This is a genomic window from Planococcus sp. TJ-301, from assembly GCF_058268475.1.
Genome location: NZ_JBZDOH010000004.1, coordinates 56,856 through 171,106 on the forward strand (window position 1 = coordinate 56,856; position 114,251 = coordinate 171,106).

The following is a 114,251-nucleotide window of genomic DNA, read 5'->3' on the forward strand; positions in this document are numbered from 1 at the left end:
GTTGTGGAAGAGCTGGTGGTTGAAATTCAGACGCCTGAACAAGTGGAAGCTGGACAAAAAATTCCTTTGCTTGCGAAAGTGACTCAAGGCGATGAAGCCGTGGAAGATGCAGATGAAGTGATTTTCGAAGTGTGGCAATCCGGCAGCCGCGACGATAGCGAGATGCTCGAAGCCAAGCACATTGGCGATGGCATTTATGAAGCCGAAACCATGTTCCAAGAAGGTTTGTATTTCACGTATGCCCACACCACGGCACGTCAGCTTCATGCTATGCCGAAGCACCAAATCACAGCAGGCAATCCGGACCCTGCATCAATCGTTCCGGATGACAGCAGTGAATCGGACAGTATGGAAAATATGGAAAAACATTCAGGGCATTGACCCTTTCAACAGCCGCCGACAATGTGCCGGCGGTTTTTATTTTGATAAGGGTTGAGATGTGGACTAGGGTTGAAAATACAGTATTTAGCTAGTGCCGGTTAAATTTCAAGCAACACATGCTAATAGCTGGCTGGTACAGGTTAATTTATCCGCCATGCCGGTTAACGCCGTCTTAACACACGTGAATCGAGCACAAAGAAAAAAGAGCAATCGAGAATTTCTCGATTGCTCTTTTCAAATAGATTTATAAATTATTGCAGGAATCGCATTTGCTGCCGTAGCATTCATGCTGCTCATCAACTTTTTCTCCACAAGTTGTACATTGTTTAGGGGGCAGATTCTTGAAAAATTCGACTACGTTTTCAATCATTATCTCCAACTCCTTTGTTATAGTACTGTTATCTTTAAATGAATTGTATTATAACAGTTTACTTCCGTCAACCCTAAACAGTGAAATATTTTAAAAAATCCGTTAAAATAGAAATAGATTAGTAATTTAAAGGAGAGAAACCATGTATTTCGTAGACAATAAAGGTATTACAGATCCCCGCATCAACTTAGCGATTGAAGAATATTTATTGAAGACAATGGATGTTGAACAAGATCCGTTCTTGCTGTTCTATATTAACGAGCCATCGATCATCATCGGCAAAAACCAGAACACAGCAGAAGAAATCAATACCGATTATGTCGATTCCAATGGCATCCATGTCGTGCGCCGGCTTTCAGGCGGCGGGGCAGTGTACCATGACCATGGCAATTTGAATTATAGTTTCATCACAGTCGATGACGGCGAAAGTTTCCGCAATTTCCGCAAATTCACTGAACCGGTAGTACAGGCGCTGCAAGGATTGGGCGTCAATGCGGAATTATCCGGGCGCAACGATTTGATGGCGGAAGGCCGCAAGATTTCGGGCAATGCACAGTTTTCCACAAAAGGAAGAATGTACAGCCACGGCACGCTCCTTTTCAATACAGAGGTGGAAGCAGTTGTTTCCGCATTGAAAGTCAGCAAAGAAAAAATCGAATCGAAAGGCATCAAATCGATCCGAAGCCGTGTAGCGAATATTTCCGAGTTTCTAGAAGCGCCGATGTCGGTAACGGAATTCCGCTCAGCGATTCTGCATTCGATTTTCGACGGCGAAGAAAATGTCCGCTACTACGAATTGACGGAGCAAGACTGGGTCGGCATCCATGAAATTTCGAAAGAACGCTATGGCAACTGGGATTGGAATTACGGCAAATCGCCGAAGTTTAACATCAAGCATTCCCATCGCTTTCCGGTCGGCGGCATTGACGTTCGACTGCAGGTCGAGAACGGAGTCGTCCAGGACGCCAGCATTTTCGGCGACTTTTTCGGTGTCGGCGATGTGTCTGAGATCGAAAACGCCATTACGGGCGTCAAATACGAGCGCGCTTCGCTTGACGAAGCCATTACTGGTTTTGATATTCCGAAGTACCTTGGCGGCATCACGAAAGAAGAATTCCTGAAATTAATTTATTAAGAATTGATGAAGAGCCTGCTATTGAGCAGGCTCTTTTGTTAAAATTGAAAGAAAACGAAAGGGGGAATCATTATGGCAGCACAACGGATTTTTATTGTGGAAGACGATTTGAAAATCGCTGCATTGCTGGCGGAAACGCTCCGCAAATACCATTATGAGGTGGCAACCGCACAGGATTTCGATCAGATCCTCGAAGAATTCGAAACTTTTGATCCCCATATGGTGTTGCTGGATATCAACTTGCCTTCATATGACGGCTATTATTGGTGCAGGCAGATGCGCCAGCGTTCGACTTGCCCAATCCTTTTCATTTCAGCGAGATCGGGGGAAATGGACCAGGTTTTTGCGCTTGAAAATGGCGGCGATGATTTCATCACGAAACCTTTCCATTACGAAATCGTCCTTGCAAAAATAAAGAGCCATTTGCGGAGAGCATATGGCGAATACGCTCCAAAACAGGAAGAGCGTTCGGTGAAAGCCGGTCGCATCATTTTGTTTCTTGAGCGTATGGAGCTCCACGTTAAAAACGATGCTATTCCGCTGCAGAAAAAAGAATGCACAATTATGGAGCTATTACTCGCGCAGTACCCGAAAGTGGTGACGCGTGAACAGCTGCTGGAAGAGTTATGGGACGACCAGGCGTTTGTCGATGAAAATACTTTGAACGTCAATATGACACGCGTGCGAAAAAAACTGGCGGATTACGGCGTCAAGTCGATGATTGAAACGGTGCGCGGGTCGGGCTACCGCTTGCTGATCGACGAGGAGGAATTATAATGCTGCGGCTGTTTTTTAAAGAGCATGCGGCGTTTATCGTATTCCAGGCCGCTTTGGTCGCGTTCATCATGGCGCTTTATTGGCTCGACGGATTCCGCAACGTCGACACGGCGATTTACTCGTTTGTTATTAGCACGCTGCTCGTGGCCGTTTTCCTGGCGACCCGTTTTTCGAAACGCTACCGCTTTTACCAAAAGATTTTAGCGGTGCCGGACCGGATGGAACACGCGTTGCAGCGCGATGGGAAATCGCCGGAGCAGCTGCAGAGTGAGAAATACATGCAGGAAATCTACCGCCTTTACCAAAACGAGGCGCAGGCGCTTTATGCCTCGCAGAAACGCCATCTGCAATTTATGAATCAATGGGTGCATCAGATGAAGACGCCTTTGTCGGTGATGCAATTATTGCTGCAAGAGCCGGAGAAATTGGATAAAAACAGCGTCCGCGAAGAAGTGGACCGGCTGAAGGCCGGGCTCGATACTGTACTGATGAATGCACGCCTCGATACATTTGAGGAAGATATGCACATTGACCAAGTGCAACTGCGCAGCATCGTCTCAGAAATCGTCAATGAAAATAAGCGGCTGTTCATTTCGAAACGGGTCTACCCGGAAATTGATGTCGACGACAAATATATCGTAGCGACCGATCGAAAATGGATGAAGTTCATCTTGGGCCAGCTGTTGACGAACGCCTTGAAATACACGTTTGAACCGGACAAGAAAGTGTATATAAAAGCGGATTGCGTTGCCGAAACCACGTTGTTGACGATACGCGATGAAGGGATCGGAATTCCGGCGTCTGATTTGCCGCGCGTCACGAGAGCCTTTTTCACAGGCGAAAATGGCCGCAAGACCGGTGAATCGACGGGCATGGGCTTATATTTGGCAAACGAAGTATGCAAAAAACTCGGACATCAGCTGATGATCGATTCATCAATCGGTGAAGGAACGGCGGTGTCCGTGTTATTCCGCAACCAGGATTCTGCAACAGGGGGAAATGACAATGCCGTTATTGAAAATCGAAGAAGTGACGAAAGTGTACGAAGGGAAAGTGACGCACCGCGCGCTCAATCAGCTGAGCTTTGAAGTGGAAAAAGGCGAGTTTCTGGCCGTCATGGGACCTTCCGGCAGCGGCAAGACGACGCTGTTGAACCTGATTTCGACAATTGATACGCTGACCGCGGGGGAGATCCTTATCGACGGGGTCGATCCGCACGGTTTGGACAAAAACGAGTTGGCGCTTTTCAGACGCCATAAACTGGGCTTTATCTTCCAGGATTTCAATTTGCTGCAGATGTTGACCGTCGAAGAGAACATGGTGCTGCCGCTGACGCTGGACTATGTGCCGACTGATGAAATGGCTCGGCGTGTATTTGAGCTGGCGCAGAAACTCGGCCTTGAATCGATTCTCCATAAACGCCCCAACGAAATTTCTGGCGGTGAAGCGCAGCGGACAGCCATCGGCAGGGCGTTAATCCACAACCCTTCGCTCATTCTAGCCGATGAACCGACGGGCAACCTCGATTCCAAAGCTTCGCGCGACGTGCTTGAATTATTGAAAAGCGTCAGTGAAGAAAGCGGTACGACAATCGTGATGGTTACCCACGATCCGATTGCAGCGAGCTATTGCGACCGCGTGTTATTCATCAAAGACGGCGAGTTTTTCAATGAAATTTACAGCGACGAGCGCCGCCAAACATTCTATCAAAAAATCCTTAACGTCTTATCCTTGCTGGGAGGGAACGTGAATGACCTTTCGGCAGCTCGCTTACCGTAATGTGTTCAGGAACCGCCGAAGCTACGCGGCATTCTTTTTAGCGAGCGTCTTTTCGGTCATGGTGTTTTTCGTCTATTCCATGTTCATCTTCCATCCGCTGTTTGCGGAAGATGGCTTGCAGCAGCTCGCGGTGCGCGGCATGTTCATCGCGGAAGTGGTGCTTTACATCTTTACGCTGTTTTTCCTGTTTTATTCGATGAGCGCTTTTTTGCAGGCGCGTTCAAAAGAGTTCGGCATTCTCATGCATTTGGGAATGACGAAAAAGCAGCTCAATAAATTGGTCTTTTTCGAAACAATGATTCTTGGGACGGTGTCGACCGTTGCCGGAATCGCATTAGGCTTCGCATTTTCCAAGTTCTTCTTTATGATCGGCCGTGAAATCATGGAGCTTGAAGCGCTGCCTCTTTATGTGTCGTGGAAGCCGTTCGCTTTGACGATCGGTGCATTCGCCAGCCTGTTCATCATCATTTCTTTCGTCAGTGTCGCTTTTGTGCGGACAAAAGGAATATTGGATCTGCTGCAAGGTTATTGGAAAACGGATGAATTCACGCAAAGCTCCAAATGGCTCTCAGCGCTTGGCTTTGTTTTGCTGGCAATCGCCTATGCCCTTGCTGCGATGGTATCGGACAGCACAGTTTACACGATGGCATTCATCATCCCACCGATTGCAACGCTTGGAACCTATCTTTTCTTCACGCATTCCATCCATTCGCTGCTCCAATTCTATAAACGCAGCCGAGGCGTTTATTGGCACAAGACCCGGCTGGTGGCGATTGCCGAAGCTTCCGTTAAGCTGAAGGACAGCGCTCAGATGTTCTTTATCGTAACAATCGTTTCGACAGTCGCTTTCTTGACCGTCGGAACGCTTGCTTCGTTCATGTCCTACACGGGCGATTTTCGCGAATCAAATCCGCTCGGACTTATCTATATTTCATTTAATGGCAATAGCGAGGAGCAGGAGCACGTAGAACGGCTCATTTCCCAATTGGAAGGCAAAGAGCTGGAGTACGATATGGTACCGCTGATTGTGAAGCGCCAAACCTCGACGATGTCAGGCAACGATGTCGATATCGTGCGGACATCTGATTTTAACCGCTTAGCATTGACGCTCGGTTTTGATCCGGTTGACCCGGAGCGGGGGGAAGGGATTTTCATCCCTTACTCGCAAGAATCGCTGGAGGAATTGGGCGAAGTCAGCGTGGAAACAAGGCTGATGGAAAGTGACATCGATTTATCGCTTGGCGAAGTTTATCCCCATGTCATGTTTCCGGTCAACACCGTGAACTTTAACAGCATTGTCGTCAACGATTCCGATTATGCCGCGATTGATGAACCGCTGGCCGGATTCGGCGACGGGGAATCGACGTTCACGTATTATGCATTTGATATTCCGGACTGGGAAGAAACGGTCAGTGTTGGCAAAGAATTGACCGGCATCATGCAGCAGGCTGTCGTGCAAGAGGATTTCCGCGATTTGAGCTTTTTCTTCGTCAATCCAGGGGAAGATTACCGCCTGTTTAAATCGTCTTTCGCTATTCTGCTGTTCATCGGCGTGATGGTGGCGGCCGTCTTCTTATTGGCTGCGGGCAGTTTCATCTATTTTAAATTGTATACAGGGCTGGAGCGGGATCGCAGGCAATACTCTTTGCTAGTGAGGCTCGGCATGACGGAAAAAGAACTTGGCAAAATCGTCAACCGGCAGCTCATGCCGCAATTTTTCCTGCCTTGGGGCGTTGCGCTGCTCCACAGTACATTTGCATTCATTTCGCTGCAAGTAGTATGGGATGAATTTGCGGAATTGTCGATTGTCGGTGAAATGGTGTTTGTGCTGAGCGGCTTCACGATTGCGCAAATCCTCTATTTCTTCTTGATCCGTTGGCGTTATATAGAACATCTTCGAGCATCGTAAATTTTACGATGCTTGTTGTATTGTCTGAAGATTTCTTTTATAATGAAAACAGCGTCAATAATGAATGAGTATTCATTCAATATGAAAGAGGGATGGGAAATGAATTTAGTTAAGAGCGTCCATGAAATTTCACTGCAAAATCCGGGTAAAACCGCGTACAACTTTATGGGGAAAGATACATCGTACCAAGAATTTGACGGATCAGTCGCAAAATTCGCCGGTGCTCTGCAATCGCTTGGGATCAAAAAAGGGGACCATGTAGGATTCTTGCTGAGCAACACACCGCATTTCATGATTGCCTTATACGCAACGATGCGGGTTGGCGCTACAGCTGTGCCGATCAACCCTATCTACACACCAGATGAAATCGCTTACATCGTGAAAGATAGCGATGCCAAGGTGGTCATTGCACTTGATGCGCTGCTCCCGCTGGTTGAAAAAGCACATGGGGCACTGCCGTCGGTTGAAGCGTATATCATCTGCGAAACCGACCCTTCGGCGGCCGAGAAAATGGCTCAACTGCCAGAGGCGGTCAAACCGAAAGTGCATTCGTTCACCCAGCTATTGATGGCCTCCCCGGCATTCGAGGGTTCCGCCGAGTTGCAAGGCGATGATGTAGCCGTCATCCTTTATACATCCGGCACTACGGGCAAACCGAAAGGTGCAATGTTGACGCACGAAAATCTTTACTCAAATGCGCGCGATGTCGGTGTTTACCTGCAAATGAATGCTGAAGACCGCATTGTTGCGACATTGCCGGTATTCCATGTTTTCGCATTGACTGTCGTAGTCAACGCACCGCTAATGATCGGCGCTACAATTATCTTGGTGCCGCGCTTCAACCCGGTAGAAGTGTTCGAGACGATCAAGTCGCAGCGCGCGACTGTTTTCGCCGGAGTGCCGACAATGTATAATTTCATGTACCAGTTCCCGCATGCGAAAACCGAAGACTTCGCGACGGTGCGTTTGGCGATTTCCGGCGGGTCTGCCTTGCCGGTAGCGCTGCTGCATAATTTCGAAGACAAATTCCAAGTACGCGTGTCCGAAGGCTACGGCTTGTCGGAAGCTTCACCTGTAACTTGCTTCAACCCGATCGACCGCGAACGCAAAGCGGGTTCGATTGGAACGTCTATCGTCAACGTCGAGAACAAAGTTGTCAATGAACTTGGTGAAGAAGTCGCGGTTGGTGAAGTGGGCGAATTAATCGTTCGCGGTCCAAACGTCATGAAAGGCTATTACAAGCTGCCGGAAGAAACAGCAGCTGCCTTACGCGATGGCTGGCTTTACACGGGCGATTTGGCAAGAGTGGACGAAGAAGGCTATTTCTATATCGTTGACCGCAAAAAAGACATGATCATTGTTGGGGGCTTCAATGTCTACCCGCGCGAGGTCGAAGAAGTGTTGTTCGCGCATCCTGGCATTGTGGAAGCCGCAGTTGTCGGATTGCCGGATCCGAATTTCGGCGAAAGAGTCAACGCGTATGTCGTATTGAAAGACAATTCGGTGACGACGGCGGAGCTTGAAACTTATTGCGCCGAGCATTTGGCGAAATACAAAGTGCCGCGCCATTTTGAAATCCTTGAGGAATTGCCAAAAAACACGACCGGTAAAATTCTTCGCCGTTCATTGAAAGATCAGGCAATGAGCAAATAACCATTCAAGCGGCCCAGGCTATTCCAGCCTGGGCCGCTTTTTTCACTGTCCAGAAGGCAGCGGCATCTATTTGATTGAAAAGACAGACATTTTTACTTATAGTAGAAGAGCAACTATTACGTTTTTCGAAATAAATCGACAGGGGGATTTTACATATGAAAAAGGCAGTCGAAATAAAAGACTTAACCCGATTGGCATCAGTGACCGACCCGCATATTTCGCCGGACGGCACGCAGCTGTTATTTGTCCGTACGCAGATGGATGAGGAAAACAACACATACGTTGCGCATCTTTTCCATGGCGATCTACAAAGCGGGAAAATCACGCAGTGGACGCACGGCAAAGACCGCGTTTCGTCGCCCGCTTGGTCAGAAGACGGCGAAATGGCGGCGTTTTTATCGACAAGAGACGACAAGAACCAGCTGTATGTAATGCCAGCGACAGGCGGAGAGGCGCGTGCGCTCACCGATTTCGAAAAAGGCGTCAATTCGTTCCGCTGGTCGCCCTGCAATAAAAGGATCTGGTTTGATGCAATGGTGAAAGACGGCAAAACATTTACCGATAAAGAGGACAAAGAAGACAAAGAAGACCGCAAAGACAAGAAGCATCCTCAACCGATATTTGTCAGCCAAATGAAATACAAGATGGATGGCATGGGTTTGGTGCCGCAGGACGAGCACCGCCAAATCGGTTCGGCCGATATTGAATCGAAAGAGATTGAACAATTGACGTCAGGCAATTTCCATTATAATTTGGAAGCCGTTTCGCATGACGGATCGAAATTGGCGTATGGAGTGGTGCGGGAAGAAAATCTCGATTTCGTTTTCCGCCAGCCCCTTTATTTGTATGACATCGAATCGAAAACGGAAACGGCAGTGGCGGATGGAGAGGGATCCTTCGATGGAGCCGCTTTCTCATTCGACGATGCGAAGCTTGCGTATATCAGCAGCACGCGCCAATTCGAAAACGCGACACACACCGAGGTGTCCGTCTACGACATCGCCTCAAAGACTAGCATGTGCCTGACTGAAGGCATCGACGCACCGGTCGGCGATTATGTAGTGGCTGACCATCAACAAGGAGCCGCAGCACCCGCAGTTGTTTGGACAAAAGATGATCATTTATACTTCCAGGTTTCGACGATGGGCGACGTCCGGCTGTATTTCGCTTCCCTTGACGGGGCGGTGTATCCAGCCTCACCCGAAATGGAGCATATCTACGGATTTGATATTGCCCGCAATGGCGAGTTCGCGGTCGCGGCAATCAGCGATCCGGTCAATCCGGGGGAATTATACAAACTCACCATCGCTACCGGTGAACGGGAAGCTTTGACCGTTTTCAATAACTCTTATTTGGAAAACACGGAATTGGTCATGCCCGAGGCAATCGTTGCCGAAGGGGCCGATGGATGGCCTGTTCATGGCTGGCTGATGAAACCGCAGAGCTTTGCAGAAGGTGAAAAATATCCGCTTGTCGTCAATATTCACGGCGGTCCGCATGCGATGTACGCCAATACGTTTGTCCACGAAATGCAGCTGCTCGCTGCCCGCGGGTTCGGCGTGTTGTACGTCAATCCGCGCGGCAGCCATGGCTATAGCCAGGAATTTGTCGACGCCGTGCGCGGCGACTACGGAGGCAACGACTACGAAGATATCATGAAATCGCTGGAAGCCGTGATTTCCGAAAACCCTTGGATCGACACCGAGCGTTTGGGCGTGACAGGCGGAAGCTACGGCGGATTTATGACGAATTGGATCGTCAGCCGAACAAACCGTTTTAAAGCGGCTGTTACGCAGCGTTCGATTTCCAACTGGGTATCGTTTTTCGGCGTTTCAGATATCGGTTATTATTTCAGCCCCTGGCAAATCGGTGCGGACATGGGCGATGTTGATAAATTATGGCATCATTCACCGTTGAAATACGTGGCGGATGTAGAGACGCCATTATTGATTTTGCATTCGGAAAATGATTATCGCTGCCCGATTGAACAATCAGAACAACTGTATGTGACGCTTAAGAGCCTGGGTAAAGAAACCGAATTCATCCGTTTCCCGGAAGCCGACCATAATTTGTCGCGTACCGGAAAACCGAATCTGCGCTTTGTGCGCCTCGAGCAGATTGCCGGCTGGATGGAAAAGCATTTGGCTTGATCAATCTCAACAGGAGAAAAACGAAAGCCGGAAAACACCCGAACTTCATCGGGGTTTTCCGGCTTTTTGCGTTTTCCAATGAGCCTAAGTTTTATAAGGCAAGAAGGGTGAGCCAAAAAATATGAAGAAGCAAAATCAGCGAGTAGAGTGTATTTGCAGAAATGAAGAAGTAAAGCCAGAGGCGGGATTGGATGTCAACGAATGGCGTGAAAAGAAGCCCGGAAAGGCATAGCGAAAGCAGAACTTTGATTGCCAAAATAACACCTGGAGAGAATGAGCTCAATAATGGATTGGCTTCGGTGATAAAACCGGATGTGATTCCAAAGAACGTCAGTAATCCATCTGCTGCATTCAAAATGGCGAGTGCCCAGACCTGATTTTTTAAAGGCGTGCCGCGTTTAGCCACAATCATATTCACCTCCATTTTCTGCATGCATCATGGTGTCTGAGTGTTCTTTTATTAATAAGAAATACCCTTTTTTCTATCATTTACACATACATTTGAACTATTATTATTTAATATTTTTTAAAAAATATATTAAAAGTAGTTCTTTTTTCTCTATTTTGGCAATCTCGGCTTATGGCTAAGAGCTCTTTAAATGATAGGGGGAGAATGCTTATCCATTAACTGGCCTTAAATCGGCGTTGACATGAAGTGTGGAAGAATTAACAGGTACTAGCAAGAATCAACATGCGTTGCTTGAACGTTAACCGGCACTAGCAAAAAGTAGAAGACGGCAATAAAAAAAGACTGCAGGCAAATTCGAGAAAATCGAATTTGCCTGCAGTCTGGACACGCCTAAGAGTGGAGCGTTTGGTTTTTTTGTGTGCAGTGCCATCTCGATGAAAAAGTTTGTTTTTCATCGAATTCTTGTATGTGCAGCCGGTCGGCTTTGAAGCCTGTTGCATACTTGATTTTATTGCGCTTTTCTTCGAGCAGCAGGTTGTTGATCCACTGCTCGGCTACAGCGGCCAGTTTTTCGCGCTGTCCCTTTGCCCCGCTGCATATTGTGATAAAGGAATAATCCGTTAAGTTCGCCTTTTCCCTTTTAAGGAAAGTCCGCATTGGCGCAGCAATCTTTCCCGCCCAGACCGGGGTAAGCAAAATGACCGGCCCGTAGTCTTTAACATCGAAATCGAAAGGGGCGAGCCGCGAATCACGTTTCACCAGAAAATCAATGAAAATGGAAAAGCTTTGCGTTTTCTCCGCTCTATGATTTCGTACATCGTGCATCCGATTCTGTCGCGCAATTCAACAGCCGGCTTTACATTATTTTCCTTTGAAAACGGGTTTGCGTTTTTCGCCGAATGCAATCAGTGCTTCTATGCGGTCTTCGGTTGGAATTGTCATTTCATACGCTTTGCGTTCAATGTGAAGTCCGGTCTGCAAGTCAGCGTTCATGCCGTTCTTGATGGCGAATTTCGCTTGCTGAATGGCAATTGGGCCGTTCGCCAGCATCATGTCAGCGAATTGGCCGGTTACTTGGATCAACTCGCTGCGCGGAGCCACTTTCGTCGCAATTCCGTAAGCAAGGGCTTCATCAGCTTTTAGGCGGCGTGCCGTCAAAATCAATTCCAGTGCTTTCGCTTCGCCGATTAAACGAGGCAGGCGTTGTGTGCCGCCGGCTCCGGGGATAATGGCCAGGCTCGTTTCTGTTAGGCCGAGCAATGTATCATCCGCCACAATGCGGAAATCGCACGCCAGCGCAAGTTCCATGCCGCCGCCGAACGCGAAGCCGTTGATCATGGCAATCGTCGGCTGAGGCAGATTCTCGATTGTCGAAAAGACTTCACCGATTTTATAAATGTTGCGTTTTACATGCTGTTCAGTCAGCGTCTTCCGTTCTTTTAAATCAGCGCCTACACTGAATGCTTTCTCTCCAGCGCCTGTGAATACAACAAGGCGGATGTCCGGATTGATGCGGATCGCTTCAACCACTTGGCCGAGCTCCGCAAGCATATCGTAATTGAAGGCGTTCATGGAATCAGGGCGGTTTAACGTGATGAACGCCAGGTTCCCTTGTTGTTCGTAATGAATTGTGTCCATTTTTCTCCCCCTTAAAGTGTTTCCTTCTTCTAAAAACATACCATTTTTTGGACTATTGTGCTATCCCGCTCTATAATTAAGCGCAGAGAGGGGGACACGCATTCATGAATCAGTTTTCATTCATTCGCATTTATCGCATTGTCTTCATGGCCGTTAAATTTTATACGCAAGCCACGTTGTTCCAACGGCGCCACCGTGGCGCCTGGAATCCTCTCGTCGAGGAGAAATGGAACACCCTGGTAACGAAACAAGCGAAACAATACAAGACATTGGCGCTGAAACTCGGCGGCCTGATGATCAAGATGGGGCAGTTCCTGTCAACACGGGCAGATATCATGCCAAAGTCCTTTCTCGAAGAGCTCGAGGGGCTGACGGACCGTGTGCCTTCAGTAGAACGTGAAAAAATCATATCTGTGTTGGAGACAGAATGGAATTCCCCTTATTCCAGCTATTTGGCGGGACTGTCTGAAGGAGCGGTTGCTTCCGCATCTATAGGAGAAGTCTATAAAGGGACGCTGAAAGACGGCACTGTTGTCGCCGTGAAAATCCAGCGCCCGGGAACTGAGAAATTGCTGCGGGCAGATTTTCAGGCGATGCGCATTGTCATCTGGTTTATGAAGACCTTTACGCCGCTCTCCAAACAAATCAATTTCACTCAGCTGTTCGGGGAAATGACCGAAACGATCGGTGCGGAATTGAACTTCCTTCAGGAGCTGCAAAGTGGACGCGCGTTCGCGGACCGTTTTTCCGAAATGGACGGCATTCGTTTTCCTGTCTATTTTGATGATTTGTCGACGCGCCGCGTCCTTGTCATGGAATGGATCGAGGGGGCACGCATCACCGACTTGGCCTTTATTGAAAAAAATGGAATCGACCGCCACGAAATCGCGGAGCGGCTGTTCATCCTGTTCCTCGAACAGATTTTATACGGCGGACAATTCCACGCTGACCCGCACGGCGGGAACATTCTACTGAAGCCTGATGGCACGATTGTGCTGATCGATTTCGGCATGACGGGCACAATCACGACCGCGGATTCACAGGCTGTCCTGCGCATTGCGGAAGGCATTATCTTCAAAAATTACGAATTGGTTCTTGATGCGCTTGAAGAGCTCCGGTTCTTATTGCCGCAAGCTAACCGTGAGCTTTTGGCCGATACGATTTCCCGATTGGTCGCTGCATACGAATCAGACGAGCTGATGCAGATGGACAGCTTTGTCGTGGAGCGGCTGTTCAAGGACATGCAAAACATCGTCCGGACACAACCGGTACAGCTGCCAGCTGAGTTCGCATTCTTCGGTCGTGCGGCTTCAATCTTTGTTGGCGTGCTGAACGTCCTGGATCCAGGCATTGACCTCTTGGCATTGGCGCGGCCGCGCGTTCTTGAATGGGCGTCGACTCAAAAAGAAGGCAAGCCTGTCTTCGGTAAAAGCGATGTGCTGCGCTGGGTGCTGAACGCCTCGGGCCCATTCCGGGTGTTGCCGCAGAAAGTCATCAGCTATTTGGAAGAGCCGGAGCGGATGCGCCATTACATCGAAAATCGCGACGGACGCAATCGCCAGCATGAGCGCGATCTGCAGAGCCGGATGTTTGCCGGCATGTTCACCATCCTGTCGTTCGCTGGCATCTCGGTTTCGGTGTGGTTCTGGCATGAGCCGTTCATGTGGGTGTCTTCCGGATTTTTCGTCGGATCATTATGGGTTTACCGTTCAATTAAATGAAAAGAGCTGTCCGGAATTCTGTTTTACAGACTTCCGGACAGCTCTTTTTTTCATGGCAAGGGTGTATTCATGCGAGTTGAATTATGATTCTTCTTATTAGTACTGCGCAAAACTGCCTCGCTTGCCGCGGGCAAGACATTGGCCGCAGCCTGCGAGACCAATGTCTTTGTCTCGAAGCTAGCGAAGCGATGCAGAGACAGGGACAGAGTCTTACTGAAGTTTCCGCAATTTTATTCCGTGTCTACAAAAATAGCAGAACCTACTAAGCTCTTTATTTTTCAAAGAGCTTACCAGCGAAGGCGCGGCCAAGGGCTAGGCAAGGGAATAGCCAAATGGAATTTGGACCATTTCCTTTGCTTCGAAGCTAGCGCAGCGATGCAACACACTTTCATGTCTCGAAGCTAGCGAAGCGATGCAGAGACAGAAGCAGAAGATTCTGGCAGAAAGCCAGGCGTTCTTTGCCTGGCTTTTTGCGACAAGCTTGCGCAGGAGCAATCATCCTAGCCTTACCCAAAGCGTCCGAAGCAGTTTTAAATGAGTTACTTCTTTAATTCAACTTATTAAATAAAACTCCAGAAAGGATTATTTGACGGAGGCTATTGCAATTTTAGGAAATGGCGCTAAAATTAAAAATAAGAACAAACGTTCCCTTTTTGAGGAGGTGCTAAAAATGCCGTTAATCTCACAAGAGGAAATCGTCTATTTTGAAAAAGCGATGTATTTGCCGATGGTGCTGATCATTCTGGAGCGCGACCGTGCATTATTCGAACAGGGTCCTTTTAAGTTGAAGAGGCCGTATGTTGAATTGGTGGATGGAGCGATTCGGAAAGTTCAGAGGGAGCTGAAGGAAACGAACATCCATATGCGCAAGCAGCATATGAAAATGCTGAAGGGGACAGGCGATGATACCTTTACTGAATATGTCTTTTACCATGGGGGCTATGAAGATCACAGGCGCTATTTGAATTTGCGCCTACGCAATCAAGTGGAGGAGCTGCTGCGAATTTATTTGGCGATGGCACACCGGGAGATTTGACCAGGTCCACCAGCCTCAATATGAACAGCGGCTGAAGTTTCGGCGGTCAATCCATCGGATGCTGAGCGCGGGGCGGATACCGCCGTTTCGTCAAATAGACCATCTGCTGCTTGTGGATTTGTTGGGAATTCCTGAAAAAGCGGCGCAGCGAACCGGCAAACGAATGCTGATTTCTGAGGGCGATGGGCGACACGTCGAGTGGTACGCTTATGCCGTTGCTCAAGTGTACAAGGCTTCCTTTAATGGTGTCTTCGCTGTCGATCAACTCGACTGCATCAAAATTGAACCAGACCGAATCACGGTTCTTCGGTGAATGGGTAGGAAAGAAAATGAGTGGGCTGCCGTAATATTCCCCAATGATGACAGGAGGTTTATGTTTGACCCGGATCGCTTTCTGGGAATAGAGGGTGGCGCTTTCGAGGGATCCCCTGTAAAATCTGCACGAAGAGCTGATGATTTTATAGACGGATTCCTCTACGATGAATTCGCTGCGGTCTTCAATGACCCGCGTCCAGTTTCTGTGGCCGTCAATATACGGCAGAAGTGCGTAGGTATTGCTGCACACCGTATATGATAAGAGCTGATGATTCTTTTTTCTCATGAATTATACACCCCTCAAATTTACTATACATATAACATTATAAGGAAAAAATGCAAATTAGCAAAGGCTTTACTACGGAAAATAAAATATTTTCTATTTCATTAGAATTTTCAAAAAACGATTGTTCTTTCAGAATTTATATTGTATACTAATGAAAAGCATTCGGGGTGATGAAGAATGGAAAACTATTATTCTTATGCTGATTTCATGAAAGCGATGGCTCAAACAAAGAAAGCGACCGAAGCGGAAAAACTTCTGAACGATATCTATTTGGATCTGTTCCTGAAGCATGTTCACCGCTCTCAGCAAGAAGAGCAGCTGATGAGCCTCATCGACGAAGCCCTGGACAATAACGACCGTAAAGCATTCAACACGTATAGCGAGCAATTGAAGACCCTAAAACACGAAGAAGAATGAGTAAGCAGCTTTTTATAGAATGTTATCAAAAATGCATCGGACCTAGTCCGATGCATTTTTTTGCACGTTTACGCAGTGCAGGCGCCCCTTGAAGCAGGATTGGTTCTTCCCTGCCAACCTGCAGATCCAAAAGAAATAGTGAAAAAACATACGTTCGCTTTTTGTTAGGGTATTTTTAGGGCATATGATAAAATAGAGACAATGAACGAACGGAGGGCATTAACCATGAAACAGGAATTCAATCTTCAGGCACCCTATGAGCCTGCGGGCGATCAGCCGGCTGCAATTACCGAACTGACACAAGGAATCATCAACGGCAAGAAATGCCAGACGCTGCTCGGAGCGACAGGGACAGGGAAGACGTATACAATGTCAAACGTCATCCAGCAAGTGAAAAAGCCGACGCTCGTGATGGCGCACAACAAGACTTTGGCTGGTCAGCTGTACAGTGAATTCAAGGAATTCTTTCCGGACAATGCAGTTGAGTATTTTGTCAGTTATTATGATTATTACCAACCGGAAGCTTATGTGCCGCAATCCGATACGTTTATCGAGAAAGATGCCAGTATCAACGATGAAATCGATAAACTTCGGCACTCGGCGACGAGTTCATTGTTCGAACGCGATGACGTCATCGTCATTGCTTCAGTATCTTGCATTTATGGCCTGGGTTCTCCGAAAGAATACCGGGAGCTCGTGGTTTCACTGCGCAAAGGGATGGAAATCGAGCGTAACCAGCTGCTGCGAAAACTGGTCGATGTGCAATACGAGCGCAATGACATCAACTTTATCCGCGGCACATTCCGTGTACGGGGCGATGTAGTAGAAATCTTCCCGGCATCGCGCGATGAACGCTGCCTGCGCGTGGAGTTTTTCGGCGACGAAATCGACCGCATCCGCGAAGTCGATGCGCTGACCGGTGAAATCATCGGCGAACGTGAACACGTCGCGATTTTTCCAGCGTCCCACTTTGTTACCCGCGAAGACAAAATGGTCAAAGCGATCGCCAACATTGAAGAAGAGCTGGAAGAGCGCTTGAAAGAAATGCGCGCTGAAGACAAGCTGCTTGAAGCACAGCGGCTGGAACAGCGAACGCGCTACGATTTGGAAATGATGCGCGAAATGGGCTTCTGCTCAGGCATCGAAAACTATTCAAGGCATCTGACGCTGCGCCCGGCTGGCGCGCAGCCTTATACGCTCATCGATTATTTCCCGGAAGATTTCCTGTTGGTGGTCGATGAAAGCCACGTCACGCTGCCGCAGGTGCGCGGCATGTTCAATGGCGACCAAGCACGCAAAAAAGTGCTCGTCGACCATGGTTTCCGCCTGCCTTCGGCGATGGACAACCGCCCGTTGACCTTCACGGAATTCGAGGAGCATATCCATCAGGCGGTGTTCGTGTCAGCGACGCCGGGGCAATATGAACTTGATCACACGCCGGAAATGGTCGAGCAGATCATCCGGCCGACAGGGCTCCTGGATCCGACCATCGAAGTGCGCCCAATCGAAGGACAGATTGATGATTTAATGGATGAAATCCGACAGCGTACAGACCGCAACGAGCGGGTCTTGGTGACGACGTTGACCAAGAAAATGTCGGAAGACCTCACCGCTTATCTGAAAGAAGCGGGGATCAAAGTCAATTACCTCCATTCCGAGATCAAAACACTTGAACGCATCGAAATCATCCGTGAACTGCGCATGGGCGTCTACGACGTTCTTGTCGGCATCAACTTGCTGCGTGAAGGGCTGGATATTCCGGAAGTGTCGCTCGTGACGATTCTGGATGCGGACAAAGAAGGCTTCCTGCGCTCTGAGCGTTCATTGATTCAGACGATGGGCCGCGCCGCACGTAATTCGAATGGCCATGTCATCATGTATGCCGATAGAATGACGGATTCGATGACGAAAGCGATTGATGAAACGGCGCGCCGGCGCACAATCCAGGCTGATTATAATGAAGAACACGGCATCACGCCGATTACAATACAAAAGAAAATCCGCGACGTCATCCGCGCCACAGAGGCTGCAGAAGAAGGCGAAGAATATGTGTCAAAAGCGGTTTCGGGCAAAAAGCTCAAGAAAGAAGAGCGCGTAAAACTCATTTCCCTGCTCGAAAAAGAGATGAAAGAAGCGGCCAAAGCGCTTGATTTTGAACGCGCAGCTGAATTGCGCGATACAGTGCTTGAATTGAAAGCGGAAGGATGATTAGACTTGAAAAACCAAGAGATACGCATACAAGGCGCACGCGCACATAATTTAAAGAATATAGATGTTGTTATCCCGCGGGACCAACTCGTTGTCATGACGGGATTATCAGGTTCCGGAAAATCTTCATTGGCGTTCGACACGATTTATGCGGAAGGGCAGCGCAGGTACGTTGAATCGCTGTCTTCTTATGCGCGCCAATTTCTAGGGCAAATGGATAAGCCTGATGTGGATTTGATTGAAGGGCTGTCCCCGGCTATTTCGATCGACCAAAAAACAACGAGCAAGAATCCGCGTTCCACAGTCGCGACAGTGACAGAAATCTACGATTATATGCGTTTGATGTATGCGCGGGTCGGGAAACCGATCTGCCCGAACCACGGCATTGAAATTTCATCACAGACCATCGAACAGATGGTTGACCGGATCGTGGATTATCCGGAACGCACAAAAATGCAGATTCTTGCTCCAATCGTCTCCGGGCGTAAAGGAACACACGTGAAACTTTTGGAAGACATTAAAAAACAGGGTTATGTCAGAGTACGCATCAACGGCGAATTGATTGACCTGGATGACGACATCAACTTGGATAAGAACAAAAAGCACAATATTGAAGTGGTCATCGACCGGATCGTCATGAAAGACAATATCGCTCCGCGCCTCAGTGATTCACTTGAATCCGCATTGCGGCTGGCTGAAGGACGCGTATTGGTTGATGTCATGGAAAAAGAAGAATTGCTGTTCAGTGAACACCATGCTTGCCCGATTTGTGGATTTTCAATCGGCGAATTGGAGCCGCGCATGTTTTCGTTCAACTCACCGTTTGGCGCATGTCCGGAATGCGACGGTTTAGGCCATAAACTGGAAGTGGACCCTGAACTCGTGATACCGGACTGGAACTTGTCTTTAAAGCAAGGGGCCATCGTTCCTTGGCAGCCGACAAGCTCCCAATATTATCCGCAGCTCCTGCAGGCAGTTTGCAAACATTATAAAATCGACATGGATATCGCAGTAAGCGATCTGCCGGAAGAACACATCAATATTTTGATGCGGGGTTCTGGCTCAGACAAAATCCGTTTCCGCTACGAGAACGATTACGGGCAAATCCGCGATAACCACATCAATTTTGAAGGCGTGCTGTCGAACGTTGACCGCCGCTACCGTGAAACATCGTCGGATTATATCCGGGAACAAATGGAGAAATTCATGGGGCAACAGCCATGCCCGACTTGCGAAGGCTACCGCTTGAAACCCGAATCGTTATCCGTAAAAGTGAATGGCTTGCATATCGGAACCGTATCCGAATTCTCCATCATTGAAGCGGACGAGTTCTTTAAGAATCTGAAACTATCCGAAAAAGATATGGCGATCGCCAAGCTTATTTTGCGGGAAATTCGCGAACGGGTCGGCTTTTTGATCAATGTCGGCTTGGATTATTTGACGTTGAACCGCGCTTCCGGCACATTGTCCGGCGGTGAAGCGCAGCGGATTCGCCTAGCAACGCAAATCGGCTCACGGCTCACCGGCGTACTTTACATTTTGGATGAGCCTTCAATCGGCCTGCACCAGCGTGACAATGACCGACTCATCAGTACATTGAAAAATATGCGCGATATCGGAAATACGCTGATTGTTGTCGAACACGATGAAGATACGATGCTTGCAGCGGATTATTTGATCGATGTCGGACCGGGCGCAGGCGTCCACGGCGGCGAAATCATTGCAGCGGGTACGCCGCAAAAAGTCATGAAGAACCGGAAGTCATTGACTGGCCAGTACTTGAGCGGCAAGAAATTCATCCCGTTGCCATCTGAGCGCCGCATCCCTGATGGGCGCAAGATTTCAATCCGCGGAGCGAGCCAGAACAATTTGAAGAATGTCGATATCGACATACCGCTTGGGCTGTTTACTGCGGTGACGGGCGTTTCAGGTTCGGGTAAAAGTACGTTGATCAACGAAATTCTGTATAAATCATTGGCCCATAAATTGAACCGGGCAAAAGCGAAGCCTGGGCATCATGTATCGGTGGAGGGCATCGACGAGCTCGAAAAAGTCATCGACATTGACCAGTCACCGATCGGACGGACCCCTAGATCGAATCCGGCGACTTACACCGGTGTGTTCGATGATATCCGTGACGTTTTCGCAATGACGAACGAAGCGAAAGTGCGTGGCTATAAAAAAGGCCGTTTCAGCTTCAATGTCAAGGGCGGACGCTGTGAAGCGTGCCGGGGAGATGGTATCATTAAAATAGAAATGCATTTCCTGCCGGATGTCTACGTGCCATGCGAAGTCTGCCATGGCAAACGGTACAACCGGGAAACGCTGGAAGTGAAATACAAAGACACGAACATTGCGGATGTTTTGGCAATGACCGTGGAAGACGCGTACGCATTCTTTGAGAACGTCCCGAAAATCAACCGCAAACTGAAGACCATCGTCGATGTAGGCTTGGGCTATATCACGCTGGGCCAACCGGCGACGACCTTGTCCGGCGGCGAGGCACAACGAGTGAAGCTGGCTTCAGAGCTGCACAAACGTTCAAACGGAAAATCATTCTATATCCTGGATGAACCGACGACCGGCCTTCACGCGGACGACATTTCACGCTTGCTGAAAGTTCTTCAGCGCCTTGTCGACAACGGCGATACTGTGTTGACGATCGAGCATAATTTGGATGTCATCAAGACGGCCGACCATATCATCGACTTGGGTCCTGAAGGTGGAGACAAAGGCGGAACCATTCTGGCAGCAGGAACGCCGGAACAAATAGCCGAGGTGAAAAATTCCTATACCGGCAAGTATTTGAAACCGATCCTTGAACGCGATCGCGCACGGATGGAAACACTGGTGTCAAAAGCCACGCGCAAGAAAAAAGCAGCGAAATGAAACTTTTTAGAGTGCTGGACGTATCAATTAAAAGAATACTAATTTCGGTTTGGGTTTAGCTCGCGCTTTTCACGAAACCGATCATGAGGAGGCCGCAACACATGCAAAGCGAAAAAGAACGCATTTTGGACATGGTGGAAAATGGCACAATTTCGGCGAGGGAAGCAGTTGAGCTATTAAAAGCGATTGATGGCGGCGGAAGCCAGTCTTCACGCAATGACTCTTACGGCCGTGATGATTACCGGGAAAAACGCGGCAGACGTGGCTTCTTCAGACCAGAAGATATGGTCAAAAAAATCTCGAAAGATTTCTCTCGTGATTTCACGAAAGATTTTTCGAAAAACGTTTCAAAAGACTTGAACCAATTGAGCGACCGTATGATGGAATTCATGCAAAGTTCAGTCGGCAAATTGAAAACGATGGAATTCGATTCGCCATTCGGCGAAGCGCTGCAATTCCACCATACATTCCGCTTGGAAAACATGGACATCACGAACATCATTGCTGATATTGCGAATGGCCAATTGGAAATTTTCCCTTCACAGGACGATTCCATCCGCGCGGAATGCAGTGTGAAAGCGTACCGTGCAGAATCGGAAACGCAGGCGAAAGAGGATTTTCTTGATAAATTCGTCTTTATCGGCGATGGCCAGAAATTGCGCATCATCAGCGATATGAAAACGACTCAAGTGAACGTAGTATTGTATGTTCCGGAGAAATCCTACGAACACATCACTGCACGCTTGTTCAACGGCGGTTTCGCCATCAAGCGCATCGATACGGCCATTTTGAAGGTCAAAACGGCAAATGGAAAAATCGACATGAAAAATGTCGTATTCGACTCCGCTGAATTGGAAACGGCAAATGGCGCAATCCAAGTGCAAGAAGTGACAGGCAAGGATCTGGAAACAGAAACGTTGAATGGCCGCATTTACGTCGACGGCGATATCCAAAAAGCCGAAGCGAAATCGCTTAACGGCAATATTGTGGTCACTTCCCGCTGCAAAGACGCACGCAAAGTGGAAGCGAAGACGTTGGCAGGCAATGTGGAAATCTACATTCCTTCCCACTTGCCATTGAGCGGTGAAGTTTCGTCGAACCTCGGCAAAATGGATCTTTTGCTGCCGGATGTTGAATACACACATGAACAAGGGCAATTTATGCAAAAAACGATCCGTTTCAGCAAAGAAAGCGGAGAGCCGGTAGCAGCACCACTTTTGGTTTACGGCGAAACGAAAACAGGATCCGTCCTCGTTCGCTATTTCACAATTGATTAACAAGAATGGGCCGGCATGTGCAAGCATGCCGGTTTTTCCTATGGAGGAATACCACGGAAATCGGGCTGCGGCTTGCAGAGAGTAGCTGTCGGACCAATATATGATGGAGGGGAAGCGCAATGGAAAAACTAATGATCACACCGGAAGTGACAAAAGCATTCGAGCAACTCACAAAATTAGAGGCAGTGGAAAAAGGCTTGGCGTTCATCGAGCGAGATCATGGGCGTACAGTGAAAGAACAGATTGAACTGACCGAAATCCCGGCTCCGCCGTTCAAAGAGCAACAGCGGGCGGAAGAATTTATGCGACGCTTGCAAGGTCTGCAGCTGGAAGATGTAGGGATGGACGAAGAAGGGAACGTATTCGGTGTGCGCCGCGGATTGGAAAAAGGGCCGAAGATTTTCGTTTCAGCGCATTTGGATACCGTATTTCCAGAAGGCACTGACACAACCGTGCACCAAAAGGACGGCGTTCTCCACGCACCGGGAATCGGCGACGATACCCGAGGGCTTGCAGAATTACTGGCAGTGGTCCGGGCAATGAATGAAGTGGACATCCGCACAAGCGGCGATATCATATTTGGCGGCACTGTGGGAGAAGAAGGAGCTGGCGATCTGCGGGGGGTCAAAGCGTTTTTTGCCGAGCACGACGATATCGACGGTTTTGTTTCGCTCGATGGCGAAGGCGACAATCATATCATCTACAAGGCGACAGGCAGTTTCCGCTATACGATTACATATAAGGGCCCGGGCGGCCATAGCTTTGCGGCGTTTGGCACACCAAGCGCAACCCATGCTTTAGGCCGTGCCATTGCAGCCATTGCAGATCTTGAAACGCCGTCGGAACCCAAAACCACATTTTCTGTCGGCGAGGTAACCGGCGGAACGTCCGTCAACGCGATTGCCCAGGAAGCGAGCATGTCCGTCGATTTGCGCTCTAATGACAAAGGCGAACTGGAAAAACTGGAACAGCAATTTTTGGCTGTTGTTAAAAAAGCGGCAGCGGATGAAAATGCGCGTTGGAAAGACGGCCGGCTGACGGTGGACATTCATCGTTTCGGGCACCGGTCACCGGCAAGCCAAGCGGCTGATGTTCCGATTGTGCAGATTGCAGCAGCGGCGGTCAGAGCGATCGGCAAAGAGCCGGATCTCGGCGTGCCAAGCAGCACTGATTCGAATCACCCGATGAGCCTGAACATCCCATCTGTCACGATGGGGCTCGGCGGAAAATTCGGCGGCGCACATACGCTTGAAGAATGGCATGATCCAGAAAACGGCCATTTGGCGATTCAAAAGAGCTTTTTGGCAATCCTTGGAATGGCAGGCGTTCCCGAAGTAATCGGACCGTTGTTGAAAAAATGAAAACAACCCAGCAAAAGCGATTAAGCTCTTGCTGGGTTGTTTTATTTATTGGGCGGATACAAATGCTGCAAAAAAACGATGGACTGGACAATCAATTCTTTTAAGACGTCCAAATCGACATCTTCTGTCTTGTTGATGTAGACACACGATTTGCCGCTGGTATGCTTGCCGAAGCGCTCAAGCAAAGCGGTCCGGTCCGGGTCGTCTGTAGTGATGTACAAGCTGATTTTTGCCTTGCGTGGCGAAAAGCCGACTAGCGGGGCATCCCCTGAATGGCCAGTCGAGTAGACATAATGATAGGAACCGAAACCGATAATGCTTGGCCCCCACATTTTTGCTTTAAAGCCGCTGGTCTCCTCGAAAATCTCCAGGAGTTTATAAGCGTCTTCGCGTTTCTTTGGATTCTCGACGCTTTCGATGAATTCAATGACGTCGGCGTCCGTTTCCTTCGTTTTCTGCTCGTACATTTGCCATCCCTCATTCCATCCGATTTTTACAAGCAATGCATTGCGGCTTCCGCTCGGTCCCAAGGCACTTTATAGCCTTGCCCTTTGGTGCAAAAAATGGAAGTGGAAGTGTATTCCGGATCGGCGTCTTTGTTATAGCCGATTCTTTCGATGATTTCTTCTTCATTATGGCAGAAATCATAGCCGCCGGACAGGAGGCTGAGCATTCCTTTGCCATGGGTGAAAGAAGCGAATTCAGTGGCGTAATTCATGAACGAATCGACGGGTGCCGAACCTTCGATGACCGTTTTCCCATCAGCCATTGACGGCGCATCGAAGGAACCGTGCGCTTGCTGGATATCCGAAAGGACTTTACCCATATGGTCGGTGTCGACTTTGATTTTGAACCGGTAAATAGGCTCCAGAAGACGGTTTTCCGCTTTTTCGAGTCCTTGGCGCAAGGCGCGGTAAGCCGCTTCGCGGAAATCTCCGCCCGATGTGTGCTCGTTGTGGCCGCGCCCAGTCATTAAGGTGATGTGGATATCGGTCAGCGTCGAACCTGTTAAAAGGCCATGATGGCCGCGCTCCCGCAAATGATGGAGAATCAGGTTCTGGTGCCCGGTGGACAAATTGTCCGCGTGGCATTCGTTAGCCAAGGTGATACCAGAGCCGCGCGGCGCTGGTTCGATTTTCAGATGCACTTCCGCGTAATGGCGCAGCGGCTCGAAATGGCCGTAGCCCATGACTGGCTTCGCAATCGTCTCTTTATAGAGGATTTTCGGCTGTGCAAATGAAACCGTATAGCCAAAGCGCTCTTGTACAATTTGGACCAACACTTCAAGTTGGATGACGCCCATGACCAGGATGTGGATTTCCTGGAAATGTTCATCCCACTCGACGTGCAGTGAAGGATCTTCGGCGTCGAGAAGCTGGAAAGCTTTGAGCATCTCTTTAGGGTGAACCGAAGAAGAAAATTCCACTTTTGATTTCAATGCAGGAGCAGTAAGATAAGAAGGATGTGAGCTTAGCGTGCCAAGGCCGTCGCCAATTGCAGCTTCTGACAGGCCGGTCACAGCAATCAGCTCGCCGGCGCTCGCCGACTCTGCCGCTGTAAACTTTTCGCCGGTATAACGCCGAAGCTGTGTCACTTTTTCACTCTTTTTGCGGCCATCCGCACCATAAGCGATTTCATCGCGGACTTGCAGGCGGCCGCTGAGAATCTTCAAAAACGTGACGCGCTGGCCAGTAGGCTCGTGGCGGATTTTATAAACTAGTGCAGAAAAAGCTTGTTTTTCTTCATATGCCGTAGCGGTCAATCCGTCAAGCAGCTCGAAAAACTCCATGACCCCTTGATCTTTTAATGCGGATCCGTGGCAACCAGGCATCACTTGCCGGGCGCTGATCAAAATTTTCAAAGCTTCCATCCATACGGCCGGTTCGTATCCGCTGTCCATATAGCGTTCGAGCAATTCCTCGTCGCGCTCAGCAATAAATTCAATCAATTCTTCAGACATCACATCGCTTGGGAAAGCTTCGGTAAGATCGATTGCGTCAGAGCTCAGCGACTTTTGGATTTCCTCCAGCACCCGCAGGGGGTCGGCATTATCGCGATCTGTTTTATTGATGAAAAAGAACGTTGGCACTTTGTGCTTCTGCAACAGCTGCCACACGGTTTCAGTATGCCCTTCGACGCCATCGATTGCGCTGACGATAAGGATCGCGTAATCCATCACTTGGATGGCGCGTTCCATTTCAGGAGAGAAATCGACGTGTCCGGGGGTGTCGATCAAATAATAGGTGGAGCCGTTGAAGAGAATCTCCGCTTGGTCCGCAAAGATTGTGATGCCCCGGCGTTTTTCGATTTCGTGGCTGTCGAGAAAAGCGTCTTGGTGGTCGACGCGCCCACGCTGGCGGATGCTTTTTGTATTGAACAGCAATTGTTCAGAGAAAGTGGTTTTTCCGGCGTCGACATGTGCCAGGATTCCGATGGTTTTTTTCATAATGCACCTCTTTAAAGTTGGCTCGTTTACACAAGTGTAGCAGAATCGGGAAATGCTGGCGTACCGAAGGGTGCAGATAAAATAGCCACACAAAAAAAACTTCCGGCAAATTTCCCGGAAGGCTGGCAGCGTGCTTAATTGGATTCATAGCAATTGACGGCGAAGGCGATGGCGCAAGCACTGCGCCTTCGGTATACGGCCGATTGCAATAACGCCAGTTCTTCGCGGTTTGTCATAAAACCGCATTCTACAAGGATAGCTGGCATATGCGTGTCGCGCAGCACAGCAAAATCAGCTTTTTTCACGCCGCGGTCGGGTCGTTTAACAGACAAGCACAATGCCAGCTGGACCCTTTCCGCAAGCCCTTTAGAAGCGGTTTGTGGATGGCTGTAGATAAACGTTTCGATGCCGCTCACGCTATTGAAACTGGAACCGGCAGCATTGGCGTGGATAGAAATGAACAGATCGGCTTTCAGCCGGTTCGCCAACTGGGTCCGTTCATGGAGAGGCACGTCTACTTCAGGATGGTGGCTGAAAATGACCGTATGGCCATCGAGCAAGAGCCTCTTTTTCACTTCATCAGCGACCGCCGAGTTAAAATAGAATTCGCGAAGGCGGCCATCGGGGGAACGCTTGCCTACAGTATTGGGTCCATGCCCAGCATCAATGATAATTTTCAAACTAAAACCTCCTTTTACCCGCTATATAGTAAGGCGAGGACAGAAAGGGGACAGGAAAACAGTCAAATTGGAAAGTTACGTGTTAAAATAGGAGCAAACCGCCAGAATGATGAAAGAATTTTCAAAAGGCTTTTGGATTTACTGGCGCAAAGGAATGAGGGAGAACATGGGACAAGTTACAGCGAAACAAGTGATGGACACGTTCGAGTTAAAGCTGATCAGCGGCCAGGAAGGGCTGGGGCGCCATATTCCAATCAGCGACATCTCACGGCCAGGACTGGAGATGGCGGGCTATTTCACGCATTATCCGGCTAACCGGGTCCAGCTTTTAGGGAAAACGGAGCTGTCGTTCTTCGCGCTTTTAGAAGCGCATGAACGCATCGAACGTATGATGAAATTGTGCACGGACGACACGCCGGCGATTATCGTCGCGCATGATATGGAAGTACCAGAGGAGCTAGTTGACGCTTCAAGCAAACGGCATGTGCCGGTTTTCTCGGCGAAAATGTCAACGACGCGCTTTTCGAGCATTTTGACGAATTACCTGGAGAGCCAACTTGCTCCAACAACAGCGATGCACGGTGTGCTGGTTGATATCTACGGCGTCGGGGTATTGATTACCGGAAAAAGCGGCGTCGGGAAAAGTGAAACTGCGCTGGAGCTCGTTAAAAAAGGCCATCGCCTCGTCGCGGACGATTGCGTGGAGATTCACCAAGAAGGCGAGAACACGTTGATCGGCCATCCGCCGAAGCTGATTGAACACCTGCTTGAAATCCGCGGAGTCGGCATCATCGATATCATGACGCTGTTCGGCGCGAGCGCTGTGCGCACATTCAAGCGCATCTCGCTGGTCATCGACCTCGAAATATGGGATGCCGAAAAAACTTACGACCGGCTAGGGTTGGAAGAAGAAAAGATGCGCATCATTGATACCGATTTGACCAAGCTGACGATTCCTGTCCGCCCTGGACGCAACTTGTCGGTCATTATTGAAGTGGCGACGATGAACCATCGCCTGAAACGCATGGGCGTCAATGCGGCGGAAGAGTTTTCGAAGCGCTTGGATGACGTGCTTGCAGCAGATAAAAATTAACGGAATGGGTAGGTGCAAGGGATGTTTTCAATTTTAGCTTCAATAGATCCGATCGCATTCGCGCTGGGTCCGATCGAAGTCCGCTGGTACGGCGTCATCATCGCGGCGGGCATTGTCATCGCATTTTTGGTCGGCCAGCGTGAAATGGTCAAGCGGGGGCTTCACCCGGATTTTCTGACGGATTTATTGATATGGGCAGTGCCGCTCGCGATCGTAGGCGCCCGCATTTACTATGTCATGTTCGAATGGGAAAATTACAAAGATAATCCCGCTGAAGTCTTCGCCATTTGGAATGGCGGAATCGCTATCCACGGAGCGCTTATCGCTTCGGTAATCGTTGCTTATATTTTCACGAAGCGCCGCAATACACCTTTTTTAAAGGTAGCGGATATTTTGGCTCCGAGCATTTTGATCGGCCAGGCAGTAGGGCGTTGGGGAAATTTCATCAACCAGGAAGCGCATGGCGGCGAAGTGCCCCGCAGTTTCTTGGAGAATTTAGCCCTACCTGATTGGATTATCAATCAAATGTACATAGATGGGGTTTACTACCATCCGACTTTCTTATATGAATCATTATGGAGCTTAGTAGGAATCATCATCCTGTTATTGCTGCGCCGGGTCAATCTGGTGCGCGGCGAAATGTTTTTCTTCTATATGATATGGTATTCCGTTGGCCGCTTCTTTATCGAAGGCATGCGGACAGACAGTTTATACGTCATCGGCGAGCTGCGCGCTGCCCAATTGGTGTCAGTCGCCGCGATTGTTATTGGCGTCGCTTTTATCGTTTACCGCAGAGTGAAATTAAAAAATCCTCCACATTATTTGGATAAATAGAAAGAAGAGATGGAATGCAGACAATGAAAAAAGGCTTTCTTGCCGGCCTGAAAACCACTTGGTCTTTAGGGAAGATCATTTTCCCAATCACACTCTTAGTGACGATGCTGCAATTCACGCCGGTGCTGCCGTTCATCATTGATTTGGTTGCACCGCTGATGGGCATTTTCGGGCTCAGCGGCGATGCGGCGATTCCGCTTGTGCTTGGGAATGCGTTGAATCTGTACGCGGGGATTGCCGGTATTTTGTCATTAGAGCTGACTGTCAAAGAAGTTTTCATCCTGGCGGTTATGCTGTCATTTTCACATAATATTTTTATCGAAACCGGTGTAGCGCTGAAAGTCGGCGTTAAATTATGGGTGGTGCTGACAGTGCGCTTCGGCTTAGCTGCTTTGTCGGGGATCGTCATCAACCTTTTCTGGAAGGGCGGCGGGGAAACCGCGCAATACGGCTTTGCGCCTCCAGCAGCGGCAACGCCGGAAGGCTGGGGAGGCATTTTCCTCTTAGGCCTTGAAAAAGCATCATTTGGTGTACTGCAGCTAGCGCTGATCGTCATTCCGTTAATGATCATGATCCAGGTATTAAAAGACAAGCATTATTTGCAGCGTATTTCGGAAGGCATGGGGCCGTTGACACGGCTATTGGGTGTCCAGAAGAACGCTTCAGTCACTTTGGCATCAGGCCTCATTTTCGGGCTAGCGATGGGTGCAGGCGTCATGATCCAAGCTGTACAGGAAGATGGCGTCAGCCGCAAAGACGCGACACTTGTGTTCATCTTCCTCATTGCTTGCCACGCCGTTGTGGAAGATACGCTGATTTTCATTCCGCTAGGCATTCCAATTTGGCCGTTATTGGCAATTCGTGTGGCGACTGCGCTGATTTTGACCATATTCATCTCTTATTTATGGAAAAGGGCGGAACAAAACCAAAAAGGGGCGGTATCGACATGACCAATTTAGTTGACGATTCCTGTGGGCTCCCGAAAAAGGCAATCCGATGAGAAAGACGGAGCGCCATTTTGTTGACGGACCCAATTCGCTTTGGCATATCTACAAGACCGTGCCGTTCTGGAAAGTCGCGAAGAATTTCCTTGTAATCCAAACGGCACGCTACACGCCGTTTTTGCCGATGAAAAACTGGCTTTATAAAAATTTTCTCGGCATGGAGATCGGTGAACATACTTCTTTTGCGTTGATGGTAATGCCGGATGTGATGTTTCCGGAAAAAATCAAAATCGGAAGAAATTCAGTGATCGGCTACAATACCACGATCTTAGCGCATGAATACTTGATTAAAGAATATCGTTTGGGGGAAGTAATAATAGGAGACGAAGTGCTCATCGGAGCCAATAGTACGATTTTGCCGGGTGTAGAAATCGGCGACGGCGCTATTGTTTCCGCTGCAACATTGGTCCATAAAGATGTGCCTGCCGGAGCTTTTGCTGGCGGCAACCCCATGAAAATCATTTTTACAGCTGAACAGATGGCCATGCGCCAACAAGCAGAATCCTGATAGCCAGTGTGCTTTCAGGATTTTTTTCTAAATCCTTGACGGCTGAAAGCGAAATAAGATAAAATAACACTACTTCACCTCTCTACCTCATTAGCGAACTAAAGCGTTATATCCAAAAATAGGAAGTGATTAAATGGCAATCCAGATGTTCGAAAAACCGTTAGGCATGCGGGACGACTTCCCGTTTATTGCAAAAAAGAAATCGGTATTGCGATCCAAAGGCACGGCTATCATGGAACAAGCAGGCTACGATATGCTCCAGACACCGACCTTGGAATACTACGAAACCATCGGCAAAATTTCGGCCATTCCCGACAATGCGCTTTTCAAGCTGCTCGACAGCCAAGGTGAAACCTTGGTGCTGCGTCCGGACATGACTTCACCGATTGCACGGGTGGCGGCTTCGAAATTATTGAAAGAAAAAATGCCGGTCCGGCTCGGCTATTATTCAAATGTATTCCGCGCTCAGAAACGCGAAGGCGGCCGGCCAGCGGAGTTTGAACAGATGGGCGTCGAGCTGATCGGTGACGATTCCCTTTACGCGGATGCGGAGGTCATCATTCTGGCCTCTACGATTCTGAAGGAATTGAATGTCGAATCTGGCCGGGTCGTCATCGGCAACACGCAATTATTGCATTTGATTTTACAGGACTTTGGGCTCGACAGCGGCCAGATCGAAGCTGTCCGGGAAGCGCTTGTATCCAAAAACAACGTCGGTTTTGATGAACTGGCGGATTACATGGATATGGATCCAGCGAAAACCGGGGCATTCAAAAAATTGATGGCAACATCCTCTTTGGAAGATTGGAAGCCGTATATCGATTATGCAAACACCCAGCAAAGGGCTTTATACGAAGACATGCTCAAGCTGGAACAAATTATCGCACGCAACGGCTTATCAGAAGCCATCACATACGATTTGGCATTTATCAGCCATATGACGTATTACACAGGACTTGTCTTTGAATTCTACGGAGCCGGAAGCGGGTTTCCGCTTGGCAATGGCGGCCGCTACGACGGGTTGATGCAACAATTCGGCATGCAGGTCGGCGCAACAGGATTCGGTCTTCGGATTGACCGGCTATTGGAAGCAGCAGCAGGAAGCACTGAAGAAGAGCGGCATACGCTGATTTTATTCGACGAACAATCAGAAGAACAGGCGCATCAGGAAGCCCAGGAGCTTCGCGCAAACGGGGCTCGGGCAACGCTGCAATATGCTCCGGCTGTGCGGGATACTGAAAGTTTCAATGCGCTGTTCAGTGAAGTCAGAAATTTAGGAGGCGCTTTTAATGGATGAATTGACGATTGCCATGCCAAAAGGCCGCATATTCGAAGAAGCATATGAATTGCTGCTCAAAGCAGGGTACGATTTGCCGAAAGAGATTGATGATTCGCGCAAGCTTATCGTAGAAGCGCCGAACGAACGAATCCGTTTTATCCTGGCGAAGCCGATGGACGTGCCCGTCTATGTCGAACACGGCGTAGCCGATGTCGGCATTGCTGGAAAAGACGTCTTGCTTGAACTCGACCGCTCGGTGCATGAACTGCTCGACCTCGGCATCAGCCGCTGCTATATTGCGACTGCAGGGCTGCCGAATACGGAAATGAATGCAGTGACGCCGCGAATCGCAACGAAATATCCGAAAATCGCGTCCCGTTTTTACCGGGGCAAAGGCGAACAAGTGGAAATTATCGAATTGAACGGTTCGATTGAACTGGCTCCGATGATCGGCCTTGCAGACCGCATTGTCGATATCGTTTCAACAGGAAAAACCTTAAAGGAAAACGGCTTGGTGGAATATGAAGAAATCGTTGACATCACATCGCGTTTAATCGCTAATCCTGTTAGCTATCGGTTGAAGCAAGACCGCATCCGCGAACTTGTCGGCAAGTTGAGGGAGCAGGTGCGCAAATGAAGAAAGAACAGCTGAAATCCGGCATTTCCATCAGGCGGACGCTTGCTGAAGCCAGTGCGGAGCAGCTTACTGCGGTAAAAAGCATCATCTCGTCCGTACAGCAGGAAGGTGACACAGCTTTATACCGCTTCACAGAAAAATGGGACGGCGTCAAAGTCGAAAATCTGCGCGTCAGCGCGGAAGAAATTGAAGAAGCGGTCAGCCGTTTTGAACCGCAGCTGCTGGAAGATTTGACGGAGGCGGCGAACAATATCCGTGTCTATCATGAATACCAGCGCCAGCAAGGCTATACGCATACCAACGGCGACGGATCTTATGTAGCGCAGCGTGTAACGGCCATTCCATCCGCGGGGCTCTACGTTCCGGGCGGCACTGCCGCTTATCCATCTTCGGTGCTGATGAATGTCATTCCGGCACAAGTTGCAGGTGTTAAGCGCATCGTTCTGGTGTCACCGCCTGGCAAAGACGGCAAGCTGTCGGACGGCGTGCTCGCCGCGGCGCATATTTTGGGGATCGATGAAATCTACAAAGTTGGAGGTGCCCAAGCGGTTGCCGCGCTGGCTTACGGTACCGAGTCGATCCGGCCGGTCGATAAGATTACCGGACCCGGGAACGTATTCGTCGCTTTGGCGAAGCGGGAAGTGTTCGGCGAGGTTGCTATCGACATGATTGCAGGACCTAGCGAAATCACCGTCATAGCGGATGATACAGCTTTTGCCGATGAAATCGCGGCGGATCTTCTGTCACAAGCGGAGCATGATCCAATGGCGACGGCGGTGCTTTTGACCACCAGCGAAAGGTTGGCTGATGCCGTTTCCGCAGAAGTTGAGAAGCAGCTCCGAACTTTGCCGCGGCAAGCGATTGCGGCGAAGGCGATTGCAGACCATGGCATCATCTACATCGGCGAAACGATGGAACGCCTGATCGAAGCCGCCAATGAACTGGCACCAGAGCATCTTGAAATCATGGCGGATGATGCGGAGGAGATCGCAGAGCGCATTGATAATGCAGGTGCGATTTTCATCGGACGTTTTTCATCCGAACCGATCGGCGATTATTTTGCCGGCGCCAACCATGTCTTGCCGACCAATAGCACAGCCCGTTTTTCGAGCGCGCTGTCAGTCTACGATTTTATGAAACGCACAAGCATCATTTATTATAGCGAACAGGCTTGGCAAAAGAACGAAGCGAAAATTGCCCGGCTGGCCCGTCTCGAAGGATTGGAAGGGCACGCTCGGGCAGTTGAATCGCGTTCATGGAAAAAGGAGAATCGATGATGAGAAAAGCAGAAATCAACCGCAATACAAATGAAACGAAAATAGCTGTCACGTTTTCATTGGACGGCGAAGGCCAGGCAGACATCGCCACAGGCGTTCCGTTCATGGACCATATGCTGGACCTTTTTATCAAGCATGGCCAATTTGACGGCAGCATCAAAGCTGACGGCGATACGCACATCGACGACCACCACACAACTGAAGATATCGGCATTGTGCTGGGGCAGGCGGTCAAGGAAGCGCTTGGCGATAAAAAAGGCATCCGCCGCTACGGCAATGCCTTTATCCCGATGGACGACGCATTGGCTCAAGTTGTCATCGATTGCTCCAACCGACCTCATCTCGAAATGAGAGGGGATATCCCGAATGCCAAAGTGGGTACGTTCGATACAGAGTTGGTACGTGAATTCCTATGGAAATTCGCACTTGAATCGCGTATGAACGTCCATGTCATCATCCATTATGGGCAAAATACGCATCACATCATCGAGGCAGTATTCAAGGCATTGGCGCGTGCACTCGACGAAGCGACGAGCATCGATCCGCGGGTGAAAGGCGTGCCATCGACAAAGGGGCTGTTGACATGATTATCGGAATCATCGATTACGGCATGGGCAATCTTTTTAGTGTCGAGCAAGCATTGAAAAAACTCGATTGCACAGTCATATTGTCGGATGACCCGGCAATTCTGCTGGAAGCGGAGGCAATCATCCTGCCGGGCGTCGGGGCATTCCCGGACGCTATGGACTTGCTGGAGCAAAAAGGGATAGCTGGCTTTATCCGATCCTTGCCAGACAGAGGAATTCCGCTTCTGGGCATCTGCTTGGGCATGCAGCTCTTGTATGAAGACAGTTCAGAAGTGCGCCAAACGAAAGGCTTAGGACTTTTAAAAGGCGATATTCGCCGTTTCGATTTTGAAAAAGGCACGCAGCGGATTCCACATATGGGCTGGAACCGCCTGGAGTTTTCGCGGCTGCCGTATTGGTTGGATGAGCTGCAAGTGGATACGCATGTTTATTTTGTGCATTCATTTCTCGCTATCAACACGGACCCTAAAGAATTATTTGCTACGGCAAGTTATGGCAATGTAGATGTACCGGGAGTGGTTGGCACAGGATTGATCACGGGCATGCAGTTCCATCCCGAAAAATCCGGCGATTTTGGCCATCATTTATTAGAGCAATGGATTGCGAATGTCAGGAGGAACCCAGATGAGCAAGTTTCAGATTTATCCCGCGATTGATTTGCGCGGGGGCAAATGCGTGCGCCTGTTTCAAGGAGATTATGCACAGGAAACGGTCTACGGCGATTCGCCGGTAGATATGGCGAAAAAATTCGTCGAAGCTGGAGCCGAGTGGATCCATATGGTCGATTTGGACGGTGCCAAAGACGGCGTGCGTATCAATGATCAAGTGGTGATCGAAGCAGCGAAACTGCCGGTCCAAATACAAATCGGCGGCGGCATCCGGTCCCGCGAAGACATTCAATATTATCTCTCGAACGGCGTCAGCCGTGTCATCATCGGCAGTTTGGCAATCCGTAACCCGGACCTTGTCGTGTCGTTTATCGAAGAATTCGGAGCAGACCGCATTGTCATAGGCATTGATGCCAAGGACGGCATGGCTGCAACCGAGGGCTGGATCGAAACATCCGGCCAGTCTGCACAAGGCGTCGCTAAGTTTTTTACAGAACACGGCGCAAAGCATTTCATCTATACCGATATTGCGACTGACGGCACCTTGCAGGGGCCGAACATCGATGCCAATAAAGCACTGGTTGCTTCAAACGATGCCGGCGTCATCGTTTCCGGCGGCATCGGAACATTGAACGACATCAAGAACGTCAAAGCAGCCGCAGAAGACAGCCCGATTTCAGGCGTCATTATCGGCAAGGCGCTTTACGAGAACCGCTTTACGCTCGAGGAGGCGCTGTCATGCTGACGAAACGCATTATCCCGTGCCTGGACGTCAAAGAAGGGCGCGTCGTCAAAGGCGTCAGCTTTGTATCTCTCCGCGATGCCGGGGATCCGGTGGAGCTTGCGCGTTTCTACGACAAGCAAGGCGCGGATGAATTGGTGTTCCTCGATATTTCCGCTTCCCACGAAGGCAAGGAAACGATGGTCGAAGTCGTGAAGACTGTTGCGACGGAATTATCGATTCCGTTTACAGTTGGCGGCGGCATCCGTACGCTTGAAGACATGAAGCGCATGCTTCGTGCTGGGGCGGATAAAGTGTCACTGAACACCGCGGCGCTCGACCGTCCGGAACTGATCAAGGAAGGCGCCGATTATTTCGGCTCTCAGTGCATCGTTATCGCAATCGATGCGAAACGAAGCGGCGACCATTGGGATGTCTATACGCATGGCGGCCGCAACAAGACGCATTGGGACGCCGTGGAATGGGCGAAGAAGAGCGTCGAAATGGGCGCCGGTGAAATCTTGCTGACAAGCATGGACAAAGACGGTTCAAAAGACGGCTTTGACATCGAGCTGACAAAAGCGGTTCGCGATGCAGTGGAAGTGCCGGTCATTGCGAGCGGCGGTGCAGGGAACCGGGAGCATTTTGCAGAAGTGTTTAAACAAGCTGATGCCGATGCAGCACTGGCGGCATCGATTTTCCATTACAAAGAAACAAGCGTCGCAGAAGTGAAAGACTATCTGCGGAAAGAGGGAGTGAATGTCCGATGAATAATGTGAAATTTGATAGCCAGGGACTCGTTCCCGTCATCATACAGAATGCCGAAACGAAAGAAGTGCTGACGCTCGCATACGCGAACGAAGAAGCGCTGGCGAAAACGATCGAAACGAATGAAACGTGGCTTTATTCCAGAAGCCGCAGTGAGCTATGGAATAAAGGCGCGACAAGCGGCAACACGCAAGAAGTGACGGCTGTGCGCCTTGACTGCGACGGCGATTCATTGATCTATGAAGTGATTCCAAACGGCCCGGCTTGCCATACTGGAGCAGAAAGCTGTTTCTACGAAACCTTGTCCGGCACGCCGAACGAGTCGAAGTCGGATATGTTCGGTGCACTGGCGTCGATGATTGAAAAACGCGAAATCGAAATGCCGGAAGGCGCGTATACGACTTATTTATTCCAAGAAGGCGTCGACAAAATCTGCAAAAAAGTCGGTGAAGAAGCGGCGGAAGTCATCATCGCTGCAAAAAACCGCGATTCAAAAGAATTGTCGATGGAGACAGCGGACCTCTTTTACCACGTTTTGGTCTTGCTGCAAGAACAGAAAGTCAGCCTGGATGCCGTTATTGATGTGCTGAAAGAGCGCCATGAATCAAAAACAACAAGTAAATAACAGGGAAATATGCTATAATAACAGCACATTTGAGTAAAGGAGCGATTTCATCGTTCCTTTTACTTTTTCGGAGGCATATTTTGGAGAATAAAAAGAAAAAACACAATGACAACCTTCTTTCATTCATACCGACAGGAGAATACTATTACAAAAAGGCAATGCGCGAGCTGCAGCGGGAACGGTATCCGAAAGCCCATAAATACCTGCAGCGTGCGACAGAATTAAGTCCACAGGATGCGGATATCTGGGTTCAATTCGGAATCGTGCTCATGGAGACGGGCGAATTCGAGCAGGCAATGGACGCGCTGCGCACGGCTCACGGGCTTGATGTGGACAAATCCGAAACCTTATTTTTCCTGGCAGAGGTCCACGCGCATCTCGGCATGTTTTTGGATGCCCGCAATTACGCGAAAAAGTATAGCGAAAAAGAGCCGCAGGGCGAATATAACGAAGAGGCTTTGGAAATCATCGATTTTGCGGAACAGGAAGACTGGCAGCTTTTTGATGATGAGGGTGAAGCACAGGATAGCGAATACTTTTATCAGCAAGAAAAGGCGCGCCGCATGATGGAGAAAGGGAATTTCCCAGAAGCGATTGAATTGCTTGAGAAGCTGGTGGAAGAAAAGCCTGATTTCTGGGGAGCGCATAATAATCTGGCGCTCGCCTATTTCTATGTCGGCGAAGCTGAAATGGCGAAAGCGTTGCTGCATGATGTGTTGAGACGTAATACCGGCAATCTTCATGCATTATGCAATTTAGCTGTCTTTCATTATTACGAGAAAAATGAAGAGCTAGAAGATGTTCTGGAACTCTTGAAAAAGATTCAGCCGTATGTCTTCGAGCACCGCTATAAACTAGGAGCAACATTTGCGTTGGTCGGCAAATACAAAGAAGCGTACCGCTGGCTGAGAAGCCTGCAAAAGCGCGGATTTGACGGCGACCCGGCCTTTTATTTCTGGCTGTCGCACGCCGCCTTCCATTCGGGGCATGAAGATGTCGCCAAACAGGCATGGAAACAATTGACGCAAATGGATCCGACCAAAGGCGGCTACGAACCGTGGGCCGATAATGGCGTGATGCCGCATGAAGACGCATTGGAGCATAACCGCGATTACCTCGTGAAAAAGCTTGACCATAGCCATAAAAGTGAGCGGCTATTTGGCATGTTCCTGCTGGGCAAGTCCGCCCATAAACAGGAAATCATCTCGCATCCGAATTGGCTCAAATCCGAGCAACCGTCCGTTATCGAAACATATATGCTCGGATACGCACTTGGGCATCCGTTTAAAGTGGAAGTGGCGGAAGAGCGCGCATTCAAGCGCGCAATGGAAGTAGCGGAACTGCTTTATGCCGAAAACGGCATGGTGACGGAACAAGGGTCTTATACTTTCCAAATGTGGTTCATGCTGGTTGAAAAGGCATTTGAACAGAATTACAACTTTAAAAATCCGAAAGCCTTGGCAGCAGCGGTCACCTATATGGTGAAGTCATCAAGAGACACGGCAGCGACGAAAAAATCCGTTGCCGCCCATTATGGCATTACGACTGCCACATTGACCAAATACGTCACAGAACTGATCCGTTTTTTGCCGCTGTTTGAATCATAAGCAAATAAGTTGCTGATAAGCGCGGATTCTTATACGATTTACTTACTGAGATTTAGGAGGCCATAAAATGACCGAAACTACGAATGTTTATGATGTTATCATTATTGGAGCAGGACCTGCAGGCATGACTGCCGCAGTTTACACATCACGCGCAAATCTGACGACGTTGATGCTAGAGCGTGGAATTCCGGGCGGCCAAATGGCGAACACGGAAGAAATTGAAAACTATCCAGGTTTCGACCACATCCTGGGGCCGGACCTTTCAACAAAAATGTTCGAGCACGCGAAAAAATTCGGAGCGGAATATGCTTACGGAGACGTCAAAGAAATTATTGACGGTGAAGAATACAAAACCATAATTACCGGTTCGAAAGAATTTAAAGCCCGCGCAATCATCATTACGACTGGGGCAGAGTACAAGAAAATGGGCGTTCCAGGCGAAAACGAACTTGGAGGCCGCGGAGTCAGCTATTGTGCAGTCTGCGATGGTGCATTCTTCAAGAACAAAAACCTTGTTGTTGTCGGCGGAGGAGATTCAGCAGTAGAGGAAGGCGTCTACTTGACACGTTTTGCGGATAAAGTGACAATTGTCCATCGCCGCGACGAATTGCGCGCACAAAAGATCATTCAAGACCGCGCATTCGCCAATGAAAAAATCGATTTTATTTGGAGCCACACAGTAAAAGAGATCAATGATGAAAAAGGCAAAGTCGGAAGCGTCACACTTGTTTCGACGAAAGATGACAGTGAACAGGAATTCGACGCGGATGGCGTGTTCATCTACATCGGCATGCTGCCATTGACAAAACCTTTTGCTTCGCTTGGCATTTTGAATGACCAAGGCTATATCGTAACCAATGAAAAAATGGAAACAAGTATTCCAGGAATCTACGCAGCGGGAGACGTCCGCGACAAAATGCTGCGCCAAGTAGTGACCGCTACAGGTGACGGAAGTATCGCAGCACAGGCTTCCCAGCATTATATTGAAGAATTGGTTGAAAAAATCGGCCAAAAAGCGTGATTTTAATCACTTCTTAATGGCATTGTCACACCGTTGTCATGAAGTGGTGCTAATATAGGAAGAGTAAATTGACCCCCTTTTTATAGAATACTTTGATAGACCGCTTTCCGGAGATTCCGGGGAGCGGCTTTTTTTTGTGCAGAATTATCCTTTTGAACATAGGCGTGAAATAGCGTTATTGGGCTAGTGGCGGTTAAATTATAAACAGTTCATGTTGACAGCTTGTTAGTGCTTGTTAATTTCTTTGTAGGGCATGTCAACGCCGAATTGGTGCGTGTTAAGAAAGCAATCACCGGAAACTTAGAGGTAGCTGGCTCCAAACGCCACTGTAATAGAGCCGCTTCGAAAGTTCATCAAAAACCCATTGCTCCTGTCTCTGTCCCTGCAACGCTGCGCTAGCTTCGGGACATGAAAAACCGTTGCATCGCTTCGCTAGCTTCGAGACATTAAAATGCGTTGCAGCACTTCGTGCTTCGTCGCAAAGTTCTGGCCAAATGGATTTGGCCAGAACTTGCCTGTCGAAGCTAACGGGCTCTTTCCGCTTTTCTTTTTGTCTAGCTGCAAGAGCCAGCTTCTCGGGTCATAAGCCATGCCGGCTGTGCGGCAAAAAGCGCCGCTTCGCCAGCCTGTCTTATGCCTGTCGAAGCTAACGGGCTCTTTCCGCTTTTCTTTTTTTGCATGACACACCAGGATAGATGTATAATGGAGAGAGTTTACAAAAGATACGGAGTGTCGATAGTGCAGCGAATAGCGAATTTACTAGTTGTCCGCAACGGACAAGTCTTATTATTAAAAAAACCTCGGCGCGATTGGTACGTTGCACCGGGCGGGAAAATGGAAACCGGTGAATCGATTTACGAAGCGGCAATCCGTGAGTTTATTGAAGAAACGGGCGCAACGCCATTGAATACGCATTTAAAAGGAATTTACACGATGATGATCCATGACGAAGGCCGGATTGTGGATGAATGGATGTTGTTTACGTTCGTTGCACACGGCTTAGAAGGAAAAACTTTCGAAGAAACGCGCGAAGGGCTGCTTGAATGGCATCCGGTTGAAAGCTTAGCGTTTCTGCCAATGGCCGAAGGGGACCGCACCAACCTTCAGTTTGCGGTGCACCAGGCGGGCATGCAATACGGCACGTTCCACTACACCCCAGAATTTCAGCTGCTGGCTGAGCACATACAAATTTCAACAGAAGAGGTGACACGCCTGAATGGAAAATCATAATAACGACGAAACTGAATTGATCATCATAACCGGCATGTCAGGAGCGGGCAAAACCGTGGCAATCCAAAGCTTTGAGGATCTCGGCTTTTTCACGATTGATAACCTGCCGCCTGCTTTATTGCTGACGTTCATCAAATTGATGAGAGATTCAGGAAAGTCGATGAAGCGTGTGGCTGCGGTCATGGATCTGCGAGGCGGAGATTTCTTCGACAGCCTGGTGGACGCCATCGATAACCTTTTGAAAGAACCGAAAGTTTCCGTGACCATCTTGTTCCTAGACGCTGACAATCAGACGCTCGTGAGCCGCTATAAAGAATCACGGCGTTCGCATCCACTGTCGCCCGGAGGCTTAGTGCTCGGAGGCATCAAAAAAGAGCGGGACATGCTGACGGATCTGCAGGGCCGTGCGAAATACATGTACAACACGTCAACGATGAAACCGCGTGAGCTGAAAGAACGGATCATGAAGGATTTCGCGACCAAGACCAGTAACGTATTCACGGTCAACGTCATGTCGTTCGGCTTTAAGCATGGAATGCCAATCGATGCAGATTTAGTATTCGATGTTCGCTTTTTGCCGAACCCATATTATATTGAAGAACTGAATCCGTTGTCCGGGCTCGATAAGCCTGTATCGGATTACGTGCTGCAATGGAGCGAAACCCAAACCTTGATCGATAAATTGACCGACCTGTTTGAGTTCATGATTCCCCACTACAAAAGCGAGGGCAAGGCACAGCTTGTCATCGCGTTCGGTTGCACAGGCGGCCAACACCGCTCGGTAACATTGGCTGAATACTATGGAAAATTATTAGCTGAAAATTATAAGACGATTGTTACGCACCGTGATGTTAAAACAAGAAAGGGCTGAGTGCATGGAAGATTCTTTGCGCCGGAAGCGTGTAGTTATCATTGGAGGAGGCACTGGCCTCTCCACGTTATTAAGAGGTTTGAAAATGTTTCCGCTCGATTTAACAGCGGTCGTGACCGTTGCTGACGACGGCGGAAGCTCTGGCCGGCTGCGCAATGATTTGGATATTCCGCCGCCAGGAGATATTCGCAATGTGATGGCGGCATTATCTGATGCTGAACCGCTCGTCGCGGAAATGTTCCAATACCGTTTTAAACAGTCCCTGGATTTGGATGGGCATTCACTCGGCAACTTGATGCTTGCCGCGCTCACTGAAATTACTGGGGACTTCTCGCATGCTGTTCGTGAGATGAGCCGGGTATTGAATGTCAACGGCACAGTGCTGCCAGCGGCCAATCAATTGGTGACGCTGCACGCTGAGTTCGAAGACGGCACAATTGTCAGTGGGGAATCAAAGATTCCGATGTACCTGCAGCCAATCAAGCGCGTGTTCTTAGAACCGCATGACGTCAAAACGCTGCCAGACACAATCACTGCCATCAGCAAAGCGGATGTTGTTATCATTGGCCCGGGATCTTTGTATACAAGCATATTGCCAAATCTTTTGGTCAAGGACATTGAACAAGCTTTGATGGCTTCGACAGCGAAGAAGATTTATATCTGCAATTTAATGACCCAGGCTGGGGAAACATATAACTATACCGCCTCAGATCATGTTAAAGCCCTATATGCACATGTAGAAAAACCATTTTTGGATGCAATTTTGCTCGATAAGATCCAAGTGCCGTTGACGGTTGCGGAGCGCTATAAGAGAGAACTGGCATCGCCAGTTGAGTGCGACGAGGAAGAACTGGAGAAAATGGGCCTTGAGGTTTACAAACAAAACATTACCAGTATATTCGGAAAAGCCGTTCGGCACGAACCGATGAAAGTGGCGCAGTGGCTGTTTGAATACGCCGGAGGCCTCGAAAAAGAAACACCGAAGCATCTGTATTTTTGATGTGAGGAGAGGGGGGACGGCATGTCATTTGCTTCCGAAACAAAAAAAGAAATGACCCAAATTGAAGTGGACGATTGCTGCGGCAAAGCCGAGCTATCTGCTTTAATCCGCATGAATGGGACTTTGTCGTTTTCGAATCGGCAGTTGAGCCTTGATATACAAACAGAAAACGCAGCGATTGCGCGGCGCATCTATACCTTCTTGAAACGTTTTTATCCAACATATCCGGTCGAATTGCTGGTCCGGAAAAAAATGCGCCTGAAAAAGAACAATATTTATATCTGCAGAATCAGGGAAGGGTCGAAGCATGTCCTGGAGGACTTGGCTATTATTTCGGAAGGCTTCCAATTTCAGCATGAAATTGATAAAAGCCTGATCGAAAAGACTTGTTGCAAGCGCGCTTATTTGCGAGGTGCTTTCCTGGCGGGGGGATCTGTCAATAATCCGGAAACTTCTTCCTATCACCTTGAAATCTACTCGCTTTACAAAGACCATGCGGATTCACTGGTCGAGCTGATGAATCACTTTCATTTGAACAGCAAGACCATTGAACGGAAAAAAGGCTTTGTAACTTATTTAAAAGAAGCAGAAAAGATTTCAGATTTCCTTAGTATCGCCGGAGCACATGTGGCATTATTGAAATTCGAGGACGTCCGCATTATCCGGGATATGCGCAATAGCGTCAATCGACTGGTGAATTGCGAAACCGCAAACCTAAACAAGACGATTGACGCGGCGCTGCGGCAAGTCGAGAATATCCGCTTTATCGACTCAGTAATTGGCATTGACCAGTTGCCTGAACGCCTTCGGGAAATTGCCAGACTGCGCGTTGAGTATCAAGATGTTACACTGAAGGAACTTGGAGAGATGGTTTCAAGCGGCAATGTGAGTAAATCGGGTGTCAATCACCGGTTGCGCAAAATCGATGAAATCGCGGAGCAATTGAGAAAAGGAGAAACGATTGGCCGGTAGCACCGCGCCAATCTTTCATATATGATTAAGTCCAGTTACGTTTTAGAGGAGGGACAGCATGGTAGAGAAACAAGTGGAAGTCCAATTGAAATCCGGATTGCAAGCAAGGCAAGCAGCTTTGTTCGTCCAAGAAGCCAACCGCTACAACGCGGATGTCTATTTGGAAAAAGACGAAAAGAAGGTTAACGCGAAAAGCATCATGGGCATAATGAGCCTGGCCATCAGCAAAGGCACGAATGTAACCATTTCAGCAGACGGATCGGATGAAGAGAAAGCAGTAAATGCATTGTCATCCCTAATCGAAAAAGAAGCATAAGAAATCCCGCAGCCTTCGAGGCTTGCGGGGTTTTTTCAACGTGTTGAGAAAGCTGCTTACTCTTTAAATGGTAAAGGGGGTATAGGTGCAGATATTCCGCAAAACAGCCCCGATAAAACATATGCTCCTGCAGCGCTGCGCTGCTTCGTCGCTACGCTGCCCCGCGGGAGTCGAAGCTGTTTTGCTACATATCTGGATAGCATGAAGAAATTGCAGAAATTTTATCTTTCATGATTTTAAAAAGTGAAATGATTTGCTATTAAGAAGGACCTTTGAATGAAGCGGAAGGCGGAGACTGAAGCCAGGCCCGCGGAACGCGTCCGCCTAGAGCGAAATGAAAAGATTAACAAGAGTTTCTCTACCACACAAAAAAATCCCGCAGCATCGAAAAGCTGCGGGATTTTTGTTTAGATATCTTCTTTAGTGTGCTGAGGCAATTTGCTACGAGTGATGATTTGGTCGATCAAACCATACTCAAGCGCGCGCTCTGCAGTCATGAAATTATCGCGGTCTGTATCTTTGGAAATGACATCCAAAGATTGGCCAGTGCGTTCTGACAAGATCGTGTTCAATTTTTCACGAAGGAATAAGATGCGTTTTGCGGCAATCTCAATTTCTGTCGCTTGGCCTTGTGCTCCACCAAGTGGTTGGTGAATCATGACTTCAGCATTCGGCAAAGCATAGCGTTTGCCTTTCGTGCCTGCTGCCAATAGGAAAGCACCCATAGAAGCGGCCATGCCGATGCAGATAGTTTGGACATCCGGACGGATGAACTGCATTGTGTCATAAATCGCCATACCGGCTGTGATGCTGCCGCCAGGGCTGTTGATGTAGATCGAAATATCTTTATCTGGATCCTCAGCTTCGAGGAACAGCAGCTGCGCGACGATAGAGTTTGCAACATTATCGTCAATTCCGCTGCCCAGCATGATAACGCGGTCTTTCAGCAAACGTGAGTAAATATCATAGGCACGTTCGCCGCGGCTCGTTTGTTCAATTACTGTTGGAATTAAATTCATAGGTAATTTCCTCCTCATAATAAGGTATTGGCTAACTATACTGAAATCTTCTTCAGCTGTAATAATATCATACACATGATGGTCAATGAAGGTCAAATCTAACGAATTGAAAAAACAAGCTTGAAATGTTTTGTATCTCTGTATATAATAGAAAAGTCGCTAATAACGATTTGCCCTCGTAGTGTAATGGATCACACGTAAGATTCCGGTTCTTGAGATGGAGGTTCGATTCCTTCCGAGGGCATAAAATGAAAGCAGCACGCCTACTCCAGTAAATTGGAAAAGGTGTGCTGCTTTTTCTTTTGCTGCTGTAATTGCATGTAGAATATCCCGCCAAGCTAACCAAAATATCTGCCCGACACTTTACCAGAAAGCGGCTGCCGAATATAATTGGAGGAGTGAACCGGCCGAAACACAGGCTGCTTCTTTACCAGAAAACGAAGATGCCGGAACAGGTTTTTTTGGCCCTGCTTCTTCCTGCGGCGGAGCTGGACAAAGATGGCAACGAAAGAAGGGTGAACATGATTACGTTATTCACGCGGGCAAATTGTCCGTTATGCGATGAGGCTAAGCTAATGCTAAAACTGGTCCAGGAGGATTTTAATATCGACTGGACGGAAGTGGACATCGAAAGCGACGACGCCTTGCATGAAAAATACATGCTGATGATTCCGGTGATTGAGCGCAATGGCGAAACGATCATCTATGGCAATGTCGGATATATTGAATTATTGGAAGCGTTAGAACTTTAACGCTTCTTTTTATTTGCATTTATTGAAAAGCTCAGCTAAAATGAAATAAGTGGGACAGAAAAAAAGTATCGGGACGAAAAATGTCCCATGCGTAAGGAGTGAATTAATGGATCCATTAACGGAAGCGCAGAACAAGCTCGTGCCGGAAATGACCGACCTCCTGAAAAAACGTTATCAAATTTTGCAGGCTATCCAGAGAGAAGAGCCGATTGGCAGGCGCGCACTTAGCGAACTTGCCGGTATGAAAGAACGCGATATCCGCAATGAAACTGATTTGTTGCGTAGTCAGCAGCTGATAAAAGCAAAAACCGCTGGAATGGCTGTCACTCTTCAAGGTGCAGCTGTTCTGGAAGCATTAAAAGAATTCATGCGTGAAGTTTCCGGACTTTCACACATGGAGCAGCAATTGAAATCCATTTTGGGAATAGCGCGCGTGCACATCGTGCCGCAGGACAGTGATGAAATGCCGGCTGTTAAAGGCGATATCGGCAAAGAAGCTGCCCGGCTGCTTGAATCCAGGTTTGCTCAACACAAAATTGTTGCGGTGACCGGCGGCAGCACGATGGCGGCCATCTCGAAAGAATTATCCGCTGACAGGAAAGACAACGCGCTCCAATTTGTTGCTGCACGCGGCGGACTGGGCGAGGATGTCCTCCACCAGGCCAATACGATTGCATCGGCATTTGCCGCAAAAACTGCTGGCTCGGTCAAGACACTCTATCTGCCGGATCATCTCAGCGCGGAAGCGTTCGAAATGATGCTGCGCGAACCGGTCATCAAAGACATGATGGACAGTTACGACCGGACGGATATCGTGGTGCACGGAATCGGCAATGCCGAGGAAATTGCATTGCAGCGCAAATCTTCCAGCGAGGAAGTGGAGCATATCCGTTCCGGCGGTGCAGTAAGCGAAGCATTCGGCTACTACTTCAACGATCAAGGAGAAGTGGTTTATCGCATCCGTACAGCGGGAATTCAATTGGAGCAGGTCAAAAATGCCGCATTCATCCTGGCAGTAGCCGGAGGGCATTCAAAAGCACAGGCAATTCTCTCGTATTGCAAAATTGCAGCCAAGGGAACGGTGCTCGTCACTGATGAAGGGGCGGCCCGGCAAATAATAGAACTTACACAAAAACTGGAGGAATTATAAATGACTTTAAAATTAGCTATTAACGGATTCGGACGCATAGGACGCATAGTTTTCCGCCAAGCATTGATTCACGAAGAAGTGGAAGTAGTAGCAGTGAACGATTTGACAGACGCTAAAATGCTTGCGCACTTGCTGAAATACGATTCTATCCACGGCACTCTGGACGCTGAAATTTCTTCTGAAGGCGACTACTTGATCGTCAACGGCAAGAAAATCAAAGTCTTCTCAGAAAAAGATCCTTCTAACCTTCCATGGGGCGAATTGAACATCGATATCGTTGTTGAATCTACTGGATTCTTCACTGACGCTGAAGCAGCTGAAAAACATATCACAGCTGGCGCGAAGAAAGTCATCGTTTCTGCACCAGGCAAAAACATGAAAACTCTCGTTATGGGCGTTAACCATGAGAGCTACGATCCAGAACAAGACAAAGTGGTTTCAAACGCATCATGTACTACAAACGGCTTAGCCGGAATCTCAAAAGTATTGAACGAAAAATTCGGCATCAAACATGCGATGATGACAACGATCCACTCATACACAAATGACCAGATCTTGCTTGACTCACCGCATAAAGATTTCCGCCGTGCCCGTGCAGCTGCGGAATCGATGATTCCTACAACTACAGGCGCAGCAGTTGCAGTAACAAAAGTATTGCCGGAATTGGTCGGCAAATTGGATGGTATGGCAATCCGCGTTCCTACACCAAACGTTTCATTGATCGACTTGGTCGCTGAACTTGAAACTTCAGCATCTATCGAAGATGTAAACAAAGCGCTTAAAGAAGCATCCCAAAACGAATTAAAAGGCTTCTTGGAATACAGCGATCTTCCGCTTGTATCAAGAGACTACAATGGCGTAGAAGCTTCAGCAACTGTAGACGGCTTGTCTACTATGGCAATCGGCGACAACATGGTTAAAGTCTTGGCTTGGTACGATAACGAGTCTGGCTACTCAGCTCGCTGCATCGATTTGGCTCTACACATGTACAAAACGGGTTTGTAATCCCAAAATCATAGCTTAATTTCCGATGAACCTCTATAATGAAAGAGGGTAAAAGGGGTGGGGATTTACCCCGCCCCTTATTTTTTTATATGAACGGGAGGATTTTCATGTTGAAGAAAATGACCATGAAAGACGTGGACTTAAAAGGGAAACGCGTATTTTGCCGAGTGGATTTTAATGTGCCGATGTCTGAAGGAAAAGTGACAGACGACACACGGATTCGCGCAGCTGTCCCAACGATTGAATATTTGGTCGAGAACGGGGCAAAAGTTATTTTGGCAAGTCATTTAGGCCGCCCGAAAGGCGCAGTCAACGAAGACATGAGACTGGCAGCAGCAGGAGTCAGGTTAACCGAATTATTACATAAACAAGTTAAGAGCCTCGATGAATCGATCGGGGGAGGAGTGGAGCAGGAAATTTCGGCAATGGCCGAAGGAGATATTATTCTGCTTGAAAATGTTCGCTTCCATGAAGGTGAAGAAAAAAATGATCCTGAACTCGCAAAAGCATTCGCATCGCTGGCAGACCTTTTCGTCAATGATGCGTTTGGCGCAGCACATCGTGCGCACGCGTCGACAGCTGGCATCGCAGAGCATCTGACCGCTATATCCGGCCTGTTGCTGGAAAAGGAATTGGATGTCCTCGGCAAAGCGTTGTCTGAACCGGAACGTCCGTTTACGGCAATCATCGGAGGAGCCAAAGTCAAAGATAAAATTGGTGTCATCGACCATCTTTTGGATAAAGTCGATAATCTGATTATCGGCGGCGGCTTGTCTTATACGTTCAGCAAAGCGCAAGGCAATGAAGTCGGAAACTCACTTCTTGAGGAAGACAAGATCGACCTCGCCAAATCCTTCATTGAAAAAGCGAAGGAAAAAGGCGTCAACTTATACATGCCAGTCGATGTCGTAGTGGCAAAAGAATTTTCAAATGACGGCGAAACAAAAGTTGTAGGGATTTCAGAAATTCCTTCTGACTGGATGGGCCTCGATATCGGACCTGAAACCGCTAAAACCTATGCGGATGTCATCAAAAATTCGAAGCTGGTCATCTGGAACGGGCCTATGGGCGTGTTTGAAATGAGCTCATTCGAAAATGGCACCAAATCCGTCGCTCAGGCGATGGCGGAAACAGAAGCCTATACGATTATCGGCGGAGGAGACTCTGCAGCGGCTGTCGAGAAATTCAACGTAGCCGACAAAATGGACCATATCTCTACGGGCGGCGGTGCTTCCCTTGAGTTTATGGAAGGCAAAGATTTGCCTGGCGTTACTGCATTAACCGATAAATAGAAGGAGTGGTTTTGTTGAGAAAGCCGATTATAGCGGGAAACTGGAAAATGTATAAAACTTTTTCTGAAGCAAAACAATTTGTCGAAGAAGTGAAAGGCCTCGCGCCGGACGCGGACAAAGTCGATTCAGTTATTTGTGCGCCGGCGCTGTTTCTTCAGCAGCTGGCAACAGCAGCGGAAGGCAGCCCGCTTCAACTAGGGGCGCAGACGATGCACGAAGAAAAAGAAGGAGCGTTCACCGGCGAAATCAGCCCTGTGCAATTAGCGGATCTTGGCATCCAATACGCCATTATCGGCCATTCGGAGCGCCGCCAGTATTTCAACGAAACTGACGCTTCAGTAAACAAAAAAGTGCATGCCGCGTTTGCATACGGCATCACCCCGATCATGTGCGTCGGTGAAAGCTTGGAGCAGCGGGAAAGCGGTTCTACAGGCGACGTCGTCGAACAGCAAGTGGCTGAAGGACTGAAAGGCTTGTCAGCGGACCAAGCAGCTCAAACGGTCATCGCTTACGAACCGATCTGGGCAATTGGCACCGGCAAAACCGCCACAGCAGAAGATGCCAATGAAGTATGCGGCATTATCCGCAAAAAAGTGGCATCGTTATACGATGAAAATACAGCACAGCAAGTACGCATCCAATACGGCGGCAGTGTGAAACCAGCGAACATCGAGGAATTGATGGGCATGGAGCATATCGATGGCGCATTAGTCGGCGGAGCGAGCCTGGAAGCGGAGTCTTATGTGAAATTGCTAGAGGCGGGATTGCATGCGTAATACAGAATATCCAGTAGCGTTGATTATCTTAGATGGTTTCGGCTTCCGGGCAGAAAACTTCGGCAACGCAGTAGCTCAGGCGAAAAAACCGAATTTTGACCATTTGTGGAATAAGTATCCGCACGGCTTGCTGACGGCATCTGGTGAAGCGGTTGGCTTGCCGGAAGGGCAAATGGGCAATTCTGAAGTCGGCCACTTGAATATCGGCGCCGGACGGATTGTCTATCAGAACTTGACGCGTATCCATAAATCGATCAAAGACGGTGATTTCTTCGGCAATCCAGCATTTTTGGAAGCTGTTGCGAATGCCAAGCAAAATGGCACTGCACTGCATTTGATGGGGTTGTTGTCTGATGGCGGCGTCCACAGCCATTTTGAACACTTATTTGCGTTATTGAAACTAGCGAAACAGCACGGGTTGACTGAAGTTTACGTACACGGATTCCTGGATGGACGCGATGTCGGCCCTCAGACAGCATTGCAATATGTGCAAGAAACTGAGCACAAAATGGCTGAAATCGGCATTGGCAAGTTCGCTTCCATCAGTGGACGCTATTACGCTATGGACCGCGACAACCGCTGGGAGCGGGTTGAACTTGCTTACCGCGTGCTTGTCGATGGCGTCGGCGGAGCAGCGGAAAGCGCGAGCGAAGGAATTGCCAAATCGTATGATACAGGCGCTAATGACGAATTCGTCTTGCCTTTCGCGGTGACCGAGAACGGCGTACCGGTGGGCACGATTAAAACGGGCGATTCTGTCCTGTTCTTCAATTTCCGTCCCGACCGTGCCACTCAATTGACTTCGGCATTTGTAAAAGAAGATTTCAATAACTTTCCACAAGGGCCGAATAAACCGCAAAACCTGACATTTGTTACATTTACCAGCTACACCGATGAGCTGCCTACGCGTGTTGCATTCGACACGTTGAATCTGGAACAGACAATCGGGGAAGTGTTGTCGGAAAACGGCTTGCGCCAATTGCGCATTGCCGAAACCGAAAAGTACCCGCACGTTACGTTCTTTATGAGCGGCGGGCGCGAAGATGTATTTCCAGGTGAAAAACGGATTTTGGTTGATTCACCGAAAGTAGCGACTTATGACCTCAAACCGGAAATGAGCGCTTATGAAGTGACGGACCAATTGTTGCAGGAGATCCATGATGATGCGTTTGATGCGATTATCTTGAACTTTGCAAATCCGGATATGGTGGGCCACAGCGGAATGCTGGTGCCGACAATCCGAGCTATCGAAGTTGTCGATGAATGCCTCGGCAGAATCGTCGAAGCGCTGCATGCAAAAGGCGGCGCCGCAGTTATCACAGCCGACCACGGCAATGCGGATGAAGTATTGACGTTAGAAGGCAAGCCAATGACGGCGCATACGACGAACAAAGTACCATTAATCGTTACAAAACCAGGCGTTGTACTAAGAAATGACGGTATTCTTGCCGATTTGGCACCGACTGTCTTGAAATTATTGAACGTTGACCAACCGGTAGAAATGACCGGAAAACCATTATTCTAAACTAAGGGAGCTGTTTTTAATGCCGATTATCACTGACATTCTTGCACGCGAAGTACTAGATTCACGAGGAAATCCTACTGTTGAAGTAGAAGTCTTCACAGAAAGCGGTGCATTCGGTCGAGCAATCGTACCTTCTGGCGCGTCAACTGGAGAGCATGAAGCTGTAGAACTTCGCGATGGCGATAAAAGCCGTTACCTTGGAAAAGGTGTATTAAAAGCTGTTGACCACGTAAATAATGAAATCGCTGCTGAAATCGAAGGGAAATTCACAGTGCTTGAACAAATTGCAATCGATCAGGCGATGATTGAACTTGACGGCACAGAAAACAAAGGGCGTTTAGGCGCAAATGCAATCCTTGGCGTTTCCATGGCTGTCGCACACGCGGCTTCAGATTACTTGGATATTCCTTTATACCAATACTTAGGCGGCTTTAACGCGAAGCAATTACCGGTGCCGATGATGAACATTTTGAACGGCGGCGAACACGCGGACAACAATGTCGATATCCAGGAATTCATGGTAATGCCAGTCGGTGCTAAAACTTTCCGCGATGCCGTGCAAATGGGCGCAGAAATTTTCCATAACCTGAAAATTGTTTTGAAAGAAAAAGGCTATAACACTTCAGTCGGCGACGAAGGCGGATTTGCGCCGAACCTTGGTTCAAACGAAGAAGCTTTGTCGACTATCATGGAAGCAATTGAAAAAGCGGGCTACAAGCCAGGCGAAGACGTATTGCTGGCAATGGATGTCGCTTCATCTGAATTGTATGATAAAGAAAAAGGCGTTTATAACCTGCCAGGCGATAACACGGTTAAAACTTCTGCTGAAATGGTCGACTGGTACGCGGAACTTTGCGAAAAATACCCGATCATTTCAATCGAAGACGGCTTGGATGAAAACGACTGGGCTGGCCACAAATTATTGACTGAGCGCATCGGCGGCAAAGTCCAATTGGTCGGCGATGATTTGTTCGTAACGAATACGAAAAAACTGGCTCAAGGAATCGAAGAAGGCGTATCAAACTCGATCTTGATCAAAGTGAACCAAATCGGTACATTGACAGAAACGTTTGATGCAATTGAAATGGCTAAACGCGCGGGCTATACGGCTGTAATCAGCCATCGTTCAGGCGAATCGGAAGATGTGACGATTGCGGATATCGCAGTTGCAACAAATGCCGGCCAAATCAAAACAGGTGCTCCTTCACGTACTGACCGTGTAGCGAAATACAACCAATTGCTGCGCATCGAAGACCAGCTTAACGATTCAGCACAATACCTTGGGTTGAAAACTTTCTACAACTTAAAGAAATAAGGCTTTAGCTGCAGCTTTCTTCTATTGCTATTGTCATATTTCTAAGTTTTTGGTAAACTAGGTCTTGTTGTGAAAGTTCTTTTCAGGAGGTGGAATTTATGCATACGTTGTTAATGACATTATTGGTCATCGTATCGCTCGCTTTAATTGTTGTTGTATTATTGCAATCAGGAAAAAGTGCAGGTCTTTCAGGAGCCATCTCCGGTGGAGCAGAGCAACTTTTCGGCAAGCAAAAAGCTCGTGGAGTAGACTTGGTCCTTCATCGGGTAACGATTGTACTTGCTGCCTTATTCTTTATTTTGGCTATTGCCGTAACTAAAGCTTAATGTAGACGTTTAAATCGCCTGACCATTTCACTGGTTAGGCGTTTTCTTTTTATAACGATATAATAATACTTACCTAAACAAGTTGAAGTAAAGAAGTATATGTTGAAAAACGCTTCGGACGCTTTGGGCTAGACGCGCCGCGCTAAGATATCTCTCGATATGGAGCAAAACAACGGAGAAAACCGTACTGCTCCTGTCTCTGCATCGCTGCGCTAGCTTCGAGACATTAAAGTGCGTTGCAGTGCTGCGCACTTCGTCGCAAAGACTTGCCCTCGCAGGCTTCGGGTAAGTCTTGCCCGCGGCAAGCGTAGCTGTTTTGCGGAATATCGACTATGATCATTGATTAGTTCAACTTATATAACAACTGTACAGTAGCCTATACTTGAAGTGTTCAATGAAAACTGAAAAAATGAATGGAGGATCTTTATGCGAGTTTCGCAGCCAAAACCATTTTTCTTTAAAGCAGGCCCCAGAGCGGTCCTGTTATTGCACGGCTTTACAGGGAATTCAGCGGATGTCAGAATGCTTGGCCGCTTCCTGGAGAAAAATGGCTATACGTCTATCGCACCTCATTACGCAGGGCATGGTGTCGAACCTGAAAAACTGATTCCAACAGGTCCAGAAGACTGGTGGCAAGATGTCGAATCGGCATTAAAGCAATTGAAAGAAGAAGGCTATGAAGAAATCGCAGTAGCCGGATTGTCGCTTGGTGGCGTATTCGCCCTAAAGATAGGGTATACATTTCCAATAAAGGGCCTTGTAACAATGTGCGCCCCCATGTACATGAAAACGACTGATTTGATGTACGAGGGCGTGTTGAAATATGCGCGTGAATACAAGAAATATGAAGGAAAAGACGATGCACTTATCGAAGAGGAAATGAAGAAGTTCCAGGAGCGCCCGATGGAATCTCTGCAATATCTCCGGGAACTGATTCAAGAAGTTCGTGGACAGGTGGATCATATTTACGCACCGCTCCTTGTAGTCCAAGGCTCATTGGATGATGTCATCGATACCGATTCTGCAAATGTCATCTATGACCAGGCAGAATCGATCCAGAAACACATCAAATGGTACGAAAAATCGGGACACGTCATCACACTCGATAAAGAGAAAGAACAATTGCACAAAGATATTTTAGAATTTCTTGAATCGCTCGATTGGAGCGAGTGAGATTTCGAATAGGAGGAATTGGGAATGAGTAACAATGAAATGTCGCTTGAACAGCGATTATTGGCGTTTATGCGTGAAGATGCATACAAGCCGTTAACCGTACAAGAAATTGAAGAACAATTCGGTTTTGAAGATGCAGACGAGTTTAAGGAACTTGTGAAAACACTGGTTAAACTTGAAGAAAAAGGGATGCTGGTGCGCTCGCGCGCTGACCGTTATGGCGTACCTGAGCGTATGAATTTGATGCGCGGGAAATTTATCGGCCACGCAAAAGGCTTCGGCTTTGTAGCATCGGAAGAGCCGGGTATGGACGATGTCTTTATTCCGCCAACAGAAGTGAACGGGGCAGTGAATGGCGATAAAGTCATGATCCGCGTGTCAGAAGGCTCGTCAGGCGACCGCCGTGAAGGCGCGATTATTCGCATTTTGGAGCGCGGCACGACGAAAGTGGTCGGCACGTTCCAGGATAACCGCGGTTTCGGTTTTGTCGTACCGGATGATAAAAAGATGAACATGGATGTCTTTATTGCCAAAGACGATACGCTTGGTGCAGTGGACGGCCATAAAGTCGTGGTTGAAATCACGGGATGGCCGGAAGGACGCAAGTCCGCAACAGGCATGGTGTCTCAGATCCTTGGCCATAAAAATGATCCAGGCGTCGACATTTTGTCGATTATCCATAAGCACGGCATTGAAACTGAATTCCCGCAGGATGTTCTAGACCAAGCGAATGACGTGCCGGAAGAAATCGATCCAGCTGACTTGAACAATCGCCGCGACTTGCGCGAGGAGCAGATCGTGACGATCGATGGCGCCGACGCGAAAGATCTTGATGATGCTGTACAAGTGGTGAAATTGGAAGACGGAACGTATAAATTAGGGGTCCATATTGCCGATGTCAGCCATTACGTGACGGAAGGTTCGCCGATTGACCGCGAAGCTTACGACCGGGCGACGAGCATTTATCTGACAGACCGTGTTATTCCGATGATTCCGCACCGCCTATCGAACGGCATCTGTTCGCTTAATCCGCAAGTGGACCGCTTGACGCTATCGTGTGAGATGATTTTCAACGATATGGGCGAAGTTTTGTCGCATGACATTTTCCAAAGTGTCATCAACACTTCAGCGCGCATGACGTACACGGACGTCTATGAAATATTGGAAACTGATAACCCGGAATTAAAAGAGAAGTACTCCGAGCTTGTGCCGATGTTCGAATTGATGAAAGATTTGGCGGAGGTTCTTCGTGGACGCCGCATGCGCCGTGGGGCAATCGATTTCGATTTCAAGGAAGCGAAAGTACTTGTCGATGAAGAAGGCTATCCAATTGACGTCGTTGTCCGTGAACGGACGGTTTCTGAGCGTTTGATCGAAGAGTTCATGTTGGCTGCCAATGAAACAATCGCTGAACATTTCCATCGCATGGAAGTGCCATCTCTTTACCGGATCCACGAAGATCCGAAGCCGGAAAAACTTCAGCGTTTCTTTGAATTCATTACAAACTTCGGTATCGTTGTTAAAGGCAGCGGGACGCAAGTCGAACCGAGTGCGCTTCAGGAAATCATCAATTCGATAAAAGATTCTCCAGAAGAAGCGGTTGTTTCGACAATGATGCTGCGCTCAATGCAGCAAGCGAAGTATTCAGCAGACAGCGTAGGGCATTTCGGTCTTGCGAGTGAGTTTTATACGCATTTCACCTCACCAATTCGCCGTTATCCGGATTTGATCATCCACCGCTTGATCCGTACGTATTTAATCAATAAAGACTTGTCGAAATCGACAATCATGCATTGGGATGCGAATATGGCTGACATCGCTGAACACACATCGTTGCGCGAACGCCGTGCTGTTGATGCTGAACGCGATACGGATGCTTTGAAGAAATCTCAGTATATGGCTGATAAAATCGGCGAAGAATTCGAAGGCATCATTTCGTCTGTGACGAATTTCGGCTTGTTTATCGAATTGCCGAATACGATTGAAGGCTTGGTCCACGTTTCTAATATGACGGATGATTTCTACCGTTTCGACGACCGCCAAATGATGATGATCGGTGAACGCACAAACCGCCAATTCCGCATCGGCGATGAAATCCAGATCAAAGTAATCGGAGTGAAACCTGAGGAATCTTCGATCGATTTCGAAATTGTCGGCATGCCGCAAAGCAAGCGCCGTACAAGCCGAGATGCACCGAAAGTGATCCGTGCCGGCAAACGGGACGGAGACGATAAAGGAAAAGGCCGAGGCGGCAAGCCAGGCGGCGGAAAACCGGGAAGCAAACCGGGAGCCGCTCCAGGGCGCAAACCGAAGAGCCAGAAGAAAAAGTTCTATGAAGGCGCCGCTAAACAGGGAGCCAAAAAGAAAAAGTAAAGATGCGGCTTTCAGGCCGCTCTTTTCAGATCAATTATGAGGTGAAATATTATGGCGAAGGGTGACGGGAAAGTAATAGCCCAGAACAAAAAAGCCGGATTCGATTATGCAATCGAAGAAACAATTGAAGCCGGAATTGTGTTGCAAGGAACAGAAATCAAATCTGCCCGCAATGGCAAGGTCCAGCTGGTGGATGCATTTGTCCGGATCCGGAACGGTGAAGCGTGGATTTCCAATATGCATATCGCACCTTACGAACAAGGCAATATCTTTAACCACGATCCGACGAGAGTCCGCAAATTGCTAATGCATAAAAAGCAGATCAACGAATTGATCGGCGTGTCGAAAATTCAGGGAGCGGCAATCATCCCGTTGAAAATGTACCTGAAAGACGGCTACGCGAAAGTGTTGCTTGGCGTCGGTAAAGGGAAGAAGAACTATGATAAGCGCCAGGACCTGAAAAAGAAAGATGCGAAACGGGAAATTGACCGTGCGATGAAAGAACGCAGCCGTTAAAGCTTGATGTCTGACCAATCTTGTCTTATACTGATGGTATAGCACTTAAGGCTGATCGCCTTTCCGTGTTCCTTTAATATGAGGGGACGTTACGGATTCGACAGGGATGATCTGGGCTTGGGTTGCGCGTCGGAGGGTCGGCTCCGTAAAAACGCGATTATAACAACTGGCAAAACAAACCAAAACCTAGCATTCGCAGCGTAAGCTCGGATCTGCTTTATCTATCTATCGCCCATGTGGCTAGGTAAAGCTCAACTTTAGTGGGATACGGCAGGCAGTGCCACTTGAGCTGCATGCAAGAGATTCTCAAGTTAGTGCCCAGGACGCCCGCTTATTGGCAGATTGAGGCATGAAACCCTAATAAGTAAGCTACACGCGTAGACGCTCAAGTAGCGGAGTTTCTGGACGCGGGTTCGACTCCCGCCGTCTCCATTTTGGAGAAAAAGGATTTTACGAAAACGCCAAAACCTATACTTTAGGTTTTGGCGTTTTTTTGTTGCTATTTTGCCTAAGCATCCTTGAAACACAAAAGTTCATCTTAGTGGATAAGTTTTAAGCAATATAAAAAAAGCTGAACTTGGATCATAGATGAATGACAGATCAAGTAGGAGTTCAGCTTTTCGAAAGAATCAACTATGCAGTTTTCTTATTGCTTCGGCCAAGGAGCATGATTCCGCCCGCTAATGCCAAAAGCATCCCAATCATTGTGTAAAGAGGGCCATTAGAAGCAGTAGTCGGCATTTCTTCACCAGCCATTTCTACTTGACCGCGAATTTCGCCTTCAGGATACTGCTCTGTATGGAGGTTTACATAGATATCACCTGCGACCATCGCTTTCGTGAAATCACTCCAGTTCATATCCCCCGCAAGGTCGGCTTCTGTTAGAGTGCCAGTTGCTACTTCACCGTCGTAATCCATCGGTTCTGCATTTTCAAATAACAATAATTCTACCGGTCCATTCTCTCCAGGGGGGCCGCTATGAAAATGGCCAGCAACTGTGTTGTCCAATCCATCGGCATTTACCGTAAATTCCAAAGACATGCCATCTTCGCTGAATTTTACAGTTGCGTCTCCGGTTGCGTTGCTTTCAACTTCCGCCGGTTCCTGGTCTGGCGTCATTTCCGCCATAAATTGCTGGCCTTCATGTGCAGCAAAAACCGATCCGGCAAACCCTGCGACTGCCAATACTGAAGCTAATGGTAAAGCCATGCGTTTTTTCATATATCAATCTCCTTCTTGCAAATTTCGCCCGTAGGCGATACCATATTATACAACACATTAATCTTAAAAATGTGAATTTTCTGATAAAATGAACATGAAATCCTGTCTGAAGACCTAAATTTTCCATATAATAAGTTATAGGGTAACGAAAATAGTTATATCCTTGGTAAACCTTTTCTGTATTTTACAGTTCACAAACTGATAAACTTTTCGAAAGCTGTAGAGTTCGTTAATGGAAATGAGAAGATGAAAAAGAGTCCTATTCTATTTGTTTAATGGGAGTGAAAGACATTGAGACGAAAATTTGGAGTGATGCTCATATTAGCGGGGGTGTTGTTCGCCAGTTGGAACGGTTATGTATGGCTTTCAGAAATGTCTTCAGGCCGTGAATCCATTGATGAAAATGATATTGCAAAAGCTGTTGAAATTGACAAAGTAGAAAGCGGCAGCATCGATGTTAAGGCGCATATCAAGGAAGACAGACCGGCTGGCAAGCGGGAAGACCCTCTTAAAGAAAAAGCCATTCTCTCTTCAAAAAAAGTTGAAAAAACGGCAGAACAAAAACAGCGAAACTACGAGGAATACGAACGCGGAGAAAAAATAGGCTGGCTGCTGATTCCTTCCCTCGATAAGAAGTACCCATTGTTTTGGGGGACGGATGATGAGACGTTAACACAAGGGGTCGGTTATCATGTTGGAAAATTCACCACACCTCCAGACGGGCAACGCCATACAGTGCTTTCTGGCCACAGGGATACGGTTTTTCGTGAACTTGGCGACTTAGTTGTGGGCGATAAAATGTACGTGCAATTTGAAGACGTGCAGTATGAGTATAAAATAAAACGGACCTGGGTGACCGCTGCGGAAGACCGAACCGTGATTGTTGCAAAGGATGAACCGGTATTGACATTGACCACCTGTTATCCGTTTACATTTTTAGGAGCAGCTCCCGATCGCTACATCATAGAAGCACCGCTTGTGGATATAACTAAAATGGAATCTTGATCATTTTCTAAAAATCTTCTTTGGTCTCATGTGCTCCTATAAAGCTAGACAGGGTTTGCGAAGGAGAGAAGACGTACGATTGAATGAAACAAAGCAGAAGACAGCGGAATTTTCTCCGGCTGTCTTCTGCTTTTATCTTTCCATTAGGCTATTATTCTTTTGTATTATCAACAAATGCACCGTACTGGCGGCGTTCGTGCTGCACCGACAGCCATTTCAAGGTCGTGAACTCTTCAAGCACCCATTCGCCGTTAAAGCGGCCGAGGCCAGATTCTTTTTCGCCGCCAAATGGCATATGCGCCTCGTCGTTTACTGGCTGGTCGTTGACGTGGATCATGCCTGTGTGGATTTGGTGGGCGATGTTCGTGCCGTGATTGATGTTTGCGGAATGGACGGCTCCGCTCAATCCGAACGGATAGGCGTTGGCCATTTCAATGACTTCCTCATCGGTTTTGAAAGAGATCAGGATGGCTACAGGGCCGAATATTTCATTTTCAGCAAGCGGCATGTCGTTGGTGACGCCGGTCAATACAGTCGGCTCCAGGACATTGCCATCGGCTTTTCCGCCAAGGCGCAATTTTGCACCTTGTTCAACGCTTGCTTCAATCTCTTTGAGGATCCGGTCGACTTGGCCACGGTTGATCAGCGGCCCGACTTGGGTATCCTGATCCCTTGGATTGCCGAACTTCACGTTGCCTGCGCGGACAATAAACTGTTCTGCAAATCTATCGTAAATATCCTCATGGACGAAAATGCGGTTAATCGCCATGCAAATCTGGCCCTGATGGTAGAATTTTCCAAACAATGCGGAATCGACGGCCTGGTCGATATCAGCATCGTTCAAAACGATGAAGTTGTTATTGCCACCGAGCTCCAATGCTGTTTTCTTCAACGCGCCTCCGGCAAGTTCGCCGATGCGTTTTCCGACAGGTGTTGAACCAGTGAAGGAAATCAAACGCGGTGTTGAGTGGGTAACGATGTCATCGCCAATTTCAGAGCCGCGTCCGACAACTACGTTCAATAAACCTTTAGGCAAACCAGCTGCTTCGAAAATGCTGGCGAACAGTAAACCGCCGGTTACCGGTGTGTCGGTAGCGGGTTTAATAACGACGGCATTGCCTGTAGCGATTGCCGGTGCGATAGAACGGATCGCGAGGTGCAACGGGAAATTCCAAGGGCTGATGATGCCGATGACGCCAAGTGCATTGCGGTACACACGGTTTTCTTTGCCTGCTTGCTGAGATGGGAGAATCTTGCCTTCCATGCGATATGGGAAGGTTGCTGCTTCTTTCAGGATGTTGATCGATGCCCCGAACTCAACTGTTGCTTTGATGACGGTGCTGCCAGCTTCTTTGACGAGCCAGTCGATGATGAGCTCTTTGTTTTCCTGCATGACTTCCAGCGCTTTTTCAATCACTGCGCGTTTGGTCTGCGGCAATTCTTTCGCCCATTCAATCTGTGCCTCAGCGGCAGCTTTATAGGCAGCATCCAAGTCGCTCTTATCGGCTGCTTGTGTAGTGACCAGTTCTTCGCCTGTAAAAGGGTTTGTATTTTTCATTTGGTTGTCACTTGAACCTGTAATCCACTCACCATTTATATAAATCTTGGAAAAATCGGTTTTCATTCAAAATCGTCTCCATTCTTTTGGGTTCCCGTTCTATTTATCATGCGTTAATAAAAAGCGGGTCCGTGTTAAATGCACCTTCTCTGTTTACCCATCCGGCTAGTTACTTTAAACAAGTTACACACCTTTCAGCCCATCAGCTTCACTGAACTTCATAAGTTTGACTTATTTTTGCCAGCATGCTAAATTGGAATTAATTAGAGATAACAAGAGTCTTTAATGTCTTTGAAATAAAAAATCAGGAGGCTCCTATGAAATATTCCAATGCAACGAATTATGCCTTGCACACGATGGTGCATTTGATGCGGCTGCCGCAAACGAGTACGATCGGCGTTCAGGAATTGGCGGAGATGCAAAAGCTATCGCCTACCTACCTGTCCAAAATTTTGACGAAGTTGACCAAAGCAGGATTGATTGAATCAATGACCGGCGTAAAAGGCGGCTACAAAATTGCCCGGTCGAAAAGCCGGATCTCTTTTTTGGATGTGATCAACGCGATTGAAGGAGACACGCATTTATTCGATTGTTCAATACATCATGGCGAAGGCTGCCTGATTGAAAACGCCATGCGGCAGGCGGAAGAAAACATGAAAGCGGAACTGGAAAATACACTCATCAGCGATATTGTAAAAATGGCGGAATCCGCACAGCATAAAAAATAGAAATTGGAAGGAGGGAAAGCGATGATACTGGATTGTGCAGTAATTGGCGGAGGTCCGGCTGGGCTCAATGCCGCGTTGGTTCTGGGTCGGTCACGGAGGAAAACCGTTCTTTTTGATGACAATCAACCGCGGAATGCGGTGACTTCAGAGTCCCATGGCTTTATGACAAGAGATGGCATCGACCCGCAAGAGTTGAAAAGGATTGCACAGGAAGAACTGGGCAAGTACCCGGACGTGAAAGTGGAAAAACAGCGGGTACTGGATGTTGGCAAGAAAGAGGGGCTGTTTGAGATTAAAGCCACTGACGGAAAGGTCTTTCTGGCTAAAAAGCTTATTCTGGCAACCGGCTTTAAAGAAGTTCTTCCCGATACGATGAGAGTGGAAGAGTTTTACGGCAAAAGCTTATTCAGCTGTCCGTTCTGTGATGGATGGGAAATGCGGGATCGGCCGCTTGCGGTCATTTCGGAGAATGAAAACGCGTTTCACCTGGCGAAAGTCGCGTCGAATTGGACCGATGATTTGATCGTCTGTACAAATGGCAAATCTTTGTTGTCGACTGAAGAAATGAACAGTTTGGAAAGCAAGGGGATTCAAGTTTACGCAGAAAAAATTGCGAGATTGGTTGGCGATCATGGAGCTTTGGAGAAAATCGAATTTGAAAGTGGAGCGGCTGTATTGCGCGAAGGCGGATTTATCACACCCCACTGGGTACAGGCGTCAGACATAAGTGCCTCGCTGGGCTGTAAACTGAATGCGCTCGGCGGCATCGAAACGGATGGCATGAAACGCACCAATGTAGAAGGTGTGTTTGCTTGTGGAGACACTTTGATGGCAGGGCCGTCACAGCTGATCATGGCAGCAGCCGATGGCAGCATGGCAGCAATCTGTGTAAACGCCGCTTTGATCGAGGAGAAATTCAAAAAATGAACGCTTGGAGGAATGAAAGAATGCATGAAAGTTCAAGCAAGCCTCACGAAACACCCCCTCACAAAGGGAAAATAGCGTATTTGGAAAGCCGCGAACGAAGAGGTGAATTTTCGCCAGAGCAATTGTTCAGCAAGATTCCATTGCAGCAAAGCGACAATGTGTTGGACTTCGGCGCAGGCACAGGCTATTTTTCATTACCGCTATCCAAAAAAGTGAATGGGAAGGTATACGCCATGGATATCGATCAAAGCATGCTCGACATCATTGGGGCAAAAGCGATAGAGGAACACATCACGAACATTGTGCCGCTCCACGCCGGAAGCGAAGGAATCCCATTGCTGGATGCATCCATCGATCTTGTCATCGCATCGCTTGTGCTGCACGAAATCAAACCGCTGGCGCCAACATTGGACGCGATCAGCAATGTTCTCAAAGAAGGTGGCTTTCTGGTGTGCATCGAGCTTGAACCAAAAGGCGATCCGCTTCACAAAGCACCCCGAATCACGGCAGCCGGAATGGAAGAGGCGATAACAGCAGCAGGTTTGCGCATCACGGAAAAGTTTTTTCCAGCTGCATCGTTATACGTGCTGATTACACAGAAAAAAGACGAAATGAAAGGTCTATTTTTTTAATTTAATTACGGATAACAAGTATCTTTAAAGTATCTAATTAACGGAAAAAACAGGAGGCAGCCGGATATTCCCGGATGCCTCCTGTTTTCAGTTCTCATCTTATTCTTGCGCAGTCTTCCAGAAGAAGACCCGGCCTTTAAATGCGATCAGGCTGGCTGCTGCCAGCAACAGGCCAGCTATCATAAAGACAGCACGGATGCCGAATGCATCCGCCAGCACACCCATCAATAAGGAAGCGAGTCCAAAGGTTCCGGTGCCGATCGCACCAAGCGTCGTGAAAACGGTCGGCAGTCCTTCCCTGGGGACGCTCGTCTGGATGACGGTCTGCTGTGGAATGTTCTTAAGCTGGCCAAAAATGCCAACGAGAAAAGAAAGGGCTAGCGCCAATAAAGGCACACTGTTTAACCCAAACAGCATCGTCACGACACTGCTCAAAAAAGCAGCGGCAAAAATAAACGTTCCGAGTTTCTTTTCAATCGATTTGGCAAACCGCAGGCAAAGGAGACTGCCACCGATCAAGCCCAAGAAGAAGGAACCGTTAATAAAGCCCCACCATTTCTCGTTCACCAATAAGGCGTCGCTGACAAAAACATAGAGGATGGCGGCAATCCACACCGTGCCAGCAATTGTCTCCAACACGTCCATCCAGGCAAGGCGTTTCAAGACCGGCGTCGAAGATACTGTCCGCCAGCCTTTGGTGATTTGCTGCCATCTTCCTTGCTCTTTGATTGGCTTTAGATTGACAGAATCCAAGAGGTTTAACAACAAGCATGATAATAAAAACAATCCGGCAGTCAACCAGAGCAGCTCGTCCGCTGCCAACCAGATCAACAAGGAGCTGCCGATAAACCACATAGCGGTCTGAATGCCTTGCGTCACGGATTCAGTAATGCTGTTTGCTTTCAAGAGCAAACTATTCTCCACATAAGCAGGTATCAGCGAGCGGGTGACTGGATTGGCGCAGCCATCAAGAAGCGCAATCAAAGCCAGCACGACGAACAACAGAATGTAATTTGCCATGGAGAGCTGAGGCAGCAGCAAAGCAAGCACAACCAACAAAGCTGTTTTCCCAAACTGGGATACTACCAATAGCCATTTCAAGTTGAAGCGCTCCATCAGCAGAGGTGTTAACGTGTTCGAAACAAACATGGCACCGGTAATCGTAAAAGGCACAAAAGCTGCTGCAGTTGCTGAGCCGGTCAATTCAAAGATGGCGTAGATGACGCTGACGATATACAAGATGTCGCCGGTATTAGCAAGAGACTGTCCTGCCAGCAGCAAATGGAAATTTCTATTCAGTTTCATGATTCTTATCCCCCAAGAGTTTAATGCGGATACTGTTTGATCAAGGGGTTATCAAATTGGACAAATAGTCATGAGCGATGTTCCTTTCAGATGGACGATAAATCTTGGGGGCATTTATCGTGCGTTTTTGTTATTTTCATTATACTTGAAACAGTTGGAAAATAAATGGCGAAGGAAGAAGATAATGGATATAGTGAAAAGTAAAAGGGATATTGAAACGGAGGTATATAGATGATTCAGCGTTCGTTGCAGTTAATGGGAAAACGGAACATGGCATGGCAGGAAAGCGAATTGCCGCCGCTCGGCAAAGATGAAGTGCTGATCAAAACAATCTCCACAGCAATCAGCATCGGTGCCGAACTGCCGCAATACGAACAAAGCGACGCTGCCGATCCGTTCCCTGTGTATCCGCGCAAAGTCGGCTACGAAAGCTATGGCAAGGTTGTGGCAAAGGGATCTTCAGTGAGCACTTTGAAAACTGGCGACAAAGCCATCGCTTTTTATGGCCAGAAAAACTTCGGCATTGTGAAGGCTGACAATGCCTTACCCGTCCCTGAACACATCGATTCCAGGACGGCGCTATTGGCCATCTTGTCGTGTGACGCGGCGAAGGGAGTGCGCAAGTTGAATCCCGAGAAGCAGAGCCGCGTAATGGTCACCGGCATGGGGACGATGGGGTTGCTCGCCGTCCATTATTTGAAAAACTTCTTTAAGGTCCAGCACGTGGATGTGATCGAACCCGATCGCAGCCGATGGAAGGTTGCGGAAACGTTTGGCGTCAACGTGATTTATTCGCCGGCTGACTGCCCCAAAGACCTCTATGATTTCGGGATTGAATGTTCCGCAATGACCAAAGGATTTGCTTGTTTGCAGCAAGCGCTAAAGAGCCAGGGAGAAATCTGTGTGCTGTCGGACGGCAACAAGGAAACGCTTTCGCTGCAGCCGGAATTCTTTGAGAAGGAATTGCGCATTGTGGGGTCAAGCGATGGATGGGATTACCGTGAGCACGCGCAGTGGTATTATGGAGCGGCGCAGGACACGCCTTATGTAAAAGAAATTTTTCAGCACGAGATCAATCATGCGGAAATTGAGCAATGCTTTAAAGAATTGTCCAAAAGGGAGATCAATCCGATTAAAGCTTTTGTAAGTGGCTGGGAAGGCTAAGAGAACGTGGGAGTTATAGATAGTGATTTGGGAATTGTTAAGAATTTTATGGGATAAACGCTTAAGGGCGCTTGTCCCACGGTTCAGTCTTGCCAATCACTGATTCGGGTTTTCTTGAGCGTACGGCTTCGATGACGCCTTGTGAAATTTCTTCATTTGTCAGCCATCGGGAAATTCCATTTTCTACTTTGAACCCTAACTGAATCTGATGATAAAAAACATGCTTGGGTGCTGCTGTTTTAGCTTTTAGGTCCTTCAAATTTGAACTACTGCCATTCACGTGGAAAAATTCCACGGGCTGAATGACCGGGAGCATTTCAAGTACACAAGGAATGACGTGCGGTCCGGTTGAATGCACCCAAGCAACGATTAATTCGATTGGACCATTTTTTTGTTGGATGCAGCGGATTTGTTCAGCCAATTCATTGGTTTTGGTGTAGTCAATCAAGACCGGTGTCAGCTGCGCAGGGTTTTGTTCCAATAAGCGCTGCATCTTTTCCGGATTTCTGCCGTTTACAGACACTTGATAGCCATTTTTCGATAACCAAACGCATGCATTCGCAAGCATGCCAGTCCCACCGATGACCAATGCGTGTTTCATTCGCTTCACTCCTCTTCGCTTTTACAACAAAGGTGGCTTCAATTATTAATAGACAAGTATTTTCATTATACTATAATATTCAGGAAATTAATTGGATTAAAATGGAGGAATTGGATATAGTTAAAGATAGGCAGCAACTATTTTCTCGAATCAATGGAGCTGAAAAATGCCGTTAAAGTGATGAGGGCATATGTTTTATTCGTGAAAAGCGCGCTATACATATCAGAAGGTAAAACTGGAGTTGAGAAGATGTTTACTGTAAATGTTGAAGGTGCAATTTATAAGGATGAAAAGTGGCTAATTGTACGGAGAAGCGACAAAGAAGATCATGCACCGGGTGCGTTGGCTTTAGTGGGCGGCAAAGTAGATCAGGAAGGAAACTCGACCGATATTCTGGAACGGACATTGATAAGAGAAGTCGAGGAAGAAGTGGGGGTAACGGTTTCGAATCTTGCTTATGTCAATAGTTCGTCATTTGTCACAGATTCCGGCATTCCAGTCGTCGATATCGTGTTCCTTTGCTCGTATGAATTCGGAGCGCCATTCGTGAAAGATCCAGACGAAGTGGCAAGCGTTGGCTGGATGAGCACACAAGAAATTATGGACAGCGAAGAAATTCCAAGCTTTTTAAAGGTGAATATTGGCCTTGCTGACGACTTGGCGGCAAGAAAATTCGTTTCTATTTCGCATAAGTAACAACATTAATCTGCACTTTTCTTCTAAGCACGTACGGAGTTTCAAGAACGGAGCGATATTGTGAAAGAAAAAGGTACAACGCTTGTTATTGCGATAGGCAGTGTTTCAGGCGGAGGCAAGACCACGTTGACCAGCCATCTAATGCAGCGACTTGGAAATTCCCAAGCACTTTTCTTCGATGACTTTGAACTGGAGGGACCTGAGGATGTCCTAAAGTGGGTCGATGACGGGGCGAATGCGGAGGAATGGGACCTTACCCCGCTCACAAAAGAACTTGTGGAGCTGTTGGCACAACCACTCGATTTTGTCTTAGTGGATTTTCCTTTTGCTTACCGGCATTCTCAGGTGCGAGAGTTTATTGATTTAGCCGTGTTTATAGACACTCCATTGGATATCGCATTAACGCGCAGAATGGCCAGGGACTTCACTGGAAGTTCAGGTGATGACATCCTGCTGCAATTAAAACAGTACGAAACTCAAGGAAGAAGGGCGTACTTGAAAATGCTTGATACGATCAAACCTGATTCTGATTTAGTGATAGATGGAACGCTTTCGATAAGCGAAATAGAAAAGATTGTTCGAGAGCATTTGGAAGTTATGCAGACACGGGTTAATCCAAATGGAATCTACAAGATATAGGAGATGGATGATGAGAGATCTGAGGATACAAAAGCTCGCTGAGTTGTTGGTTACCCACTCGATCAAGATCCAGGAAAGCGAACATATTTTAATCCAATCGGTTTCAAAAATCGACTTGGATATTGTAAAAGAACTGATCAAGGAAATACATAAAGCCGGTGGATTTGCCCATGCAGATTTACGAGATGCCGCGGTTACGAGGCAATTGGTTCTGGGCGGATCGACAGAACAATTTGGGGTATTGGCAGAATGGGAAGTGGCGCGCCTTGAAAAAATGGACGGCTACATCAATTTAAGAAGTCCCGTCAACGCATCCGAGCTATCCGATATTCCAAGCGAGCAAATGGCGCTTTATGGGAAAACGTATGGCCAATTGCAATCGGAAGCCATCTACAAGAAAAAATGGGTGACGACTCGCTTGCCGAATCCCGCGATGGCGCAAGAAGCACGCATGAGTACAGAGGCATTCGAAGATTTTTATTTTGACGTCTGCACCATCGACTATAAGCAACTTTCAAAAGCAATGGATCCTTTGAAAGCCCTTATGGAAGAGACCAAACTGGTGGAAATCAAAGGGCCGGAAACGGACCTTTCGTTTTCAATTGAAAACATTGGCGTTATCAAAGGGGATGGCATGGATAACATCCCGGATGGAGAGATCTATACCGCACCGATCAAAAAATCTGTAAATGGAAGGATCACGTTCAACACTTCTTCGACGATGAACGGCGTGGTTTTTGAAAACATCTCGTTAACTATTGAGGAAGGGAAGATTGTAAAAGCAACGGCGAACCACAGCGAAAAACTGAATGCCATACTAGACACAGATCATGGGTCCCGTTATATCGGCGAGTTTGCGCTGGCCTTTAATCCGAAAATGCTGACACCGATGAATAATACCCTTTTCGATGAAAAAATTGCCGGCAGCTTCCACATGGCAATCGGCAGCTGTTTTGATGAAGCCGATAACGGCAACCAATCATCCATTCACTGGGATTTGGTTGCTATCCAGCGAAAAGATTGGGGCGGCGGGGAGATTTACTTTGACGGGAAATTGATTCGGAAAGACGGTCTTTTTGTAGTTCCGGAACTTAAAGGGCTGAACCCGGAAAATCTACTGCGCCAATAAAAAAAGAATTTGAACGAGAGAGTACAGAGTGAAATTATTTTCATCGTTATGAAATATAGCATCAATGCGTTGCAAAAGATTTAGGGAGGAGGGAATAAGATAGAGTCCAAGCTAATTATTTTACGTGGAAATTCGGGCAGCGGAAAAACAACAATCGCCAAAAACCTGCAGAATCATTTTGGCGAAGCGACGCTTCTGGTATCCCAAGATACGGTCCGGCGCGACATGTTGATGGTTCGCGATCGGGAAGGAAATATGTCAGTGGATTTAATAAGACAAATTGCTGAGTATGGCAAAGGCAGATGTAAGTTTGTTATTGTGGAAGGCATATTTGTGAAACAGCGGTATGTGGCGATGCTTAACGATTTAATCCATTTTTATGATGGGAACGCCTATGTTTATTATTTTGATTTGCCTTTTGAGGAAACAGTCGAGCGGCATAAGTCACGGCCTAAAGCACAGGCATTTGGGGAAGAGTCATTGCATTCCTGGTGGAGCCCAAAAGATTTCCTAGGAACAGCCGGAGAAATGAAGTTGACCCCAGATATGTCGCAGGATGACATTGTGAAATTCATTTGTAATCAGTTAGAAGAGGAATAGTAGCTTTACATGATGTGCAATGCCCGCTTGAATATTCGAGTGAGATGGGGGACTTATTCCGAATTCTACTTTAACCATTATTGATGAGGGCAATCATTATTCTTTTCTAAAGGAAGCGGAAAAATTCAAAAATACGTATAAATCATTCGTAAACGACTTGGCAGAATGATAGATGATAAAGCTGGCCAGGATTATTAACTAGAGAAAGGTGCGTGTAGGTTATTGGAGATTTCAATACATATGCTGCAAGAGGTTGATGCTCGAGAATTATTTAGATTCGAGATGGAAAATCGCGGATTTTTCGAAAGAATGATACCGAGCAGAGGAGACGACTATTATATTTGGGAAAGTTTTATAAAAAGACATCAAGTATTACTTAACGAACAAGTAAGTGGCCTTTCTCATTTTTACCTGATCAAAGACGAAGGTGAGAAAATTATCGGTCGAATCAATTTAGTGGATATCGATAATACAACGAATGCTGCAGAATTTGGCTTTAGAATCGGCGAGTCATCTATCGGTAAAGGCATCGGTTATAAGGCATTGAACCTGTTGCTAAAGACGGCGTTAGGTATCGAGAAAATAACCGCAAAAACAACTACTGTAAACAAGGCTTCCCAAAAGGTGCTTGAAAATAACGGATTTGTTCAAACGGCTATAGACAATGAGGAGTTTGAAATGAAAGGCCAAAAAATGAAGTTCATTCATTATCTTTGGGAGAAAAAGAATTACACACCTAAGAAACATACGACAACTATCTAAAACAGAGGAAGATGTCATATGAATAATCGAAATTGGTTGATAGGTTTTGGGTTATTAATATTCCTTATCTTTGGAGGTGGTTTCTCATTCGTTTGATTCGGGACGGAGATTTTTATATCGCTGAAATGATCGGAAGCGTCATAGGGATTATGATTTTATCTATTGGATTTTTTTCGAAGAAGAAAAATTCAGCAGTCAAATCCTCGGATTGGCGGATTAAATAGCGGTTTTAGCAAAAGGGGATTTGGATTGGCTTGTGCTGGTATTGCTCGAAATAGATATAGATACCAATAAAAAAGAGGAGGGGACAATGCGTAATATAGCATCGTTCCCTCCTTTTTGCTACTGAGCTTCAAAAAGACCAGAAGCTTTGGTGATCCTGATAAATTCGCCATCTTCATGTTTCTTCTCTTCCAGGAAAAGCCTAAACGCCGTTAATTTTTGGCCAGTTAATTGATCCTTCAATTCGGTGTGGCTCGATAGCAGATAAGCGATGAGCGGCTCGATCTCTGAAACTTTCAGCGCATCTGGAAACAGCTTCAGTTCTACTTGCGTGAAAAAAGGTGTTAATTGGCCGGCACCGTTTTCCAGTCCGAATGCTTTCGCGTTGTTGGTTGTAGTTGAAAAATCGAGTGAAGGATCAAATTCTCGGAGCAGCGTTCCAAACTCCATCAAATGTTTTTCACCAATCGTAGCAGCATACAACTTCCCGCCAGGTTTTAAGACCCGCCGGATTTCCTGGAAAGCTTTTTTTCTATTGGGCACATGATACAGCATGAAATTGGCGGCAACGATGTCGAAACTATTATCGGGATAAGGAATGGTTTCGATATTAATCTGCTCAAAATGAATAGCTGGCAAGTTCGTTAGTTTCTTCTGCGCATCCGCCAGCATGCCAGCAGAAAAATCGGACAGCACCACTTCCCAGTTCTCAGGAACGCGTTTTTCATTGTTGGCCCAAAACGTGCCATCTCCGCATCCGAGTTCCAGCAGTTTGCTTCCGGCTTCGATTTGATATTGTTCAAATAGCCACGAGAACCAATCCTGTTTGTTCACACTGTATAACTCGTGGAGTTTGATCCGGGCTTCTAAATTTGAAGCATCTTGGTATTGTTCTATTAACTCTTCCAAACATTTCCTCCTTTTAAAAAGTGCTTTCTTCCTCTGAATCGAAAAAATCGAATCTTGACTTGATTGATATGCTCATGCACTCTTCCCATAATACTATAATATTCTGTAAATTAAATGGATTTTAACAAGACGATTGGATATAGTATAGAAAGCTCTGTAATTCCCTTATTAAGTAAATTATGAAATGAGAAAAGATGAAAGGAGAAACGGGATGAATTATACCTTCCAACCGATGACCCAGCAACAAAGCGAAGAAATTGCCGATTGGCAGTACGAGGGCGATTATGCTTTTTACAATATGGATGCGGATGAAGACGATCTTTATGAGTTTTTGAATCCCTTAGAGCGAATGGATTCCTATTTTGCTGTTACAGAACGTCATAAATTGATCGGGTTTTATTGCTTCAAAGAAACCTCTGCCGGAATTATAGATATCGGACTCGGCATGAAACCCGGTTTCACAGGGAAAGGCCACGGTCTGCCATTTTTTAAAGCAGGGTTGGATTTCGCGATTGCTCGTTACCAGCCTGAAAAGTTTACGCTGGCAGTGGCTGCGTTCAATGAACGAGCTATTGCGGTTTATAAAAAAGCAGGCTTTCAGCCGGATGAAGTTTTTCTGCAAAAAACCAACGGCGGCCATTATAAATTCGTGAAAATGAAATTGGTTCTTGAGCCATAGAAGGCATAAAAGGGGGTTATGTAAATGGAAGTTTGGGATTTGGTAGACGGCTCCCGGAACCCAATCGGGAAACTGCATACGAGAGGCGAGGAAATCTTGCCTGAGGAATACCACATTGTCGTGGAAGTTCTGACCATTAACTGTGACGGCAAAATTCTCGTGACGCAAAGGGACGCAGCAAAAACTTATCCGTTATTGTGGGAGAGCACGGGCGGTTCCGTTAATGCCGGTGAGACCAGTTTGGAAGGCGCAATCCGAGAGCTTCATGAAGAAACAGGATTGTCCGTTAAAGAAGAAGATCTTTACTTTATTGGTGAGATGAAGCGGAAGAATTATTTCCTGGACAGCTATGTATGGAAAAGCAAAGAAAACATTGAAATCAGCGACTTGAATTTGCAGGTTGGCGAAGTTTGCGATGCTAAATTGGTGACTTTCAACGAGCTTGAGGAAATGAATGGTTTGGGAGAGGTTGTGCCGCCCCTGTGGGATCGCTGGGAGATATATGCTGAGAAGTTAGGTGGCGTCATTAAAACGTCTCCTGCTAAGAGCAATTTATAACATGTTGAATGGGGGGACAAATGGAAAAAGGAGTGAAGTTGCCATAGCGAGCAATTTGGTTATATCCATTAGAAAAATGACGCAAAATGATTATGCTGTTATGTCTAAGTGGCTAAGCACAAAAGAAGTTCTGGAGTTCTATGGTGATGTTGATTCTCCGTATACGGTAGAGCAAATAAAGCAGAAGTATGAACCGAGAATTAAAGGAGAAGTTCCGGTTTCTCCTTACATCGTAGAATTCAACCAAATACCAATAGGTTTTATGCAGCGTTATAAATTAAATGGAGAAGAACAAAAAGAATTCGGTTATCCAGCAAACTTGAACGTCTTTGGCATTGATCAATTTATAGGAGATCCAACATATTTTAACCAAGGAATAGGTACAATCATGATCCAGAAATTCTTGGAATACGTGTATCGAAATACAGATGCAGATATTGTTGTTTTAGATCCAGAGGTATCCAATTCACGAGCGATTAGATGTTACGAAAAATGCGGATTTATTAAAGTGAAAAAGATAAAAAGCGGATCTAGTTGGTTAATGGAATTTAAAGAAAGCGGGAGTCATCTTTGAGAAGAAAATTGATGTTTCTCAAAAGATAACTACCTAATCTGATTGGAGGGCAGCGCTTTGGAAAAGTTCTTATTCATATTCGGTCCGCAAGCGGTGGGAAAAATGACGGTTGGCCAAGAGCTAGCGGCCATGACGGGCTTAAAACTCTTTCATAACCACATGACCATCGATTTGTTGGAGCCGCTGTTTGCCTTCACTCCAGAGATGTGGCGCCTGACAACTTCTTTTCGCCGCGAAATATTCCAGTCTTTCGCCAAAAGCAATCAGTACGGAATGATTTTTACGAAAGTTTGGTATTTCGATCAAAAAGAGGATTGGGATGAGATTGAAAACATATGCGATATTTTCCAATCGCAAGGTGTGCAAATCTATTTCGTGGAATTGGAAGCCGATGTTGAGGAGCGGCTGGCGCGAAATAAGACACCGCATCGGCTGGAACACAAGCCGACGAAGCGGAATGTCGGCCAGTCAGAGCAGCATTTGCTGAGCAGCCTGGAAAACGGGAGATTGAATTCTGCTGAAGGTGAAATTAAAGCGAAAAACTATCTGCGCATCAACAATACGAATATGACTGCAAAAGAAGCGGCGTTTTTCATAAAAAATGAATTCAAGTTATAGAAAAGAAGTGCTAATGAAAAGCTCATTTGGATCGATGAGGAGATGCTCATAAAGGGCAAGATTGAATGAATCACACCAAAAATCATGGATTTCAATTTCTCGATTTTATTTTCACAATAGAGGAGGATATCCAGCTCTACTTACCGGTTGCAGGGTCTTTTGCGGTGATCAAATGTGCTGGGCGAGTTCTCATGGTTTATAACAAATGGCGGCAACAATGGGAATTACCGGCTGGCAAAAGAGAAGGAACCGAAACAGCAAAACAATGCGCAGTCCGGGAACTATTGGAAGAAAGCGGGCAGGTTGTTGAAGGTCTGGAGTTCGTCGGTTTTTTGAAATTAAAACAGGTTTCGAATGGGAAGATTAAATTCAATCCCGTCTATAACGCGGTAATTGAACAATTGCAGCCGTTTGTCGCCAATGATGAAACTTCCCAAATCAAATTATGGGATGGGGTTGAGGAAATCGGCTGCTTCGATGAAATGGATTTGAAAATACTAGAATACATAGAGATCTAACAGTCCATATGCAAATTGCTTGTGAGAGGGGAAACGCGAATGGACGGAGAAAGGAAGAGTTGGAACGGTGCTGCCGCTATTATAATGGCAGAGGATAAGATGTTGATGATCAAAGAAAAAGAGTCCAAGGGTTGGAGCATACCTTCAGGCGGCATTGAAGACGGTGAATCTCCAGAGCAAGCGTGCATAAGAGAAGTTTGGGAAGAAACAGGATTCCACATTAAAATCAAAAAGCCGCTTCATGTTAAAAAGACAATTATCAAAAACTATAATGTGGCGCTCTATTATTTTTTAGGCGAAGTCACTGGCGGAGAAATTTTATACCACGATCCAGACGATGCCATTGAAGAAATTGCCTGGAAGACTGATATGGAGATGTCAGGTTTAGAACATGATTATCCAGAAGACCGAGACGTGCTGCTGTCCTTTTTTCCTGGCAACCCTTTGAAGGGATAAATTTCCAGCTCAATTGGAGGTGTTAAGATGGCATGGTTTGAAAACGTATTCCCTATATTATTTATTCTTATTTTTATGTACGGTTTGGCAAAACAACTTCAACAGTCTTTTCTGCTGCACAAAACAGTTTCACCAAGCAGTTCATTTAATAAAAGGCTGCTCATAGGAAACCATCTTTTTAGTTTTGCATTTGCAGGGTTTGTCATCATTCTCGTGTTAAATGCTTTGGTTTACACGAGAGCACTGCCTCAAACCCAGTCTGCAGGGAATATAGTCAGCCTTGCCGGTTTTCTTTTTGTGCTGCTGATGTTCGTCTTTAAATTTGCTGTTATACCTAAAAATCCCCAAGATTCTATTCCAACTATCCCAAAGAAAATTTAATGAAAACGGATAAGAATCGCGGCAAACCAAAAGGACAGAGAGAAGCTCTTGCTTGAGCGATTCTAACTGTCCTTTTAATAGCTGCACAATTTCACTTCATTAATTAAGGAAATATTCCCGGTAAATATAAAAGGTGAATCCTACCGCAAACAACAGATACACGATAGAACCGATGAAAATATAGGATCTTTCTGACACCGCAGCTTGCTGTTCCATTCGAATGCCCGTTTGCCCTTGAATCGACATATCCAAGTGGCGGCTCGCCATGCCGCCTTTGGATTTGAAAAAATAGATGACTGCTAAAGCTAAGCCCGCGAATGGAATAGCCACATCCAGGAAAGCGAGTTGGAGCAAATAAGCAGCTGCCCAGTTGCCCAATGCTAATGCAGCAATCGTAATGAGGACGATCAATAGTTTTTTCATGCATACCTCCATTTTGTATTTTTTGAAATAAATGTTAATATCCTTCCGTTATTTAATACGTTAATATGAGAAAGAGGTTTCAAAAGATTCCGTCAATAGAAAAAGGCATGACATAATCGTTGGAGCTGTAATTAATAGAAAGGAGCTTCGATTTGAATTTCGAAAATATCACCTGTTCAGCGGAGTTGGGAGTATTTATATCAGAAGTTATTGCAAAGGCCACAAGCCTGGTAGGTGAAGGGATCATCGGGGTTTATTTGCATGGTTCACTTGCAATGGGAGGTTTCAATCCAAGCAAGAGCGATATCGATTTAATCATCGCCACGGAGCAGCCGCTGGCAATTAAAACACAAAGAGAGTTGGTAAAGCTCTTTTTAAGCTATTCAAAAAAGCCTTTTCCGATTGAAATCAGTTTTTTGAACGTGTCCCAATTGCAGAATTGGCAGCATCCGACACCGTATGATTTTCATTTCAGTGAGTTTTGGCGGGAGCGCTACGTGGAGGAATTGGAAAAAGGAACATCAATTTACTTGAATGATGATATAAAGCTCGACAGCGATTTGGCTGCGCATCTGACCATTTTAAACAAATGCGGTATCTGTTTAAGTGGCAAGCCGATCCACGAAACTTTTCCGCCGATCCCGATATATGATTATGTTTCTTCCATTATTGCGGATTATGAAGAGTGTTTAGAAAAGATCCATGCGGATCCGGTTTATTGTATTTTAAATTTGATAAGGGTGTATTGGTTTTTAAAAGAAGGCGAGATTTCGTCGAAGAAAGAAGCGGGCGAATGGGGAGCGTTAAATCTTCCTGTGGAGTTTCAGTCGATTGTTCAAAAAGCAGCCGAAGCTTATGGAAATAAAAGGTCTGAGGTTTTCTTTGCCGCAACTGACTTAATAAAGTTACGGGATTATTTAAAAAGGAATGTTGAAGAATTGCTAAATGATGTGGAATAACAGAGGAGAAAATGTCCAGATCTATTTTTAACTTGGCGGAGCTGTTTATTCGCTATTATTTTTAACACTTTACTTTGAAACAACCTGATTTCAAATTTTGATCTCAAGGAGGGAATTTATTGAAAAGAATACGATTAGCTGTACTTATGTCCTTTTTCTGTATTTTATCCACTTTGTCAGCATGTTCTTTGGGGAATTCACAAGCGTCATGGGCTTATTCATTTGTCGTATGGGATGGTTATATTTATCAAATAAGTGATGAATTTGTGCAAGAAGTAGATAAAGAGATTGGAGAAGTGACGGTTTATTCCGATAAAGAAGGAACTTATTCCGGAAACTTCTCCAATGAATATGAAAAAGGGACTGAGTATTATTCAATAACAGGAATTAGTACGGACGAGGCGATTGCAGTTAAAGAAAAAGATGGCAAATATCGAAAAGCAATCAGAGAAGGAAAATACAATAGCCAGTAATTGCAATAGACCAGCTTCTTTCTTATGCGGCCAATGAGCAAGATTAACGATATTCCTTAAAGGAGCATTCATTTAGGATAAATCGTTTCACTATCCCTAGGCAGCTTTTCAATATGCTTTAAATAAGGAAGGACATCCTTGCCGAACTCAGGCAAATCCAAATTCAGATTATTGGCTACATCCATAGCAAGATCTTTGAAAAGAGTACACATAGCGAACAATCCTGCCCACATATTTGGATAGCTCCCATCCGGATAAGTGAGGAGCAGTTTTTGCCACAATTCCTTATTCACATACTTTTCGACGTTTTTCCCGCCTTTTCCAGGAATGGCAGTAAAGCTGGTATTAATGCCAATCTGCCAGTTCAGCATCGTCATCAGCATATCCCGCACCGGTCCATCCATCATATTCTTAGCGAGCGGAAGCTCTTGCCGCCATAAAGCTTTGGCAATATATGTACTGACCCACCAAAACTCATTAGCGCAATCTGTAAACTCTTTCTGTCCGGGTTCCATAATACGGAACGGATTTTCGTTATTGATCAACATCGTGCAGAGCCGATCGTCTTTGTCCAATAAAATCTTCCGGGGTTCTTCCTTCGCCAAAGATTCTTTTGTAAATGTGATTGGCGTCAAGGTCAGGTCAATTCGGTTGCCGTCTGTAAAAAGCATTAAATAAGAAAAGCTTTCCCTTTTTTCTCCGGCAGGCGGTACAGCCATTCGATCAGGCATCTGCATCATAATTCTCTCCCCGAAGGAATCCACCCACGAATGATCTGCTAAATAGGGCTGCATGTCTTCAACATGATAAACGATGTCGTAGTCTTGGAAAGGATCTTTGACATTGTGAAGATGAACGCGTGAGCCATTCAGTTCCACCATTCGAATATTTTCACTGTCGGCTGCCTTCGCTAAAATCAATGACAGCATTTCTTCTTCGCTTCTCATTGTTAACCACCTCTTTGCAATCAATTGTTCCAGAATTTATTGCTTTATACAATCATTTATCAGGCAGACTTAAAAATAGGAACCCTGCTATTCATTCTAAATCTTAATTCCAGAAAGGATGATCCATTGCATGCAAAGAATCATCGGCAGAAAAATTGAGCTGACAGAAAACACGCCAGAAAACATGGGTGTCTTGTATTTCTGGCGCTTTGAAGAAAAAGAACAAGAAGCGAAAAAATGGAACGGGCCGTATATTCCTGAAAAGCTGATGACGAAGGAAGAGCATCGTGAAAACTGGATGGAAGAAGAAATTTCCGTAGGCGTGCCAGCTTCGATGGTCATAATGGCTGAAGGAAACGCAATTGGCTACGTTGGCGCCTATTGGATCGACATGAATACAAACTGGCTCGAAACCGGTATAGTCATTTACGACAAAGCTTATTGGAACGGCGGCTACGGAACAGAAGCCTATAAGTTATGGATAGATTTTCTGTTTGCAGCCACAGATTTGCATAGGCTCGGCATGTCGACGTGGTCGGGCAACGAAAGAATGATGAAAGTTGCTGAACGGCTCGGAATGACTTTAGAGGCGCGAATAAGAAAAGCCCGGACTGTCAAAGGAGAGTATTTTGATGCGATTAAGATGGGAATTTTAAGAGAAGAATGGGAAGAATTGAATGCCTGCGAATGAAAATTTTTATGAAAATGCAGTTTGTTGATTTCCAGTATTTACAATTCCTAAAATAACTGATAATCTTATTTAAATTAAGTTAGCGAAAAGCGTAGAAGAGAAGAGTAGGCGATTTGAACTTCTTTTAGAGAGCCCGGTTTGGTGGGAAAGGGCAGAAGCGGGTGGTTGAAACAAATCTCTGAGCACCATGGTGGAACCTGTGATCAACGTGGGGGATATTATGGCGGGTGCTCCCGTTACCGGGCTAAGGTATTCGCAGATTTTAAGCAGTACTGAATGAGGCGAATATGGTGACGTATTCGCAAATAGGGGTGGCACCACGGTTAGATCTCGTCCCCAAGGCAAATAGCCTTGGAGACGGGATCTTTTTTTAACATCTGTGGTGGGAGGAATTCGAGATGACGTTTAGAAGAAGACTAGAAGCATGGAAATACCCGGCCTTTCTGTTATTCGGTATTGGCACATCAAACTTTGGGGCTTGGGTTTACCTCATTGCATTGAATTTGATCGTGTTGAATATGACACAGTCACCGCTCGCAGTTGCTGGACTTTATATGGTCAAACCATTGGCGACGCTATTGACGAATACGTGGGCGGGCAGTGTCATTGATCGGATGAACAAGCGGGACATGCTGATCACGCTTGATGTTGTCAGATCATTGCTGATTGCCACGCTGCCTTTTTTTTCTTCAATCTGGGCGATTTATGCACTCGTTCTTGTTATCAATATGGCGGGAGCGATGTTTGAACCCGCATCGATGGCCTATATTACAAAATTAATCCCAGCGGAAAAGCGGCAGCGCTTCAATTCACTGCGCAGTTTGATCGATTCCGGCGCATTCTTGATCGGGCCAGCTATTGCAGGAATCCTGTTTATGATTGGCACGCCGACTGCAGCGATTTACATCAATGCAGGAGCGTTGCTGTTATCGGCGTTCGTTTTAACCAGGATGCCGAATTTGGAGAAGGGTGCTGCGCTTGCTCGTGCTAGCGGCAAGGGGTCATGGTCTATAATCCGGGAAGACTGGCGCATTGTGCTGAAGTTCAGCCGCACATCAAGCCGAACCATGCGTGTATTCATGCTTTTCAGCTTTATGGTCGTCATGGCGACGGCCATCGACTCGCAAGAAGCTTCATTTGCAAAAGCGGTGCTTTTCCTGACAGACAGCGAATATGGCTTTTTGGTCAGCATAGCGGGCGGCGGCATTATTGCGGGTTCGGTGGTCAATGCACTATTAGCTGAAAAGCTGAAGACCTATTTGCAAATCGGTTTCGGTTCTTTGATGGTGGCAGCGGGTTATCTGGTTTATGCCTATTCAAATTCATACGCTGTTGCAGCTACCGGTTTTTTCATCCTGGCATTTGCTCTGGCTTTTGCCAATACAGGATTCCATACGTTTACACAGAACAATATACCTGTCGAAGAAATGGGCAGGATCGTCAGCATTTATAGTTTAGCAAAAGCCTTTTTGATCATTATCGCTACTGGAATTGTAGGTGTGGCGGCGCAAGTGATTTCCGTACAGCCCGTTGTGATCGGTGCAGTATTCGCCATGCTGGCAGTCGCCATTCTGTTATTTATAGTTTGCGTGAAACAAGAGACTAGCAGCGCTTATCTTTGGAAAGAGGCAGAAATGGAAGAAGCAAAATGATTGCACAAGGTTTATTGATAAAAGGGCAAGAGATTATGATATCGAGATAAAAAGGCTATTCTAGAAAACTCTTCAAGAATATACGTTTCTTGCAGAAATTACCGGCGAGACATTAACACTTGATATAGAGAATGAAATGAACGAAGATATTGTCGACGCTGCTTGGATCGACATCAATGCTGTGGCAAATTTTGACCGTATCACCAAATCGCTTTTGGAATTATTGGCTGCACAAAACGATTTTTGACGGAGTTCAGGAATATCATTTTTTTCTTTAAAGAGAAGATTTATATATGAAAGTCTTGTTTTCACTCGAAATCATACAATTTAGCTCTGAAAAAATTCACCGTTTAAATATGACATGCAGTTGTCTTATTTAGAATGGTACAGTTAATTCATGAAGACGAAAGAGGTGCAGAAAGTGGAAAATCAATGCAAATGGCCGCAAGGCAGTGAAATGATGCAAGCCTACCATGATAAAGAATGGTGCAGGCCGAGCTATGATAATCGCTATATTTTTGAAATGCTGTCATTAGAAGGGGCGCAAGCGGGATTGTCGTGGAGCATCGTTCTCGCAAAACGCGAAGGGTACAAGCAGGGCTTCCATGATTTTGATATTGAATACTGTGCCAAGCTGACTGATGAGGAACTGGTCCATATCAAAGACAATTACGGCGTCATCAAACATTTGGCGAAATTGCAATCCGTTCGCAGCAATGCGCAAGCCATATTGAAAATCCAGCAAGAATTTGATGGATTCGCTGACTTTCTTTGGCAGTTTACAGAACACAAGCCGATCATCAACAATTGGGAAAGCGATGAGCAAATCCCGGCGCAATCGCCTTTATCTGTGGAAATCAGCAAAGCATTGAAAAAGCGGGGTTTTAAATTCATCGGACCGGTCACTGCCTATTCTTTTATGCAAGCGATCGGCATGGTGGATGACCATATACGAACTTGCCGTTTTCATACGAGCAATTTATAAACGAGGAGGATTAAAATGGACTTTACACAAGCAGCAAGCCGCTCGATGGCAATCAGAGAAGCTTATCATGGACTTGAAAGAAAACATCACGGCAGTGAATGGTCGGTAGAGGAAGATGCATTGGCATTTTTAACCGATGCTGCTTTAATTGGGCGTCTGGCAATGGCGCAGCAGGAAAGATGGCCAACGGGCCGCGACCCCAGTCCTGAATTATTTCATAAAATCGGGGAATCGATGTGGTGGTTGACCGTCTTGGCCGAGCGCATGGGAATGGACAGCAGCCAAGCGCTGGAACAGTTTTTGCAGAACAAAGAACAACAACTAAAGGGATGATACTTCAGGAGGCTTCGCTATGACCGTCAATCGGCATTTTGAGATCATTTATCTTTTATTGGAGCGAAAAAGAGTCACAGCGAAAGAATTAGCCGAGCATTTCGAGGTATCAACACGCACCATATACCGCGACGTCGATGTATTGAGCGGGGCCGGAATTCCCATCTACGCCAGCAAAGGAAAAGGTGGAGGGATTTCTCTCTTGGAAGGCTATGTGCTGGACTCGGCCTTTTTAACGAACGCTGAGCAAACGGATATCCTAACGGGATTAGAGGCGTTAGCGGCGATGGATTTTCCCGATTCGGAAAAAATATTGGACAAAGCTGCACGCCTTTTCAACCGGGGGACGGCAAACTGGTTGGACATCGACTTTTCTCCCTGGGGCAGCGGGACTGAAAAGAAACGCCTTTTTCACTTATTGCGGGACTCGATCATCCAACAAAAGGAACTCCAGTTTTCCTACGTCAGTTCAAAAGGTGAAAAAACCGATCGGCGCGTCGAGCCTTATCAATTGATTTTCAAACAAAGTTCCTGGTATTTGTTGGGATTTTGCGTCGAAAGGAACGATTTCCGCGTTTTCAAAATCAGCCGCATCCTAAGAGCCAATGTCACCGAAAACACGTTCATGCTGCAGTCTGTGACAGATGGCATCGGCAATGTGGAAGGGGCTGCTTCGCATTCGTCGATAGGGGTTACGCTGCGGATTGCCTCCCGCGGTGCTTTTCGCGTATTCGATGAATTCGATGAACCGGAAATTAAGAGAAACGAAGATGGTTCATTTTCAATTCAAGCTCAGTTGCCGGACGGACCTTGGCTGGTCAGTTACTTGCTGTCGTTCGGTTCTTTAATAGAAGAAATCAGCCCGCAGCATTTGCGGGTAAGGATGATCAACGAATTGAACAGTTTCCGTGAAAAGCTTAATAAGCAAAGTTAAGGTTCGATGATTGTTTCAATAATAGCAGTCAAGCCGTTTTACGTGCAGGATTGGCGGGTAAATTACTAGTTGTATAGATCATTTAAAAGCATGTATCCGTTTGAAGGAGGCTATTATGGAATATATCAATTTAGGGAAATCAGGCTTGCGAGTGCCGAAGTATATACTTGGAACGGTTCCGTTCAGCGGGACAAACGGCTTTGAAGCAGCCGGCGACATCAAAGATGATCAAGCGCGCCGCATGGTGGACCTCTCGCTTGAAGCGGGCATCAATATGTTCGACACGGCGAATCTTTATTCAAAAGGCGATGCAGAGCGCGTTCTGGGATCAGCGATACAGGGGCGCCGCGACGACGTGCTGTTGACGTCGAAAACAGGATTTCATCTTGGCGACAACCCGAATGCGCGCGGAGCTTCGCGCCATAATATCCTGACGTCCATCGACCAATCGCTGGAGCGGCTTGGAACGGATTACCTCGATGTGTATTTTGTGCATTTATGGGACGGCCGCACGCCGATTGAAGAAACTGTGGAAACGATGACGAGCCTGGTGAAGTCGGGCAAAATACGCCATTGGGGCGTTTCGAATTACAGCGGATGGGCGATGGCAAGAACGGTTTCCCTCGCTGAACGGGATGGCTTTATTCCGCCGATTACACAGCAAATCTATTACACACCGGAAGCGCGCGAAGCGGAATACGAATTGCTGCCGGCAGGAAGTGAGCTTGGTGTGGGCTCGATGATTTGGAGTCCGCTCGGCGAAGGCTTGCTGAATGGCAAAATCGGACGCGGCAAACAGGCACCGGAGAATACGCGCCAAGGCGCCGGCTGGCCGGAGCCTTGGATTCAGGATCAGGAGCGCCTCTTTGATGTGATTGATGCGCTTGAAGCAGTGGCGGCTAACCACAATGCCTCTGTGCCGCAGATCGCCTACGCATGGGTGCGTGACCGTCCGAACGTCGGTCCGATTGTTATCGCAGCACGCAACGAAGAGCAATTGAAAGAAAATATTGCATCGTTTGATATCAAGCTGAGCCAGGAAGAGCATGATCTCATCGAAAAAACGGCGCGGCCTGCACCTCTTTATCCTCATTGGCACCGTGCGATGAGCTCATATGAGATGGGAAGTCCGTCTGAAATACCGTATTTGAAAAGCTTTAAACAAACGTTGGGAATCGAAGACTGATCGAACAGCTTCCCGGCCCGTCTTTTAGCCGCATATTAAATCGTCCTTATTGTTATGGTGCTGCCACAGCTTCCATTTACAAAAAAGGGACGATTTTTTTAAGCCGCTTGCTTATGCGGATAGCGGTGCATGTAAGCGGCGCCATCCGCAATTTTAAGGTATAGACGGTTTGACAATAGCTTTGATGTTCCGTAACATGAACAATTGTGATAAAAATCAGGAGGTGTACTATATGAAGAAAGTAACAAATGTATTCTGGATAGCGTTGGGTCTTGTCATTCTGGCAGTTGCCTACGGCGCGATAGCACCAGGAAGTTTTGCAGAAGTTACCGGGAATATAGAAGGATTCCTGACAACTTCGTTCGGCTGGTATTATTTATTAATTGTTTCGCTAATGGTATTGTTCTGTCTGTTCTTCTTAGTCAGCCCAATGGGCCAGATTCGATTGGGGAAAGACACCGACAAACCAGAATTTTCGTTTGGTTCATGGATTGCAATGCTCTTTTCAGCAGGCATGGGAATTGGGCTCGTCTTCTGGGGAGCGGCTGAACCGCTGTCCCATTTCGCGATTGACCCCGCTACCGCAGAGCCTGGATCAATAGAAGCGTTCCGGGAATCCATGCGTTTCACCTTTTTCCATTGGGGCATTCACGCTTGGGCAATTTACGCAGTTGTTGCATTGTCGCTAGCGTATTCCCAGTTCCGAAAAGGCGAACCCGGATTAATCTCCGCGACGTTAAAACCGATTTTCGGCAATAAAATGAACGGGCCACTTGGTGTTGCAGTCGACGTTATTGCTGTATTTGCAACAGCGGTCGGCGTAGCTACTACGCTTGGATTCGGGACCGTGCAGATCAATGAAGGTTTGTCCTTCTTGATCGACGGAATCCCAAGTAACAACTTTACCGTGCAGCTAATCATCATTGCCGTTATCACGGTATTGTTCTTAATTTCTGCATGGAGCGGATTAAGCAAAGGAATTAAGTACTTGTCCAACACCAATATGGTGCTGGCCATTGTCTTGCTTGCTTTGGTCATTATTCTTGGACCGACTTTATTGATTTTAAATACGTTCACAGATTCCTTTGGAGCATACTTCCAGAATCTGATGGGTATGAGTTTCCGCGCAGCACCGGTTGATGGCGAGAACCGCGCGTGGATTGATGGCTGGACCATCTTTTACTGGGCATGGTGGATATCATGGTCGCCATTCGTAGGGATTTTCATCGCCCGCATTTCAAGAGGGCGGACAATTCGACAATTTCTCGTTGGGGTTTTATTGATCCCGACTATAATCAGTTTCATCTGGTTCGCGGCTTTCGGCTCTACGGCTATGGATGTACAAAATAGCGGCGTCGATTTGACGGGCTTGCTGACATCTGAAGTGCTCTTTGGGGTATTCAATGAACTGCCGATGGGCATTATCTTGTCGATCATTGCCGTCATGCTGATTACGACATTCTTCATCACTTCTGCAGACTCTGCGACATTCGTCTTAGGGATGCAGTCCACGAACGGTTCGTTGAATCCGGCCAATTCGATCAAATTGATTTGGGGAATCGCCCAGTCGCTGATCGCTGTGATCCTTCTTTCTGCAGGTGGCTTGGATGCCCTGCAGACTGCGCTGATCATCGCCGCATTCCCGTTCTCGTTCATCATGCTGATGATGATGGTATCATTCTACAAAGCAGTTACACTGGATTACAAAGCAACAAAAAGAAAACGCTAAAACGAAAACCGCCGCTTCGGCGGTTTTTTGCTTTTTAAGCGTGTATAATAGAGAAAGTGTTTTTAACGAATGGAGGAAATCTTGTGAATGAAAAACCGCATGTTTTATTAGTTGACGGCATGGCGCTGTTGTTCCGCTCTTTTTTTGCAACATCTGCGGTCGGGCAGTATTTCCGAACGTCAGAAGGGCTTGCAACGAATGCAGTGCAAGGCTTTGCCCGCCATGTACTGGCAGCGAAAACGATGATGAAGCCGACCCATATGGCCGTGTGCTGGGACATGGGCGCTCATACGTTCCGCACAGATATGTTCGAGGGGTATAAATCGAACCGCCCGGCGCCGCCGGATGATATGCTGCACCAATTCGATTTAGCGAAGAAAGTCTCCGAGGAGCTTGGCTGGATGAATTACGGCGAAAAAGGAATCGAAGCGGATGATTTTATCGGCTCGTTCACGAAGCAATGGGAAGGCAAAGCGCAGTTCACCATTATCACAGGGGACAAGGACATGCTGCAATTACTGAATCCTTCAGTGGAGATTGCTTTCATGAAAAAAGGTTTCCATGTCTATGATGTCTACACAGAGATCCGGTTCAAAGAAGAGTATGGCATTGAGCCAGGCCAATTCGCCGACGTCAAAGCGTTCATGGGAGATGCCAGCGACGGCTATCCTGGCGTTAAAGGCATCGGACCGAAAACTGCGCTGCAGTTAATCCAGAAATACGAATCTGTTGACGGCGTACTGGATGCCTTGGATGAATTAAAACCAGCCCAAAAGAAAAAGATAGAAGAGCATAAGGATATGCTGCTGCTATCTAAGGAATTGGCGGTCATTAAATGCGATATTCCGCTCGATGTGTCGCTGGATGAAATTACGGTACCGAATTACACAAACGACCACGTTCAGCTCTTCGACGGCCAGGAACTGAAATTGCTGGCGCGGCAATTGGAGAAAAGCGTGCTGCCAGTCAATCCATTTGAATAGGAACGATTTTGACGAAAGTCAAAAACTTCCGGTTCTTTTCATAAGAAACCGCCTGCAATCTGCTGGGGCGGTTTCTTTTTCCGTTGTCGTGGAAATACAAGATCAAATCATTTTCCCGCTCCTCGAAGCCGATCAGCGGAACCCAATGGTAATTGAAAAGCGGTTTTGAAAACCAGTTAAACGAAAACCAGCGGTCAAACTTCATCGCGAGAGGACGCCCAGCCGCTAGTTCTTTTTTCGCTTCTTCAACCGAATGGATCTTTTCAATGCGATAGCGGCCGGCGGTCAGTTTGATAAACTTCCGGACGAGGCGCCATGTGAACAGGCCGATGCGTGTCGTGCCAAGCGCGCCGTATAGCTCACCGGCGTTCCAGTCTTTTTTTTCATGATGGCGGAGAATGGCTGCCGCTGTGACAGGCCCGCACGCAGAACCTTGCCATTTCGCATCAATTTCCGGGTCATATTGCGACATGCCGTTAAAAGGGATGAGAATTTTCATCAGCACAGCCTCCAGCCGGGAGTAATGTAAGCTCTCTTTATAGGGAAGAGAGGCTTCGTTCCGTTTCAGTCAACAAGTTTTTCAAAGCAGCCCGGAATGTCGTGTAGACTTCAAGTTCCACTTGAATGCCAGCGTGGACAATTTCCCGCACGAAGCGTGGATTGAAGCCGACGTAAATTGGGCGAAGGCCCATCAACTTTAAGGCACTGTTCAAATGCGTCAATTCGTTCGCCAGCTCATTGTAGTCAAACGACTCTACGTCTTCCATGCGGACACCGGTAAAATCAAAAATCACACGTTCGGTTTCACGGTGTTTCTCAGCATATTCGAGCACTTTTGAGCGGATCGTTTCAAAGCGGCCACGGAAGATGAAGCCGGCAATCGGCACCAAAATGGTGTTTGACAAAATCGACGGGATGATCGGCGCGGACATATTGTGTATGACTTTTTCGTAATGCGCAACTAGTTTCTTCAATTCTTGTATTTCTTTAGTTTGTTCCATGAGACACCTCAATGTATATGTTTGCTTCTATTATATCCTAAATACAGCCAAATGATGCACTATACGTAACGCAGGAAACCAGGTTTCAGAATACAAGGTTTCAGCTTACTGATACTCTGCAAAACAGACCCGCTAAACATATGCCCTTGTCTTTGTTTCTATATCGGTGCACTAGCTTCGATACATAGAAGGGCTTAGGAGCGAAATGAAAAGGGCTGCCGAGAATTTCTCGACAGCCCGGAATAGCGAATTCCGTAATCACTTTAGTAGACTTTTATTTTTCCTGGCTGGACAAAAAATCTGTCACGGATTCAGGGGATTTGGCATTCGCACTGTGGAGGTGGGCTGTTTTTTCACCGTTTTTGAAAATCAGCAAGCTCGGGATACCCATGACGTCGTATTTGTCAGCAAGCTCCGGAAGCTCGTCGCGGTTTACATCAAACCATTGATATTGATTGAATTCCTCGATGATCGGGTCGATGAACATATCCATGCGCGTGCAGTCAGGGCACCAGCCAGCTTGGAATTTGACGATGACCGGCTCCGTGCCGCCGATGATTTCGTTGAATTGCTCGTTCGTTGTAATGGGTTTCATAAAATCTCCTCCTAATTAATCTTTAATCAGTGTACCTTGCAGATTGTCTTTCGAAAAGAAATTAATCTCAAGGTCCAGGAAATTTCTAACGATTAAATATTGCGAAAATAGAAAAAATACTTTAAACTAAGGACATAGAGAACGTTCTATTTTTTTTACTTAAAAAATGAATGAGGATTCATTCAAAAAATACTGGGAGGGTTTTCGAGTGGCATACCAAATTAAAAAAGCGGCCGTCATCGGTTCCGGCGTCATGGGATCGGGCATAGCGGCACACCTTGCAAATATCGGAATTCCGGTTTTATTGCTGGATATCGTTCCGCGTGAATTATCAACAGAAGAGCAAGCAAAAGGCTTAACTTTGGAAAATCGCCAAGTGCGCAGCCGCATTGCTGCTACAGCAGTGCAGAAATTGCTGAAACAAAAACCGGCGCCTTTGGCAGCGAAAAAGAACCTTCAGCTAATCACACCAGGAAACTTGGAAGATGATTTGGATAAACTGAAAGACGTGGACTGGATCATTGAAGTCATTGTCGAAAACCTGGATGTCAAAAAATCATTGTACGAAAAATTAGATGCAGTAAGGAAACCCGGCACGATTATCTCGTCCAATACATCCGGCATCAGCATCAACGCGATGGCGGAAGGGCGCACGGAAGACTTTGCTAAGCATTTCCTCGGCACGCATTTTTTCAACCCGCCGCGCTATTTGAAGTTGCTTGAAGTGATTCCGGCCCAAATGACATCTCCGGAAGTGCTCCAATTTATGAAAGATTTCGGTGAAGACCGTTTAGGCAAAGGCGTTGTCGAAGCAAAAGATACGCCAAACTTCATCGCCAACCGCATTGGCACATACGGTTTACTGGTAGCGGTGCGCGAAATGCAGAACCGCGGCTATTCAATCGGCGAAGTGGATTCAGTGACTGGGCCATTGATCGGCCGTCCGAAATCAGCGACATTCCGTACTTTGGACGTTGTCGGGCTCGATACATTCATGCACGTTGCGAAAAATGTCTACGACCAAACGACCGGTGAAGAACAGCAAGTATTCGAAGCACCTGCTTTTATGAAGAAAATGGTGGAGAACGGCTGGCTCGGCGCAAAATCGGGGCAAGGCTTCTTCTTGAAGAAAGATAAAGAAATCCTGGAGCTTGATCCGGAAACCTTGGAATACCGGTCAGCCGGAAATTTAAAAACGCCTTCACAGGAAATGGCGAAGCAGCAAAAAGGCTTGAACGCAAAAGTAAAAATGCTTGTTTACGCAAACGACCGCACAGGCGAATTGCTGTGGAACTTGCTGGCTCCGACATTGCGCTATTCCGCTCAATTGCATGGTGAAATCGCTGATGACATCGTTGCCATCGACAACGCCATGAAATGGGGCTTCGGCTGGGAACAAGGGCCGTTTGAAATATGGGACGCAATCGGTGTGCGCGAATCGGCCGCTAAGATGGCAGATGAAGGACATGTGATTCCAGCGTTCGCACAAAGCTTGCTTGATAGCGGCAATGAAAGCTTCTATAAAGAAGAAAAAGGCGACCTTTATTTCTTCAATGGCACAGATTACACGGCAGTGCCGGTCAACAGCAAAGTGATCGACTTGAAGCGCTTTAAGAAAAAGCACGGCGTCTTGAAGTCGAATTCGGGCGCTAGCTTGATTGACCTCGGTGACGGCATTCTGCTGCTTGAGTTCCACTCACGCTCAAACGCAATCGGCTTGGACATCATGCAGATGATCAATTACGCAGTCGATGAAGTAGAGAAAAACCATAAAGGGCTCGTCATCGGCAACCAAGGCAAGAACTTCTGCGTCGGCGCGAACTTGGGGATGATTTTAATGGAGGCTCAGGACGACAATATTTTCGAACTGGACTTTACGATCAAAACATTCCAAAACGCGTTAATGAAGATCAAATACAGCTCGAAGCCTGTTGTCGTCGCACCGTTTGGCATGACGCTAGGCGGCGGTGCGGAAGTGGCGCTGCATGCAGCGCATATCCAAGCTTCAATGGAAACGTATATGGGGCTTGTGGAAGCAGGCGTCGGGCTGATCCCTGGCGGCGGCGGAAACAAAGAACTATATATCAAGCATTTGAAAGGCTTGCCGCATGGCGTGACATTTGATTACCAAAACGTTGCAAGCAACGTATTCGAAGCGATTGCGATGGCGAAAGTCTCGACATCCGCTGAAGAAGCGCGCGACACCAACTTCTTGAACTTTACAGACGGCATCAGCGTCAACAGCGATCACTTGATCCATGACGCCAAACAAGCTGCGCTTAATTTATATGAAAATGGCTATCAGGCGCCAGTACGCGAAAAAGTGCCAGTCACTGGCGAACCAGGCTATGCAACGCTTTTGCTGGGCGCAGAAGGAATGCACATCTCAGGCTATATTTCCGATTATGATTTGAAGATCGCAAAAAAATTGGCACATGTCCTATCAGGAGGAAAGCTTCCTTACGGCACATTGGTGGACGAGCAATACCTGCTCGATTTGGAGCGTGAAGCGTTCTTGAACCTGGTGTCAAAGCCGAAAACACAACAACGGATGCAGCATATGCTGGTCAAAGGCAAACCGCTCCGGAACTAATAGCTTGATATTAAAGGAGGAAAAAGAAATGCGCGAAGCAGTAATCGTGGCCGGAGCAAGAACACCGGTCGGAAAAGCGAAAAAAGGCTCTTTAGCGACTGTGCGGCCGGATGATTTCGGCGCATTGGTAGTGCGGGAAGCATTGAACCGGGCAGGCTATGACGGTCCGATAGATGATTTGATCATGGGCTGTGCAATGCCGGAAGCGGAGCAAGGTATGAACATCGCCCGCAACATCGGTGCATTGGCAGGTTTGCCGGATACAACGCCGGCAGTGACAGTCAACCGTTTTTGCTCGTCAGGTTTACAGTCGATTGCCTATGCTGCCGAGAAAATCATGGTCGGCTCTGCGGAAGCGGTCATCGCTGGCGGAGTCGAATCGATGAGCATGGTGCCAATGATGGGCAATGTCATCCGCCCCAACGCAAAATTGGCGGAAACGGCACCCCAGTACTACATGAGTATGGGCCATACAGCTGAACAAGTAGCAAACCAATACGGCGTCAGCCGAGAAGACCAGGACGCATTTGCCGTCCGTTCGCATGAGCGAGCGGGTGCAGCAATTGCAGCTGGCAAATTCGATGACGAAATCGTGCCGGTCGAAGTGACCAAACGATTTGTCGATGAAAACAATAAATACCAGGAAAAAACGTTCATGTTCAAGATGGACGAAGGTGTGCGCGACGGCACGAACATCGGCGGCTTGGCCAAATTGCGCGCAGCCTTTTCTGCCCGCGGCTCGGTGACAGCTGGGAATTCGTCGCAGACATCTGACGGTGCAGGCGCATTATTGGTAATGGACCGGGAAAAAGCGGAAGCGCTTGGGCTTAAGCCTTTGGCTAAATTCCGTTCATTCGCGACAGGCGGGGTTCCGCCTGAAGTCATGGGCATCGGCCCGATCGTGGCAATTCCGAAAGCCTTAAAACTGGCCGGCTTGTCAATCAGCGACATCGACGTCTGGGAATTGAACGAAGCTTTCGCTTCGCAATCGCTGGCTGTTGTCCGCAACCTCGGCATCGACATCGATAAAGTGAATTTCAACGGCGGAGCAATTGCCCTTGGGCATCCGTTGGGCGCAACAGGGTCGATTTTGACCATCCGCATGATGAGTGAATTGAAGCGCCAAGGCAAGCAATTCGGCGTAGTGACGATGTGCATCGGCGGTGGAATGGGCGCAGCAGGCGTCTTTGAAATGCTATAGAAATTAACAGTGAACCAATAAAAACAAGGAGGAATTCACAATGGAACAAGAAAAAACATTGATCAAAGGCGGCAGTTTCCTTATCGAAGAGGCAGACCTTTCCCGTGTCTTCACACCAGAAGATTTTACAGAAGAACATAAAATGATTGCCAAAACGACCGAGGATTACGTCAACACCGAAGTAATGCCTGTCGTGGAAAAATTGGAAAACCACGAGTTTGAACATTCCGTGCGCTTGCTGAAATCAGCTGGCGATCTTGGCCTGCTAGGAGCAGACGTTCCAGAACAATACGGCGGACTTGGACTTGATAAAATCGCTTCAGCATTAATTGCTGAAAAAATGTCGAAAGCCGGCGGATTTTCAATCACGCACGGCGCACACGTCGGCATCGGTTCATTGCCAATCGTCCTTTTCGGCAACGATCAGCAGAAACAGCAATATTTGCCGCGCTTGGCGACAGGCGAAATGATCGCTGCTTATGCATTGACTGAGCCGAGTTCAGGGTCAGACGCATTGGGCGCAAAAACAACTGCTCGCTTGAACGAAGCTGGCACGCATTATGTGCTGAACGGGGAAAAGCAATGGATTACCAATGCCGGTTTTGCTGACGTCTTTGTGGTATATGCGAAAATTGATGGCGATAAATTCTCAGCGTTCATCGTTGAACGTGCTTATGCCGGCGTTTCAGTCGGACCGGAAGAAAAGAAAATGGGCATCAAATCTTCATCTACACGCACATTGATCTTAGAAGACGCGCAAGTGCCTGTGGAAAACCTTTTGGGCGAAGCAGGGCGCGGGCACATCATTGCGTTTAACATCCTGAACATTGGCCGCTACAAATTGGGAGTGGGCACAATCGGAGCTTCAAAACGCGCGATGGAAATCACGATTCCTTATACAAATCAGCGCCAGCAATTCAAGACGCCGATTTCATCGTTCAACTTGACTCGCGAAAAATTGGCGACGATGGCTTCTCACTTATATGCTGTAGAAAGTTCGGTTTACCGCACAGTCGGTTTGTTCGAAGACCGCATGAGTGATTTCACGGATGAGCAGCAGGCTGACGGCAAATTGGTGGCCGATTCAATCGCTGAATTTGCAGTTGAATGTTCGTTGAATAAATTCTTCGGCACAGAAACGCTTGATTACATCGTTGACGAAGGCGTTCAGCTTCACGGCGGGTACGGCTTTATGCAGGAATACGAAATCGAGCGCATTTACCGCGATTCCCGCATCAACCGCATTTTTGAAGGAACGAATGAAATCAACCGTTTGCTGGTTCCGGGTACGTTATTGCGCAAAGCATTGAAAGGTGAGCTTCCGCTACTTCAGCACGCACAGAAGTTGCAAGAAGAATTGCTGATGATGATGCCAGAAGAAGTGGGCACAGAAGCTTTGGCGCAGGAAAAATATCTTGTCCGAAACGCGAAGAAAATCGCTTTGTTGGCAATCGGCTTAGCGGCGCAGACATACGGCACGAAATTGGAGCAGGAGCAGGAAGTTCTCGTGAACATCGCCGACATCGTCAGCAATGTCTTCGCGATGGAATCTGTCGTTCTCCGCACAGAGAAAGCAATTGCGGCATCAGGCGAAGTAAAAGCGCAGCAGAAATTGCTGTACACGCAGATTTATTGCCAGGAAGCATTCGATAAGATCGAGAAAGACGCGAAAGAAACATTGATCGCAGCAATCGAAGGCGACAACCAGCGCATGATGCTTTCTGCATTGCGCAAATTAACGCGTTCGACGCCATACAACGTTATCGCGAAAAAACGCGAAGCGGCAGTCAAATTGGTCGAAGCAGAAAAATACGTGGTGTAATAGGGACCAACAGGCTCATTCGGTGAGCCTGAAAACGAAAAGAGGATTGGGCAGGGGGCCTAATCCTCTTTTTGCGTTATTCGGGAGGCACAAGCGAAGGGAGTATTTTACATCGACGCAGCGCCCGCGATTTGGTAAGCTTGGAAAAAAAGGAGGATTTTTCTTGATTACCTATTACGCATATCCGAAATGCACAACTTGCCGAAAAGCGAAAAAATGGCTGGACGACCAAGGGATTGAATACAACGAGATCAATATTGCGGAAGCACCGCCTTCAAAAGAGCAGCTCAGCGAAATTTATGGAGCGAGCGGAGTCGACTTGAAGAAGTTTTTCAACACAAGTGGCATGAAATACCGCGAGCTTGGCTTGAAAGACAAGTTGCCCCAAATGAGCGAAGAAGAACAGTTGGAATTGCTGGCTTCTGACGGCATGCTCATTAAACGTCCGCTGGCTTACGGCTACGGCAAAGTGACACTCGGGTTCAAAGAACAGGACTTTGAGTCCAGCTGGAGATAGAGCAATTGATTTCTTGTATTTCCGATTTGTTTATGTCAAACTTAGATATGAGTAAACTACATAATATGGAGGGTTTTCGATGAGTACACCACTAGAACTTCGTTATTCAAAAGAGCATGAATGGGTCAAGGTAGAAGGCGCGACAGCACGGATCGGCATTACTGATTTTGCACAAGCTGAACTTGGAGATATCGTTTTTGTCGAATTGCCGCAAGTTGGTGACGAACTGAAAAAAGACCAGCCTTTCGGCAGTGTCGAGTCTGTTAAAACTGTTTCTGAACTTTACGCTCCAATCAGCGGAAAAGTACTGGAAGTAAACAGTGAGCTTGAAGATAGCCCGGAATTTGTTAACGAATCCCCTTATGAAAATGCGTGGATGGTGGTAATCGAATCCCCTAGCGAAGCTGAATTGGGCGAATTGATGACAGCTGAGCAATACAAAGAAATGATCAACGAGTAATTCCAAAGCGCCTTTGTGGCGCTTTTTTTATACACAATTCTGGACATACTTTCCGAGCGAGGTGTTGCTTTATGGAAAAAGTGATTGTGGTGGAAGGAATCAGCGATAAAGTGAGGATAGCGCCGCTTATTGCAGAACCCGTGACGATTCTTTGTACAAATGGTACAGTAAGTGCAACAAGGCTTGAAGAATTGCTGCTGCCGTTTGAAGAAATGGATATCATCATATTGGTGGACGCGGACAAATCAGGCGAGAAGCTGCGCAAACTGGTGAAGCGCGAGTTTCCGGAAGCCCGCCATTTCTATATCAACCCGAGCTACAAAGAAGTAGCTGCTACACCTATCCGCATCCTGATGGATATACTGATATCAGCAAACGTTCAAGTCAATAAGTTTATAGCTGAGGGATGAAACCGCATGAATGAATGGACACATAAAGAATGGCTGAAAGAGAAAAATACAAACGACGTGGCTGCTTACTACCTGTATGCGCCGATGTGCGGAACTTGCCAGATTGCTTCGAAAATGCTGGAGGTCGTGCAGGAACTGGTACCGGATCTGCCAATGGGAAAAGCAAACTTGAACTATGTGCAGGAAATCGCTTCGCTGTATCAAGTGGAAAGCGTCCCATGCCTGCTCATCACGCAAAATGGACAGCTGAAAGAAAAGATTTACGCGTTCCAATCCGTACCTTATCTGTATGGAAAGTTAAAATCAGTTGACGTATAAATCCAGGCATGGTAAATTAAATTTCTGAAATTAATTAAATATCGTTACTCTTATTAAGAGTGGTGGAGGGAAGTGCCCTATGAAGCCCGGCAACCGTCATGAAAATGAAATGGTGCCAAGTCACGCGAAGCTGAAACTTCGGGAAATGAGAGATCGGTTCAACTTTTTAAGTTACCCTTCTGCTCATTTCTGCGCAGAAGGGTTTTTATTTTTGGATTAGGAGTGTTTATGGAATGATTGAACTTAAAAAGTTATCGAAAGTGTTCGATACGGGCAAAGGCTCGTTGACAGCGGTCGATGGAGTGGAACTGGACATTGCACCAGGCGAGATTTTCGGCATCATCGGCTATAGTGGAGCGGGCAAGAGCACGCTCATCCGTTTATTGAACGGATTGGAAAAGCCGACGTCGGGGTCAGTCGTCATCAACGGCCAGGACATCACAGCGATCAACAGCAAGGACTTGCGCAAAGCACGCCAAAAAGTCAGCATGATTTTCCAGCATTTCAATTTGCTGTGGTCGCGCACCGTCAAAGAGAATATCGAATTCCCGCTTGAAATTGCAGGAGTGCCGAAAGAAAAACGCGCTGAGCGTGTCTTGGAACTTGTGGAGCTTGTCGGCCTTACCGGAAGAGAGAACGCGTATCCTGCGCAGCTATCCGGAGGGCAAAAGCAGCGCGTCGGCATTGCCCGTGCTTTAGCGAACAACCCGGAAGTGCTGCTATGCGATGAAGCCACTTCTGCATTGGATCCGCAGACGACCGATTCGATCCTGGATTTATTGGTGGATATCAACAAACGCTTAGGATTGACGATTGTGCTGATCACCCATGAAATGCATGTCATCCGCAAAATCTGCCACCGTGTCGCCGTCATGGAAGGCGGCCGCGTCGTCGAATTGGGCGACGTGCTGAACGTTTTCCAGGCGCCAAAAGAAAACATCACCAAACGATTTGTTGCTCAGGTGACAGACACCGAAGATTCCCAGGCAACCATTAAGCATTTGCGCGAACTGTATCCGTCGGGTGTCCTCATCAAACTGGTATTCGTCGGAGACCAAACCGAGCAGCCGATCTTAACGAAACTGATTCGCAAATACCCTGTCGATATCAACATTGTGCAGGGGAATATCGCACATACGCAAAGAGGGGCTTATGGAACATTGATCTTACAAATAAAAGGCTCACAGCCTGAAATTGATGAAGCGATCGCCTTCCTTAATGCAGAAGACGTCCAAACGGAGGTGATGGCAAATGATTGAGTCATTATTCCCGAACGTCGACTGGAATGATATGTGGGAAGCTACGCTCGAAACCATTTACATGACCGCGATGTCGACATTCTTCACGTTTGTCATCGGTTTGGTGCTCGGCATCGTCCTATTTTTGACAGCACCGAAGCAATTATGGGCCAACAGCATTGTCAATTGGCTGACCGGTGCATTCGTCAATATTTTCCGTTCAATTCCGTTCATCATCTTAATCATTTTACTGATTCCATTCACGAAGTATATGATCGGAACGATTCGCGGACCGAACGCCGCATTGCCGGCGTTGATCATCGGTGCTGCACCATTTTATGCACGCATGGTATTGATCGCCCTGAAAGAAATTGACAAAGGCGTAATCGAAGCTGCCCGGTCAATGGGTGCAAGCACGTGGACCATCATTCGCAAAGTGCTGCTTCCAGAATCAAAACCGGCACTTATTTCCGGCATCACGGTGACAGCCATTGCCCTTGTCGGTTATACCGCAATGGCAGGCATCATCGGAGCCGGCGGCCTTGGCACCCTGGCGTTCCTTGATGGTTTCCAAAGAAGCCGTCAAGACGTCACACTTATGGCCACGATCCTCATATTGATCATTGTATTTGCCATCCAGTTTATCGGTGACCGTTTGACTGTAAAGTCGGACAAACGCTAATCATAAAAAACACATAAAAAGGGAGACTGACAACATGAAGAAATTTGTAGCAGGAACATTATTAACAGCATTCGCATTAGCGGGATGCGGAGCAGACGAAGGCGGCTCAGGCGAAGAGTCATCAACATTGAAAATCGGTGCATCGAATGTGCCGCACGCTGAAATTCTTGAACAAGCTAAACCGATTCTTGAAGAACAAGGCATCGAACTTGAAATCGAATCATACCAAGACTACATTTTACCGAACCAAGACTTAGAAGCAGGTGAAATTGACGCTAACTACTTCCAGCACGTTCCTTATCTGGCTTCACAAGTAGAAGAGTTCGGCTATGAGTTTGAAAATGCCGGCGGTATCCACATCGAGCCAATCGGCGTTTATTCTCAAGAATACGATTCTTTGGAAGAACTTCCAGAGGGTGCTACTATCCTAATGAGCAGTTCAGTTGCAGATCACGGCCGCATTTTATCTATGCTTGAAGCGCAAGGTTTGATTAAGTTGGATGAAGCTGTGGAGAAAACGACCGCAGAAGTCAGCGACATTTCGGAAAACCCTAAAAACTTGCAGTTTGAAACAGATTACGAAGCAGCAATTTTAGTGCAAATGTACGAGCAAGGCGAAGGTGACGCTGTATTGATTAACTCTAACTACGCAATCGATGCTGGCTTGAACCCTATGGAAGATTCCATTGCTCTTGAAGATTCAGACTCACCATATGTCAACATCATTGCGGTCCGCAAAGGCGATGAGGACAAGGAAAATGTCCAAGCATTGGTCGAAGTATTGAAATCACAAGAAATCCAAGACTTTATCTTGGAAGAATGGGGCGGCTCTGTCGTACCTGTAGATTGACAAAAAGCATCCGAGAGGATGCTTTTTTATTTTGATAAAATAATGAAAATATTCCGCGTTTTTCTCAAACTATTCTATTTTTTTGCCTCCTATGATACTTTTGAATAATAATGATAATACAATTGTTCATATGGGGAGGACAAAATAATGAAGATTAAGTTTGGTTTGCTGCCAAGAATTATTTTGGCAATCGCTTTAGGAGTGTTAATCGGTTCATTTGCGCCTGAATGGCTGGCTCGCGTTTTTGCCACGTTCACCGCTATTTTTGGAAGCTTTTTGAATTTCATTGTTCCATTGATCATTCTTGGTTTTATCGCTCCAGGTATTGCTAAACTCGGAAAAGGCTCAGGGAAATTACTGGGGCTTGCCACATTTTTCGCTTATTTCTCGACAATAATTGCTGGCATTCTGGCATTTGTGGCATCAACGACAATTTTACCGAATTTCATGAAAGCCGGATCGATGAGCAACATCGATGATCCGGAACATGCACTTGCTGCATCGTATATCGCATTGGAAATGCCGCCAGTATTCGGCGTTATGTCCGCTTTGATTCTCGCGTTTTTGCTTGGAATCGGTATGGCTTCAACAGGCAGCAAAACAATGATTTCGTTCTTTGATGAATTCCAGGCGGTTATTGAAAAGACGATTTCATATGTAATCATTCCATTGCTGCCAATCCATATTTTCGGGATTTTCGGCAATATGGCATACGGCGGGGCAGTTGCTGAAATTTTGTCATTGTTTGCTGTTGTATTCGTCATGATCCTCATCCTTCACTGGATCATGCTCCTGCTGCAATACACGACTGCCGGTACCTTGAATAAAAAAAATCCATTCTTCTTGCTGAAAACGATGATGCCGGCTTACTTTACCGCGCTTGGCACCCAGTCATCTGCGGCAACAATTCCAGTTACCGTCCAGCAAGCACGCAAGACCGGAGCCAACGAACGTGTTGTTGACTTCGCAGTGCCGCTGTTTGCAACGATTCACCTTTCCGGCAGCACAATCACAATCGTGTCTTGTGCAGTCGGCGTCATGTTATTGACTGGCGAAGTGCCGGCTTTTGGCAGCATCTTGCCATTCATCTTGATGCTTGGTGTAACAATGATTGCTGCACCTGGTGTTCCAGGCGGGGCAGTAATGGCTGCTATCGGGCTGCTTGAATCGATGCTCGGTTTCGATCAAACCATGGTCGCACTTATGATAGCCCTTTACTTAGCACAAGATAGCTTTGGTACTGCAACAAACGTAACTGGCGACGGTGCTTTGTCAATGATCGTCGATCGCTTCACAAATGGAAAAAAAGCGTTGCAATAAAACCAATATTTCCTCTATTTCGACTTTTCTCCCAAATATATACAATCAGAAAAAGCTGTGCTACTATAACTTTGGATTGTAAGAAAAAGGGGGAAATATTTATGAAGAAATTACTGGTTATCGGTTTCTCAGTTGCACTTCTATTAGGAGCTTGCGGTGAAGATAAAACTAGCGGGGCTACTGAAGAAGCACCTGCAACAAATGGTGCTGCAAAAGAGGCAGGCAATGCGAAACAGGAAATGATGCGTTTCTACATGTCAGTTCCAAATACGATCAATGCAACAGATGCAGACTTGAACGCTTTTGAAATGGCACAGACAGAAGGCACATTGCCTAAAGCTGAAGAACTTCAAACAATGAAGGATGCAGCTAAAGCTTCAGCTGAAGAAACTTCCGCAGCAGTAGAAGGAATAGAAATTCCTGAAACGCTCGAAGAACAAAAAGCTGATATCGAAGCTGCACTAGCTTCTATTAAAGAGTCTTACGACATAAAAGCTGAAGAGCTGACGAAAGAAGCTTCTTTCGAAGCGGCAAATGCAAAATTCCAAGATGCAGACGAGAAGTTCAATGCCTTATTGGAAGCGCAAGAGCTTAACCCTTCAAGCATCTACAACGAAGTAAGCCAATAAACAAAAGGTCCGGCATCTGCTGGACCTTTTTTTGTTCCTATATTCCGGAAAATAGCTGTGAAGGCATGCATCCAAGAATTAGAGAGAGGCCGTTGCGAAGAAGCTTGCGCGGCTGAAGCCGTGCCAGCGGAACGCGTCCGCCTGTCTCTGGATTGCTTTAGTAGCTTCGAGTCATGAAAATACGGTGAAGTAAAATGAAAAATTATAATCAAATTCTGAGACATTATTCTTAAAAAGAATAAATTTAGGGTGTTTTGAATTTTCTGGTAATTCATAAGACAAAAGAGCCATTTTATAGAAGTTCACTAATTTTGGGTTTTATCTGGAATATCCGGGGTATACTTTACAAGTAATACAAACCGGAAAGGGATGAACCGCTATCGATTCAAATGGAATTGAGCACACAGAAAAAATGGAACAGGCTTTTAGGGATGTCCACGGATTTGGTATCGACGAATATCAAAACGACACTGACAAGATTATTGAAGTGGAACAACGGAGAGAACAGGATTATCGGCAGGGCCAACAAGTTGCTGCTCGTTTGGAACGTCAAGTACACAGAAATTCATAATAGACGAAATTGACACGGCCGGCGCCTTTAAGTGCCGGTTTTTTGTTTGCTTATTTCTCATTTAGCGATCAGTTATTGAAAATGCGGAAACAGGTTTGGTATGAGGGAAAAACCTCTTGAAATTAGGGCAAATACAGTATTTTAAATTGTTTGCCGTTGGTTTTCAGAGCCGATTTAAAGATTTGCTACAAAGCCCCATTTCATGTAAGATTAGAATGATACTAATTAAGAATGGAATTCCATTCAACATTAACTTTATGGAGGTATATACATGTCAACTTTGATCATTAAAGATTTGCACGTTAAAATCGAAGATAAAGAGATTTTAAAGGGTGTAAACTTAACAATTAATACAGGTGAAATTCATGCCATCATGGGACCTAACGGAACTGGGAAGTCTACATTGGCTTCTGCTATCATGGGGCATCCGAAATATGAAGTAACATCAGGATCGGTATTTCTTGATGGAGAAGACGTTCTTGAAATGGAAGTGGATGAGCGCGCACGTGCAGGCCTATTCCTTGGCATGCAATACCCGAGCGAAATTTCAGGCGTGACAAATGCTGACTTTATGCGCTCTGCGATCAATGCTCGACGCGCGGAAGGCGAAGAGATTTCATTGATGAAGTTCATCCGCGAACTTGACAGCAAGATGGAGACGCTTGATATGGACCAGGAAATGGCACAGCGCTATTTAAACGAAGGCTTCTCAGGCGGCGAAAAGAAACGCAACGAAATTCTTCAATTAATGATGATTAAACCGACATTCGCGATATTGGATGAAATCGACTCCGGACTGGATATCGATGCGCTTAAAGTTGTTTCTGATGGCATCAACCAGATGAAAGGCGAAAACTTCGGTTGCTTGATCATCACTCATTATCAGCGTTTGCTGAACTATATTACACCAGACCACGTCCACGTGATGATGCAAGGCCGCGTCGTTAAATCCGGCGGCAAAGAACTTGCACTTAAATTGGAAGCTGAAGGCTATGACTGGATCAAAACTGAGCTTGGTATTGAAGACGAGACAGTAGGACAAGAAGCTTAATTGGAAGGGGAGACTAACGTGACGGTTGAAACAAACTTAAAAGTGACCGAGCAGGACGTGCGCTCCTTCTCGGCTTCTAAATCAGAACCAGAAGAGTTTACGAACCTGCGCGTCCAGGCTTTGGCAGCTGCAGAAGTGTTGCCTTTGCCAAAACCGGATAAAACGAAAATCACAAGCTGGAACTTTACGGAGTTTCCGGTACATTCGACAGAAAGCTCAACGTATTCTTCATTAACAGAGCTTCCTGAAGAAGTGAAATCATTGGTTGATCTTAAACAGAAAAATCTTTATATCCAACACAATAATACGCCGGCATTTACGGCTTTATCTGATGACTTAAAAGCGAAAGGCGTCATCTTGACTGATATTTTCACTGCAATCCGCGACCATGCGGATTTAGTGGGCAAATATTTCATGAAAGATGCGGTTAAAGCTGAAGAGCATAAATTGACTGCATTGCACGCTGCTCTTTTGAACGGCGGAGTTTTCCTTTACGTTCCTAAAAACGTTGTAGTGGAAGAGCCTGTACAAGTTATCTTCATCCACGACGATGAGAATGCGTCATTGTTCAACCACGCATTGGTCGTGGCGGACACGAGCAGCCAAGTGACATATGTGGAAACATATATTTCGACAGTGCCGCATGCAAAAGGCCTGGCAAACATCGTCTCTGAAGTTATTGCAGAAGATAATGCACAAGTCACTTATGGCGCAGTGGATGTATTGGCTGAAGGCTTCACAACCTACGTCAACCGACGCGGTGTTGCAAAGCGCGACTCACGCATCGAATGGGCGCTTGGCATGATGAACGACAGCGACACGATTTCAGAAAACACGACTTTCTTGATCGGCGACAATTCTGTCGGTGATACGAAGACGGTGGTGGTCGGACGCGGTTCACAGAAACAGAATTTCACAACGAAAATCATCCACTGGGGCAAAAACTCAGACGGACAGATCTTGAAGCATGGCGTCATGAAAGATTCGGCGTCAGCCATTTTCAATGGCATCGGCAAAATCGAGCATGGCGCAACCAAAGCCAACGCAGAGCAAGAATCACGTGTGCTGATGCTTAGCCCGAAAGCGCGCGGGGATGCCAACCCGATGCTTCTGATCGATGAAGATGATGTTACAGCAGGGCACGCCGCTTCAGTCGGCCGCGTGGATCCGCTTCAATTGTTCTACTTGATGAGCCGAGGTATTTCAAAACAAGAAGCTGAACGTCTTGTTATTCACGGCTTCCTGGCACCGGTAGTACGCGTATTGCCAATCGAAGGCGTTAAAAAGCAATTGACGGAGGTTATCGAAAGGAAAGTCCGCTAATGATACCTAAAGAGATTAAAAGCTATTTTCCGATCCTGAATCAAGAAATCAACGGCCATCCACTGGTTTATCTGGACAGTGCGGCAACTTCCCAAAAGCCGGTGCAGGTGATCGAGGCGCTGAAGAATTACTACGAATTCGACAACTCGAACGTCCATAGAGGTGTCCATACACTAGGCAACCGCGCTACTGAGAAATACGAAGGCGCACGTGAAAAAGTGCGTAAATTCATCAATGCCCAATCGACAGAAGAAATCATCTTCCTGCGCGGCACTACCACAGCCATCAATTTGGTTGCACAAAGCTATGGCCGAGCAAATGTCGAAGAAGGCGATGAAATTGTCATCACTTATATGGAGCACCATTCGAACATCATTCCGTGGCAGCAATTGGCGAAAGAACGCGGAGCTGTCCTGAAATATATTGAACTTGAAGAAGATGGTACCATTTCATTGGAACAAGTTCGTGCAGCTATTACGGCCCGGACGAAAATCGTGTCCATGGTTTACGTTTCCAACGTCCTTGGCACGATGAATCCGGTAAAAGAAGTTGCGCAGATTGCCCATGAAGTCGGCGCTGTCATGGTCGTGGATGGAGCACAAGCTGCTCCCCACCTGAAAATTGATGTTCAGGAGCTGGACTGCGATTTCTTCGCGTTTTCAGGTCATAAGATGGTCGGACCGACCGGCATCGGCGTGTTATATGGTAAAAAAGCTCTTTTGAACGATATGGAACCAATTGAATTCGGCGGCGAAATGATTGATTTTGTCGGTCTTTATGACTCTACCTGGAAAGAGCTGCCGTGGAAATTCGAAGGCGGGACGCCGATTATTGCCGGCGCTGTCGGCTTAGGTGCAGCAATCGATTTTCTGAATGATATCGGCTTGAATGAAATCGAAAAGCACGAGCATAAAATGGCTGCCTACGCGATGGACAAAATGAGCGGGATTGAAGGGCTCGAAATCTACGGCCCAACAGATCCAGCAAAACGGGCAGGCATCGTCACTTTCAATTTGAATGATGTCCATCCGCATGATGTCGCAACGGTCTTGGATATGAGCGGAATCGCTGTACGCGCTGGCCACCATTGCGCACAGCCGCTTATGAAATGGCTGGACGTTTCAGCCACAGCCCGCGCAAGCTTCTATCTTTACAATGACGAGTCGGATATCGACCGTCTTGTAGAAGGACTGCGTTCAGCAAAGGAGTATTTCAACGATGTCTTCTAATAATTTAGATCAACTTTACCGACGCGTGATTATGGACCATTATAAAACACCGCGCAACAAAGGCACGCTCGACAAGAACAGTGTTAATATAGAAATGAACAACCCGACTTGTGGAGACCGAATCTTGCTGACGCTACAAGTCGAAGACGGCATTGTCAAAGATGCAAAATTTGACGGCGAAGGCTGCTCGATTTCCATGGCATCAGCTTCAATGATGACGCAGGCGGTCAAAGGCCAAGCAGTGGAAGATGCGTTAAAACTTTCGCGCATCTTTTCGGACATGATGCTTGGCAAAGAGTATGATGACTCAATCGACTTGGGTGATATCGAAGCTCTTCAAGGAGTTTCGCAATTCCCGGCGCGCATCAAATGCGCGACGCTTGCATGGAAAGCCATGGAAAAGGGTGTACAAAGCGAAGAAAAATCGTAACACAGAACGGAGGAACGGCGATGGCTAAGAAAATGCCAGAAATCGGCGATTATAAATATGGGTTCCATGACAAAGATGTCTCGATCTTCAGATCCAAACGCGGTCTGACGGAAGACATCGTCAGAGAAATCTCGAAAATCAAGGAAGAACCGGAATGGATGCTCAATTCCCGCCTGAAAGCACTAAAATTGTTTTACTCAATGCCAATGCCACAATGGGGCGGCGACCTGGCTTCATTGAACTTCGATGAAATTACGTATTACGTAAAACCATCTGAGCAGAGCCAGACATCTTGGGACGAAGTGCCGGAAGAAATCAAAGCGACATTCGACAAACTCGGCATTCCTGAAGCTGAGCAGAAATACCTTGCAGGTGTTTCAGCGCAGTATGAATCCGAAGTTGTTTACCACAACATGAAAGTCGAATTGGAAGACATGGGAATCGTCTTTAAAGATACCGGTTCTGCACTTCGTGAAAACGAAGACTTATTCAAGGAATACTGGCAATCAGTTATTCCAGCTGCTGACAATAAATTCGCAGCTTTGAATACGGCAGTATGGTCAGGCGGATCGTTCATCTATGTCCCTAAAGGCATTAAAGTGGAATCTCCGCTTCAAGCTTATTTCCGCATTAACTCGGAAAACATGGGCCAATTCGAACGTACACTGATCATCGTTGATGAAGGCGCAAGCGTTCATTATGTAGAAGGCTGTACAGCACCGGTTTACACGACGAATTCATTGCACTCGGCTGTAGTTGAAATCATCGTGAAAAAAGACGCATATTGCCGTTACACGACTATCCAGAACTGGGCGAACAACGTCTTCAACCTTGTAACGAAACGCGCTTTCGTTGATGCGAACGGTACAATGGAATGGATCGATGGCAACATCGGTTCTAAATTGACGATGAAATATCCAGCTATTTACTTGAAAGGCGAAGGCGCACGCGGCATGACCCTGTCGATCGCTATCGCTGGCAAAGGGCAGCACCAGGATGCTGGAGCGAAAATGATCCACTTGGCTCCAAATACATCTTCGTCAATCGTTTCAAAATCGATTTCGAAACAAGGCGGGAAAGTTTCCTACCGCGGAATCGTCCACTTCGGCCGCAAAGCCGACGGCGCGCGTTCGAACATCGAATGCGATACGCTGATTATGGACAATCAGTCTACATCTGATACGATTCCATACAACGAAATCTTGAATGACAATGTTTCTTTAGAGCACGAAGCGAAAGTTTCGAAAGTATCTGAAGAGCAATTGTTCTACTTGATGAGCCGCGGCGTTTCTCAACAAGAAGCGACAGAAATGATCGTAATGGGCTTTATCGAACCGTTCACGAAAGAATTGCCGATGGAATATGCGGTAGAAATGAACCGTTTGATCAAGTTTGAAATGGAAGGCTCTATCGGTTAATGGATTAATTAATGGCCCTTGGTATGGCTTTGCTCATGCCAAGGGCTATTTTTTTGGAGTTTTATTGTTACCGAATGCAAATGATGTAAATTTTTTTCGAGTTTTCTAATGAAAAACTTTGCAGTTTTACAGTCTGCTCGTGGGGTATATAAACCAAGAAGATAGAATACAAGGAGGTTTGCTGCACATGAGCCAAGCATTCGATGCATTGAAAGAAAAGCTTAGCAACGCAGACATGGGACAAGCAAAAGACGTAATCATACAAGCTAAGCAAGCTTATGAAGATGGTCAAATCAATGAAAATGAAAAAAATGAACTGATGGAATCTGCAAAATCTGTAATTGGAAGCAAAGGGATCGGCGGAATTTTTTAAGAGGCTGAAATGAAATATTATTTGGACAAGGGAGAATAGCCTTAAGCATACTGCTTGTATGCTTAAGGCTATTTTTATACGTTAAAATAAAAGCAGGAGCTTCTAAATTAAATCGATGATTGGGATAAAGAGATTGAGTTTGAACACCACAATAAAAGCCCGGCGCATCTGCGCTGATCTTTTACTTTTTGATATTTTTCAATGCTTCCCGAATGCTTAACGGCTGCAGCGTAGAAGTGGCAACAAAATCTCTTACCCATTCCAGATCGGTTTTGGCGTATTCCCGCAGCGCCCAGCCGATGGACTTTTGGATAAAGAACTCGGATGAATTGGCATGCTGTAAAATGATGCGGCTGAGCACCGCAGTGTCTGTTGCTTGCTTGAATTTCAATTGATGAAGAATGGCTGCCCGGTTGGTCCACATATTACTCGCGCTTGACCATTCAAACATTGCGGCAGCACCGGCATTTCGTTCATGTTGAATCACGTGCCCGACAATACGCGGCGCGATGGAATCGACACTGTCCCACCAGGGCTTGCTTTCCACCAGTTCGCGAAGAAAAGGCAGGTCATGGACTGATAATTGGCTTTTCATCTTATCGAGCAGAGCGATTGCAGCGTACTGGTACTCGCGTTCCGGAAACTTATATAGAGTCCAGACTTCTTCCACCAAGCGGTTTAGTTCCGGGAGTCGGCATTCCGCAAACTGTTCTTTTAGCAAAGCTTTCCGCAAAGGCGTTCTTATGCCCAGGAAAGTGAACTGGTTTCTCATATAGGCAGCCATCAGAAGGGCTAGGGTTTCATCACGGTGTGCTTCGAATTTTTCGGTAAGCTTGTTATGGTTCCAATCTGTTTTCATCTTTTACCATCTCCAGTTAGCTTTTAAAAAAGTGTAGCATATTCAATAGGTGGGAAATAAAACAATAGAGGATTTTAATGAAGCAGAGTGCGGTTTACATTGTATAGAAGAAATTGCTAAATGATACCCATTCACTCCTTATTCAGCAAAAGGCTGAAAGCTGACACAAACGATTATGAAGCGTCCTCATAAAAGACGTTCGTTTTTTTCTATGCTATCATAAAATAACAGTGAAAAATGGAGGCGGGACGATGATAAACGTAGGATTGACAGGTTGGGGCGACCATCCGGACGTCTACAGCCCGGATTCGAAAAAGACTGAAAAACTCATTGATTATAGTGCCCATTTCCCGATTGTCGAGCTGGATTCTTCATTCTATGCCGTTCAGCCGGCGCGCAACATCACCAAGTGGATAAATGAGACGCCAGATGGTTTTCAGTTCGTTGTGAAAGCCTACCAAGGCATGACTGGCCATCTGCGCGGGGAAAACCCTTTTGACAGTAGAGAAGAAATGTTTGAAGCGTTTCGCTTATCGATCCGTCCCATGAAGGAAGCGGGGAAATTGGCGATGGTGCTGCTGCAATTTCCACCTTGGTTTGATTGTCAGAAGGATAATGTGGAACAAATAAGAGAAATCACCGGCCATCTACAAGAGTTCGACATGGCGATTGAATTCCGCCACCAGTCCTGGTATGCGCCGGAATTCCGCGATAAAACGCTGGAATTTTTGAAGGAAAACAACTTGATCCATACGGTATGCGACGAACCGCAGGCAGGGGATGGTTCTGTCCCGCTAGTGGCAGCGTCAACGCGCGGTGACAAAGCACTATTGCGTATCCACGGGCGTAATGTGCACGGCTGGACAAATCCAGGCGGAGGCCAAAAGTGGCGCGAAGTTCGTTATTTGTATGATTACAACGAAGAAGAATTGCGTGAAATCAGCAGCGCGGTTGAAACCCTTCAGAAATCTTCCGAAACCGTTTATGTCATATTCAATAATAATTCCGGCGGGCATGCGGCTGGGGATGCCAAACAGTTCCAAAGCATGAACGGCTTGGAATTCAATGGTTTGTCCGCAAAGCAACTGGATTTATTTGAAGGAGGATTTTAATGGAATTTGTATTGCTGGCGATTGTAGGATTGTTATCGGGCATAGTGGGAGCGTTGATCGGACTCGGAGGCGGGGTTATTCTGGTTCCGGCGATGTTGTTCCTAGTAGCCACTGTCGCTTTCTTCCCCGATTTGAGCCCTCAGCAAATCGTCGGTTTATCTGTCATCATGATGATTTTCACCGGCTTGTCTTCCACATTGTCTTATATAAAGGTCAAGACGGTCGACTACCGGAGCGCGCTTATCTTCTTTGCAGGGAGCGCTCCGGGTACAGTAGTAGGCGCCTTTGTCAATAAAGGGCTCGACCTGCCATCATTCAATTTGTATTTCGGCATTCTGCTAGTCTTCTTATCCCTATTATTATTGGTTAGGGACAAATTGAAGGTTGTCTACTGGTTTGTTGAAAACGGTAAAAAGAACACATTCACGGATTCGATGAACAAGGAATATGTTTATGGTTATCCAATATGGTTCGCTTTGCTGTTGACGTTCGGCGTCGGTTTCGCATCGGGGCTATTCGGCATCGGTGGAGGGTCCATTATGGTGCCCGCTATGATCCTACTGTTCTTGTTCCCGCCGCATGTCGCGGTCGGTACGTCAATGTTGATGGTGTTCTTATCTTCCATTATCAATTCAATCACGCATATTTCACTAGGCAATGTGCCTTGGATTTATACACTTGCGATTGTGCCTACGGCGTACATCGGAGCTAAGATTGGTGCGTCATTGAACAAAAAGATAAAATCGGAGACGCTTGTCGTCATTTTGCGGCTAGCGTTGCTGATCCTTGGCTTGCGTTCGATTTATGAGGGATTATTCAGTATTTAAAGAGGTGCAGAACATGGGGGAAATTATTCATATTTATCATACAAATGATCTCCACAGCCATTTTTCACATTGGCCGGAGATCCGTGCCTTTTTGCATGAACGCAAGCGCTGGCATGAGGAGGCGGGCGATACATGCTTGATTTTGGATATCGGCGACCATGTTGACCGTTCGCACCCTTTTAGTGAAGGGACTGCCGGGAAAGGCAATGTGGATCTTCTAAACGATGCTGGCTATGATGCAGTGACCATTGGGAACAATGAAGGCATTACTTTGTCGAAAAAAGAATTGGACGAGTTATATATACAAGCTGATTTTGATGTGGTGGTATCAAATCTTTTCACCGCTGAAGGCCGCCGTCCGTCTTGGGCAAAACCATCAGCAGTCGTCTCGACTGCGGAGGGCCGGAAAATCGGGTTGGTCGGGGCGACTGCGGAATTCACGCCTTTTTACAAGCGCCTTGGCTGGACAGTGTCAGATGCTAAGCAATCCATTGTTGAAGCCGCCGCAGAGCTGAAGGGGACCGTCGATTTTATCGTCTGCCTTTCGCATCTTGGTATCAGGGAAGATGAGCTGCTTGCAGAAATGTGCAGCGACTTGGATATCATCCTTGGCGCGCATACCCACCATATTTTCCACGAAGGGAAAATGATCAATGATTCGCTGCTCGGTGCTGCCGGGAAGTTCGGCATGTTTATAGGCCATATCACAATCGACCCAGTTACGGGGGAGCGGGAAGCAGAGCTGATTGAAACGGCCGATCTGCGCAGCAATGATGAAGGGTTCAATGACATGCTCATTGAGGAGGGCAAAATGCAGCTGAACGAACCGGTCTTTTACAACGACAAGCCTTTAAAGGCAGAGTGGTTCAAAGACTCAGAACTTGCTGAACTTTTCGGCCAAGCGATGCTGGAATACTCCGGTGCGGATTGTGCGTTGTTCAATGCTGGGTTGTTCATGGAAGATATGCCGCTCGGCGAGACAACGCGTTACGATTTCCATAAGATGTTGCCGCATCCGATCAATTTGTGCATGATCGAGTTGAGTGGTGCAGAACTGAAAGAAATCTTTCTTCAATCGTTGAACGCTGACTGGCCGAATATCGAATTGAAAGGGATGGGTTTCAGAGGGGCGGTTTTCGGCAACATGGTCCGCGTCAACTTTTCATTGGTCGGGCATGAGCTGCACATTGGCGGCCGCCGCGCGCGGCATGATGAAATGTTCAACTTGATCACACTAGATATGTTCACGTTCGGCTATTTTTTCCCGGAGCTGAAGCGTGCTCCGAAAACGTATTTCATGCCGGAATTTCTGCGCGATGTCTTTAGCCAATTTTTCCGCACTAAACCGGTGAAATGAGTGAATATTCGGAGTTGAAATTCATTTGATTTCATTAATATTGTGCGCTATGCTTTTAATGAATTCAATATCGATGGGTAGAGGCTGCAAGGCTTATCAGTAGGGTGCGGGGGTATGACATGGTTGCTCGCATCCGAAAGGGGGTTTTGCCGAAGTTTCTTTTTCAGCTGTCACTGAAAAAGAGGCTGGGGTCATTCTGAACAAGAATGTCACTGTCGTCTGTGTTTTGCATAGACGAAGAGCTACAGGGTTGTTTGATGTTTTACCACACAGACGAATTGTAGAAGGCTGATTGTATCCATTGGGAACAATCAGCCTTTTTTTCTTACTTTCTCTTCCATCCTATTAAAAAAGGAGGAATTTAACATGGAAAACACTATTTTTTCGATTTTGCCGCCAATCGTGGCAATCGTCATGGTCCTGCTGACAAAACGTGTACTGTTGTCGCTTGGCGCAGGGATTGTCGCTGCGGCGTTCATTTTGACTTCTTTCGCGCCGGTGCAAGCCGCTACGGAAATCTTCAATTCATTTGCCATCACGTTCTGGGACGGAGGGTTCAACGCTTATAACGTCTTTATCCTGCTGTTCTTGTTTTTGCTCGGAATCATTACCGCGTTTGTCAGCCTGTCGGGCGGCAGTATGGCATTTGCCGATTGGGCATCTGAACGCATCAAAACACGCCGAGGCGCAAAAGTGCTGACAGTCGTGCTCGGAATGGTCATTTTCATCGATGATTATTTCAATGCGTTGGCAGTTGGCCAAGTAGCACGTCCGATTACGGACCGCTACAAAATTTCACGCGCTAAACTTGCTTATTTCATCGATTCAACGGCTGCACCTGTTTGTGTTATTTCGCCTGTTTCCAGCTGGGGAGCGGCAATCATCGGAATCATCGCCAGCATCTTGTCGGCACAGACTTTTGTTCAGATGTCTGCGCTTGAAGCGTTCATCTGGATGGCTCCGATGAATTTCTACGTAGTCGCAGCATTGGCAATCGTCTTTTTCGTCGCAGTGCGCGATGTCGATTTCGGTGCTATGAAAAAACACGAAACACGCGCTATTACAACGGGCGAACTATTCGATGCCAAGAAAACAATTCCTGGGGAGATGAAAGAAGACTTCCCGGTCCATGGTCACGGCCGTGTGACGGATCTGCTTTTGCCGATCATCTTGCTGGTTGCAGGAACGATCGGGGCAATGATTTGGACCGGTTACCAGAATGCAGGGCAGATCTTGGATATCTGGGCAATTTTTGAAAACACGGATGTTCCTGCTTCTTTGATGGCCGGCGGTTTATTGGGTGCGATTTCTTCCATCCTATTGTACGTTCGCCAATTCAAACACAATAAAACAGCGAAAGCGTCTTGGGTTGGAAAAGGCATCTTTGAAGGCATCCGTTCTATGCTTGGAGCTGTGCTGATTTTGATTTTTGCATGGTCGTTGAGTTATTTGATTGGTGCATTGGAGACAGGACTGTATTTGGCTGATTTTGTTACTGAAAGCAATATGCCGATTGAAATCCTTCCTGTGCTGCTTTTCGTACTTGCAGGAATCATGGCCTTCTCAACAGGAACTTCATGGGGCTCTTTCGGGATCTTGCTGCCAATTGCCGGAAATATCATGGCACAAGCTGCACCAGAATTACTGCTGCCAGCACTTGCAGCGGTTTTGGCAGGCGCAGTGTTCGGAGACCATTGTTCACCAATTTCCGATACGACGATTCTGTCGTCTACCGGTGCAGGAAGCAACCATATGGACCATGTGTTGACTCAATTGCCTTATGCATTGACTGCAGCTGCTATAGCAGCGGTCGGCTACATCGTAATAGGTTTTACAGGTTCACTTCTATGGTCGCTACTGACAGTCATAGTCATTTTAGCAGTATTATTCCTTGTATGGTCAAAACGAACTACAATTTTAGAAAAACAAGCAAATAGCTAGTGGTTTTAAAAGCAGAGATCTTGGATCTCTGCTTTTTTATTATTGCAGTAATAGTTTTTAAGAAATTTTTTCCGGAATTATCTTTACTTTAGAGGAACCCATAGTTATACTAATTTTAGATTAGTCAATAATCTGAAAATAAACAAACTTCCTATTTTTCTGTAAGAAAAATGGAAGAAGACAAAAAAGGGGGAAGAAAAATGGAACGTTCGCAATGGGGCACACGCGCCGGTTTTATTTTAGCGGCAGTCGGCTCGGCGGTAGGTTTGGGGAACATTTGGCGTTTTCCATATGTAGCCTATGAAAATGGTGGAGGAGCATTCTTTATACCGTACTTATTCGCTCTGTTGACCGCAGGGATACCAATTCTAATTTTAGAATTCACCATTGGGCATAAATACCGTGGATCCGCACCGTTATCATTCTTTAGAATGGGCGGCAAGAAAATGGAGTGGCTGGGCTGGTGGGCAGTATTTGTCTCATTTGTCATATCCACCTATTATGCAGTTATCATCGCTTGGTCTATGCGTTACACGATTTTCTCATTCAACCAGGCTTGGGGATCAGACACCGAAGCATTTCTGTTTAACGATTTCCTTCAATTGACAGTGACACCAGGGCAAACTGGCGGAATAGTATGGGGTGTATTCATTCCGTTGGTGCTTGTATGGGCCATCACACTGGGAATTCTATTTGCAGGAGTTAAAAAAGGAATTGAAATGGCGAACCGTATTTTCATTCCGACATTGGTCGTCATCTTCTTGATCGTTGTTGTCCGTGCGTTAACGCTGGATGGAGCAGCGATGGGTCTTGATGCTTTCTTCAAACCGAATTTTGATGCCATCATGAATCCTCAGGTTTGGGTAGCGGCATACGGGCATATTTTCTTCAGTTTGTCTGTTGCGTTTGCAATCATGATCACTTATTCAAGTTACCTTCCGAAAAAATCGGATATCACAAACAATGCATTCATCACTGGATTTGCCAACTCGGCTTTTGAGTTGCTTGCCGGTATTGGTGTTTTTGCGGCACTTGGCTTCATGGCAAACCAGCAAGGCGTTGCAGTAGCAGATGTGGCTGCAGCGGGTGTAGGATTGGCATTCGTTGTCTTCCCGCAAATTATTAATGAATTCCCTGGCTTTAATGGGCTGTTCGGGGCATTGTTCTTCTTGTCCTTGACGCTTGCAGGATTGACTTCATTGATTTCAATCACAGAAACTTACGTTGCGGGCTTCTCTGAAAAATTCGGCTTGGGCCGCAATAAAGCCATCGCTATAGGCGGCGGTCTTGCGGCATTGATTTCTATCTTGTTCGCAACGCAAGGCGGACTGTTCTTCCTGGATGCTGCTGATTATTTCATCAACCAATTTGGTGTCGCAGCTATCGGCTTAGTGGAAGTGGTCTTGATCGTTTGGGTATTCCGCAAAGCGGATATGCTGAGAGACCATGCTAACGCTATCTCGGATATTCATCTTGGCGGCTGGTGGAAAATCTGCTTAGGCGTAGTAACTCCAATTGTTTTGGGCTATATGATGTTTGGTTTGTTGAAAACGAACCTTCTAAAAGAGTTCGATAACGACACAGGGAACTACGAAGGTTATACCGATACGTTCATCATGTTCGGCGGCGCTGGCGTAGCAATTGCCGCAATCGTTTTGGGAATTCTCTTCTCAGTCGGAAAATGGCATAAAGACCATGCTCAGTTCGACGAGCACAAATAAGGGGGACTTACACAATGTCAACTGAAGCTATTGTTGTAATGATCATTGGTATGGTCATCATTTGGGGCGGCCTGGGCGCAAGCATCGGGCACGCTGTCAAAAAAAGCAAGGAAGCCAAAAGAGCTGCATAATTCGAAGACCCGGAAGCGGTTGCGCTTCCGGGTTTTTATGTTGTCCGACAGTGCAAGGGGAAGTCAGGCATATTGTGG

The 114,251-nt window shown here is 46.9% G+C and carries 117 protein-coding genes, 1 tRNA gene, 1 other RNA gene, 2 riboswitches and 1 other annotated feature (1 of these 122 only partly in view); of the genes, 99 read left to right on the plus strand and 20 right to left on the minus strand.

Annotated elements, in window-relative coordinates:
* Window positions 1–381, plus strand: partial view of a FixH family protein gene (locus AC4EHJ_RS15015; protein WP_490976417.1) — the 3' portion only. 87 nt of this gene lie to the left of the window's left edge; the window shows 381 of its 468 coding nt (coding positions 88–468); the start codon falls outside the window, past its left edge; its stop codon occupies window positions 379–381.
* 244 nt (window positions 382–625) lie between these two features.
* Here AC4EHJ_RS15015 and yhfH read toward each other — a convergent pair whose 3' ends face one another.
* Entirely contained in the window at window positions 626–751 is a 126-nt protein-coding gene (gene yhfH / locus AC4EHJ_RS15020) for a protein YhfH (RefSeq protein ID WP_490976418.1), read from the minus strand.
* A gap of 142 nt (window positions 752–893) precedes the next feature.
* Between yhfH and lplA the strand changes: the two genes are divergently transcribed.
* The 7 genes from lplA (at window position 894) to AC4EHJ_RS15055 (ending at window position 10,154) form a co-directional block, all read left to right on the plus strand.
* Window positions 894–1,886 (plus strand): lipoate--protein ligase, encoded by a 993-nt coding sequence (gene lplA, locus AC4EHJ_RS15025; RefSeq protein ID WP_490976419.1) that lies wholly within the window; start codon window positions 894–896, stop codon window positions 1,884–1,886.
* A gap of 72 nt (window positions 1,887–1,958) precedes the next feature.
* Window positions 1,959–2,663: a response regulator gene (locus AC4EHJ_RS15030; RefSeq protein WP_490976420.1), complete on the plus strand. Its 705-nt coding sequence runs from the start codon at window positions 1,959–1,961 to the stop codon at window positions 2,661–2,663.
* Window positions 2,663–3,751, plus strand: coding sequence for a sensor histidine kinase (locus tag AC4EHJ_RS15035; RefSeq protein ID WP_490976421.1), 1,089 nt, complete (start codon window positions 2,663–2,665; stop codon window positions 3,749–3,751). The genes AC4EHJ_RS15030 and AC4EHJ_RS15035 overlap by 1 nt, the downstream gene beginning before the upstream one ends.
* Window positions 3,669–4,442: an ABC transporter ATP-binding protein gene (locus AC4EHJ_RS15040; RefSeq protein WP_490976422.1), complete on the plus strand. Its 774-nt coding sequence runs from the start codon at window positions 3,669–3,671 to the stop codon at window positions 4,440–4,442. Before AC4EHJ_RS15035 ends, AC4EHJ_RS15040 begins: the two co-directional genes overlap by 83 nt.
* Window positions 4,414–6,351 (plus strand): FtsX-like permease family protein, encoded by a 1,938-nt coding sequence (locus AC4EHJ_RS15045; RefSeq protein WP_490976423.1) that lies wholly within the window; start codon window positions 4,414–4,416, stop codon window positions 6,349–6,351. The genes AC4EHJ_RS15040 and AC4EHJ_RS15045 overlap by 29 nt, the downstream gene beginning before the upstream one ends.
* 99 nt (window positions 6,352–6,450) lie before the next feature.
* Window positions 6,451–8,004: a fatty acid--CoA ligase family protein gene (locus AC4EHJ_RS15050; protein WP_490976424.1), complete on the plus strand. Its 1,554-nt coding sequence runs from the start codon at window positions 6,451–6,453 to the stop codon at window positions 8,002–8,004.
* Window positions 8,005–8,159: 155 nt separating this feature from the next.
* The gene (locus AC4EHJ_RS15055; protein WP_490976425.1) at window positions 8,160–10,154 is read left to right on the plus strand and encodes a S9 family peptidase; all 1,995 of its coding nucleotides are present in this window, start codon (window positions 8,160–8,162) and stop codon (window positions 10,152–10,154) included.
* A 91-nt stretch (window positions 10,155–10,245) separates the two neighbouring features.
* On the opposite strand, the gene AC4EHJ_RS15060 is transcribed toward AC4EHJ_RS15055, so the two are convergent.
* The 3 genes from AC4EHJ_RS15060 to AC4EHJ_RS15070 all read right to left on the minus strand — a co-directional run bounded on the left by AC4EHJ_RS15060 (window position 10,246) and on the right by AC4EHJ_RS15070 (window position 12,201).
* Entirely contained in the window at window positions 10,246–10,566 is a 321-nt protein-coding gene (locus tag AC4EHJ_RS15060; protein WP_490976426.1) for a DUF5658 family protein, read from the minus strand.
* 387 nt (window positions 10,567–10,953) lie between these two features.
* Window positions 10,954–11,388, minus strand: coding sequence for a hypothetical protein (locus tag AC4EHJ_RS15065; protein ID WP_490976427.1), 435 nt, complete (start codon window positions 11,386–11,388; stop codon window positions 10,954–10,956).
* Window positions 11,389–11,424: 36 nt separating this feature from the next.
* Window positions 11,425–12,201 (minus strand): enoyl-CoA hydratase-related protein, encoded by a 777-nt coding sequence (locus AC4EHJ_RS15070; protein ID WP_490976428.1) that lies wholly within the window; start codon window positions 12,199–12,201, stop codon window positions 11,425–11,427.
* Window positions 12,202–12,305: 104 nt separating this feature from the next.
* Here AC4EHJ_RS15070 and AC4EHJ_RS15075 point away from each other — a divergent pair, with 104 nt between their 5' ends.
* Both AC4EHJ_RS15075 and AC4EHJ_RS15080 read left to right on the plus strand, forming a co-directional pair.
* On the plus strand, window positions 12,306–13,922 hold the full coding sequence (locus AC4EHJ_RS15075; RefSeq protein WP_490976429.1) for an ABC1 kinase family protein: 1,617 nt from the start codon (window positions 12,306–12,308) through the stop codon (window positions 13,920–13,922).
* 670 nt (window positions 13,923–14,592) lie between these two features.
* Window positions 14,593–14,958, plus strand: coding sequence for a YhjD family protein (locus AC4EHJ_RS15080; RefSeq protein ID WP_490976430.1), 366 nt, complete (start codon window positions 14,593–14,595; stop codon window positions 14,956–14,958).
* A 46-nt stretch (window positions 14,959–15,004) separates the two neighbouring features.
* On the opposite strand, the gene AC4EHJ_RS15085 is transcribed toward AC4EHJ_RS15080, so the two are convergent.
* A complete protein-coding gene (locus AC4EHJ_RS15085) occupies window positions 15,005–15,559 on the minus strand; it encodes a competence protein ComK (protein WP_490976431.1) in 555 nt (184 codons plus the stop codon).
* A 177-nt stretch (window positions 15,560–15,736) separates the two neighbouring features.
* Here AC4EHJ_RS15085 and AC4EHJ_RS15090 point away from each other — a divergent pair, with 177 nt between their 5' ends.
* The 5 genes from AC4EHJ_RS15090 (at window position 15,737) to AC4EHJ_RS15110 (ending at window position 23,711) form a co-directional block, all read left to right on the plus strand.
* Window positions 15,737–15,976, plus strand: a complete 240-nt coding sequence (locus AC4EHJ_RS15090) for an IDEAL domain-containing protein (protein WP_490976432.1) — start codon at window positions 15,737–15,739, stop codon at window positions 15,974–15,976.
* Between the two features lie 225 nt (window positions 15,977–16,201).
* Window positions 16,202–18,184, plus strand: a complete 1,983-nt coding sequence (uvrB, locus tag AC4EHJ_RS15095) for an excinuclease ABC subunit UvrB (protein ID WP_490976433.1) — start codon at window positions 16,202–16,204, stop codon at window positions 18,182–18,184.
* Window positions 18,185–18,190: 6 nt separating this feature from the next.
* Window positions 18,191–21,073, plus strand: coding sequence for an excinuclease ABC subunit UvrA (gene uvrA / locus AC4EHJ_RS15100; RefSeq protein ID WP_490976434.1), 2,883 nt, complete (start codon window positions 18,191–18,193; stop codon window positions 21,071–21,073).
* A gap of 101 nt (window positions 21,074–21,174) precedes the next feature.
* Window positions 21,175–22,350, plus strand: a complete 1,176-nt coding sequence (locus AC4EHJ_RS15105) for a DUF4097 family beta strand repeat-containing protein (protein WP_490976435.1) — start codon at window positions 21,175–21,177, stop codon at window positions 22,348–22,350.
* 119 nt (window positions 22,351–22,469) lie between these two features.
* A complete protein-coding gene (locus AC4EHJ_RS15110) occupies window positions 22,470–23,711 on the plus strand; it encodes a M20/M25/M40 family metallo-hydrolase (RefSeq protein ID WP_490976436.1) in 1,242 nt (413 codons plus the stop codon).
* 41 nt (window positions 23,712–23,752) lie between these two features.
* On the opposite strand, the gene AC4EHJ_RS15115 is transcribed toward AC4EHJ_RS15110, so the two are convergent.
* The 3 genes from AC4EHJ_RS15115 to AC4EHJ_RS15125 all read right to left on the minus strand — a co-directional run bounded on the left by AC4EHJ_RS15115 (window position 23,753) and on the right by AC4EHJ_RS15125 (window position 26,837).
* Window positions 23,753–24,178, minus strand: a complete 426-nt coding sequence (locus tag AC4EHJ_RS15115; RefSeq protein WP_490976437.1) for a DUF1801 domain-containing protein — start codon at window positions 24,176–24,178, stop codon at window positions 23,753–23,755.
* A 26-nt stretch (window positions 24,179–24,204) separates the two neighbouring features.
* Window positions 24,205–26,157: a GTP-binding protein gene (locus tag AC4EHJ_RS15120; RefSeq protein ID WP_490976438.1), complete on the minus strand. Its 1,953-nt coding sequence runs from the start codon at window positions 26,155–26,157 to the stop codon at window positions 24,205–24,207.
* A 134-nt stretch (window positions 26,158–26,291) separates the two neighbouring features.
* Entirely contained in the window at window positions 26,292–26,837 is a 546-nt protein-coding gene (locus tag AC4EHJ_RS15125; protein ID WP_490976439.1) for an N-acetylmuramoyl-L-alanine amidase family protein, read from the minus strand.
* A 166-nt stretch (window positions 26,838–27,003) separates the two neighbouring features.
* Here AC4EHJ_RS15125 and hprK point away from each other — a divergent pair, with 166 nt between their 5' ends.
* From hprK to AC4EHJ_RS15220, 19 genes are all read left to right on the plus strand, one after another.
* Complete coding sequence (gene hprK / locus AC4EHJ_RS15130; protein ID WP_490976440.1) at window positions 27,004–27,930, plus strand: HPr(Ser) kinase/phosphatase; 927 nt, start codon at window positions 27,004–27,006, stop codon at window positions 27,928–27,930.
* 21 nt (window positions 27,931–27,951) lie between these two features.
* Complete coding sequence (gene lgt / locus AC4EHJ_RS15135; RefSeq protein ID WP_490976441.1) at window positions 27,952–28,764, plus strand: prolipoprotein diacylglyceryl transferase; 813 nt, start codon at window positions 27,952–27,954, stop codon at window positions 28,762–28,764.
* Window positions 28,765–28,778: 14 nt separating this feature from the next.
* Window positions 28,779–29,714: a nucleoside recognition domain-containing protein gene (locus AC4EHJ_RS15140; RefSeq protein WP_490976442.1), complete on the plus strand. Its 936-nt coding sequence runs from the start codon at window positions 28,779–28,781 to the stop codon at window positions 29,712–29,714.
* A gap of 46 nt (window positions 29,715–29,760) precedes the next feature.
* Window positions 29,761–30,276 (plus strand): acyltransferase, encoded by a 516-nt coding sequence (locus AC4EHJ_RS15145; protein ID WP_490976443.1) that lies wholly within the window; start codon window positions 29,761–29,763, stop codon window positions 30,274–30,276.
* A 133-nt stretch (window positions 30,277–30,409) separates the two neighbouring features.
* On the plus strand, window positions 30,410–31,573 hold the full coding sequence (locus tag AC4EHJ_RS15150) for an ATP phosphoribosyltransferase regulatory subunit (RefSeq protein ID WP_490976444.1): 1,164 nt from the start codon (window positions 30,410–30,412) through the stop codon (window positions 31,571–31,573).
* On the plus strand, window positions 31,566–32,192 hold the full coding sequence (hisG, locus tag AC4EHJ_RS15155; protein ID WP_490976445.1) for an ATP phosphoribosyltransferase: 627 nt from the start codon (window positions 31,566–31,568) through the stop codon (window positions 32,190–32,192). Before AC4EHJ_RS15150 ends, hisG begins: the two co-directional genes overlap by 8 nt.
* Window positions 32,189–33,469 (plus strand): histidinol dehydrogenase, encoded by a 1,281-nt coding sequence (gene hisD / locus AC4EHJ_RS15160; RefSeq protein WP_490976446.1) that lies wholly within the window; start codon window positions 32,189–32,191, stop codon window positions 33,467–33,469. Before hisG ends, hisD begins: the two co-directional genes overlap by 4 nt.
* Window positions 33,466–34,056, plus strand: coding sequence for an imidazoleglycerol-phosphate dehydratase HisB (gene hisB, locus AC4EHJ_RS15165; RefSeq protein ID WP_490976447.1), 591 nt, complete (start codon window positions 33,466–33,468; stop codon window positions 34,054–34,056). Before hisD ends, hisB begins: the two co-directional genes overlap by 4 nt.
* Complete coding sequence (hisH, locus tag AC4EHJ_RS15170) at window positions 34,053–34,712, plus strand: imidazole glycerol phosphate synthase subunit HisH (RefSeq protein ID WP_490976448.1); 660 nt, start codon at window positions 34,053–34,055, stop codon at window positions 34,710–34,712. Before hisB ends, hisH begins: the two co-directional genes overlap by 4 nt.
* Window positions 34,681–35,409, plus strand: coding sequence for a 1-(5-phosphoribosyl)-5-[(5-phosphoribosylamino)methylideneamino]imidazole-4-carboxamide isomerase (hisA, locus tag AC4EHJ_RS15175; protein ID WP_490976449.1), 729 nt, complete (start codon window positions 34,681–34,683; stop codon window positions 35,407–35,409). The genes hisH and hisA overlap by 32 nt, the downstream gene beginning before the upstream one ends.
* Window positions 35,403–36,155 carry an imidazole glycerol phosphate synthase subunit HisF gene (gene hisF, locus AC4EHJ_RS15180; protein ID WP_490976450.1) on the plus strand — a complete coding sequence of 251 codons (753 nt, stop codon included), beginning with the start codon at window positions 35,403–35,405 and terminating at the stop codon, window positions 36,153–36,155. The genes hisA and hisF overlap by 7 nt, the downstream gene beginning before the upstream one ends.
* Complete coding sequence (hisIE, locus tag AC4EHJ_RS15185) at window positions 36,152–36,778, plus strand: bifunctional phosphoribosyl-AMP cyclohydrolase/phosphoribosyl-ATP diphosphatase HisIE (protein WP_490976451.1); 627 nt, start codon at window positions 36,152–36,154, stop codon at window positions 36,776–36,778. Before hisF ends, hisIE begins: the two co-directional genes overlap by 4 nt.
* An 80-nt stretch (window positions 36,779–36,858) precedes the next feature.
* Entirely contained in the window at window positions 36,859–38,385 is a 1,527-nt protein-coding gene (locus tag AC4EHJ_RS15190; RefSeq protein ID WP_490976452.1) for a tetratricopeptide repeat protein, read from the plus strand.
* A gap of 67 nt (window positions 38,386–38,452) precedes the next feature.
* Entirely contained in the window at window positions 38,453–39,406 is a 954-nt protein-coding gene (gene trxB, locus AC4EHJ_RS15195; RefSeq protein ID WP_490976453.1) for a thioredoxin-disulfide reductase, read from the plus strand.
* Between the two features lie 738 nt (window positions 39,407–40,144).
* Window positions 40,145–40,636, plus strand: coding sequence for an NUDIX domain-containing protein (locus tag AC4EHJ_RS15200; protein WP_490976567.1), 492 nt, complete (start codon window positions 40,145–40,147; stop codon window positions 40,634–40,636).
* Window positions 40,623–41,507: an RNase adapter RapZ gene (gene rapZ, locus AC4EHJ_RS15205; protein WP_490976454.1), complete on the plus strand. Its 885-nt coding sequence runs from the start codon at window positions 40,623–40,625 to the stop codon at window positions 41,505–41,507. Before AC4EHJ_RS15200 ends, rapZ begins: the two co-directional genes overlap by 14 nt.
* 4 nt (window positions 41,508–41,511) lie before the next feature.
* Complete coding sequence (locus AC4EHJ_RS15210) at window positions 41,512–42,507, plus strand: gluconeogenesis factor YvcK family protein (protein ID WP_490976455.1); 996 nt, start codon at window positions 41,512–41,514, stop codon at window positions 42,505–42,507.
* 21 nt (window positions 42,508–42,528) lie between these two features.
* Entirely contained in the window at window positions 42,529–43,479 is a 951-nt protein-coding gene (whiA, locus tag AC4EHJ_RS15215; RefSeq protein WP_490976456.1) for a DNA-binding protein WhiA, read from the plus strand.
* A gap of 58 nt (window positions 43,480–43,537) precedes the next feature.
* Complete coding sequence (locus AC4EHJ_RS15220) at window positions 43,538–43,795, plus strand: HPr family phosphocarrier protein (RefSeq protein WP_490976457.1); 258 nt, start codon at window positions 43,538–43,540, stop codon at window positions 43,793–43,795.
* A 407-nt stretch (window positions 43,796–44,202) separates the two neighbouring features.
* On the opposite strand, the gene clpP is transcribed toward AC4EHJ_RS15220, so the two are convergent.
* Window positions 44,203–44,814, minus strand: a complete 612-nt coding sequence (gene clpP / locus AC4EHJ_RS15225; RefSeq protein WP_135501084.1) for an ATP-dependent Clp endopeptidase proteolytic subunit ClpP — start codon at window positions 44,812–44,814, stop codon at window positions 44,203–44,205.
* 172 nt (window positions 44,815–44,986) lie between these two features.
* On the opposite strand from clpP, the gene AC4EHJ_RS15230 reads away from it, so the two are divergent.
* The 13 genes from AC4EHJ_RS15230 to ssrA all read left to right on the plus strand — a co-directional run bounded on the left by AC4EHJ_RS15230 (window position 44,987) and on the right by ssrA (window position 57,452).
* Window positions 44,987–45,058: transfer RNA gene (locus AC4EHJ_RS15230), tRNA-Arg, on the plus strand.
* 154 nt (window positions 45,059–45,212) lie between these two features.
* A complete protein-coding gene (locus AC4EHJ_RS15235) occupies window positions 45,213–45,566 on the plus strand; it encodes a glutaredoxin family protein (RefSeq protein WP_490976458.1) in 354 nt (117 codons plus the stop codon).
* A gap of 106 nt (window positions 45,567–45,672) precedes the next feature.
* Window positions 45,673–46,716, plus strand: coding sequence for a sugar-binding transcriptional regulator (locus AC4EHJ_RS15240; protein WP_490976459.1), 1,044 nt, complete (start codon window positions 45,673–45,675; stop codon window positions 46,714–46,716).
* Window positions 46,717–47,721 carry a type I glyceraldehyde-3-phosphate dehydrogenase gene (gene gap / locus AC4EHJ_RS15245; RefSeq protein WP_490976460.1) on the plus strand — a complete coding sequence of 335 codons (1,005 nt, stop codon included), beginning with the start codon at window positions 46,717–46,719 and terminating at the stop codon, window positions 47,719–47,721. It begins immediately after the preceding gene.
* 110 nt (window positions 47,722–47,831) lie between these two features.
* Window positions 47,832–49,013, plus strand: coding sequence for a phosphoglycerate kinase (locus AC4EHJ_RS15250; protein ID WP_490976568.1), 1,182 nt, complete (start codon window positions 47,832–47,834; stop codon window positions 49,011–49,013).
* A gap of 14 nt (window positions 49,014–49,027) precedes the next feature.
* On the plus strand, window positions 49,028–49,789 hold the full coding sequence (gene tpiA / locus AC4EHJ_RS15255; RefSeq protein WP_490976461.1) for a triose-phosphate isomerase: 762 nt from the start codon (window positions 49,028–49,030) through the stop codon (window positions 49,787–49,789).
* Window positions 49,782–51,314: a 2,3-bisphosphoglycerate-independent phosphoglycerate mutase gene (gpmI, locus tag AC4EHJ_RS15260; RefSeq protein ID WP_490976462.1), complete on the plus strand. Its 1,533-nt coding sequence runs from the start codon at window positions 49,782–49,784 to the stop codon at window positions 51,312–51,314. The genes tpiA and gpmI overlap by 8 nt, the downstream gene beginning before the upstream one ends.
* A gap of 19 nt (window positions 51,315–51,333) precedes the next feature.
* The gene (eno, locus tag AC4EHJ_RS15265) at window positions 51,334–52,629 is read left to right on the plus strand and encodes a phosphopyruvate hydratase (protein WP_490976463.1); all 1,296 of its coding nucleotides are present in this window, start codon (window positions 51,334–51,336) and stop codon (window positions 52,627–52,629) included.
* A 98-nt stretch (window positions 52,630–52,727) separates the two neighbouring features.
* The gene (gene secG, locus AC4EHJ_RS15270) at window positions 52,728–52,955 is read left to right on the plus strand and encodes a preprotein translocase subunit SecG (RefSeq protein WP_490976464.1); all 228 of its coding nucleotides are present in this window, start codon (window positions 52,728–52,730) and stop codon (window positions 52,953–52,955) included.
* Between the two features lie 426 nt (window positions 52,956–53,381).
* Complete coding sequence (locus AC4EHJ_RS15275; protein ID WP_490976465.1) at window positions 53,382–54,128, plus strand: alpha/beta hydrolase; 747 nt, start codon at window positions 53,382–53,384, stop codon at window positions 54,126–54,128.
* Window positions 54,129–54,152: 24 nt separating this feature from the next.
* Window positions 54,153–56,501, plus strand: coding sequence for a ribonuclease R (rnr, locus tag AC4EHJ_RS15280; RefSeq protein ID WP_490976466.1), 2,349 nt, complete (start codon window positions 54,153–54,155; stop codon window positions 56,499–56,501).
* Between the two features lie 51 nt (window positions 56,502–56,552).
* Window positions 56,553–57,017 (plus strand): SsrA-binding protein SmpB, encoded by a 465-nt coding sequence (gene smpB, locus AC4EHJ_RS15285; RefSeq protein ID WP_490976467.1) that lies wholly within the window; start codon window positions 56,553–56,555, stop codon window positions 57,015–57,017.
* Window positions 57,018–57,099: 82 nt separating this feature from the next.
* Window positions 57,100–57,452, plus strand: a transfer-messenger RNA (tmRNA) gene (gene ssrA, locus AC4EHJ_RS15290).
* A 198-nt stretch (window positions 57,453–57,650) separates the two neighbouring features.
* Here ssrA and AC4EHJ_RS15295 read toward each other — a convergent pair.
* Window positions 57,651–58,238 (minus strand): CHRD domain-containing protein, encoded by a 588-nt coding sequence (locus AC4EHJ_RS15295; protein WP_490976468.1) that lies wholly within the window; start codon window positions 58,236–58,238, stop codon window positions 57,651–57,653.
* 291 nt (window positions 58,239–58,529) lie between these two features.
* On the opposite strand from AC4EHJ_RS15295, the gene AC4EHJ_RS15300 reads away from it, so the two are divergent.
* Window positions 58,530–59,243: a class D sortase gene (locus tag AC4EHJ_RS15300; RefSeq protein WP_490976469.1), complete on the plus strand. Its 714-nt coding sequence runs from the start codon at window positions 58,530–58,532 to the stop codon at window positions 59,241–59,243.
* A 151-nt stretch (window positions 59,244–59,394) separates the two neighbouring features.
* On the opposite strand, the gene AC4EHJ_RS15305 is transcribed toward AC4EHJ_RS15300, so the two are convergent.
* Entirely contained in the window at window positions 59,395–60,867 is a 1,473-nt protein-coding gene (locus AC4EHJ_RS15305; RefSeq protein ID WP_490976470.1) for an aldehyde dehydrogenase family protein, read from the minus strand.
* Window positions 60,868–61,118: 251 nt separating this feature from the next.
* Between AC4EHJ_RS15305 and AC4EHJ_RS15310 the strand changes: the two genes are divergently transcribed.
* Genes AC4EHJ_RS15310 through AC4EHJ_RS15320 form a run of 3 tightly spaced genes read left to right on the plus strand, consistent with a single transcriptional unit; the run spans window position 61,119 to window position 63,088 of the window.
* Window positions 61,119–61,529 carry an Rrf2 family transcriptional regulator gene (locus AC4EHJ_RS15310; RefSeq protein ID WP_490976471.1) on the plus strand — a complete coding sequence of 137 codons (411 nt, stop codon included), beginning with the start codon at window positions 61,119–61,121 and terminating at the stop codon, window positions 61,527–61,529.
* Window positions 61,530–61,550: 21 nt separating this feature from the next.
* Window positions 61,551–62,456: an NAD(P)/FAD-dependent oxidoreductase gene (locus AC4EHJ_RS15315; protein WP_490976472.1), complete on the plus strand. Its 906-nt coding sequence runs from the start codon at window positions 61,551–61,553 to the stop codon at window positions 62,454–62,456.
* 20 nt (window positions 62,457–62,476) lie between these two features.
* The gene (locus AC4EHJ_RS15320) at window positions 62,477–63,088 is read left to right on the plus strand and encodes a class I SAM-dependent methyltransferase (RefSeq protein WP_490976473.1); all 612 of its coding nucleotides are present in this window, start codon (window positions 62,477–62,479) and stop codon (window positions 63,086–63,088) included.
* 99 nt (window positions 63,089–63,187) lie between these two features.
* On the opposite strand, the gene AC4EHJ_RS15325 is transcribed toward AC4EHJ_RS15320, so the two are convergent.
* Window positions 63,188–64,393: an MFS transporter gene (locus AC4EHJ_RS15325; protein ID WP_490976474.1), complete on the minus strand. Its 1,206-nt coding sequence runs from the start codon at window positions 64,391–64,393 to the stop codon at window positions 63,188–63,190.
* Between the two features lie 231 nt (window positions 64,394–64,624).
* Between AC4EHJ_RS15325 and AC4EHJ_RS15330 the strand changes: the two genes are divergently transcribed.
* Complete coding sequence (locus tag AC4EHJ_RS15330; protein ID WP_490976475.1) at window positions 64,625–65,557, plus strand: zinc-dependent alcohol dehydrogenase; 933 nt, start codon at window positions 64,625–64,627, stop codon at window positions 65,555–65,557.
* Window positions 65,558–65,618: 61 nt separating this feature from the next.
* On the opposite strand, the gene AC4EHJ_RS15335 is transcribed toward AC4EHJ_RS15330, so the two are convergent.
* Window positions 65,619–66,158, minus strand: coding sequence for a Rossmann-fold NAD(P)-binding domain-containing protein (locus AC4EHJ_RS15335; protein ID WP_490976476.1), 540 nt, complete (start codon window positions 66,156–66,158; stop codon window positions 65,619–65,621).
* A gap of 249 nt (window positions 66,159–66,407) precedes the next feature.
* On the opposite strand from AC4EHJ_RS15335, the gene AC4EHJ_RS15340 reads away from it, so the two are divergent.
* The 5 genes from AC4EHJ_RS15340 to AC4EHJ_RS15360 all read left to right on the plus strand — a co-directional run bounded on the left by AC4EHJ_RS15340 (window position 66,408) and on the right by AC4EHJ_RS15360 (window position 69,984).
* The gene (locus tag AC4EHJ_RS15340) at window positions 66,408–66,854 is read left to right on the plus strand and encodes an NUDIX domain-containing protein (RefSeq protein WP_490976477.1); all 447 of its coding nucleotides are present in this window, start codon (window positions 66,408–66,410) and stop codon (window positions 66,852–66,854) included.
* A 60-nt stretch (window positions 66,855–66,914) separates the two neighbouring features.
* Window positions 66,915–67,493, plus strand: coding sequence for a nucleoside/nucleotide kinase family protein (locus tag AC4EHJ_RS15345; RefSeq protein ID WP_490976478.1), 579 nt, complete (start codon window positions 66,915–66,917; stop codon window positions 67,491–67,493).
* A gap of 10 nt (window positions 67,494–67,503) precedes the next feature.
* Complete coding sequence (locus AC4EHJ_RS15350) at window positions 67,504–68,622, plus strand: aminopeptidase (protein ID WP_490976479.1); 1,119 nt, start codon at window positions 67,504–67,506, stop codon at window positions 68,620–68,622.
* 99 nt (window positions 68,623–68,721) lie between these two features.
* Window positions 68,722–69,222, plus strand: coding sequence for a kinase (locus tag AC4EHJ_RS15355; RefSeq protein WP_490976569.1), 501 nt, complete (start codon window positions 68,722–68,724; stop codon window positions 69,220–69,222).
* 222 nt (window positions 69,223–69,444) lie between these two features.
* On the plus strand, window positions 69,445–69,984 hold the full coding sequence (locus tag AC4EHJ_RS15360; RefSeq protein WP_490976480.1) for a GNAT family N-acetyltransferase: 540 nt from the start codon (window positions 69,445–69,447) through the stop codon (window positions 69,982–69,984).
* Window positions 69,985–70,326: 342 nt separating this feature from the next.
* Here the strand turns inward: AC4EHJ_RS15360 and AC4EHJ_RS15365 are convergent, their stop codons facing one another.
* Complete coding sequence (locus AC4EHJ_RS15365; protein WP_490976481.1) at window positions 70,327–71,115, minus strand: class I SAM-dependent methyltransferase; 789 nt, start codon at window positions 71,113–71,115, stop codon at window positions 70,327–70,329.
* Window positions 71,116–71,326: 211 nt separating this feature from the next.
* Between AC4EHJ_RS15365 and AC4EHJ_RS15370 the strand changes: the two genes are divergently transcribed.
* The 7 genes from AC4EHJ_RS15370 (at window position 71,327) to AC4EHJ_RS15400 (ending at window position 74,899) form a co-directional block, all read left to right on the plus strand.
* Window positions 71,327–71,794, plus strand: a complete 468-nt coding sequence (locus AC4EHJ_RS15370) for a GNAT family N-acetyltransferase (RefSeq protein ID WP_490976482.1) — start codon at window positions 71,327–71,329, stop codon at window positions 71,792–71,794.
* Window positions 71,795–71,818: 24 nt separating this feature from the next.
* Entirely contained in the window at window positions 71,819–72,352 is a 534-nt protein-coding gene (locus tag AC4EHJ_RS15375) for an NUDIX hydrolase (RefSeq protein WP_490976483.1), read from the plus strand.
* A gap of 1 nt (window position 72,353) precedes the next feature.
* The gene (locus AC4EHJ_RS15380; RefSeq protein ID WP_490976484.1) at window positions 72,354–72,926 is read left to right on the plus strand and encodes a GNAT family N-acetyltransferase; all 573 of its coding nucleotides are present in this window, start codon (window positions 72,354–72,356) and stop codon (window positions 72,924–72,926) included.
* A 57-nt stretch (window positions 72,927–72,983) separates the two neighbouring features.
* Window positions 72,984–73,544: an AAA family ATPase gene (locus AC4EHJ_RS15385; protein WP_490976485.1), complete on the plus strand. Its 561-nt coding sequence runs from the start codon at window positions 72,984–72,986 to the stop codon at window positions 73,542–73,544.
* Between the two features lie 65 nt (window positions 73,545–73,609).
* Window positions 73,610–74,062 (plus strand): NUDIX hydrolase, encoded by a 453-nt coding sequence (locus AC4EHJ_RS15390; protein ID WP_490976486.1) that lies wholly within the window; start codon window positions 73,610–73,612, stop codon window positions 74,060–74,062.
* 39 nt (window positions 74,063–74,101) lie between these two features.
* A complete protein-coding gene (locus AC4EHJ_RS15395; protein ID WP_490976487.1) occupies window positions 74,102–74,518 on the plus strand; it encodes an NUDIX hydrolase in 417 nt (138 codons plus the stop codon).
* Between the two features lie 27 nt (window positions 74,519–74,545).
* The gene (locus AC4EHJ_RS15400; RefSeq protein ID WP_490976488.1) at window positions 74,546–74,899 is read left to right on the plus strand and encodes a hypothetical protein; all 354 of its coding nucleotides are present in this window, start codon (window positions 74,546–74,548) and stop codon (window positions 74,897–74,899) included.
* Window positions 74,900–74,998: 99 nt separating this feature from the next.
* Here AC4EHJ_RS15400 and AC4EHJ_RS15405 read toward each other — a convergent pair whose 3' ends face one another.
* A complete protein-coding gene (locus AC4EHJ_RS15405) occupies window positions 74,999–75,322 on the minus strand; it encodes a hypothetical protein (RefSeq protein WP_490976489.1) in 324 nt (107 codons plus the stop codon).
* 152 nt (window positions 75,323–75,474) lie between these two features.
* Between AC4EHJ_RS15405 and AC4EHJ_RS15410 the strand changes: the two genes are divergently transcribed.
* Together AC4EHJ_RS15410 and AC4EHJ_RS15415 are read left to right on the plus strand one after the other, a co-directional pair.
* On the plus strand, window positions 75,475–76,281 hold the full coding sequence (locus AC4EHJ_RS15410; protein ID WP_490976490.1) for an aminoglycoside adenylyltransferase domain-containing protein: 807 nt from the start codon (window positions 75,475–75,477) through the stop codon (window positions 76,279–76,281).
* A gap of 119 nt (window positions 76,282–76,400) precedes the next feature.
* A complete protein-coding gene (locus tag AC4EHJ_RS15415; RefSeq protein ID WP_490976491.1) occupies window positions 76,401–76,754 on the plus strand; it encodes a hypothetical protein in 354 nt (117 codons plus the stop codon).
* 68 nt (window positions 76,755–76,822) lie between these two features.
* Here AC4EHJ_RS15415 and AC4EHJ_RS15420 read toward each other — a convergent pair whose 3' ends face one another.
* A complete protein-coding gene (locus AC4EHJ_RS15420) occupies window positions 76,823–77,701 on the minus strand; it encodes an aminoglycoside 6-adenylyltransferase (RefSeq protein ID WP_490976492.1) in 879 nt (292 codons plus the stop codon).
* A 130-nt stretch (window positions 77,702–77,831) separates the two neighbouring features.
* Between AC4EHJ_RS15420 and AC4EHJ_RS15425 the strand changes: the two genes are divergently transcribed.
* The 8 genes from AC4EHJ_RS15425 (at window position 77,832) to AC4EHJ_RS15460 (ending at window position 86,194) form a co-directional block, all read left to right on the plus strand.
* A complete protein-coding gene (locus AC4EHJ_RS15425; protein WP_490976493.1) occupies window positions 77,832–78,392 on the plus strand; it encodes a GNAT family N-acetyltransferase in 561 nt (186 codons plus the stop codon).
* An 83-nt stretch (window positions 78,393–78,475) separates the two neighbouring features.
* Window positions 78,476–78,733 (plus strand) — a binding site (T-box leader).
* Window positions 78,734–78,790: 57 nt separating this feature from the next.
* On the plus strand, window positions 78,791–80,044 hold the full coding sequence (locus tag AC4EHJ_RS15430; RefSeq protein ID WP_490976494.1) for an MFS transporter: 1,254 nt from the start codon (window positions 78,791–78,793) through the stop codon (window positions 80,042–80,044).
* Window positions 80,045–80,465: 421 nt separating this feature from the next.
* Entirely contained in the window at window positions 80,466–81,029 is a 564-nt protein-coding gene (locus tag AC4EHJ_RS15435; RefSeq protein WP_490976495.1) for a DNA-3-methyladenine glycosylase I, read from the plus strand.
* Between the two features lie 15 nt (window positions 81,030–81,044).
* Window positions 81,045–81,362, plus strand: coding sequence for a MazG-like protein (locus AC4EHJ_RS15440; protein WP_490976496.1), 318 nt, complete (start codon window positions 81,045–81,047; stop codon window positions 81,360–81,362).
* A 19-nt stretch (window positions 81,363–81,381) separates the two neighbouring features.
* Window positions 81,382–82,296, plus strand: coding sequence for a helix-turn-helix transcriptional regulator (locus AC4EHJ_RS15445; RefSeq protein WP_490976497.1), 915 nt, complete (start codon window positions 81,382–81,384; stop codon window positions 82,294–82,296).
* A 115-nt stretch (window positions 82,297–82,411) separates the two neighbouring features.
* The gene (locus AC4EHJ_RS15450) at window positions 82,412–83,482 is read left to right on the plus strand and encodes an aldo/keto reductase (RefSeq protein ID WP_490976498.1); all 1,071 of its coding nucleotides are present in this window, start codon (window positions 82,412–82,414) and stop codon (window positions 83,480–83,482) included.
* Between the two features lie 232 nt (window positions 83,483–83,714).
* Window positions 83,715–85,211, plus strand: a complete 1,497-nt coding sequence (locus AC4EHJ_RS15455) for a glycine betaine uptake BCCT transporter (protein WP_490976499.1) — start codon at window positions 83,715–83,717, stop codon at window positions 85,209–85,211.
* An 83-nt stretch (window positions 85,212–85,294) separates the two neighbouring features.
* A complete protein-coding gene (locus tag AC4EHJ_RS15460; protein ID WP_490976500.1) occupies window positions 85,295–86,194 on the plus strand; it encodes a 5'-3' exonuclease in 900 nt (299 codons plus the stop codon).
* Here AC4EHJ_RS15460 and AC4EHJ_RS15465 read toward each other — a convergent pair.
* The 3 genes from AC4EHJ_RS15465 to AC4EHJ_RS15475 all read right to left on the minus strand — a co-directional run bounded on the left by AC4EHJ_RS15465 (window position 86,178) and on the right by AC4EHJ_RS15475 (window position 87,790).
* Window positions 86,178–86,693: a C39 family peptidase gene (locus tag AC4EHJ_RS15465; protein ID WP_490976501.1), complete on the minus strand. Its 516-nt coding sequence runs from the start codon at window positions 86,691–86,693 to the stop codon at window positions 86,178–86,180. The two genes, AC4EHJ_RS15460 and AC4EHJ_RS15465, sit on opposite strands and share 17 nt — an antisense overlap.
* Before the next feature lie 37 nt (window positions 86,694–86,730).
* The gene (locus AC4EHJ_RS15470; RefSeq protein ID WP_490976502.1) at window positions 86,731–87,195 is read right to left on the minus strand and encodes an STAS domain-containing protein; all 465 of its coding nucleotides are present in this window, start codon (window positions 87,193–87,195) and stop codon (window positions 86,731–86,733) included.
* A gap of 274 nt (window positions 87,196–87,469) precedes the next feature.
* Window positions 87,470–87,790, minus strand: a complete 321-nt coding sequence (locus AC4EHJ_RS15475) for a thioredoxin family protein (RefSeq protein WP_490976503.1) — start codon at window positions 87,788–87,790, stop codon at window positions 87,470–87,472.
* A 208-nt stretch (window positions 87,791–87,998) separates the two neighbouring features.
* Here AC4EHJ_RS15475 and AC4EHJ_RS15480 point away from each other — a divergent pair, with 208 nt between their 5' ends.
* From AC4EHJ_RS15480 to AC4EHJ_RS15570, 19 genes are all read left to right on the plus strand, one after another.
* On the plus strand, window positions 87,999–90,383 hold the full coding sequence (locus AC4EHJ_RS15480) for a 3-hydroxyacyl-CoA dehydrogenase/enoyl-CoA hydratase family protein (RefSeq protein WP_490976504.1): 2,385 nt from the start codon (window positions 87,999–88,001) through the stop codon (window positions 90,381–90,383).
* A 28-nt stretch (window positions 90,384–90,411) separates the two neighbouring features.
* A complete protein-coding gene (locus tag AC4EHJ_RS15485) occupies window positions 90,412–91,584 on the plus strand; it encodes an acetyl-CoA C-acetyltransferase (protein ID WP_490976505.1) in 1,173 nt (390 codons plus the stop codon).
* Window positions 91,585–91,624: 40 nt separating this feature from the next.
* On the plus strand, window positions 91,625–93,406 hold the full coding sequence (locus AC4EHJ_RS15490; protein ID WP_490976506.1) for an acyl-CoA dehydrogenase FadE: 1,782 nt from the start codon (window positions 91,625–91,627) through the stop codon (window positions 93,404–93,406).
* A 163-nt stretch (window positions 93,407–93,569) separates the two neighbouring features.
* Window positions 93,570–93,923: an arsenate reductase family protein gene (locus AC4EHJ_RS15495; RefSeq protein ID WP_490976507.1), complete on the plus strand. Its 354-nt coding sequence runs from the start codon at window positions 93,570–93,572 to the stop codon at window positions 93,921–93,923.
* Window positions 93,924–94,002: 79 nt separating this feature from the next.
* Window positions 94,003–94,383, plus strand: coding sequence for a glycine cleavage system protein GcvH (gene gcvH, locus AC4EHJ_RS15500; protein WP_490976508.1), 381 nt, complete (start codon window positions 94,003–94,005; stop codon window positions 94,381–94,383).
* A 71-nt stretch (window positions 94,384–94,454) separates the two neighbouring features.
* Window positions 94,455–94,793 carry a toprim domain-containing protein gene (locus tag AC4EHJ_RS15505; RefSeq protein WP_490976509.1) on the plus strand — a complete coding sequence of 113 codons (339 nt, stop codon included), beginning with the start codon at window positions 94,455–94,457 and terminating at the stop codon, window positions 94,791–94,793.
* A 6-nt stretch (window positions 94,794–94,799) separates the two neighbouring features.
* The gene (locus AC4EHJ_RS15510) at window positions 94,800–95,111 is read left to right on the plus strand and encodes a thioredoxin family protein (protein ID WP_490976510.1); all 312 of its coding nucleotides are present in this window, start codon (window positions 94,800–94,802) and stop codon (window positions 95,109–95,111) included.
* A 47-nt stretch (window positions 95,112–95,158) separates the two neighbouring features.
* Window positions 95,159–95,263: riboswitch (SAM riboswitch) on the plus strand.
* An 81-nt stretch (window positions 95,264–95,344) separates the two neighbouring features.
* The gene (locus tag AC4EHJ_RS15515; RefSeq protein WP_490976511.1) at window positions 95,345–96,370 is read left to right on the plus strand and encodes a methionine ABC transporter ATP-binding protein; all 1,026 of its coding nucleotides are present in this window, start codon (window positions 95,345–95,347) and stop codon (window positions 96,368–96,370) included.
* Entirely contained in the window at window positions 96,363–97,031 is a 669-nt protein-coding gene (locus AC4EHJ_RS15520) for a methionine ABC transporter permease (RefSeq protein ID WP_490976512.1), read from the plus strand. Before AC4EHJ_RS15515 ends, AC4EHJ_RS15520 begins: the two co-directional genes overlap by 8 nt.
* Before the next feature lie 34 nt (window positions 97,032–97,065).
* Entirely contained in the window at window positions 97,066–97,881 is an 816-nt protein-coding gene (locus tag AC4EHJ_RS15525; RefSeq protein WP_490976513.1) for a MetQ/NlpA family ABC transporter substrate-binding protein, read from the plus strand.
* 147 nt (window positions 97,882–98,028) lie between these two features.
* Entirely contained in the window at window positions 98,029–99,201 is a 1,173-nt protein-coding gene (locus tag AC4EHJ_RS15530; RefSeq protein ID WP_490976514.1) for a dicarboxylate/amino acid:cation symporter, read from the plus strand.
* A gap of 101 nt (window positions 99,202–99,302) precedes the next feature.
* The gene (locus tag AC4EHJ_RS15535) at window positions 99,303–99,830 is read left to right on the plus strand and encodes a hypothetical protein (RefSeq protein ID WP_490976515.1); all 528 of its coding nucleotides are present in this window, start codon (window positions 99,303–99,305) and stop codon (window positions 99,828–99,830) included.
* 412 nt (window positions 99,831–100,242) lie between these two features.
* Window positions 100,243–100,401 carry a YuzK family famiily protein gene (locus AC4EHJ_RS15540; protein ID WP_490976516.1) on the plus strand — a complete coding sequence of 53 codons (159 nt, stop codon included), beginning with the start codon at window positions 100,243–100,245 and terminating at the stop codon, window positions 100,399–100,401.
* 271 nt (window positions 100,402–100,672) lie between these two features.
* Entirely contained in the window at window positions 100,673–101,452 is a 780-nt protein-coding gene (sufC, locus tag AC4EHJ_RS15545) for a Fe-S cluster assembly ATPase SufC (protein WP_490976517.1), read from the plus strand.
* 18 nt (window positions 101,453–101,470) lie between these two features.
* Entirely contained in the window at window positions 101,471–102,775 is a 1,305-nt protein-coding gene (gene sufD, locus AC4EHJ_RS15550; RefSeq protein WP_490976518.1) for a Fe-S cluster assembly protein SufD, read from the plus strand.
* The gene (locus AC4EHJ_RS15555; protein ID WP_490976519.1) at window positions 102,775–104,004 is read left to right on the plus strand and encodes a cysteine desulfurase; all 1,230 of its coding nucleotides are present in this window, start codon (window positions 102,775–102,777) and stop codon (window positions 104,002–104,004) included. The genes sufD and AC4EHJ_RS15555 overlap by 1 nt, the downstream gene beginning before the upstream one ends.
* Entirely contained in the window at window positions 103,994–104,434 is a 441-nt protein-coding gene (gene sufU / locus AC4EHJ_RS15560) for a Fe-S cluster assembly sulfur transfer protein SufU (protein WP_490976520.1), read from the plus strand. The genes AC4EHJ_RS15555 and sufU overlap by 11 nt, the downstream gene beginning before the upstream one ends.
* A gap of 20 nt (window positions 104,435–104,454) precedes the next feature.
* Complete coding sequence (gene sufB, locus AC4EHJ_RS15565; RefSeq protein ID WP_490976521.1) at window positions 104,455–105,852, plus strand: Fe-S cluster assembly protein SufB; 1,398 nt, start codon at window positions 104,455–104,457, stop codon at window positions 105,850–105,852.
* Window positions 105,853–106,039: 187 nt separating this feature from the next.
* The gene (locus AC4EHJ_RS15570; RefSeq protein ID WP_490976522.1) at window positions 106,040–106,225 is read left to right on the plus strand and encodes a hypothetical protein; all 186 of its coding nucleotides are present in this window, start codon (window positions 106,040–106,042) and stop codon (window positions 106,223–106,225) included.
* A gap of 181 nt (window positions 106,226–106,406) precedes the next feature.
* On the opposite strand, the gene AC4EHJ_RS15575 is transcribed toward AC4EHJ_RS15570, so the two are convergent.
* Window positions 106,407–107,084, minus strand: a complete 678-nt coding sequence (locus AC4EHJ_RS15575) for a DNA alkylation repair protein (protein WP_490976523.1) — start codon at window positions 107,082–107,084, stop codon at window positions 106,407–106,409.
* Window positions 107,085–107,335: 251 nt separating this feature from the next.
* Here AC4EHJ_RS15575 and AC4EHJ_RS15580 point away from each other — a divergent pair, with 251 nt between their 5' ends.
* The 6 genes from AC4EHJ_RS15580 (at window position 107,336) to AC4EHJ_RS15605 (ending at window position 114,173) form a co-directional block, all read left to right on the plus strand.
* Window positions 107,336–108,196 carry a DUF72 domain-containing protein gene (locus AC4EHJ_RS15580; RefSeq protein WP_490976524.1) on the plus strand — a complete coding sequence of 287 codons (861 nt, stop codon included), beginning with the start codon at window positions 107,336–107,338 and terminating at the stop codon, window positions 108,194–108,196.
* Entirely contained in the window at window positions 108,196–109,023 is an 828-nt protein-coding gene (locus AC4EHJ_RS15585) for a sulfite exporter TauE/SafE family protein (RefSeq protein ID WP_490976525.1), read from the plus strand. The genes AC4EHJ_RS15580 and AC4EHJ_RS15585 overlap by 1 nt, the downstream gene beginning before the upstream one ends.
* A 13-nt stretch (window positions 109,024–109,036) precedes the next feature.
* A complete protein-coding gene (locus AC4EHJ_RS15590) occupies window positions 109,037–110,380 on the plus strand; it encodes a bifunctional metallophosphatase/5'-nucleotidase (protein ID WP_490976526.1) in 1,344 nt (447 codons plus the stop codon).
* A gap of 70 nt (window positions 110,381–110,450) precedes the next feature.
* A riboswitch (Lysine riboswitch) is annotated at window positions 110,451–110,633 on the plus strand.
* Between the two features lie 113 nt (window positions 110,634–110,746).
* Complete coding sequence (locus AC4EHJ_RS15595) at window positions 110,747–112,321, plus strand: Na+/H+ antiporter NhaC family protein (protein ID WP_490976527.1); 1,575 nt, start codon at window positions 110,747–110,749, stop codon at window positions 112,319–112,321.
* A gap of 200 nt (window positions 112,322–112,521) precedes the next feature.
* Entirely contained in the window at window positions 112,522–114,042 is a 1,521-nt protein-coding gene (locus AC4EHJ_RS15600; protein ID WP_490976528.1) for a sodium-dependent transporter, read from the plus strand.
* Window positions 114,043–114,056: 14 nt separating this feature from the next.
* Window positions 114,057–114,173, plus strand: a complete 117-nt coding sequence (locus AC4EHJ_RS15605; protein ID WP_135501419.1) for a methionine/alanine import family NSS transporter small subunit — start codon at window positions 114,057–114,059, stop codon at window positions 114,171–114,173.
* Window positions 114,174–114,251: the final 78 nt, after the last annotated feature.

Excerpts from the sequence above, each read along its gene's own strand:
- yhfH (WP_490976418.1), bottom strand. The coding sequence starts at position 751 with ATGATTGAAAACGTAGTCGAATTTTTCAAGAATCTGCCCCCTAAACAA.
- lplA (WP_490976419.1), top strand. The coding sequence starts at position 894 with ATGTATTTCGTAGACAATAAAGGTATTACAGATCCCCGCATCAACTTA.
- AC4EHJ_RS15030 (WP_490976420.1), top strand. The coding sequence starts at position 1,959 with ATGGCAGCACAACGGATTTTTATTGTGGAAGACGATTTGAAAATCGCT.
- AC4EHJ_RS15035 (WP_490976421.1), top strand. The coding sequence starts at position 2,663 with ATGCTGCGGCTGTTTTTTAAAGAGCATGCGGCGTTTATCGTATTCCAG.
- AC4EHJ_RS15040 (WP_490976422.1), top strand. The coding sequence starts at position 3,669 with ATGCCGTTATTGAAAATCGAAGAAGTGACGAAAGTGTACGAAGGGAAA.
- AC4EHJ_RS15045 (WP_490976423.1), top strand. The coding sequence starts at position 4,414 with ATGACCTTTCGGCAGCTCGCTTACCGTAATGTGTTCAGGAACCGCCGA.
- AC4EHJ_RS15050 (WP_490976424.1), top strand. The coding sequence starts at position 6,451 with ATGAATTTAGTTAAGAGCGTCCATGAAATTTCACTGCAAAATCCGGGT.
- AC4EHJ_RS15055 (WP_490976425.1), top strand. The coding sequence starts at position 8,160 with ATGAAAAAGGCAGTCGAAATAAAAGACTTAACCCGATTGGCATCAGTG.
- AC4EHJ_RS15060 (WP_490976426.1), bottom strand. The coding sequence starts at position 10,566 with ATGATTGTGGCTAAACGCGGCACGCCTTTAAAAAATCAGGTCTGGGCA.
- AC4EHJ_RS15065 (WP_490976427.1), bottom strand. The coding sequence starts at position 11,388 with ATGCACGATGTACGAAATCATAGAGCGGAGAAAACGCAAAGCTTTTCC.
- AC4EHJ_RS15070 (WP_490976428.1), bottom strand. The coding sequence starts at position 12,201 with ATGGACACAATTCATTACGAACAACAAGGGAACCTGGCGTTCATCACG.
- AC4EHJ_RS15075 (WP_490976429.1), top strand. The coding sequence starts at position 12,306 with ATGAATCAGTTTTCATTCATTCGCATTTATCGCATTGTCTTCATGGCC.
- AC4EHJ_RS15080 (WP_490976430.1), top strand. The coding sequence starts at position 14,593 with ATGCCGTTAATCTCACAAGAGGAAATCGTCTATTTTGAAAAAGCGATG.
- AC4EHJ_RS15085 (WP_490976431.1), bottom strand. The coding sequence starts at position 15,559 with ATGAGAAAAAAGAATCATCAGCTCTTATCATATACGGTGTGCAGCAAT.
- AC4EHJ_RS15090 (WP_490976432.1), top strand. The coding sequence starts at position 15,737 with ATGGAAAACTATTATTCTTATGCTGATTTCATGAAAGCGATGGCTCAA.
- uvrB (WP_490976433.1), top strand. The coding sequence starts at position 16,202 with ATGAAACAGGAATTCAATCTTCAGGCACCCTATGAGCCTGCGGGCGAT.
- AC4EHJ_RS15105 (WP_490976435.1), top strand. The coding sequence starts at position 21,175 with ATGCAAAGCGAAAAAGAACGCATTTTGGACATGGTGGAAAATGGCACA.
- AC4EHJ_RS15110 (WP_490976436.1), top strand. The coding sequence starts at position 22,470 with ATGGAAAAACTAATGATCACACCGGAAGTGACAAAAGCATTCGAGCAA.
- AC4EHJ_RS15115 (WP_490976437.1), bottom strand. The coding sequence starts at position 24,178 with ATGTACGAGCAGAAAACGAAGGAAACGGACGCCGACGTCATTGAATTC.
- AC4EHJ_RS15120 (WP_490976438.1), bottom strand. The coding sequence starts at position 26,157 with ATGAAAAAAACCATCGGAATCCTGGCACATGTCGACGCCGGAAAAACC.
- hprK (WP_490976440.1), top strand. The coding sequence starts at position 27,004 with ATGGGACAAGTTACAGCGAAACAAGTGATGGACACGTTCGAGTTAAAG.
- lgt (WP_490976441.1), top strand. The coding sequence starts at position 27,952 with ATGTTTTCAATTTTAGCTTCAATAGATCCGATCGCATTCGCGCTGGGT.
- AC4EHJ_RS15140 (WP_490976442.1), top strand. The coding sequence starts at position 28,779 with ATGCAGACAATGAAAAAAGGCTTTCTTGCCGGCCTGAAAACCACTTGG.
- AC4EHJ_RS15145 (WP_490976443.1), top strand. The coding sequence starts at position 29,761 with ATGAGAAAGACGGAGCGCCATTTTGTTGACGGACCCAATTCGCTTTGG.
- AC4EHJ_RS15150 (WP_490976444.1), top strand. The coding sequence starts at position 30,410 with ATGGCAATCCAGATGTTCGAAAAACCGTTAGGCATGCGGGACGACTTC.
- hisG (WP_490976445.1), top strand. The coding sequence starts at position 31,566 with ATGGATGAATTGACGATTGCCATGCCAAAAGGCCGCATATTCGAAGAA.
- hisD (WP_490976446.1), top strand. The coding sequence starts at position 32,189 with ATGAAGAAAGAACAGCTGAAATCCGGCATTTCCATCAGGCGGACGCTT.
- hisB (WP_490976447.1), top strand. The coding sequence starts at position 33,466 with ATGATGAGAAAAGCAGAAATCAACCGCAATACAAATGAAACGAAAATA.
- hisH (WP_490976448.1), top strand. The coding sequence starts at position 34,053 with ATGATTATCGGAATCATCGATTACGGCATGGGCAATCTTTTTAGTGTC.
- hisA (WP_490976449.1), top strand. The coding sequence starts at position 34,681 with ATGAGCAAGTTTCAGATTTATCCCGCGATTGATTTGCGCGGGGGCAAA.
- hisF (WP_490976450.1), top strand. The coding sequence starts at position 35,403 with ATGCTGACGAAACGCATTATCCCGTGCCTGGACGTCAAAGAAGGGCGC.
- hisIE (WP_490976451.1), top strand. The coding sequence starts at position 36,152 with ATGAATAATGTGAAATTTGATAGCCAGGGACTCGTTCCCGTCATCATA.
- trxB (WP_490976453.1), top strand. The coding sequence starts at position 38,453 with ATGACCGAAACTACGAATGTTTATGATGTTATCATTATTGGAGCAGGA.
- rapZ (WP_490976454.1), top strand. The coding sequence starts at position 40,623 with ATGGAAAATCATAATAACGACGAAACTGAATTGATCATCATAACCGGC.
- AC4EHJ_RS15210 (WP_490976455.1), top strand. The coding sequence starts at position 41,512 with ATGGAAGATTCTTTGCGCCGGAAGCGTGTAGTTATCATTGGAGGAGGC.
- whiA (WP_490976456.1), top strand. The coding sequence starts at position 42,529 with ATGTCATTTGCTTCCGAAACAAAAAAAGAAATGACCCAAATTGAAGTG.
- AC4EHJ_RS15220 (WP_490976457.1), top strand. The coding sequence starts at position 43,538 with ATGGTAGAGAAACAAGTGGAAGTCCAATTGAAATCCGGATTGCAAGCA.
- clpP (WP_135501084.1), bottom strand. The coding sequence starts at position 44,814 with ATGAATTTAATTCCAACAGTAATTGAACAAACGAGCCGCGGCGAACGT.
- AC4EHJ_RS15240 (WP_490976459.1), top strand. The coding sequence starts at position 45,673 with ATGGATCCATTAACGGAAGCGCAGAACAAGCTCGTGCCGGAAATGACC.
- gap (WP_490976460.1), top strand. The coding sequence starts at position 46,717 with ATGACTTTAAAATTAGCTATTAACGGATTCGGACGCATAGGACGCATA.
- gpmI (WP_490976462.1), top strand. The coding sequence starts at position 49,782 with ATGCGTAATACAGAATATCCAGTAGCGTTGATTATCTTAGATGGTTTC.
- eno (WP_490976463.1), top strand. The coding sequence starts at position 51,334 with ATGCCGATTATCACTGACATTCTTGCACGCGAAGTACTAGATTCACGA.
- secG (WP_490976464.1), top strand. The coding sequence starts at position 52,728 with ATGCATACGTTGTTAATGACATTATTGGTCATCGTATCGCTCGCTTTA.
- AC4EHJ_RS15275 (WP_490976465.1), top strand. The coding sequence starts at position 53,382 with ATGCGAGTTTCGCAGCCAAAACCATTTTTCTTTAAAGCAGGCCCCAGA.
- rnr (WP_490976466.1), top strand. The coding sequence starts at position 54,153 with ATGAGTAACAATGAAATGTCGCTTGAACAGCGATTATTGGCGTTTATG.
- smpB (WP_490976467.1), top strand. The coding sequence starts at position 56,553 with ATGGCGAAGGGTGACGGGAAAGTAATAGCCCAGAACAAAAAAGCCGGA.
- AC4EHJ_RS15295 (WP_490976468.1), bottom strand. The coding sequence starts at position 58,238 with ATGAAAAAACGCATGGCTTTACCATTAGCTTCAGTATTGGCAGTCGCA.
- AC4EHJ_RS15305 (WP_490976470.1), bottom strand. The coding sequence starts at position 60,867 with ATGAAAACCGATTTTTCCAAGATTTATATAAATGGTGAGTGGATTACA.
- AC4EHJ_RS15310 (WP_490976471.1), top strand. The coding sequence starts at position 61,119 with ATGAAATATTCCAATGCAACGAATTATGCCTTGCACACGATGGTGCAT.
- AC4EHJ_RS15315 (WP_490976472.1), top strand. The coding sequence starts at position 61,551 with ATGATACTGGATTGTGCAGTAATTGGCGGAGGTCCGGCTGGGCTCAAT.
- AC4EHJ_RS15320 (WP_490976473.1), top strand. The coding sequence starts at position 62,477 with ATGCATGAAAGTTCAAGCAAGCCTCACGAAACACCCCCTCACAAAGGG.
- AC4EHJ_RS15325 (WP_490976474.1), bottom strand. The coding sequence starts at position 64,393 with ATGAAACTGAATAGAAATTTCCATTTGCTGCTGGCAGGACAGTCTCTT.
- AC4EHJ_RS15330 (WP_490976475.1), top strand. The coding sequence starts at position 64,625 with ATGATTCAGCGTTCGTTGCAGTTAATGGGAAAACGGAACATGGCATGG.
- AC4EHJ_RS15335 (WP_490976476.1), bottom strand. The coding sequence starts at position 66,158 with ATGAAACACGCATTGGTCATCGGTGGGACTGGCATGCTTGCGAATGCA.
- AC4EHJ_RS15340 (WP_490976477.1), top strand. The coding sequence starts at position 66,408 with ATGTTTACTGTAAATGTTGAAGGTGCAATTTATAAGGATGAAAAGTGG.
- AC4EHJ_RS15350 (WP_490976479.1), top strand. The coding sequence starts at position 67,504 with ATGAGAGATCTGAGGATACAAAAGCTCGCTGAGTTGTTGGTTACCCAC.
- AC4EHJ_RS15370 (WP_490976482.1), top strand. The coding sequence starts at position 71,327 with ATGAATTATACCTTCCAACCGATGACCCAGCAACAAAGCGAAGAAATT.
- AC4EHJ_RS15375 (WP_490976483.1), top strand. The coding sequence starts at position 71,819 with ATGGAAGTTTGGGATTTGGTAGACGGCTCCCGGAACCCAATCGGGAAA.
- AC4EHJ_RS15380 (WP_490976484.1), top strand. The coding sequence starts at position 72,354 with ATGTTGAATGGGGGGACAAATGGAAAAAGGAGTGAAGTTGCCATAGCG.
- AC4EHJ_RS15390 (WP_490976486.1), top strand. The coding sequence starts at position 73,610 with ATGAATCACACCAAAAATCATGGATTTCAATTTCTCGATTTTATTTTC.
- AC4EHJ_RS15395 (WP_490976487.1), top strand. The coding sequence starts at position 74,102 with ATGGACGGAGAAAGGAAGAGTTGGAACGGTGCTGCCGCTATTATAATG.
- AC4EHJ_RS15400 (WP_490976488.1), top strand. The coding sequence starts at position 74,546 with ATGGCATGGTTTGAAAACGTATTCCCTATATTATTTATTCTTATTTTT.
- AC4EHJ_RS15405 (WP_490976489.1), bottom strand. The coding sequence starts at position 75,322 with ATGAAAAAACTATTGATCGTCCTCATTACGATTGCTGCATTAGCATTG.
- AC4EHJ_RS15420 (WP_490976492.1), bottom strand. The coding sequence starts at position 77,701 with ATGAGAAGCGAAGAAGAAATGCTGTCATTGATTTTAGCGAAGGCAGCC.
- AC4EHJ_RS15425 (WP_490976493.1), top strand. The coding sequence starts at position 77,832 with ATGCAAAGAATCATCGGCAGAAAAATTGAGCTGACAGAAAACACGCCA.
- AC4EHJ_RS15430 (WP_490976494.1), top strand. The coding sequence starts at position 78,791 with ATGACGTTTAGAAGAAGACTAGAAGCATGGAAATACCCGGCCTTTCTG.
- AC4EHJ_RS15440 (WP_490976496.1), top strand. The coding sequence starts at position 81,045 with ATGGACTTTACACAAGCAGCAAGCCGCTCGATGGCAATCAGAGAAGCT.
- AC4EHJ_RS15445 (WP_490976497.1), top strand. The coding sequence starts at position 81,382 with ATGACCGTCAATCGGCATTTTGAGATCATTTATCTTTTATTGGAGCGA.
- AC4EHJ_RS15450 (WP_490976498.1), top strand. The coding sequence starts at position 82,412 with ATGGAATATATCAATTTAGGGAAATCAGGCTTGCGAGTGCCGAAGTAT.
- AC4EHJ_RS15455 (WP_490976499.1), top strand. The coding sequence starts at position 83,715 with ATGAAGAAAGTAACAAATGTATTCTGGATAGCGTTGGGTCTTGTCATT.
- AC4EHJ_RS15465 (WP_490976501.1), bottom strand. The coding sequence starts at position 86,693 with ATGAAAATTCTCATCCCTTTTAACGGCATGTCGCAATATGACCCGGAA.
- AC4EHJ_RS15470 (WP_490976502.1), bottom strand. The coding sequence starts at position 87,195 with ATGGAACAAACTAAAGAAATACAAGAATTGAAGAAACTAGTTGCGCAT.
- AC4EHJ_RS15475 (WP_490976503.1), bottom strand. The coding sequence starts at position 87,790 with ATGAAACCCATTACAACGAACGAGCAATTCAACGAAATCATCGGCGGC.
- AC4EHJ_RS15485 (WP_490976505.1), top strand. The coding sequence starts at position 90,412 with ATGCGCGAAGCAGTAATCGTGGCCGGAGCAAGAACACCGGTCGGAAAA.
- AC4EHJ_RS15490 (WP_490976506.1), top strand. The coding sequence starts at position 91,625 with ATGGAACAAGAAAAAACATTGATCAAAGGCGGCAGTTTCCTTATCGAA.
- gcvH (WP_490976508.1), top strand. The coding sequence starts at position 94,003 with ATGAGTACACCACTAGAACTTCGTTATTCAAAAGAGCATGAATGGGTC.
- AC4EHJ_RS15505 (WP_490976509.1), top strand. The coding sequence starts at position 94,455 with ATGGAAAAAGTGATTGTGGTGGAAGGAATCAGCGATAAAGTGAGGATA.
- AC4EHJ_RS15510 (WP_490976510.1), top strand. The coding sequence starts at position 94,800 with ATGAATGAATGGACACATAAAGAATGGCTGAAAGAGAAAAATACAAAC.
- AC4EHJ_RS15515 (WP_490976511.1), top strand. The coding sequence starts at position 95,345 with ATGATTGAACTTAAAAAGTTATCGAAAGTGTTCGATACGGGCAAAGGC.
- AC4EHJ_RS15520 (WP_490976512.1), top strand. The coding sequence starts at position 96,363 with ATGATTGAGTCATTATTCCCGAACGTCGACTGGAATGATATGTGGGAA.
- AC4EHJ_RS15525 (WP_490976513.1), top strand. The coding sequence starts at position 97,066 with ATGAAGAAATTTGTAGCAGGAACATTATTAACAGCATTCGCATTAGCG.
- AC4EHJ_RS15530 (WP_490976514.1), top strand. The coding sequence starts at position 98,029 with ATGAAGATTAAGTTTGGTTTGCTGCCAAGAATTATTTTGGCAATCGCT.
- AC4EHJ_RS15535 (WP_490976515.1), top strand. The coding sequence starts at position 99,303 with ATGAAGAAATTACTGGTTATCGGTTTCTCAGTTGCACTTCTATTAGGA.
- AC4EHJ_RS15540 (WP_490976516.1), top strand. The coding sequence starts at position 100,243 with ATGGAACAGGCTTTTAGGGATGTCCACGGATTTGGTATCGACGAATAT.
- sufC (WP_490976517.1), top strand. The coding sequence starts at position 100,673 with ATGTCAACTTTGATCATTAAAGATTTGCACGTTAAAATCGAAGATAAA.
- AC4EHJ_RS15555 (WP_490976519.1), top strand. The coding sequence starts at position 102,775 with ATGATACCTAAAGAGATTAAAAGCTATTTTCCGATCCTGAATCAAGAA.
- sufU (WP_490976520.1), top strand. The coding sequence starts at position 103,994 with ATGTCTTCTAATAATTTAGATCAACTTTACCGACGCGTGATTATGGAC.
- sufB (WP_490976521.1), top strand. The coding sequence starts at position 104,455 with ATGGCTAAGAAAATGCCAGAAATCGGCGATTATAAATATGGGTTCCAT.
- AC4EHJ_RS15570 (WP_490976522.1), top strand. The coding sequence starts at position 106,040 with ATGAGCCAAGCATTCGATGCATTGAAAGAAAAGCTTAGCAACGCAGAC.
- AC4EHJ_RS15575 (WP_490976523.1), bottom strand. The coding sequence starts at position 107,084 with ATGAAAACAGATTGGAACCATAACAAGCTTACCGAAAAATTCGAAGCA.
- AC4EHJ_RS15580 (WP_490976524.1), top strand. The coding sequence starts at position 107,336 with ATGATAAACGTAGGATTGACAGGTTGGGGCGACCATCCGGACGTCTAC.
- AC4EHJ_RS15585 (WP_490976525.1), top strand. The coding sequence starts at position 108,196 with ATGGAATTTGTATTGCTGGCGATTGTAGGATTGTTATCGGGCATAGTG.
- AC4EHJ_RS15590 (WP_490976526.1), top strand. The coding sequence starts at position 109,037 with ATGGGGGAAATTATTCATATTTATCATACAAATGATCTCCACAGCCAT.
- AC4EHJ_RS15595 (WP_490976527.1), top strand. The coding sequence starts at position 110,747 with ATGGAAAACACTATTTTTTCGATTTTGCCGCCAATCGTGGCAATCGTC.
- AC4EHJ_RS15600 (WP_490976528.1), top strand. The coding sequence starts at position 112,522 with ATGGAACGTTCGCAATGGGGCACACGCGCCGGTTTTATTTTAGCGGCA.
- AC4EHJ_RS15605 (WP_135501419.1), top strand. The coding sequence starts at position 114,057 with ATGTCAACTGAAGCTATTGTTGTAATGATCATTGGTATGGTCATCATT.